Origin of the sequence: Mesorhizobium sp. LHD-90, from assembly GCF_030929505.1 — a bacterium.
Taxonomy (GTDB): domain Bacteria; phylum Pseudomonadota; class Alphaproteobacteria; order Rhizobiales; family Rhizobiaceae; genus Kumtagia.
The window spans coordinates 1-112710 of sequence record NZ_JAVFVV010000007.1; the positions used below are offsets into that span (position 1 = coordinate 1).

A 112710-nucleotide genomic window follows, 5' to 3' on the forward strand; every position below is an offset into this window, starting at 1 on the left:
GGGACCAACTGATCCAACGTCACAATTTCGAGCGCGGTCTGTTCGGGGACGGGTCGCTTCAACATGACCCAGTGAATCAAAAACCCCCGGCTAATGCCAGGGGTTTGTCAGCAGTCTGAGCCCGCCACTCAGGTGGCGGGCTTCTTTGCATAGGGATTTGCTTCCCTGCTTCACATCTTGCGACCAGGCGCCCCAAATCAACTGCGATTACCGACGACCAGTTCGACGCGGTCGGCCGGAAACCGCGTCACCGAATACTGGATCGGCGTGCCGGACAGATCGGCGTTGAGCGCCCGCGTGACGATGACGATGGCGCCGGGCGCAAGCTGCAGCTCCAGCGTGTCGGTCTCGTCGGCGTGGCGCGCCTCTATCCCGGTCGAGGCGCGGCGATAGTCGGCGACGCCGCAGGCCGCCAGCGTTTCCGTGATCGATCCGGTCCTTGCAAAGATGTCGGCGATTCCCGGGAAGCGGTCCGCGTCGAACCATGAGGTCGCGCGAGAGACCGGCACGCCGTCGGCCGTTCCGAGGCTCTCGATGCGTATCAACCCATCACCGGCCTTGAGGCCGAGCGCGGCAGCGACCGGTTCGCGCGCCGGCTCGTTCGCAGCGCTCATCATTTCGCTGCGCGTCTCACGCGCCTGGTCGTGCAGGCCCGCGGAAAACCGCGTACGCTCGCCGATAGGGTAGACGAGCCGCTTCTGGCGACGGACATAGGTGCCGCGTCCCTGTTGCGATTGCAGCACGCCTTCATGCGCCAGCGCCGAGATCGCGGCGCGCACCGTATGGCGGTTGACGCCAAAGCGTTCGGCAAGCTGGGATTCGGGCGGCAGCCGGCCGTTCGCATCGGCCAGCCCGGTGGCGATACCGTGGCGGATGCCGTCGGCGATCTGCCGCCACAGAGCCACACCAACCCCTCGCTGAAGCCCCGACCGCTTTTCCATTCCAGCCGCCTGCATGTTGTCATCCGTCCGTCACGGAGACACGGTAGGCATGAGGTAGCTTATCGAATTGTCTAGATCAATAGACAAATTGAGGACACCCATGGAAGCAGAAGCTCACATTGCTGCCCGGAAGAACCGCATGTCGGTTCTGGCGCGCTGCAAGGCCGGCAGGCTGCAGGAACTGTGGGACGGGCTGGGTCTCAGCCCCGTGCACAGGACCTTGCGCGGTCCGGAATCCGGCCTGGTCATGCTGCGCGGTCGGGTCGGCGGCACCGGCGAGGCTTTCAACCTCGGCGAGGCGACGGTGACGCGCGCCAGCGTCAAGTTGGAGGACGGATCGGTCGGCCACGCCATGGCGCTGGGTCGCGACGGCGCCAAGGCACGGCTTTCGGCAATCATCGACGCGCTCTGCCAGAACCTGGAAACCGCCGTGCTGATCGACGCCGAGATGATCGCGCCGATGCGGGCGGAGCTGGAGCGGGCCGACGAGACCCGCCGGCAGCAGACCGCCGCGACCAGGGTCGATTTCTTCACCATGGTGCGCGGAGAAGACTGATGCAGGCCGAAGCGCATATGCTCGAGGGCGGGTTCGCCGAACCGGTGCTGGAAGCCCAGGCGACGTTCCGCGCCGTCATGGACGCGATGGCGCGGCCGGCCCGCGCCGTGAAAACCGGGTCGCGTGCAGCACCGCCCGCGCCGCTGACGCCACTGGCGGGCGCGATCGCATGCACGCTGATGGACGCCGACACGCCCGTCTGGCTGGACCCACGGTTAAGCGGAAGCGAAGCGGTTCGGGTCTGGCTGGGTTTTCATACAGGCGTGCGCTTCGCCGCCGCCCCTACGGACGCAGCCTTCGCGCTGATCGGCGATGCATCTGACATGCCGCCGTTCGACCGGTTCGCCCAGGGGACGCAGGAGTATCCGGACCGCTCGGCGACCCTGATCCTCCAGCTCGACTCCCTAGAGGGTGGCGCGCCGCTGACGTTCCGCGGGTCGGGCATCAAGGGCGAGGCAACGATTGCACCACACGGCCTGCCGGCCGACTTCGCCGCGCAATGGGGGGAAAATACGAGACGCTTCCCGCGCGGCGTCGACCTGGTCCTGACGGCTGGCGACAGGCTCATAGGCCTGCCGCGGTCGGCGCGTCTCGTAGCGCGGGAGGGCTGAGCCATGTATGTCGCCGTCAAGGGCGGGGAAGCCGCCATCGACAATGCCCACCGTCTGCTGGCCGACCGCCGCCGCGGCGACCGCTCGGTGCCGGCGCTCACCCTTGACCAGATCGCCGAACAACTGGCGCTCGGCGTCGATCGCGTGATGAGCGAGGGCTCTCTCTACGATCGCCGGCTCGCGGCGCTGGCGATCAAGCAGGCGCGCGGGGACCTGATCGAGGCGATCTTCCTGGTCCGCGCCTATCGCACGACCTTGCCGCGCTTCGGTTGCAGCGAGCCGGTCGACACTAGCGCCATGATGGTCGAGCGGCGCATCTCGGCCTGTTACAAGGATCTTCCGGGCGGGCAACTGCTCGGCCCCACCTTCGACTACACACACCGCCTGCTCGACGAGGAACTGGACGGCGATGCCGAGGTCGAACCCGGCCATCAGCGCGCCGACGCCCACGAGCCGGTATCGCGCATCGCCGACATCCTTGGCGGCGAGGGACTGATCGAGGAGGACCTCGAACAGTCGCCGCTCGAAGAGCCGGGCGACATCAACCAGACGCCGATGGAGTTTCCGCTGTCGCGCGCAATGCGGCTGCAAAGCCTGTCGCGCGGCGACGAAGGTTTTCTGTTGGCGCTCGGTTACTCGACGCAGCGCGGCTACGCCCGCTCTCATCCGTTCGCAGGCGAGATCCGCATCGGCGAGGTCGAGGTGGAAGTCTTTTCGCCGGAGCTCGGCTTTGCCGTCCCGGTCGGCCGCGTCCAACTCACCGAATGCCAAATGGTCAACCAGTTCAAGGGTTCGGCCAAGGCGGCGCCGCAATTCACGCGCGGCTATGGCCTGGTCTTCGGCCAGTCCGAGCGCAAGGCGATGGCAATGGCGCTGTGCGACCGCGCGCTGCGCGCCGAGGAACTGGGCGAGGACATCGTCGCCCCGCCGCAGGACCAGGAGTTCGTCATCTCCCACTGCGACAACGTGCAGGCGACCGGCTTCGTCGAGCATCTGAAGCTGCCGCACTATGTCGACTTCCAGGCCGAGCTCGGCCTCGTGCGCGCCATGCGCGCCGAACATGCGGAACGTCAGGCCGAAAGCCTCCCGGACATGAAGGAGGCAGCGGAATGAACGCACCCACCTACAACTTCGCCTATCTCGACGAACAGACCAAGCGCATGATCCGGCGCGCCATCCTGAAGGCGGTCGCCATCCCCGGCTACCAGGTGCCGTTCGCCAGCCGCGAGATGCCGATGCCCTACGGCTGGGGCACCGGCGGCGTGCAGGTGACCGCCGCGATCCTCGGGCCGGACGACGTGCTGAAGGTCATCGACCAGGGTGCCGACGACACCACCAACGCCGTGTCGATCCGAAAATTCTTCCAGCGCGTCGCGGGTGTCGAGACGACGACCAGCACCCCTGAGGCGACTATCATCCAGACCCGCCACCGCATTCCCGAGTTGCCGCTGCATGAGGGCCAGATACTGGTCTACCAGGTGCCGATCCCCGAGCCGCTGCGCTTCCTGGAGTCGCGCGAGACCGAGACGCGCAAGATGCATGCGCTCGAGGAATACGGGCTGATGCACGTGAAGCTCTACGAAGACATCGCCCGCAACGGCCATATCGCGACCACCTACGCTTACCCGGTGAAAGTCGAGGGCCGCTATGTGATGGATCCTTCGCCGACGCCGAAATTCGACAATCCGAAGATGCACATGTCGGCGGCGCTGCAACTCTTTGGCGCCGGACGCGAGAAACGCATCTATGCGCTGCCGCCGCACACCGAGGTGATCAGCCTCGACTTCGAGGACCATCCTTTCGAGGTACAGCGCTTCGACAAGCCTTGCGCGCTGTGCGGCGCTGAAAACGTCTATCTCGACGAGGTGGTGCTGGACGATCGCGGCGGCCGGATGTTCGTCTGCTCCGACACGGATCATTGCGAGACGCGGCGCCAATCCCTCCCCCTTGAGGGGAGGGTCGGCGGCGAAGCCGCCGGGGTGGGGTCGTCTAAGACGTCCGCGACCTCAATCTTCGATGCCGTCGTGCATGCGGAGGGTACCCCACCCGGCCGGACTTCGTCCGGCCACCCTCCCCTCAAGGGGGAGGGATCCCGGTGAGCGATCTCCCGCTTCTCTCCGTCCGCTCGGTCACCAAGACCTATGGCGCGCGCGCCGGCTGCGCCGATGTCAGCTTCGACGTCTGGCCGGGCGAAGTGCTGGCCGTGGTCGGCGAGTCCGGCTCTGGCAAGACGACGCTGCTCAACTGCATCTCCACGCGGCTTGCACCGACATCCGGCACGGTCTCGTACCGCATGCGCGACGGCGAAATGCGCGACCTCTACCGGCTGGGTGAAGCCGAGCGGCGGTTCCTGCTGCGCACCGACTGGGGTTTCGTCCACCAGAATCCGGCGGACGGGCTGCGCATGACGGTTTCGGCCGGCGCCAATGTCGGCGAGCGGCTGATGGCGATCGGCGACCGCCACTACGGCAGGATCCGCGACACCTCGACCGACTGGCTGGGGCGCGTCGAGATCGACGCGGACCGCATCGACGACCAGCCGCGCGACTTTTCCGGCGGCATGCGCCAGCGCCTGCAGATCGCGCGCAACCTGGTGACCGCGCCGCGCCTCGTCTTCATGGACGAACCGACCGGCGGCCTCGACGTCTCCGTGCAGGCACGCCTGCTCGACCTGCTGCGCGGGCTGGTGAATGACCTCGGCCTTGCCGTTATCATCGTCACCCACGACCTCGCGGTGGCGCGTCTCCTGTCCCACCGGATGATGGTGATGAAGGACGGCCGGGTCGTCGAGCACGGCCTGACTGACCGCCTGCTCGACGATCCGCAGACGCCCTACACGCAGCTTCTTGTCTCTTCGATCCTGCAGGTCTGAGGCCGCGCCATGTCCCCTGTCCTCGTCGTGTCCCGCCTCGCCAAGACCTTCACCATGCATCTGCGCGGCGGCATCGAGCTGCCGGTGATCGCCAATGCCGCCTTCGCCTTGCATCCCGGCACCTGCGCCGTGCTCGGTGGTCCCTCGGGCGCCGGCAAGAGCTCCATCCTGAAGATGCTCTACGGCAACTATGCCGCCAATTCCGGCCGTATCCTCATCCGCCATCGCGGCGACGAGATCGACCTCGTATCGGCCGATCCGCGCACCATTCTGGACCTGCGCCGCGAGACCATCGGCTATGTCAGCCAATTCCTGCGCGTCGTGCCGCGCGTCAGCGCACTCGATATCGTCGCGGAGCCGCTGGTCGAGCGCGGCACGGACCGTCAGGAAGCGGCGCGGCGCGCTGGCGAACTGCTGGCCCGGCTGAACCTGCCTGAACGTCTCTGGTCTTTGCCACCGGCCACCTTCTCCGGCGGCGAGCAGCAGCGGGTAAACATCGCGCGCGGCTTCATCACCGACCATCCGATCCTCCTCCTCGACGAGCCGACGGCATCCCTCGACGCGGTGAACCGCGCCGTGGTGGTCGATATGATCGCCGAGAAGAAACGCACCGGCGCGGCGCTGCTCGGCATCTTCCACGACACCGATGTGCGCAACGCGGTGGCGGACGTCGTCATAGACGTGACTGGCTTCGCTCCTGACCGAAAGGCAGCTTGATCGTGGCGCGCCTGTCCGAAACGCCTGTCGTCCATCCGTCCGCCAGGACCGAGAGCTGCACGCTCGGGCGCTACACCGAGGTGGCCGAAGGCGGCCGGCTGACCGAGACCGAGCTCGGCGATTATTCCTATGTCATGGAGAACTGCCAGAGCTGGTGCGTCACCATCGGCAAGTTCGCCAACATCGCCGCCTCGGTGCGCATCAATGCCACGCATCACCCGATGTCGCGGCCGACGCTCCACCACATCACTTACCGCGCTTCAGACTATTTCGACGATGCCGAGCATGAGGCGGATTTCTTCGCCGCCCGCCGCGCCCGGCGCGTGTTCATCGGCCATGACACCTGGATCGGCCACGGCGTCACCGTTCTGCCCGGCGTGACCGTTGGTGATGGCGCGATTGTCGGCGCCGGTGCGGTCGTGACGAAGGACGTGGCGCCCTACACGATCGTCGGCGGAGTGCCGGCGAAATTCATGCGCGAGCGCTTTCCGAAGGATATTGCCCGGCGCTTGCAGCAGCTTGCCTGGTGGGACTGGCCGCACGAACGGCTGCGTTTCGCCCTGGACGATTTCCGTTATCTCGGCATCGAGGAATTCCTGGAACGGCACGAGGGTGCGTCCTGGCAGGCGGCTGTGGATCGTCATGAAACTGACATCCGCACGACAACTGGGCTTCACGCTGCGGGGCTAAGCCCATGATGGGACATTGCGTTGCCGTGGCCTCCGTCGCCGGGCAACGCCGATAGGACGGCGGAAAGCTACCTTCGCAAAACAGCCTTTCGACTTCGACCGCGTGGCAAGGACGACATCCGATGACCGCCATTTCCATTCGAAACCTTTCGAAAAGCTTCGGCAAGAAGCGCGCTCTCGACAATGTCAGCCTGGAAATCCAGCGCGGCGAAATGGTCGCGCTGATCGGCGCGTCCGGTTCCGGCAAGAGCACGCTGATCCGGCACATCTGCGGGCTGGAGGTCGGCCAGGCCGGGCAAAGCACGGTCGAAGTGCTGGGCAGCTCGATCCAGCACGGCGGACGGCTGGCGACCAAGGCACGCGACATGCGGCGCAACATCGGTGTCGTCTTCCAGCAATTCAATCTCGTCGGCCGCCTTTCGGTGCTGTCCAATGTTCTGCTCGGCAATCTCGGCCGCATCCCCGCCTGGCGCGGCACGCTCGGCTGGTTCACGGCCGAGGAGAAGAAGGCAGCCCGGGAAGCCTTGGCACGCGTCGGCATTCCCGAGGTCGCATGGCAGCGTGCCTCGACGTTGTCCGGCGGCCAGCAGCAGCGCGCCGCGATCGCGCGCACGCTCGTCCAGCGCTCCAACATCCTGCTTGCCGACGAGCCGATCGCCTCGCTCGACCCATCCTCCGCCCGCCGCGTCATGGAGATCCTCGCCACCGTCAATCGCGAGGAGCAGATCACCTGCGTGGTGTCGCTGCATCAGGTCGAATATGCCCGCCGCTACTGCCCCCGCACCGTGGCGCTGCGCGACGGACGCATCGTCTTCGACGGACCGTCATCCGAGCTGACCAATCCGATGCTGGTCGAACTTTACGGAGCCAACTCCGAGGAACTGATTTTGCCGGAGGCGCCACCGCAACCGGCGAAACCGAAGCGCGTCGTTGAACCAGAACGCGTTCCGGCCTTCGCGTAACTCTCAAACCCACCTCAACAGGGAACGTAGCCATGAACGTATTCTTGAAGGGCGCGGCAGCCGCTGCCTTCGCCATTGCGCTGTCCGGCGCCGCCTTTGCCGAGGAGATCAACTTCGGCATCATCTCGACGGAATCGCAGCAGAACCTGAAGCCGAAGTGGGACCCGCTGCTTGCCGACCTCTCCAAGGCGACCGGCCTCGAGATCAAGCCGTTCTTCGCCTCCGACTATTCGGGCGTCATCGAAGGCATGCGCTTCGGCAAGGTGCAGATGGCCTGGTACGGAAACAAGTCGGCCATGGAGGCCGTCGACCGCGCCGACGGCGAGGTGTTCGTGCAGACCGTCGCCGCCAGCGGCGAGCCCGGCTACTATTCGCTCATCCTCGCTCCCAAGGACAGCAAGCTGAATACGGTCGAGGACCTGCTGAAATGCGACCAGTCGCTGAACTTCGGCCTTGGCGACCCGAACTCGACCTCCGGCTACCTCGTACCGATGACCTTCGTCTTCGGCGCCAACAAGATCGACCCGAAGACCTGCTTCAAGAACGTCACCAACGCCAACCACGAGACCAACGCGATGGCGGTGGCCAACGGCCAGGTCGACGCGGCAACGAACAACACCGAGAACCTCGCGCTGATCGAGAAGAACCATCCCGCCGCCTTCGAGAAGGTCAAGGTCATCTGGAAGTCGCCGCTGATCCCGTCCGACCCGCTGGTCTGGCGCAAGGATCTCTCCGACGAGACGAAGGCCAGGATCAAGGACTTCTTCCTGACCTACGGCACCGACAAGTCGAAGGGTGAAGTCGCCAGGGAAAGGGAAGTTCTGGCCGGTCTCGAATGGGCGCCCTTCCGCGCCTCCAGCAATGATCAGCTGCTGCCGATCCGCGTCATGGAACTCACCAAGTCGATCGCCAAGATCGAAGCCGACGCGTCGCTTTCCGATGCCGACAAGAAGGCCAAGATCGAGCCGCTCGAGGCACAGCGCGCCGAATTCGAAGCCAGGCTGAAGAGCATCCAGGGCTGATCCCGACGGCTCCCACGAGCCATCGTCAATCGCCTGCCGCAACCAACCGCAAGCGGCCGGCAAATCCCAGGAATTCGTCATGGACCAGAGCGCCAGGATCACGACCGTGGAAACCATCCGTCCGGAAGTGGAGCGGGATTGGTCCCGCAGCCTGTGGACCTGGGTTTCCTGGGGTGCGCTTGTTGCCCTGCTTATCTGGAGCTGGGTGCCGGCGGAGATGTATCGCTGGACATTCCTGTTCAGCGACGCCGGCAATATGGCGGAGTATGCCAGCGGTTTCGCGCGCCCCGATTTCTCGCAATGGCGCTACTACATCGACGAGATGTTCGTCACGATCCAGATCGCGCTGTGGGGAACCTTCCTTGCGGCGGTCTTCGCCGTGCCCTTCGGGATCCTTTCGGCGCGCAACATCGCGCCCTGGTACATCGTCCAGCCTGTCCGGCGCTTGATGGACGCCTGCCGGTCCATCCACGAACTGGTTTTCGCGGTCCTGTTCGTCGTCGCCGTCGGCCTCGGACCCTTTGCCGGCGTCATGGCGCTGTTCCTCCACACCACCGGCATTTTGGCGAAACTGTTTTCGGAGGCGGTGGAAGCCATCGATGCCCGCCCGGTCGAGGCGATCCGCGCCACCGGGGCATCGCGGTTGCAGGAAGTCGTGTTCGGCGTCGTCCCGCAGGTCATGCCGCTCTGGATGTCCTTCGCGCTCTATCGGTTCGAGTCGAACGTGCGGGCCGCCACCGTGCTCGGCGTCATCGGCGCCGGCGGCATCGGTCAGGTGCTGTTCGAATCCATCCGCGGCTTCTACTACCCGCAGGCTTCCGCCATGCTCATCATCATGCTGGCGACAGTGTCGCTCATCGACCTCCTGTCGCAGCAATTGCGCAAGCTGTTCCTGTGATGCGCTACGCTCTCTATTTCACCCCCGAGCCGAATGACGCGCTGACGCGCGCGGCGCAAGCGTGGCTCGGCCGGAACGCCTTCACCGGCGCGGCCATTTCGATGACCGCTCCCGCCGGCATTTCCCCCGGTGAATTCGGTTCGATTTCCGAAGAGCCGCGCCGCTATGGCTTTCATGCCACGCTGGTTGCACCGTTCCGCCCGCAGGACGGCCTTTCGCCGGAAGCCATGACAGATGCCGCCGACACTTTCGCGCAACGCTGCACGCCCTTCGTCATTCCGGGCTTGGCGATCACGCGGATCGGCGATTTCTTCGCTCTCACGCCGCCAGAATCCGGCGACGTCGCGGCCCTGGCGTCCGAAGCTGTCGATCATTTCAACAGCCTGCGCTCGCCATTGAGCACATCCGAGATCGAACGCCGCCGTCCGGAACGCCTCTCGGAGCGCCAGCGCGCCTATCTCGACCGTTATGGCTATCCCTATGTCAAGGAAGAGTTCCGCTTCCACATGACGCTCACCGGCCCGCTGGAGCCGGAAGTCGCCGCGCGTATCGAGCCGGCTCTGCAAAACCATTTCGCTCCGCTGCTGGCGCGGCCGGTTCCGGTCACGGCCGTCGCGCTGTTCGTCGAGCCCGCGCCCGGCGCCGATTTCATCGTCCGATCCATCCACAGCTTCGGCAGAGCCGAAGCGAGAAAGTCCGCCTGACATGCCGCAAGAAATCGTTCTCACCAACACACGGATCGTCCTCGAGGACGAAGTGATCGCGGGCACAATTGTCCTGCGCGACGGGCAGATCGCCGCGCTCGACACCGGCGTCGCCGGCCGCGGTGAAGACATGGAGGGCGATTATCTCATTCCAGGCCTTGTCGAACTGCATACGGACCATCTGGAATCGCACTATGCCCCCCGGCCGGGCGTGGTCTGGGAGTCGATCGCCGCGCTGCAGGCGCATGATGCGCAGGTCGCCAGCTCGGGCATCACCACTGTCTTCGACTGCCTGCGCCTCGGCTCAGACGAGGACGGCGGCTTCGAGCGCGGCGAGATGCGCGCCATCGCCGAGGCCATCGAGACGGCAGGCGCGCAAGACCGGCTGCGCGCCAGCCATCTGATCCACCTGCGTTGCGAAGTGTCGGCAAGCAATGTGCTCGACCACTTCGAGGACTTTCGCGGCGACCCGCAGGTCCGGCTCGCATCATTGATGGACCACGCGCCCGGCCAGCGTCAGTTCCAGACGCTCGATGCCTATACGCTTTACTACAAGAAGAAGCGCGGCCTGACCGACGCCGAGTTCGAGCGCTTCGTTGCCCGTCGCATCGAGGAGTCGAACCGATACGCCGCTCCGCACCGCCGCGCGATCGCCGATGCCTGCACCGAGCGCGGCATTGCGATCGCCAGCCACGACGACGCCACGATCGAGCATGTCGAGGAGTCGAAGGCTTTTGGCGTGCGGCTGGCGGAGTTCCCGACCAGCATGGAGGCGGCAAGGGCCTCGCATGACGCCGGCATGGCCGTGCTGATGGGCGCGCCCAACGTGGTGCGCGGAAAGTCCCATTCGGGCAATATCTCCGCCAAGGCGCTGGCCGACGCCACCGTGCTCGATGTGCTGTCGTCGGATTATGTGCCGTTCAGCCTCATCCACGCGCCCTTCCTGCTGGCTGACGAGGATGGCTGCATGACTTTGCCGGAGAGCATCAGGCTGGTTACCGCGACGCCGGCGGATGCAGTCGGCCTGAACGACCGCGGCCGCATCCGACCCGGCTTGCGCGCCGACCTCGTTCGGGTGCGCCATCGTTCCGGCATCCCCGTAGTGCGTTCGGTGTGGCGCGAGGGCCGCCGTGTCGCCTGAAGCCAACACAGCCCGCGAAGGCACGTTGATCGCCGTTGTCGGACCCAGCGGTGCCGGCAAGGATACGCTGATCGATTATGCGCGACAGCGCCTGAGCACGGACCCGTCCATACTGTTCGTGCGCCGTGTCGTGACACGGATCGCGCAGGCAAATGCCGAGGATCATGATACGCTCACGGTCGAATCCTTCGCCGAAGAGCGAACAGCAGGCAAATTTGCCGTGACCTGGCAGGCGCATGGCCTTCATTACGCCATTCCCTCGGACGCTCGCCTCCATGTCGTTTCCGGCGGTATCGCGGTCGTCAATGGTTCCCGCGCCGCCTTGCCGGCGATCTGCTCGGCCTTCGGGCGGGTTCTCACCGTACTCGTCACCTGCCGGCCGGACGTGCTTGCCGCCCGGCTTGCCGCGCGTGGCCGCGAAAACGCGCTGGAGCAGGGACTGCGTCTCGCAAGGGGGGCCATGCCATCAGACAAGCTGTCGCCTGCGATCGAGATCGACAACAGCGACGGCGTCGCCGTCGCGGGCAACGCATTGGTTGCGATCATCCACGACGCCATCGGAGTGGACCAGTCTGGACACATGCTACGGCCTTGACGCTTCGTGTCGTGTCAGCCGACGTCTTCCAGTTTCGGTCCTATAGGCGTTGCGCTGCAACGACCACCGTGGCGCCTTCTCGCCCCAGCCGGTACGGTTGCCGCCCCTTCCTCCGGTTCACCAAGCAACTCGGCGGCAATGCCGATCAGCGAACGCAAGAGATTGGCATCGAAGCTCTTCTCCACGAGCGCGCGCTGGTTCATCATGCCGTCGGTCATCGATCGTTCCTTTGAATCAGGTTGGACACAGCAACCCGACCCCTGCCGGGGAACATCGATGACCGTCCGCTGCGCCGCTCGCTCGCTACAGCGCTGTTGAGGGCGCACTTCACGAGCGGTTTTGCTACCGCCGAGCTACACCACCAACAGGGACGCGACCAATGACCGCCAGCGATTCCCTGTCGCGTCGGGGTCGTGGCGACCTACATCGCTGGCGCTTCAGATGGCCAATGCACTATATCAAAATAATTGCGAGATAATGATTGCAAAAAAATGCAATCGATAATATGTAGCTTGGCGAAGGCGATAACCCGCCATGCGCGAAGAGGTGACGTATGAAGAAAGTATCCGACAAACTTAGCATAGCGCCGCAGGTGATTGCCGATGACATTAGCCACGCCGCGGCAAACGGATTCGCGGCTATCATCAACAATCGTCCTGATAATGAGGAGGCGGGCCAGCCAAGCGCAGGCGAGAACCGGATGGTCGCTGAGCGCGAAGGTCTCTGCTACAGCCATATCCCGGTCGTGCCCGGACAGGTCAAAGAGTGGCAGGTACGCGCGTTTCAGAAGGCGCTTGCGGAAGCGAGAGGGCCCGTTCTGGCCCACTGCAAGACCGGCGCGCGTTCGACCACCCTCTATGTTATCGGCGAAGTTCTCGACGGGCGCATGAGCAAGGAGGAGGTGGCGCTGCTCGGCCAACGGCTCGGTTTTGATCTCTCCGGGGTGGTCAAATGGCTCGACGCCCACGGTCACCAATCTGTGCAACAGCCATAACTCGGGAGTGGGCCCAATGAACGCATCCAAGCCGCTGGTGAAGGGCTTTTTCGAGGAGCGCACCTTCTCCATCCAGTATGTCGTCGCCGATCCCGAGACCAAGAAATGCGCGATCATCGACCCTGTCCTCGACTTCGACGAAAAGTCCGGCGTCACCGCCACCACGAGCGCGGATGAGATACTCGCTTGTGTGAAGGGGCAGGGTTTCGAGGTGGAGTGGATCCTCGACACGCACCCCCATGCCGACCATTTTTCGGCAGCGCGGTACCTCAAGAGCAAGACCGGCGCCCCGACGGCTATCGGTGAAAAGGTCGTTGAAGTGCAGAAGCTCTGGAAAGAAATCTACAACTGGCCCGATTTTCCGGCGGATGGCTCCCAGTGGGACCGGGTATTTGCCGAAGGCGACACCTTCAAGGTCGGCAACATCCCCGCCCGCGTGCTGTTCTCGCCGGGCCACACGCTCGCCTCCATCACCTATGTGATCGGCGACGCGGCCTTCGTTCATGACACGCTCTTCATGCCGGACTCCGGGACAGCGCGAGCCGACTTTCCGGGCGGCAGCGCATCGCGCCTCTACAAGTCGATCATCGAGATCCTGTCTCTGCCGGACGAAACCCGGATCTTCACCGGTCACGACTATCAACCGGGTGGACGCGAGCCGCTCTGGGAATCGACCGTTGCCGAGCAGAAAGCAAGAAACACGCATATGTCCAAATGCGCGACGGAACGCGAGTTCGTGTTGGTGCGCGAGGCCCGCGACCGGACACTGTCGATGCCGAAGCTGATCCTTCACGCGCTGCAGGTGAACATTAACGGTGGGCAACTGCCCCAGCCGGAAGCAAACGGACGGCGCTACCTGAAGTTTCCGCTCGACGCCCTGCAGGGAGCCGCATGGGAGAACCAATGAAACTCGATCTGGAACCCGGCACGGCCGAACTGGTTGCCAACGCGGCGGAGGCGGCGGACTTTCTCAAGAGGTTCGCCCACCCGTCGCGGCTGATGATCGTCTGCGCGCTCGTCGATGGCGAGCGCTCAGTGCGCGATCTGGAGGACACCCTCGGCATCCGCCAGCCGGGCTTGTCCCAACAGATAGCCGAGCTGCGTGAGGCGGGTTTCATCACCGGCCGTAAGGAATCGAAGAACATGTTCTATCGGCTCGCGGACGGCCGGATTACCGAATTCGTCTCCCTGATGCACCGGATGTTCTGTGAGGTTCCGCAGAAACCTAACCACGGTACCAACGATGACTGAGTTTACTCCCTTCGCCTCCCTTATCGGAGGTATGATGATCGGCCTGTCGGCCGTGCTCCTGATGCTGTGGGAGGGGCGCATCGCCGGTATCTCCGGCATCGCCGGCCGCCTTCTACCACCGTATCGGGACAGCGCCTTCATGTCGCGCTTCGGGTTCGTGGCCGGGCTCGTGGCGGCGCCATTCACGATACTGGCGCTGACGGGCGAGGTTGTCGCGCAGACCATCTCCAGTAACGCAACTCTGATGTTGGTTGCGGGCTTGCTCGTCGGCTTCGGCTCCGTCTGGGGCAATGGCTGCACGTCCGGCCACGGCGTCTGCGGTCTGTCGCGGCTGTCCACGCGCTCGCTGGTGGCAACCGGCGTGTTCATGGCCACGGCCTTCGCCACCGTCTTCGTCGTCCGTCACTTGATCGGAGGCTGATCGAATGTCCTTCCTCGTCAATCTCGCACTCGGTCTTCTCGTTGGAGCGGGGCTTGTCGTTTCGGGCATGGCTGACCCGGCCAAGGTCCTCAACTTCCTCGATCTCTCCGGCACCTGGGATCCGTCGCTGGCCTTCGTCATGGGCGGAGCGGTCGTCGTCGCCTTCGTCGGCTATCGCCTTGTGCTCCGGCGCGAAAGTCCGATCGTCGGCACCGACTTCCACCTGCCGGCCAAGAGCGACATTGATGCGCGCGTGATCGCGGGCCCGGCCATCTTCGGGATCGGTTGGGGGCTTGGCGGCTTCTGTCCCGGCCCGGCGCTGACGGCGCTCGGCCTCGGCGCGGTCGGTACTCTGGCTTTTGCTCCGGCCATGCTTGTCGGCATGGGAGCGGCCCGCTTCATTGGCGAAACCCTCCCTCACCCCACGGCCTCGCAAGGTTCGCACTGATATGCTCGACGTTGTCCAGTATTTGCTGGGTGGCTTTTCGGGGTCGCTCGTAGGGTTCTCCCTTGGATTGTTCGGCGGTGGCGGATCGATCCTAGCGGTCCCGCTGATGGTGTATCTGGTTGGCATGCCGGTGGCGCATGTGGCGATCGGCACCAGCGCGCTGGCGGTCGCCGCGAATGCGGGTGCAAGCCTGGTGAGCCACGCCCGGCGCGGCAACGTGATCTGGCGTTGCGCTCTGATGTTCAGCGTGGCCGGGATTGTGGGAGCCACCCTGGGCTCTACGGTGGGCAAGGCGCTGGATGGGCAGACGCTGCTGGTTCTATTCGCGCTCGTCATGGTTGTTGTCGGATTCCGAATGCTCAAGGGGCGTGGACAAGAAGGGACTCCAGGCGCCCTCTGCACCAGGGAAAAAGCGCCCAAGGTCCTGGCCGCCGGTGGCGTCACGGGCCTGTTCTCTGGCTTCTTTGGGATCGGCGGTGGGTTCCTCATCGTCCCCGGGCTGATTGCATCAACAGGAATGCCGATCCTCAATGCGATTGGGTCCTCGCTGGTGGCCGTGACCGCTTTTGGTCTCACCACCGCAGCCAGTTATGCCTTCTCTGGCCTCGTGGACTGGCCGCTCGCCGCCGTGTTCATTGCCGGCGGGATAGCGGGCAGCGCCATCGGCTCGATGACGGCCCACCGTCTCAGCGCCCGCAAAGGGGCATTGAACACTGGCTTTGCCATCCTCGTGTTCGCTGTGGCAGCGTACGTGCTCTGGCAGAGTGGGCGAGCCCTGATAGGGTAAATCTCGCGGGCTTGAGGCGCGTCGGGCGGTTAGGTTGGCGGATACCGCGCAAACCAGCGAGGCCCGAGGCAAAGTAGCGAAATTCTGCATACTGGCGGAGAGAGGGGGATTCGAACCCCCGATAGAGTTTCCCCTATACACGCGTTCCAGGCGTGCGCCTTAAACCACTCGGCCACCTCTCCGTGCCGTACCGGCTGAGCCGATCGGATGCCGGGCTCATCTAGTCGATCTCGTGCGCCCTGCCAAGCCGTGTTCTGCTCGATCGCCGCAAAGCGTGGGCGGCCTCTGTCTTGGCCGAGGGACAGCCGGCGGCGATAGCCGGTTAAATCCGGGGAAAGCATCCCTTGCCCGGGGCGATGTCCGGTTCCGAAGTCGCCGTGTCGATTTCCGGCACGACGGATTGAATCTTGCGGAGCCGTGCAATATCTCTCGCCGGCGAGCCAAGTCCGGAACGGAATGATACGCTTTCTTTTCCGCCTGCTTGCGATGGTGGCGCTGACAGTCTCCGTCATCATGGCGGTGCTCGATGCGGCGCGTTCCGTCGCCGTGTCGGCGCTGGTGACGACGCCGCTCGCGGTGAGTTGGGCGTCGGTCTCGCCAGAAACCCTGGCAAGCGCCCAGCAGGCGGTGGCGGAAAACCTGAATCCCCTCGCCTGGGATCTTGTTGCGGCGAATGTGCTTGCCTTGCCTGGCTTCGTCGTCTTCGCGGCGTTAGCCCTGTTGTTCTACGCGATCGGCCGGCGACCCGAGCGGCAAAGCGGCCGGCTGGCGGTTTAATCGTGCCCGGGAACGATCTCCACAAGGGATGAAAGATGTTTTTCCTGAGTGACATGCTGAACAAGAAGCTCAACCTGCCGAAACCCGGCGAGGCGCTTCCGGGACGGAACAAGCCGATTCCAACTGCTATAAGACATTTCGTCTCGAAACGACGGCTAAAGGGGCCGTATCCCGACGGGCTCGAGACCGCGCTGTTCGGCCTCGGCTGCTTCTGGGGCGCCGAGCGCATGTTCTGGCAGATGCCGGGCATCTGGGTGACGGCGGTGGGTTATGCCGGCGGCTTCACCTCCAATCCCACCTACCAGGAGACCTGCACGGGCTTGACGGGACATGCCGAGGTGGTGCTGGTGGTGTTCGATCCAGCCGTCGTGGCCTATGCCGATCTGCTCAAGGCGTTCTGGGAGAATCACGACCCGACCCAGGGCATGCGCCAGGGAAACGATGTCGGCACGGCCTACCGCTCGGCGGTCTACACGTTCGGCGAGGCGCAGCACGCCGCCGCGTGCGCATCGCGCGACGCCTACCAGGCTTCTCTGGGCGAGGCCGGCCGCGGCAAGATCACCACCGAGATCGAGCCGGCGCCGGCCTTCTACTTCGCCGAGGCGGACCACCAGCAGTATCTGGCGAAGAACCCGTACGGCTACTGCAACCTGCGCGGCACCGGCGTTTCCTGCCCGATCCCGCCGGCTGTCAGCGCCGCCTGACGGGGGCGATTTTTATGCTGCCGTCAAAGTCGGCGAATTGAGGAAACGCCTTTTCCAAACGGTCAAGATTCCGCGTGAATTTTGTCTTTCGGCGTGCCACAGTGACGCCGAGCGGGCGACAAAGGTTGCCTGCCGCGCTCCGCTAATCGCTGCCAGGCGACGAGCCGGGAGCGCCTATCAAAGAAAAACCGACAGGGTGTGGATCACATGAAGCGTTTTGTTCTCGGCCTCCTGGCCGCAACCGCATTCACCGTCCCGGCGCTTGCCGAGGACATCAAGCCGGCGATCATCTACGATCTCGGCGGCAAGTTCGACAAATCCTTCAACGAATCGGCCTTCAACGGCGCGGAAAAGTTCAAGGCCGAATCCGGCATCGAATACCGCGACTTTGAAATCCAGAACGACGCCCAGCGCGAGCAGGCGCTGCGCAAGTTCGCCGAGGACGGCAACAACCCGATTGTCATGGCGGGCTTCTCCTGGGCGGCGACGCTGGAGAAGGTTTCGGCCGATTTCCCCGAGACCAAGTTCGCCATCATCGACATGGTGGTCGACAAGCCGAACGTCCGCTCGGTCGTGTACAAGGAGCAGGAGGGCTCCTACGTGGTCGGCGTGCTGGCGGCTATGGCTTCGCAGTCCAAGAAGGTCGGCTTCGTCGGCGGCATGGACATTCCGCTCATCCGCCGCTTCGGCTGCGGTTATGTTGGCGGCGCCAAGGCTGCCGGCGCGACGGACGTTATCCAGAACATGACCGGCGACACGCCGGCGGCCTGGAACGATCCCACCAAGGGCGGCGAGATCGCCAAGTCGCAGATCGACCAGGGCGCGGACGTCGTCTACGCGGCGGCGGGCGGCACCGGCGTCGGCGTGCTGCAGGCGGCGGCGGACGCCGGTAAACTCGGCATCGGCGTCGATTCTAATCAGAACGGCCTGCAGCCCGGCAAGATCCTGACCTCGATGGTCAAGCGCGTCGACGTCGCCGTCTACAACGCCTTCACCGACGCCAAGAATGGCAAGTTCACGCCCGGCATCAACGACCTCGGCCTCAAGGAAGGCGGCGTCGACTATGCGATGGACGACAACAACAAGGCGCTCGTGACGCCGGAGATGGCCGCCGCCGCCGAGAAGGCCAAGGCCGACATCATTGCCGGCACCATCAAGGTGCACGACTACATGTCGGACAATTCCTGCCCGTATTGATTTGCAGGTAACGCGACAGGAGCCGCCGACACCAGTTCGGCGGCTCTTATCGTCCAATCAGCTCGGTTGTTCCTGCTTCTTCGCAGGCAATGGGATCGCCACCGCTGCCGCCGCCGCAGTGTCGAACACCTCTGTCGTCTTCAGCGCTTTGCCGGCGCTGTTGAAACGCCAGAGATTGGCGAGTTGGCACTCGACGTCTCTCCCAGTCGCAATGTTCGTATACTGGCATCTGCCGAACATTGCGATGTTGTCGCCTTCGCAAACATAGATTTCCGGCGTGAAGTGAACCATTGTCCACTCCTTGAGAATTGCGCTCAAATAATCGAGGCATTCCTGCTTGGAGTTGCGGTCCGCGGCAAAAGACAGCCCTGGGGCATCTTCATGTATGCTGGCAATGCGGCACTGATCGTCCATCAGATCCGCCCATTCTTTCAAGCTGTCGCCCTTCCGATCATTCCATGCCTGGTAAGCAGCTTTCAGGCGAGCAAGGTTTGGATTTTCTGTCATCTGCTTGCCTCCAAAACATATCGATGCAGGGCAATACTGACGCAACGTAAGATGAACTGCAATGCGCGATGTGCTGACGGACTTGCGATCGAGCTTTGCACGGCGGATCAGCCGCTTTTTTATCGATGGCAGCATTCGGTGGCGTCATCCGGAAACATTCATGCCGCAGAAGTGCGGTCGTAGGTCACTGCGCGTCCAAAGGGGGCGTGGCTACCGGGTTGGCAATGTGGCCGATGAGGTACGAAAAACATGCGCCTAACGACGATCGTCGTGCTGCTGCTTGCCGGTATCCTGGCCGGCACGCAACTCGGAAAAATCGCGCCGCTGATCGGCTGGTACCAGGGCGAGGTCGGCTTCTCGCTGGTGATGGCGGGGTGGCTGACTGCAGCCATCGGTCTGTTCGTGGCGCTTGTTGCGCTGCCGGCCGGCTGGGTAATCGCCAAAGTTGGTGCACGGCCGGCCTTCGTTTTGGCATCCATCCTCCAGGTCGGCGGCGGCGCGGCACTCGCGCTGTTCGAGGTGCCGGCAGCCATCCTGGCGGCGCGGCTGGTGGAGGCGCTGGGATATCTTTTGCTGGTCATCGCCATTCCCGCGCTCTTGAACAGCGTGCCGCCGCCGCGCTGGCGGGCAGCCGCGCTCGCCGTGTGGGGCGGCTTCGTGCCGCTCGGCTACGCCGTAGGCGATTTTCTGGCGCGCGCGCTTGCCGCGCCGGATAATCCGCGCCTCTATCTCGGCGTGGCGATCGGCCTCTTCGCCGTGCTTGCCCTTCCGGCTGCGCTGTTGCTGGCAAAAGTCGAGGACAGCGGGAACGATTCTGCCGGTGGCGAAGAGGGCAGCTTTGCCGCGACCTTGACCTTGCCGGTGATGTTGGTGGCCCTCGCCTTCGGCGTCTATGTCGTGGCGTCAATCGGCTTCTTTACTTTCCTGCCGGCCTTCATTGCGACGCCGGCGTCGGTTTTCCTGGTCTCGGCCGGTGCGATCTCGCTCAGCGTACCGATCGGCAACCTGCTTGCCGGCCTGCTGGTGCGACGGGGTGCGCGCGTGGCGCTGTTTCTTGCTGCGTCCGGCTTCGCGGTCACCGCCGCGGCAGCCTGGCCGGCCTTCACCGGTGCCGAAGGCATGCCGGCGACGGCGGCAGTGGTCGTCTTCGCGGTGGCGGGCGGCCTTACCGCCTCGGCGCTGTTCGCGGCCATTCCGGCGATCGTGCCGCCAAGAGGGTCGGCGGCGGTGGCGATCGGTCTGGTCTGCCAGGCCGGCGGCATCGGCACGGTGCTCGGCCCGCCGCTTGCCGCCGCCGTCATCGATGCGCACGGCTGGACGGGTTGGACCTGGTTCCTGGTGGCCGTGTCGGCAGCCGGGGTCGTGTGTCTGCTGCCGTTGCTGATCGGCCGTTCCGTGCGGCCGGAGGTTGGGTTGAGCGGGAATATCGTGCGCAACCGATGAAGCATCTGGGACGGACAAAATGGCGAAAGTTACCGGCATAGGTGGGTTCTTCTTCCGCGCCCGTGACCCGAAAGCGCTGGCCGCGTGGTATGAAACCCATCTCGGCATTGATGACATTGCAGAATCCGTGTGGACGCAGCAGGCAGGCCTCACGGTGTTTTCGCCGTTCGCCGAGGACACCGACTATTTCGGCCGCGAAAAACAGTGGCTTATCAATTTTCGTGTCGATGATCTCGATGCCATGATGATCGATCTGAACGCCGCCGGCATCGCGGTCGAAACGCGGGCGGAATGGGATTCGGAAGTCGGCCGCTTCTGCCGCATCCACGATCCGGAGGGCAATCCGATCGAATTGTGGGAACCGGCGAAGGCTTGAGCAGCCTGCGCCGCGTGACAGGCAGCCGCCACTACCGGCTGATGCCGGCGGTGTAGCCGAGCGCGAAGGCGGCGACCAGGCCGGCAAGGACGAGGCCGATCTGCAGCGCGTCGCGCTTGCCCATGCGGTCGAGCACGGTGGGCAAGGGTGGAACCGGTGGCTTCGCGGCCTTGGGGGGTGCGAACGGCGCCGGCTCGCCGTGGCGGGGCTGCATCTGCGGCAGCGCGGTCAACTGCGCGGACACGGCGTCCCATGCACCCGGATCGGCCTGGATTTTCGACAGCCGCACCTGTTCGGCGAGTTCCATCACGGCGTTGCGGAACGAGGCATCGCGTTCGAGGTCGCGCTCGGCGCGCTCGCGCTCCTCGTCGTCCATGCGCCCGAACACATAGTTACCTGCGCGGGCCTGCCGGTCGGCGTCGCTCATGAAACATGTCCCCGACCGGGATAATGCCGCGATCCGGCTCTGCTGTACAGGCCGGCGTCGGGCGATATGGTTGACCGGAAGCCTACCAGTGCGGCGGCTTGGTCACCGGAATGTCGGGACGAGACTGCTCCTCCAGTGTCAGGAACCGCTCGGTCAGCGCATCGAGCTTCTTCTGCATGCGGTCGATCACCTTCCACTGCTCGGCGATCTGCTCCGACAGTTCCTCGATGACCTTGTCCTGTTCCGTCGAGCGGATTTCCAGCGTCGTCAGGCGGTCGGCCGGCATGACCATGCAAAAACTCCTATGGGTTGCCCGGAGGAGGCGGGCCCTTCGCATCCGCGATCGAAATTGACAAGCAGCCGTGGATTTGTCGAGAGTGGGGCGATTGGCAGGGGACAATCCGCGTGCTAGCGGTTTTGACCAAACGATAAAAACAAGAGGCGGGACAGGCGGATGGCTGAAGCGGCAATCCAGCTCATCGGCATCAACAAAAGCTTCGGTGCCGTGCGCGCCAATCGCGACATCAACCTCGAGGTGGAGCGCGGCACCATCCACGGCATTATCGGCGAGAACGGTGCCGGCAAATCGACGCTGATGTCGATCCTCTACGGTTTTTATCAGGCGGATAGCGGCGAGGTGCATGTCGGCGGCAAAGCGACATCGATCCACACGCCCAACGACGCCATCGCCGCCGGCATCGGCATGGTGCACCAGCACTTCATGCTGGTCGAAAATTTCACCGTCATCGAAAATGTCATCCTCGGCGCCGAGGGCGAGCCGCTGCTCAATGCCTCGATCTCCAAGGCGCGTTCGGAACTGCAACGGTTGGAGCGCGAATACGGGCTGGAGGTTGATCCTGACGCCATCATCGAGGAGCTTCCGGTCGGGCTGCAGCAGCGCGTCGAGATTTTGAAGGCGCTGTTCCGCGGCTGCGACATCCTCATCCTCGACGAGCCGACCGGCGTGCTGACGCCGGCCGAGGCCGATCACCTCTTCCGCATCCTGAAAATGCTGAAGGACGAAGGCAAGACGGTGGTGCTGATCACGCACAAGCTGCGCGAGATCATGGCGATCACCGACACGGTCTCGGTCATGCGGCAGGGCACGATGGTTGCGACCCGCAAGACGTCGGAGACCACCGTCGAGGAACTGGCCGAGCTGATGGTCGGCCGCCGCGTGCTGCTGCGCGTCGAGAAGGGCGAGGCGAAACCGGCAGGCGTGAAGCTTTCGGTGAAGGACCTCACCGTCAAGGATTCGCGCGGCGTGGTCATGGTCGATGGTGTTTCGCTGGAAGTGCGCGCCGGCGAGATCGTCGGCATCGCAGGTGTGGCCGGCAACGGCCAGTCGGAGCTGATCGAGGCGATCTCCGGCATCCGCAAGGCGGAGGCGGGCACGGTGCTGCTCGACGGCAAGCCGATCGACGTCACCGGCCATGCCGACCCCGGCGAATTGCGCGACCGCGGCCTGGCGCATGTGCCGGAGGACCGTCACCATGTCGGCCTGGTGCTTGCCTTCGAGGAAGCGGAAAACTCCGTCCTCGGCTATCACGACAAGCCGCAATATCTGCGCGGGCCGTTCTTGAACATCGAGGCGATCCATGCCGACGCCCGCGAAAAAATCGAGAAATACGACATACGTCCCGCCAACGACCGGCTGAAGACGGCGAATTTTTCCGGAGGCAACCAGCAAAAGATCGTGCTGGCGCGCGAGATCGAGCAGGACCCCGGCGTGCTGATCGTCGGCCAGCCGACGCGCGGCGTCGACGTCGGCGCGATCGAGTTCATCCACAAGCGGCTGATCGCCATGCGCGATGCCGGCAAGGCGGTGCTGCTGGTCTCGGTCGAGCTGGACGAGATACGCTCTCTGTCGGACCGCATCCTGGTGATGTTCGCGGGCCGCGTCGTCGGCGAGCGCGGCCCGGAGGCGAGCGAAGGCGAACTCGGACTGCTGATGGCCGGCGTCGAGCGGCAGGAGGCGGCGGAGTAATGAGCACCCCCTTCGCAAAGCTGCCGCGCTGGGCCGACTACGGCCTGATCCCGCTGATCAACCTTCTGGTCGCCTTCATCGTCGCCGGCATCGTCGTGCTGCTGGTCGGCGAGAATCCGCTGAAGGCGGCGGCCGTGCTGGTCGAGGGTGCGTTCGGGTCGGGGCAGAACCTCGCCTACACGCTCTACTACGCCACCACCTTCATCTTCACCGGCCTCGCGGTAGCGGTCGCCTTCCATGCCGGCCTGTTCAACATCGGCGGCGAGGGCCAGGCCTATATCGCCGGCATCGGCGTCGCAGCCGTTTGCCTGACCTTCGACGGCATCCTTCCATGGTGGCTGACCTTCCCGCTGGCGATCGTCGCCTCGGCGGTCGTCGGCGCGGCCTGGGCCTTCATCCCCGCCTATCTGCAGGCCAGGCGTGGCTCACACATCGTCATCACCACGATCATGTTCAACTACATCGCTGCCAGCGTCATGGTCTATCTGCTGGTCAACGTCATCAAGCCGGCGGGTTCGATGGCGCCGCAGACGCGCGATTTCCTCGAAGGCGCGCAATTGCCGAAGCTCGGCTGGCTGTTCGAGGTTTTCGGACTTTCAGTCCGTTCGGCGCCCCTGAACGTCTCCTTCCTGCTGGCGCTGTTCATGGCCTGGGTGGTCTGGCTGCTGATCTGGCGCACCAAACTCGGCTTCGAGATGCGCACCTTCGGCTTCAGCCCCAAGGCGGCGCGGTATGCCGGCATCGGCGAGGCGCGCGTCACCATCGTCGCCATGCTGATATCCGGCGGCCTGGCGGGCATGATGGCGCTGAATCCGATCATGGGCGACCAGCACCGCATGCAGCTTGACTTTGTCTCAGGCGCCGGCTTCGTCGGCATCGCCGTGGCGCTGATGGGCCGCTCGCATCCGGCCGGCATCATCGCCGCCGCGGTGTTGTTCGGAGCCCTGTATCAGGGTGGTGCGGAACTCGCCTTCGAGATGCCCAACGTGTCGCGCGACATGATCGTCATCATGATGGGCCTCGTCATCCTCTTCGCTGGCGCGCTGGAGCACATGTTCCGTCCAACGGTGCAGACGATCTTCGCCTCCCTCAGCCCGCGCAGCATGGGTGTTCCCGCGCCGAAGGGGGAGGGCGCCTGATGTTCGACACGATCATCCAGCTCTGCGACGCCACGCTGCGTGTCTCCGCTCCGCTGCTGCTCGCCTGTCTCGCCGGGCTTTATTCGGAACGGGCCGGCATCTTCGACATCGGTCTCGAAGGCAAGATGCTGGCCGGCGCGTTCGCCGGCGCCTCGGCCGCCGCCGTTTCGGGTTCGGCCTGGGTCGGCCTGCTTGTCGCAATCCTTGCCGCTGTCGCGCTGGCCCTGGTGCACGGCTTCGCCTCGATCACCCATCGCGGCAACCAGATCGTATCCGGCGTCGCCATAAACTTCATCGTGGCCGGCACCACCATCATCCTCGGCCAGGCCTGGTTCCAGCAGGGCGGCCGCACGCCGTCGCTTGCCGGCGCCGCCCGGTTCGAGGGGATCACCTTGCCGGGTGCGGAGGCGGTGCGCGGCGTGCCGATCCTCGGCCCGATCTATTCGGAGCTGCTCTCCGGCCATTCGATCCTGGTCTATGTGGCGTTCCTGATGGTGCCGCTGACCTGGTGGGTGCTGTTCCGTACCCGCTTCGGCCTGCGCCTGCGCGCCGTCGGCGAAAACCCGGCCGCGGTCGACACGGCGGGCATCTCGGTGACCTGGCTGCGTTACCGCGCCGTCATCATCACCGGCGTGCTGACCGGCATGGCCGGCGCCTACCTTTCGGTCGCGCAGAACGCCGGCTTCGTGAAGGACATGACCGCCGGCAAGGGTTACATCGCGCTCGCCGCGCTGATCTTCGCCAAGTGGAAGCCGGTGCCGGCCATGTTCGCCTGCTTGCTGTTCGGGTTCCTCGATGCGGCGTCGATCCGTATCCAGGGCAGTCCGGTCGGCATCGTCACCTGGCTGCCGCCGCTTGTCCTTCTGGTCACCGCGCTGGTGCTGCTCGGCTACGCCAAGCTGAAAATGCTGCCGGTGATCCTGGGCTCGCTTGCCGCCGGCGTGGTCGCTTATCTGCTGGCGGTCGTCCTCCAGCCCTACGGCCCGCCGCCGGTGAGGGTGCCGGTACAACTGATCAACGCGCTGCCCTTCATCCTCACCGTCATCCTGCTCGCCGGGTTCATCGGCAAGGCGATCCCGCCGCGTGCCGGCGGCGTGCCCTACGTCAAGGAGCGGTGATTTTTGCGCATTCGAGGAGAAAGATGATGAGACGTTTCCTGCTGGCCGCCACGGCCGCGCTCGTTCCGGGGCTGGCGCTCGCCGAGGCCAATGTCGGCATCAGCGGCGACCTCGAGAAGGACTACATGAAGTTCTACTGCGTCTACGAGAGCAATCTCTACTCGATCGGCGCGGACATGTGCTCGGCCGACGGCCATGTGCAGGTGTGCGCGATCGACGAAAAGCAGTCGCCGCGGCCGGTGTGGAAGACCGACGGCCAGATGTGCAGCGCGTCCGAGTAGCGCCGCCTCGCGGCGCCTTTTGCCGCGAAACGACCTGGAAAACGGATTGGATTTTTGACCGTGCACGATCTTTTCCTGTCCGCCCGTGAGGCGATGTCCAAGGCCTATGCGCCCTATTCGAAGTTTCCCGTCGGCGCGGCCATCCGCACGACCGACGGGCGCGTCTTTTCCGGATGCAACATCGAGGTCGCCTCCTACCCGGAAGGCTGGTGCGCCGAGACCACGGCGCTCGGCCATTACATCATGGGCGGCGGCGGCGAGATCGCCGAGATCGCCGTGGTTGCGGAGCGCATGGCGCGCATCACGCCTTGCGGCGGCTGCCGCCAGCGGCTGGCGGAGTTCGCCGGAGCCGACGCGAAACTCTATCTCTGTGACGATGCGGGCGTCGTTGAGACGGTCACCATCGGCCAGATGCTGCCTTATGGCTTTGAAGGAAAGATCCTGAAATGAGCGATGCCGTCGCCACGCTGGTCGAGCGGCTGGGCGGCCGCATGCCGAAGGTCGCTGTAGTGCTCGGCTCCGGCCTGGGCGGTCTTGTCGACGAGGTCGAGGGGGCGATCCGCATCCCCTATGCCGACCTGCCCGGCTTTCCCAGAAGCGGCGTCACCGGCCATGCGGGAACTCTGGTCAGCGGCCGCTTCGGCGGGGCGGAGGTGCTGCTATTTGCCGGCCGCTCGCATTATTACGAGCACGGCAACGCGGCTGCCATGCGCCCGGCGCTGGAAGCGCTCGCCGCGATCGGCGTCACCACGTTGATCCTCACCAACGCTGCCGGCTCGCTCGATCCGGACATGCCGCCCGGCTCGGTGATGCTTATCGAGGACCACATCAATTTCGCCGGCGCCAATCCACTGATCGGCGAGCCGACCGACGCGCGCTTTGTCGGGCTGACCGAGGCCTACGACCGCGACCTGCGCGATGCGATCGTCAAGGCCGCCGCCGCGACCGCCACGCCGCTCTCCAAGGGCGTCTACATGTGGTTTTCGGGTCCGTCCTTCGAGACGCCGGCCGAGATCCGCATGGCGCGCATCATGGGCGCCACCGCCGTCGGCATGTCGACCGTGCCGGAAGTCATCCTCGCGCGCTTCCTCGGCCTGCGCGTCGCCGCCTGCTCGGTCATCACCAACCTCGCCGCCGGCATGACCGGCGCGGAACTGTCGCACCAGGAGACCAAGGACATGGCGCCGCTCGGCGGGCGGCGGCTGGCGGCGGTGTTGAAGACGATGTTCGAGGAGGGGATATGAGCGGCGCGGTTTTCCCCTCCCCCTTGAGGGGAGGGTCCGGCCGCAGGCCGGGGGTGGGGTGGCTGCGGCCAAACGCCAACGTCGCTTTGCGTCGCGCGCTGCCGCGCGGACCCCACCCGGCCGCTTCGCGGCCACCCTCCCCTCAAGGGGGAGGGAAAGGCTGATGCTCCCCCAGGAAATCATCCGGCAGAAACGCGACGGCAAAACACTCTCGCCCGAAGACATCGCGGCCTTCATCGCAGGCCTCACCTCCGGCGCCGTCTCCGAGGGCCAGGCGGCCGCTTTCGCCATGGCCACATTCTTCAACGGCATGCGCCGCGACGAGGCGGTGGCGCTGACGCTCGCCATGCGCGATTCCGGCGAGGTGCTCGACTGGTCGGACCTGCCTGGCCCCACCACCGACAAGCATTCCACCGGCGGCATAGGCGACAATGTCTCGCTGATGCTGGCACCGATCGTGGCGGCCTGCGGCGCCTATGTGCCGATGATCTCCGGCCGCGGCCTCGGCCACACCGGCGGCACGCTGGACAAGATGGACGCCATCCCCGGCTATGTCAGCCAGCCCGACACCAACCTGTTCCGCAAGGTGGTGCGCTCCGCCGGCTGCGCCATCATCGGCCAGACCGCCGCGCTGGCACCGGCCGACAAGCGCCTCTACGCCATCCGAGACGTCACCGCGACAGTTGAATCGATCCCGTTGATCACCGCCTCGATCCTCTCCAAGAAACTGGCTGCCGGGCTGCAGTCGCTGGTGCTCGACGTCAAGGTCGGCAACGGCGCCTTCATGGAAAAATCGCGCGATGCGGCCGCGCTCGCCAAGAGCCTGGTCGAGGTGGCCAATGGCGCGGGGCTAAAAACCTCGGCACTGATCACGGGCATGAACGAGCCGCTGGCGCTGGCCGCCGGCAATGCAGTCGAGGTGGCCAACGCCGTCGATTTCCTTACGGGGCGCCGCCGCGACCCGCGTCTGGAAAAAGTGACTCTGTCGCTCTGCGCCGAAATGCTGCTTTCGACCGGCCCGGCCTCGTCCCACACGGACGGCCTCGGCCAGGCGCGCGAAGCGCTGAACAGTGGCCGCGCGGCGGAACGCTTCGCCCGCATGGTGCACGACCTCGGCGGCCCGGCGGATTTTGTCGAGCGATCCACTGTGTATCTGCCTGCCGCTCCGGTCGAGCGGCCGGTGCCGGCGCCGCGCGGCGGCTATGTCACTCACATCGCCACGCGCGAGATCGGGCTGGCGGTGGTCGGGCTCGGCGGCGGGCGCACGCGCCCAGGCGATGACATCGACCACGCCGTCGGCTTCACCCGGCTGATGCCCGTGGGCGCCGAGGTTCATGCCGGCGACGCGCTGGCCCTCGTCCATGCCCGCACACAGTCGGATGCCGAAGCGGCCGTCGCCGCGCTCGCCGCCGCCTACGGCATCGGCGAGACGAGGCCGGCATCGAAGGACCCGGTGGTCCGGCGGATTGCCGCGTCGGACGCCTACTGAACCAGCAGCAGCGTGCCGCTGTCGACCTGAAAGCCCTTCAGCCGGGTGAGGAAGGTCATGCCGACCAGGGTGGAATTGAGCGCCTGGTCTTCCAGCACCAGCGCCTCGACGTCGTTGACCGTGATGCGGCCGATCTCGACGCGGTCGACGGTGACCACAGTGGCGCGCGCCTTGCCGTTGGCGGTGTTCACGACGTGTTTCATGTCGGAGGCTCGCACCTGAAGCCCGAGCCGGCGGGCCGTGGACAGGTTGAAGGCCACGGCGGTCGCGCCGGTATCGATCATCGCCTCGATCCTGCGGCCGTTGATCTTGAAGTCGCTGACATAGTGGCCGCGCTCGTCTGCGGCGATCTCGACCTTGCGGCCGGCCGGCGAAAGGCTTGCGGCCGCTCGTATCGGCTGCTGCGACAGGGTCCCCGCATCGAGGGCGCGGGCCTCGCCCGTCTCCTGCGCCCTGATCAGGGCATGCAGAAGGCCGGGGTTGCTCTGGTAGAGCATGGGCAGCGAGACGGAGGTTCCGATCCCGATGCCGAGGAGGATGGCTTTGCGCAGCATGCTGGAGCCCGTTTGGCGCCACCTTGGCGCAACATGGAATCCAGGGCCTTAACGTCGGCGCGTCGGCAACTCCGATCCGATTCTGGCGTAAATGCTCAGTTAAAGCCGTCGCGCGAATGCGATCATTTCGTGCCGTAGAGACGGTCGCCGGCATCGCCCAGGCCGGGCACGATGTAGCCTTTCTCGTTCAATTGCCGGTCGATGGAGGCAGTGAACACCGGAACGTCCGGATGCGCGGTGGTGAAGCGCTCGACGCCTTCCGGCGCTGCCAGCAGGCAGAGATAGCGCAGATTGGTTGCGCCGCGCCCCTTGAGCTTGTCGATGGCGGCAATGGCCGAATTGGCGGTGGCGAGCATCGGGTCGACCACGATGACCAGGCGGTCGGCGAGGTCGCTCGGTGCCTTGAAGAAATACTCGACCGCCTCCAGCGTCTCGTGGTCGCGGTAGAGGCCGATATGGGCGACGCGGGCGGCAGGCACCAGGTCCAGAAGCCCCTCCAGCAGGCCGTTGCCGGCGCGCAGCACCGATGCGAACACCAGCTTCTTGCCTTCCAGGATCGGCGCATCCATCGTCTCCATCGGCGTCTCGATGGTCATGGTCGTCAGTTCGAGGTCGCGTGTCACCTCGTAGCCGAGCAGCAGCGAGATCTCGCGCAGCAGCCGGCGGAAACTCGCGGTCGAGGTCTCCTTCTTGCGCATGATGGTCAGCTTGTGCTGCACGAGGGGGTGATCGACGACGGTGACGGCCATGGCTTGTTCTTCCGCGGTTTTTATCTTGGCCGGGATACTAGCGGGGCTTGGCCGGCGAAGAAATGCTGCGCCGCCTGCGAGAGGTACTTTTCCCCGATGTTGCGGCGCTCTTTCCCTCCCCCTTGAGGGGAGGGTGGCCGCGAAGCGGCCGGGTGGGGTCGGTGCGGCCAAACTCCAACGCACAGCGGCGCTGGCGTTTGGCCGCGCCGACCCCACCCCGGCTCACTCCACTCCACTTCGTTCCGTTGGCTCGCCGACCCTCCTCTCAAGGGGGAGGGTTAGTCCTCACCGCTTCTTCTCCAGCCTTGCCAGCAGCGCGGCCCTGGTCTTGCGGTCGACGAAGGCGGCCTCGATGGCCGTGCGCGTTACCGCCGCCAGCGCCTTTTCGCTCATGCCGAAATGTTCTGCTGCGATGTCGTATTCCTTGCGGAGCGTCGTCCAGAAATAGGGTGGATCGTCGGAATTCAGCGTCACCTTGCAGCCGGCGGCCAGCAGCGCCGGGAACGGATGGCTGGCAAAATTCTGGAAGACCTTGAGCGCGATGTTGGAACCCGGGCAGCATTCCATCACGATGCCCTCGGCGGCGATGCGTCGCACCAGGTCGGGATTCTCGATCGCGCGCACCCCGTGGCCGATGCGGCTCGGGCGGATGTGGTCGAGCGCGCCGGCCACACTTTCCCAGCCGCCGAACTCGCCGGCATGGACGGTGATGCCCAGCCCCGCCTCGCGGGCGATCTCGAAAGCGCGCACGAAATCCTCGATGTCGCCCATGCGCTCGTCGCCGCCCATGCCGAAGCCGGTCACGAGCGGGTGGCCGCATTTGGCGGCGAAGCGGGCGGCCGCCTCCACCGCCTCGACGCCGAAATGCCGCACCCCGGTGACGATCATTCGGCCTTCGATGCCCGTCTTGTCGCGGGCCCGCACGATGCCTTCGCCGAGCGCATCGGTGTAGGCTTCGGGCGACAGGCCGGCCCGGCGGGCGTGATCGGGCGAGGTGAAGACTTCCGAATAGATGGCGCCGTCGCGGGCCAGGCTTGTGAGATAGTGCTCCGTCAGCCGCGCATAGTCCTCCTCCGTGCGGAAAAGGTCGGCGGCGAAATCGTAGGCTTGCAGGAACGTGGTGAAATCGTGCCAGACGAAGGAGCCGTCGCGGATGAAGGGCGACGGGTCCGCCCCATATTTGCGCGCCTGCCGGATCACCAGTTCCGGGTCGGCGGCGCCCTCGACATGGCAGTGGATTTCGGCAGTCAGCGGCATGTAAGGGTCCTTCGCATGATTCGGCTGCATGTCCCCGCAAGGCTGGACAATAGCGCCCCCGCGGTGCATCGGGTATCTTGATCGCCGGAGAACGGGTCACGTTTATGACAGAACAGCGCACAACCGCCGCGGGCGGCATGCAGACCTCATACGGTTTCCGCCAGGTGGCGGATGACGAGAAGCAGCCGCTGGTCGATTCTGTCTTCCATCGGGTCGCGAACCGCTATGACCTGATGAACGACTTGATGTCGGCGGGCCTGCACCGGCTGTGGAAGGATGCCATGGTTGCCTGGCTCAATCCGCCGCGCCGCGCCGGCTGGAAGGTGCTGGATGTGGCCGGCGGCACCGGTGATATCGCCTTCCGCATCGTCGATGCCTCCGGCGGCAACGCCAGTGCAACCGTGCTCGACATCAACGGCTCGATGCTGGCGGTTGGCCGCGAGCGTGCGGCCAGGCGCCGCCTCGAGGCCAACGTCGATTTCGTCGAGGCGAATGCGGAAGAACTGCCTTTTCCCGACGAGACGTTCGACGCCTACACGATCGCCTTCGGCATCCGCAACGTGCCGCACATCGATGTGGCGCTGGCCGAGGCGTTCCGGGTGCTGAAGCCCGGCGGGCGGTTTCTGTGCCTCGAATTTTCCGAAGTCGACATGCCGCTGCTCGACAAGGTCTATGAGCAGTGGTCGTTCAAGGCGATTCCGCCGATCGGAAAGATGGTGACCGGCGATGCCGAACCCTATGCATATCTGGTCGAGTCGATCCGCAAGTTTCCCAACCAGGCGAATTTCGCCGAGATGATCCGCCGCGCCGGTTTCGAGCGCGTCACCTTCCGCAACTATTCCGGCGGCATAGCGGCCCTGCATTCGGGCTGGAAGCTTTGACGCCCTCATGACCTCGATCGGAGCAGGTTTCAGGCTGATCCGGGCCGGCTGGATCATGACGCGCGAAGGCGTCTTCGCCGCCTTGCCGGGCGAGGAGCTTTCCGGCGCGCCGCGGCTTGCCTGGCGGCTGACGAAATTCCTCGCCCGGCCGCGCGCCATGCGTCGCCAGCGCTCGGAACGGCTGGCCGAGGCCGTGTCACGGCTCGGACCTTCCTATGTGAAGCTCGGCCAGTTCCTGGCGACACGCCCCGACGTTGTGGGCAACGATATAGCGCTCGATCTTGCGAAACTGCAGGACCGAATGGCGACGTTTCCGACGGCGCAGGCCGTGGAAGCGATCGAGGGATCGCTCGGCCGACCGGTCACGGACCTTTTCGTGTCCTTCGGCGAGCCGGTCGCCGCCGCCTCCATCGCCCAGGTGCATCCGGCCGAGGTGTCGCGCGATGGAGAGCTTCGCAAGGTCGCGGTGAAGGTGATCCGGCCGGGGGTGCGCCGCGCATTCTTCCACGACCTCGAAAGCTATTTCCTCGCCGCCCGGTTGCAGGAACGCTTCATTCCCTCGTCGCGCCGGCTGCGGCCGGTCGAGGTGACGAAGACGCTCGCCCAGACCACCAAGATCGAGATGGATCTGAGGCTGGAGGCGGCGGCACTTTCCGAGATCGGCGAGAACACCCGCGACGACCCAGGCTTCCGTGTGCCGGCGGTGGACTGGGAACGCACCGGCCGCGATGTCGTCACCATGGAATGGATCGACGGTATCAAGATGAACGATATCGACGGCCTGCGCGCCGCCGGCCACGATCTCAAGGCGATTGCCGCCCACCTGGTGCAGTCCTTCCTGCGCCACACGCTGCGCGACGGCTTTTTCCATGCCGACATGCATCCGGGAAACCTGTTCGTCGAAAAGGACGGCACCATCGTCGCCGTCGATCTCGGCATCTCGGGGCGGCTGGGAAAGAAGGAACGGCGTTTCCTGGCCGAAATCCTCTATGGCTTCATCGTGCGCGACTACAAGCGCGTGGCCGAAGTGCATTTCGAGGCGGGTTACGTGCCGCGCGAGCACAATGTCGAGTCCTTTGCCCAGGCGATCCGCGCCATCGGCGAGCCGATCCACGGCCAGCCGGCCGAGACGATCTCGATGGCGAAACTGCTCACCCTGCTGTTCGAGGTGACCGAACTGTTCGACATGGCGACGAGGCCCGAACTCGTGCTGCTGCAGAAGACGATGGTCGTGGTCGAGGGCGTGGCGCGCACGCTCGATCCAGCCTTCAACATGTGGAAGACCTCCGAGCCGGTGGTCGGCCAATGGATCCGGCACAATCTCGGGCCGCGCGGCCTGCTGACCGACGCGCGCGACGGCGCCAATGCGTTGCTGTCGCTGGCCCGCCAGGCCCCGGATCTGGCGGCGCGCACCGAGCGCCTGTCGCGCGAGATTGACTGGATGGCCGAGCACGGCCTGCGTTTCGACGAGGCCACCGCGCGAGCCATCGGCAAGGCCGAGGCCCGCCACACCCGCTCCGGTCGCATCGCGCTGTGGGTGATTGCGGCGGCGGTGGTCTGGATTGCGTGGCGTTTGGCTTGATTGCATTGCAGTCATTGAATACATTGCAGGCATCACGATCCATCTCCAGACAGGAGGCCGGACATGGCAAACATGACCGTCAGGAATGTCGAGGACGAGACAAAACAGCAGCTGCGGCTTCGTGCGGCCCGCCATGGCAATTCTCTGGAGGCGGAGCTACGGTTGATACTCCGCGATGCCGCCTCGTCGCGCGATGAGGCTCCACGACGAACCAATCTCTACGATGCCATAAGAGAGTTGGTAGAACCGCATGGTGGATTCGAAATTCCGATCCCACTGCGTCAGCCTGCGCCTCGTCCCATCCCCTTTGAAGACTGGGACGACGAGGGCGATGATCATCCTTGATACCAACGTCATCTCGGAGGCATTCCGGCCCGCCCCTGATCGGACCGTCGCCGACTGGCTGCGGGAACAACCTCTGAGCCAGGTGTTCGTGACGTCCGTGAATAAGGCCGAACTCCTGACCGGCCTTGCGTTGATGAGCGATGGGAAGCGAAAACAGGCGCTCGCCGAAGCCATCGAACGCTTCTTCGAGGAAAGCTTGATGACGCCGGTTCTCGGTTTCGAGGAAACTGCGGCCATTCAGTATGCGCGGATATTCTCGCAGCGTCGCAAATCCGGGCGACCTATCTCGGAGATGGACTGCGAGATCGCCGCGATTGCGCTGACCCACGGTTACGCCGTTGCAACGCGGAACGTTTGGGATTTCGAACATTGCGGCGTCGAGATCATCAATCCATGGACGGTTCCATGACACTCTCGGGCAAGCGCATCCTGCTGATCGTCGGCGGCGGCATTGCCGCCTACAAGGCGCTCGACCTGATCCGCCGGCTGCGCGAGCGTGGCGCATCGGTGCGGGCGGTGATGACCGCGGCGGCGGGAGAATTCGTCACGGCGCTGTCGGTCGGCACGCTGACCGCAGACCGGGTGTTCAGCGACCTTTTCGATCGCGACGACGAACATGATGTCGGCCACATCCGCCTGTCGCGCGAGGCCGACCTGATCGTGGTGGCGCCGGCCACCGCCGACCTGATGGCGAAGCTGGCGAACGGGCTCGTTAACGACCTCGCCTCTGCCGTGCTGCTCGCCACCGACAAGCCCGTGCTGATGGCGCCGGCCATGAACCCGAAGATGTGGAACCATCCCGCCACCCGCCGCAACCGCGCGGCGCTGGTCAAGGACGGCGTATCGTTCGTCGGCCCGAACAGGGGCGAGATGGCCGAAAGCGGCGAGGCGGGCGAGGGCCGCATGGCCGAGCCGCTGGAGATCGTCGCGGCGATCGAGACGGCCTTGTCACCGCAGTCCGGTCCGCTTGCCGGCAAGAAGATCATCGTCACCTCCGGCCCGACGCACGAGCCGATCGACCCGGTGCGCTACATCGCCAACCGTTCCTCCGGCAAGCAGGGCCATGCGATCGCCGCCGCCCTTGCCGCGCTGGGCGCCGACGTGCGGCTGGTCTCCGGGCCGGTCAACCTCGCCGATCCGAAAGACGTGAAGGCGACCCATGTCGAGACCGCGCGCGAGATGATGCGGGCGGTCGAAGCCGAACTGCCGGCCGACGCCGCAGTGTTTGTCGCGGCCGTCGCCGACTGGCGCAGCGACAGCGAGGCCGGCGCCAAGATCAAGAAGGTGGCAGGGGAGGGGCCTCCGGTGCTCAAGATGGTCGAGAACCCCGACATCCTGGCCACCATCGGCCGCCATGCCAGAAGGCCTTACCTCGTCGTCGGCTTCGCCGCCGAGACCAACGACCTGATCGCCAACGCCCAGGCCAAGCTGAAACGCAAAGGTGCCGATTTCATCGTCGCCAACGACGTCAGCGCCGAGGGCGGCGCGATGGGCGGCGATCGCAATCGGGTGCGCATCGTGTCCAAGACAGGCGTCGAGGAATGGCCCGACATGCCGAAGGACGAGGTGGCGAAACGGCTAGCCGATCTGATCGCCGCACGGCTTGTGACCATCACCGTATAGCGTCAGCCAAAAACTAGCTTATGCCGATGCCGGCGGCTTGTTTTCGCCCCCGGAAGGCGAGTCTCCCGGCGGTTCTGGCTCCGGATTGAAGCCGGTTGCGCTGGAATCCGAGTCCTTCGGCGCCAGCTTGTTGTTTTCGCTCTCTTTTCCGGGCTTCACGCCGTCTTCGTCGGGCAGCGGCGGCTGCGGCGAGCTGATCTTGTCGTCGACGATCAGTTCGACGATACCGCGGGCGATCTCGCGCTCGCCCATGATCACTGTATCGGCGCCAAGTCCCTTCAAATGCTCGACTTCCGCATCCGAATGGGCGCGGGCGATGACTACAATGCCTGCGTTCGCAGCGCGCGCGCGCAAAATGATCTGGCCGGCCTCGAAGGCATTCGGAATGGCCAGCACCAGCCGTTTCGCTCCCGCCGGATTGGCGGCGGCAAAAACCTCGCCATTGGCGGCGTTACCCTCCACCACTTCGACCCGGTCGGCATGCAGTCTTGCGATGGTCTTGCCGCCGTCCTCGACAACCAGGAAGGGAAGGTTCGCCTTGCGCAGGGATTCGCCGACGAGGCTGCCGACGCGGCCATAGCCGATCAGGATGGTGTGGCCGTTCAGTTTTGTGGTCGGCGGCGCGTCTTCTTGACCGTGCGACGAGGCCGGCGCCGGCGTCGCCAGCACGCCGGCCTCGGTTGCAGGGCCGGCGGCCTTGGGGGGCGCCTCGGCGACATTCCGGGGGAAGCGCTGTTCGAACCACGGTTTCGTGCGCTCCACCACGGCGAAGACCAGCGGATTGAGTACGATCGACAGGATGGCGCCGGCGAGGATCAGGTCGCGGCCCTGTTCCGGCAGCAGCCCGAGCCCGACGCCCAACTCCGCGAGAATGAAGGAGAATTCGCCGATCTGCGCCAGGCTGGCGGAGATGACAAGCGCCGTGCCGACCGGATAGCGGAAGGCGATCACGATCAGGAAGGCGGCCGCCGACTTGCCGATGACGATGATGAACAGCGTCGCCAGGATCGGCCATGTCTCGTGCAGCAGGCTGGTCGGATCGAACAGCATGCCGACCGAGACGAAGAACAGCACCGAGAACGCGTCCCTGAGCGGCAGCGACTCTTCCGCTGCCCGGTGCGAAAGCGGCGATTCGCTCATGATCATGCCGGCGAAGAATGCGCCGAGGGCCAGCGACACACCGAACAGCTTTGCCGCGCCGAAGGCGACGCCGAGCGCGACAGCCAGTACCGCCAGGCGGAACAGTTCGCGCGATCCCGTATGCGCGACATAATGCAGGATCCACGGAATGATCCGCCGCCCGACGACCAGCATCACGAGGACGAAGGCGACGACCTTCGCCAGTGTCACGCCCAACACGCCCCAGACGCCGAAATCGAACTGGAACAGGGGGGAAGGCAACGCGCGCTCGACCTCGCCATTGACCCCGCCGAGCAGACCGGCGATGGCCGGCAGGATGACCAACGCCAGCACCATGGCCAGATCCTCGACGATCAGCCAGCCGACGGCGATGCGGCCGCGCTCGGTCTCGATCATGCGCCGGTCCTGCAGCGCCTTGAGCAGCACCACCGTACTGGCGACCGACAGCGCCAGACCGAAGACCAGCCCGGCACCGGGTGTCCAGCCGAGCGCCCAGGCCAGCCCTGCGCCGAGCGCCGTCGCGAAGCCGATCTGCACCACCGCGCCCGGCACGGCGATGGCGCGGACCGACAGCAGATCCTTCAAGGAAAAATGCAGGCCGACGCCGAACATCAGCAGGATGACACCGATTTCGGCGAGTTCCAGCGCCAGTTCCTGGTCGGCGACGAAGCCCGGCGTATGCGGCCCGACCAGCACGCCGGCGATCAGGTAGCCAACCAGCGGCGGAATGCGAAAGCGGTTGGCGAGCGCGCCGAGAACGAATGCCAGCCCCAGACCGGCGACGATGGTTGCAATCAGGGGCGTGTCATGCGGCATCGATCAGGTGTCGCCTTTCAGGGTCCGGAGCGGACATATGTGCGGAGAGCGCGAAAGCGCGGTCTTTCCAATATGGTGGATGGTGCGGGGCGCGCGCAACCCTTGGCGGCCAACTTTGTCGGGTTGACGAGCGCCTGCGCGGACACCGTATAGTGCCCGCATAGTGCCCCGCGAGGAAATGGCTGGAACCTAAACACGATGCGGTGGATGGAGCGCTGGGGCTGCGCCATGCGTCGATGGCTTGGGCTACGACAGCTAGGCCGGCGCCGGTATCCGGCATTTCGTGTCGCCGAGGTGCTCAGCCGCGCAACATTGCGCGGCTGAACGTATTTTCTACGCTTCGCTTGAGCCGGGTCGCCGCCTATCAAAGGTCAAAGCGCAGCGTCACGCCGGGACGTCGATAGTAGCGCGGGCCGAACCCGTAGTTCCGGCCGTAGTAACGACCGTAGTTTCTGCCTCGATAGCAATCGCCGTAGTAATAGCACCGATCGCGTGCGTATCGCCGGTAGGCCCGGCGCTCAGCACGGCGTTCCGCGCGACGCTGCTGTCGCTTCCAGTGACGATAGGTATGGGCGGCCTGCTGCAGATCCGTGCGCCCCTGCGCTACCTTCGGAACGAAAGCTGGCGCGGCATTGGTCGGCGCCGGCACTACTGCGGCGAACGAGACAGCCAAGGCTGCGGCCATCAACCCGGATAGGAGCGTTTTCATTGTTACCTCCTGGTGGTTGAGTTATCGAGGCCAACGAAACGGCAGCGGGTCCAGTTCCGGGCGCCTCTTCACTGTATGTTACGGCTGGTTTCGGTAAGGCGCGCCTCGCCTGATCTGCTTCACGCCGCCATCAGCATCTTCTCGATCTCCGGCACCGGATGATTGGTCAGCGTTTTGGGATATTCGGCCACCACCATCGCCTCGACCTCCTTGTGGAGGTTCTTGCGCATCTCGCCGAGCACGACGGGCGGCGCGATCAGGATGATCTGATCGAAATCGCCGCGATGCGCCGCCTTGTAGAGCTTCTCGGCGATCTCGACGGCAAAGCGTTCCTTGGCGACCTTGTGCCAGTCGGTGTCGGCCACCGCGCTGCGATGTGGCGAGGGCCCGTCGTTGAAGCGCCCCGGCCGGTCGCTGCCTTGCTCACGCGTCGGCGGGTTCTCTTCGGAGAGTTCGCGCACGACCTCGAAATCCGGATGGAGTCCGTCTCCCTTGTTCTCCAGAAACAGCGCCTTTTCGCCATCGGCGACCACGACCCAGATGCCGTGTTTCAGTTTCGCGGCCATGCGGAAATCTCCTCGGTTACGGATCGGACACGAGGCATCGGGCGATGCCTCGTTGGCTAACGCGACCGGGCCGATGCCGGTTCCTCGCGACAAAAACGTGCCAAAAAAACGCGCCGCGGAAAAATTTTCTTCTCTTCTTCGCGCTTGCGAAAAAGCGATTGCCTGCCGCAAACTGAGGCGCGAGTGCGTTCCTTCTGAAACGGCGCGCACCCGACTAAATATCTGACTTTCCAGCCAGGATGCTGAACCGCGCCATGCCGCAGCCGCACGCCAAGCTCAAAGCCTTCCCCGTCTTCTTGCGGGTCGAGGGGCGGACCGTGGCTATCGTCGGCAATGGCGACGAGGCGTTGGCCAAGGCGCGGCTCATCGCCCAGTCGAGCGCGCGGCTCGTGGTGATCGCCGACGGCGCCGAGCCCGCCCTGCGCGGCTGGCTGCGGGACCATGACGCGACGCTCGTCGAGGCGGCCTACGATCCTTCCCTGATCGAAGGTGCGGCGCTGGTGTTCGCGGCAAGCGGCAACGAGGCGCTGGATCGCCGCGTGTCGGACGATGCGCGTCGCCTCGGCATCGCCGTGAACGCTGTCGACCGGCCCGATCTCTGCGATTTCTACACACCGGCGATCGTCAACCGCGCGCCGCTAGCTGTCGCCGTCGGCACCGAGGGCGCCGGTCCGGTGCTGGCGCAGATGGTGCGGGCCCGCATCGACGCCATGCTGCCGCCGTCGCTCGGCGTGCTGGCGGCGCTGGCGAATTCGTTCCGGGATGCGGCCGAAAATCTCTTCCCGAAAGGCTTGGCACGTCGGTCTTTCTGGCATTCCTTCTTTTCAGGGGCGCCTGCCCGGGCGCTCGAGGCAGGCGGCGAGCGTGAGGCGCGCGCCGCCGCCGGCCGACTACTGGCGGAGCAGGGCAGGGGTTTTGGCCATGTCGCGCTGGTTGGCGCCGGTCCTGGCGCGGAGGACCTGCTGACGCTGCGGGCGCACCGCCTGCTGATGGAAGCCGACGTCATCGTCCACGACGCGTTGGTCCCGGAAGCTGTCATCGCCATGGGCCGGCGCGACGCCGAGCGGCTGCCGGTCGGCAAGCGCAAGGGCTGCCACTCCAAGACCCAATCGGAAATCAACGCGCTGCTGGTCCGGCTTGGGCGCGAGGGCAAGCGTGTGGTGCGGCTGAAGTCCGGCGATCCGCTGGTGTTCGGCCGCGCCGGCGAGGAGATGCAGGCACTGCGCGATACGGCCATCTCCTTCGAGGTGGTGCCGGGCGTGACCTCGGCCTTCGCTGCCGCCGCCGATTTCGAACTGCCGCTGACGCTGCGCGGCGTGACCTCCTCGATGGTGTTCACCACAGGCCACGATCTCAAGGGCAATTCGCTGCCCGACTGGGCGAAGCTGGCGATTTCGGGCGCCACCGTCGCCGTCTATATGGGCCGCTCCGTCGCCGCGGACGTCGCCCAGCGCCTGATGGATGCCGGCCTGTCGCCCGACACCGCCGTCGCCGTGGTCGAGAACGCCAGCCTGCCCAATCGCCGCCGGTTCCATGGAACGCTGGCTGACCTGCCGTCGCTGCAAGCGCGAGAGGATCTTGGCGGACCGGTCATGACCATCATCGGCGATGCGGTGGCGGGCGCCGATTTCTCGCGTTCCGAGCCGCTGGCGGCCTTCCGGCCCGTTCCGATGGATGCCGCGACCGAGGAGGCGCGCTGATGAAGGTTCTCACCGCAAACCGCTTGACCGACGGCGAGGCCGTCTGGTTCTCGCCGGGGAAATTTTGGGCCGAGACGATCGCCGAGGCGGACGTCGTCGACGACAAGGCAGGGGAAGCCGAGTTGGAGGCTGCCGGCAAGGCGGCCTTCGCCAACAACGAGGTTGTCGACGTCGAACTGATCGACGTCGAACTGGTCGATGGCGACATCCGGCCGATCCGGCTGCGCGAGCGCATCCGCGCCGCCGGCCCGACAAACCGCCTCGATCTCGGAAAACAGGCCAGAACGGCCGCATAAACAGGGCGAAGCAGCCCGCGGAAGCCAAGACCATGTACCGCTACGATGAGTTCGACACCGATTTCGTCAACGCCCGCGTCGCCGAGTTCACCGACCAGGTGGACAGGCGGTTGGCCGGCGAGATAACGGAGGACCAGTTCCGGCCGCTCAGGCTGATGAACGGCGTCTATCTGCAGCTTCATGCCTACATGCTGCGTATCGCCATTCCTTATGGCACGCTGAACACCGGCCAGTTGCGCATGCTGGCCCATATCGCGCGCAAATACGACAAGGGCTACGGCCACTTCACCACGCGCCAGAACATCCAGTTCAACTGGCCGGCACTGTCAGACATCCCGGCGATCCTGGCGGACCTTGCATCGGTCGAGATGCATGCCATCCAGACATCGGGCAACTGCATCCGCAACGTCACCGCCGACCATTTCGCCGGTGCCGCCGCCGACGAGGTCGCCGATCCGCGGCCCTATGCCGAGATCCTTCGGCAGTGGTCGTCGGTGCATCCGGAGTTTTCGTTTCTGCCCAGAAAGTTCAAGATCGCGGTGACCGGCGCCGAGCGCGACCGCGCCGCCATCCAGACGCACGACATCGGCCTGCACCTTAAGAAGAACGCCGAAGGCGAGCTGGGTTTTGCCGTCTATGTCGGCGGCGGCCAGGGCCGCACGCCGATGATCGCCAAGAAGATCCGGGATTTCCTTCCCGAAAAGCACCTGCTCTCCTATGCGACGGCGATCCTGCGCGTCTACAACCTCTACGGGCGGCGCGACAACAAGTACAAGGCGCGCATAAAAATCCTGGTGCACGAGACCGGCACGGAGGAATTCGCCCGCCAGGTCGAGGCCGAATGGGAGGCGCTGAAGGACAATGAGCTGACGCTGCCGGAAGCCGATATCCAGGCCATCAACGCCTATTTCGCGCCGCCGGAACTGACGGCCCGGCCGGAGGGCGACCAGGCAGTGAAGCTCGCCAGGCTCGATTCGAAAAGTTTCGCCGACTGGGTCGACCAGAACGTCATCACCCATCGCCACCCGGACTATGCCGCCGTCACCATCTCGCTGAAGGGCATCGGCGAGGCGCCCGGCGACGCCAGCGACAGCCAGATGGAGGCCGTCGCCGACATCGCCGACCAATACGCCTTCGGCGAAATCCGCGTCAGCCACGAGCAGAACCTGATCCTGCCGCATGTGGCGCGCGCCGATTTGAAGGCGGTCTATGATGCGCTGGTCGAGATCGAGCTGGCGACGCCGAACTCCGGCCTGATCACCGACATCATCGCCTGCCCCGGCCTCGACTATTGCGCGCTGGCCAACGCCCGCTCCATCTCCGTGGCGCAGGACATTTCGACGCGCTTCGCCGACCTGACGCGGCAGCGCGACATCGGCGAGCTCAAGCTGAAGATCTCCGGCTGCATCAATGCCTGCGGCCATCACCATGTCGGCCATATCGGCATTCTGGGCGTCGAGAAGAAGGGCGCGGAACTCTATCAGGTGACGCTGGGCGGCTCGGCCGATGAGCACACCTCGGTCGGCGAAATCATCGGCCGCGGTTTCGGCCCGGACGAGATCACCGATGCCATCGAGACCGTGGTCGAGACCTATCTCGCCCAACGGCTGGACAAGTCGGAGAATTTCCTCGCTGCTTACCGGCGTCTCGGCCCGGCTCCGTTCAAGGAGGCGCTTTATGGCGGCGAAGCCAAGGCAGCCTGACGAAGAGATCGCGGCAGCCGAGGCAGCCGATCTGGACGCCCGCTTCGGCGGGCTGTCGCCGCAGGAGATCATCGCCTGGTCGGCGCGCGACGGCTTTCCCGGCGCGATTGCTGCCGTTTCCTCCTTCGGCGCCGATTCCGCCGTGCTGCTGCACATGATCGCCGAGGTCGATGCGTCGCTGCCCGTTGTCTTCCTCGACACCGGAAAACATTTCGGCGAGACGCTCGACTATCGCGATGCGCTGGCCGCCGATCTCGGCCTGACCGACATCCGCATCGTCACGCCCGACCAGGCCGCGCTCGACCGGCTCGATCCCGCGGGAAAGCTGCACCAGTCCGACACCGACGGCTGCTGCGAGATCCGCAAGGTCGAGCCGATGGCGCGCGGCGTCGCGCCGTTCCGCGCCTGGTTCACCGGCCGCAAGCGCTTCCAGGCGGCGACCCGCGCGGCGCTGCCGGTGTTCGAGGCGGTCGGCCCGCGCGTCCGCATCAACCCGCTGGCGAAATGGGGCACGAGCGACCTCGCCGACTACATGCGCGCGCATTCGCTGCGGGAAAACCCGCTTGTCGCCTACGGCTATCTCTCCATCGGCTGCTTCCCCTGCACGCAGGCTGTGAAGCCGGGCGAGGATGCGCGCAGCGGCCGCTGGGCCGGCCAGGCCAAGACCGAATGCGGCATCCATCTGCAGGGGCTTGGCGAGGCGCTGACCGGCGCGGCACATTGAGATATTGACCGCCGTTCCCCCTCACCCGCCCTCCGCTTCGCTTGGGCGACCTCTCCCCGTTGGGGAGAGGAGACTTGCAACGCCGCCGCGCACTCATTGAGGATGAAGCGGCGACGCCGACGACCTCCTCTCCCCAACGGGGGGAGGTCGCCCGAGCGAAGCGGAGGGCGAGTGAGGGGGTATTTCCTTCCGGCGCGGGGAACGTCCCGGAAACACTGGAAACCAAGCCGAGAATAGGCCATATGCTCGCCCTCATGACAGAAGTGAAGAATGAAACCGTTGCGCCGCCGACGCCGCGGCTGTGGACGCCGGAAGGGTTCCGCGAGGACGAGTGGCAGCACGCTGAAAGCGCCGAGGCGCTGGCCGGCAACGGCCGCTTCATCCTGCCGCTGCGGGTTTTTCTCGATCTCGATCCGGTGGTGCGCAAGTCGGCAAGGGAAAGGCTCGGCGTGCTGCTGATGCCGGCCGATCCGGTCGAGAAGATAGCCGATCTGTTGGAAGACCTGTCGCTGGTGGCGCTCTCTTTCCCGGCCTTCAACGACGGGCGCAGCTTCTCAAAGGCGGAACTGCTGCGCAGCCGCTATCGCTTCGATCGCGCCGTACGCGCGACCGGGCAGGTCCTGGTCGACCAGTTGCCGCATATGCTGCGGCTCGGCTTCGACGAATTCGAGATCGTCAACCCGGTGCTGATCCGCAGGCTGGAAGAAGGCCGTGTCGGTGGTCTTGGTCTCTACTACCAGCCTGCCGCCAAACCGGCCGCCGCCCCAGCCAAGGGTGCGGGTTACTCCTGGCGCCGGTCCCGGTAGGCGGAACATCGACCGTCAAGGCAGCGGTCGCGAGCCGGCTGGCGCGGACGTCAATGTCGCCGTCTATACGCCCTGCCGGGTTCCGGCCGGTCGTCATCGGTCAGGCTGTCCAGTTGCCGCAACAGTCTAGCAAACCGATCCGGAATCTCATGCTGGACCGAATAGAGCGGCAAGGCGTCGACGAACCTCGCCATCTGGCCGCTCCGCATCTGCCGACGGAACTCGGAGTCTTGCTTGGCGGGCTTGTGGTGTTCGTCGTCGGTCATATCCCTTTACCTGTTGTTCGGTAAAAAAAACCCCACGCCGTGCGAATGGTTCCTGCAGATCGGACCACGTCCGGTTGTATGGTAAAGGTTAAGTAAAATTCGAACGAATGGCATCGACGGGCGTTCGGGTCCGAAAAGTATCGGCCGCATTGCCGCCCCACGACAGGCGTTTCGGTCATGGCCCTTGATTTTTGAGGCCGTAGCATCGATATCCGGCGCGACCTCCGAAGATTTTGAAGACACGGGACATGGCGATGAGCGACCAGGCGAAAGACGAACGCGTGCCTGAAGAGAATGTGGCGAGCGGCGAGGCCGACCAGGCTGCCGCCGGCCAGGGCGGCGACTATGAGGCGCTGGTGAAACTCCTCAAGGAGAATGAGGAACTGAAGGACCGGGCGCTGCGCGCGGCGGCCGAGATGGAGAATCTGCGCCGCCGCACGGCGCGCGAGATCCAGGATGCGCGCACCTATGCAGTGGCGAACTTTGCACGCGACATGCTGTCGGTCTCCGACAATTTGCGCCGCGCGCTCGAGGCGGTTCCCGCCGACGCGGGCACGAAGGTCGAGGCCGGACTGGCGGCGCTGGTCGAAGGCGTCGAGATGACCGAGCGCTCCATGCTGTCGACGCTGGAACGGCACGGCGTGAAAAAACTCGATCCGGCCGGCGAAAAGTTCGATCCGCATTTCCACCAGGCGATGTTCGAGGTGCCGAATCCGGATGTGCCCGCCAACACGGTGGTGCAGGTCGTGCAGCCCGGTTATTCGATCGGCGAACGCGTGCTGCGGCCGGCGATGGTCGGCGTCTCCAAGGGCGGCCCCAAACACCAGCCGGCGAACGACAGCGCGCCGGAGCCGGGACCGGTGAACGAGCAGGCGGAGAAGGATGCCTGAGGGTAGGGCAGTAGGCAGTAGGCAGTAGGCAGTAGGCAGTAGGCAGTAGGCAGTAGGGCTATCCGCTCACAGGCATCTGCTCCAACGCCCGCGAAGAAGACGAAGCCTTTGCAGCCACTTGACTGCCCGTGCGTAGTCGCGCTTCCTTTTTTACTGCCCTACTGCCCTACTGCCCTACTGCCCTACTGCCCTACTGCCCTACTGCCAAGCTCCCCAACGCGGACACCTCATGAATCCGCTGCTGCTTCTGGATTATGCCGGCGTCGCGGTGTTCGCGGCGACGGGCGCGCTCGCCGCCTCGCGCAAACAACTCGACATCGTCGGTTTCATCTTCCTCGCCGCGGTCACCGGCATCGGCGGCGGAACGCTGCGCGACGTCATCCTCAATATCCCGGTCTTCTGGATCGGCAACACGGTCTATGTACTGATCTGCACGGCGGTGGCGACCTTCGTGTTCTTCACCTCGCATCTTGTCGCCTCGCGCTGGAAATGGCTGCTGTGGCTCGATGCCGTGGGGCTCGCCGCCTTTGCGGCGATGGGCGCGGCCAAGGGACTGGCGATCACCGGCTCGCCGGTCGTCGCCATCATCACCGGCATGCTGACGGCGACCTTCGGCGGCATTTTGCGCGACATCGTCTCGCAGGAGCCGTCGGTGCTGCTGAGACCGGAAATCTACATCAGCGCGGCCGGCGCGGGGGCCGCCGCCTATGTGGCGGCGGATTGGCTGCTGGCGGCTCCCGGCGTCTCGGCGCTGATCGCCTTTGTCATTGCGCTCGTCGTGCGGGGCGGCGCGCTCTGGTTCGGCTGGACGTTGGAACCCTACAGGAGCAAGCCGGGCCGCCGGCCGGAAGATATCCCCTGAGCGCGGCTGCCGATCCGCGGCGCCGGCTTCAACTGGCGCGCCGCGCCGCTCGTTTCGCCGGCGCCTGAAAGCGCATGGCGCATTCCAGCCGATGGAGGAGTTCGCGATCCGATATGGCGTCGATGCGCACCAGGATGGCCGGCCAGCCCTTGTAGTGGTCGGTCTCGAAATAGATGTCCGGCGCCGCCTCCATCAGCGTCGCCTTCTCCTCCAGAGGACACATGATGACGACGGTGGCCGCGTCCTTGACTCGGCAGAGCGACTTTTTGCCCAGCTTCAGGGAGGGTGTGCCGTAAGAGGTGCTCTCGGTCACGCCCGGCAGCAAAAGCGCCGCCGCCCGCAGCCGCGCGAAGGCGGGCGCGAGCGGATCGAAATTGTCAGGCGACGATACGGCCGGCATCTCCGGAATAATAGCTGATGTAGCGCTGCTTGATCTCCTTGACGCGCAAGACGATGAACACGTCGACCGTCTCGAAATCGTGGTCGATGACGCAGCCCTCGCCGATGCGCGCGCCGAGGCGAAGATAACCCTTGATCAGTGGCGGCATGCGCAGGAAAGCCGATTTGGCGTTGATCGCCTCGCACGGCATCATGTCCATGAGGCAATGGCGGTTCGGCAGCGCGCGCACGTCGTAATCGGGTTCGGTCCTGCAATGATGCGCGAGGAAGGAAAGCGCCTCGGCATGCGCGGCCGGAACCGTGCCGTGGAAGGAGGCGCAGCCCGCCATCACGTCGATGTCGTGATGCAGCACATAGGCCCAGATGCCTTGCCAAAGCGCCTCGATGGTGCGCTTCGAGCGATATTGCGGCAGCACGCAGGAGCGGCCGAGTTCCAGGAAGTGTTTGTCCGGATGGCGGCGGATCAGCGAGCCGAGGTCGAACTCGTCCTGCGAATAGAAGCCGCCGGCCAGCGCGGCGCCCTCCTCCTTGAGCAGGCGGTAGGTGCCGACGATGCGCTTGTGTTCGGGACCGGGCAGCGCGTGGTCGAAGACGAGAATGTGGTCGCAGACCGCGTCGAACCGGTCGGCGTCGCGGCGGTCCAGCGCCTCGAGCCGGTTCGACCTGGCGCCGAGCTCTTCATAGAAGACCCGGTATCGGACTTCCTGAGCGGCGGCGATTTCCGCTTCGTTGCGCGCCAGCCGCGCCTCGAGCGCGCCGATGCGCCCCAAGGTCCGGTCGGAAATGCCGAGAGCGGATTCGGCGCCGGGGATCAGGCCGACCTTCGCCTCGATCGCGACATCGGCCGTTGGGATCGCTGTTTGCACGGGTGATTCTCCTTCGAGCAGCCGGGCATGGCGAGGGGATAGGCATAGTGTGCAACAGTCGTATGAACTTAACGCGACGGCCTGTCTCGCTCAAGCCGTTGCCGGCGCGTGCGGCGTCCACAATGCCGTGAACCCGGCCCGCTTCAGGCGCCGCGTTCTTCCACCGCGTGCACCAGCGCGTCAGGGTCGAGCGGCTTGGTGACGAAGCCGCTGGCGCCGTGCGCCAGCACCTCATGACGCGTCTTCTCCTGGCTGTCGGCCGACAGGACCATGATCGGCACCGGCGGCAGGTTGTTCTCCTCCTCGTGCCGGCGGATCAGTGCGATCGCCTCCAGCCCGTCCATCATCGGCATGTGGAGATCCATCAGCACCACGTCGTGGCGCTCCTTGCGCGGGCCGACCACCGCTTCGACGGCGGCGCGGCCGTTGCTCACCACCTCGACGCGGTGGCCAGCCTTCTGCAGCGTGGTGCGGGCGAGAAGCGCGTTGATCTCGTTGTCCTCGGCAAGCAGGACCGACAGGCCGGCGACCCTTGCGCTGCGCCCGCGCGAGGAGGCGCGCGGCGCCGGCGCGGCGGTGATTGCTGCGCTGGCGGCTCCCGATAGCAGCACGCGCAGAAGCGTCTCGCCGCGTACCGGTCGCGCGAGGAAGGTGACATAGCCGCTGGCGCGGAAGTCGCCGAGCGCGCCGCGGTCGGTCGGCGCGATCAGCGTGATCGCCTGGCTACCGGAGAAGCCCGACTGCTTCAGCCGCTTCAGCACCTTGCCGTCGGGAGATTCCAGCGCCGCGTCGATCAGCAGCGCGTGGCAGGGTCCGGTCAGCTCGGCCGCCTGGTCCGCCGAATAGGCGACGTCCACCGTGCCGCCATGGGCGCGGATGGTGCGGGCGATGGCGTCGCATTCGACCTCGTTGTGCGACACGATGATCGAGCGGTGGCCTTCCAGCACCGCGCCGCGCGTCAGGTTCGATCCGCTCGCCTCGGTGGCCGGTATCTCGAAGGCGAACTCCGAGCCAAGGCCGTAGTCGCTGGTGGCCGCGATGCTGCCGCCAAGCGCCTCGACGATGCGGCGCGAGATGGCGAGGCCGAGGCCGGCGCCGCCATGCGTGCGCGTCGGCCCCCCGTCCGCCTGCTCGAATTCCTCGAAGATGCGCTCCATGTCCTCCTTGCGCAGGCCGGGGCCGGTGTCGGCCACGGCGAAACGCACGAAGTCGACGTCGCCGGGCTTCAGCGCGACGCTGACCAGCACGCCGCCGGCGTCGGTGAACTTGATGGCGTTGCCGATCAGGTTGAGCAGCACCTGGCGGACGCGGCCGGGATCGGCGGTGATGGTGTGCGGCACGTTTGGCGCCACGAAGGAGGCGAGCCCGATGTCCTTGCCGTAGGCGCGGGAGGCGAGCAGTTCGACCACGCTTTCCACCATCTCGCGCGGCGACACCGGCTGCGGCTCAGGCACGAAGCGCCCCGCCTCGATCTTGGAGAAGTCGAGCAGGTCCTCGATCAGCGCCAGCAGCGCGCTGGCCGAGGTGGAGACGGCGCTGACATAGGTCTTCTGTTCGGCCGACAGGCTGGTGTCGGCGAGCAGCTTGGCCATGCCCATGATGCCGTTCATCGGCGTGCGGATCTCGTGGCTGACGGTGGCCAGGAAGCGCGATTTCGCGACGCTGGCGTATTCGGCTCGCTCGCGCGCGCCGATCAGCGCCGTCTCGGCCCGCTTGCGCGCTGTGATGTCGCGGGCGATGGCGCGGTGCGATACGCTCTTGCTGGCAAGGTGGCGCATCGACAGCTCGATCCAGGAGAACCAGCGCGTACCGGCGGCGGTGTGGATCGGCACGTCGGTGGAGCTCAGGCATTCGCCGTCGGCGAAGGCGGCGTCGGGGACCACGCCTACCTCTATGCCCAGATCGGCCAGCCTCAATCCGGCCAGCTCTTCCTGCGGCCTTCCGACCAGGTTGGCGAACACCTTGTTGGCGTAGACGATCCGGCCGTCCCGGTCGCGATGGATGACAAGGTCGCCAAGCGCGTCGATGAGGCCGAGGAAATGCTCCTCGCTCTCATGCAACTCCCACATGCGGTCGGCTATCGCCTCGGCGCGCGCGGCCGGCGCCTCGGCTTCCGCCGAGGCTTGCCGTCGCGTCAGGTGAATTCCGCGCCACAACATCAGGATGCCGACCAGGCTCGCGGCCAGCAGTCCAAGCCCAACGAACTGCGGCGCCCCAAAGATATTGGCGACGCCGGCAAACAGCAACAGGGCAGTGATGGTGCCAACCTGCCGGACAAGCGCCTTGGGATGCGCCGGCAGCAACTCGACCAGGGGATCGGGAGAAGCCGCGGGCGGCGGAGCGTCTGCGGCCTTTTCCTTCCGGTCGATCGAGTTGTGAGGTACTGGCGCCGTCATGCCTGGAGCGTAGGCATGACCTTCTTCCCGAAGCTTTCTGCTATTCGTTCGTATTTTAGACGTATTGCGGTTTCTCACATTTGGACGACGACGCGGCCGCGGATCTTGCCCTCGACGATATCGGTGGCGGCCGCAATGATGCCGTCGAAACCGGTCTGGGTCGCCAGCGTCGAAAGCTTGCGGTGGTCGAGTTCGTCGGCGATCCGCCGCCAGGCCTCGAGCCTGAGTTCCTTCGGCGCCATCACCGAATCGATGCCGAGCAGCGACACGCCGCGCAGGATGAAGGGCGCAACGCTGGCGGGCAGGTCCATGCCCTGTGCCAGTCCACAGGCGGCGACCGCGCCGCCATAGGAGGTCATGGACAGCACGTTGGCCAGCGTGTGGCTGCCGACCGCGTCGACGCCGCCGGCCCAGCGTTCCTTGGCGAGCGGCTTTGCCGGGCCGGAAAGTTCGGCGCGGTCGATGATCTCGGCTGCGCCGAGTTCGGTTAGATAGCCGCTTTCGGCAGTGCGGCCGGTCGATGCGATGACGTGGTATCCCAGCCGCGACAACAGCGCGATCGCCACCGAGCCGACGCCGCCGGCCGCGCCGGTGACGACGACCGAGCCGCGCTCCGGCGATATGCCGTGGCGCTCCAGCGCCATCACCGACAGCATCGCCGTATAGCCGGCGGTTCCGACCGCCATCGCCTCGCGCCCGGTCATGCCTTCGGGCAACGGCACCAGCCAGTCGCCCTTGACCCGCGCCTTTGCCGCATAGGCGCCGAAATGCGTCTCGCCGACGCCCCAGCCGTTGAGGATGACCTTGTCGCCCTCCTTCCAGTCCGGATGCCGGGACGCGGTCACCGTGCCGGCGAAATCGATGCCGGGAACCAGCGGGAAGCGGCGCACCACCGGAGCCTTGCCGGTGATCGCCAGCCCGTCCTTGTAGTTCACCGTGGTCCACTCGACGCCGACGGTGACGTCGCCGTCCATGAGGTCGGCCTCGGTGAGCTCGGTGACCGCCACCGACTGCTTCTTGTCCTCGCCGCGCGAGATGAGGATGGCTTTGAAGGTTTCGGGCATCTTTTCTCCTCTTCGCCGGAGGCCGATCCGCCGCGCGATAGCAGTCTACCCTAATCGGGTTTGGCCGGCTTCGCCAACAGATGGATGACGGTAGTTGCGGACAGCTTGGGCGGAGGAAATCGATTGGAGGGCCGAGCGGGAATTGAACCCGCTACGCCGGATTTGCAGTCCGGAGCGTCACCGTTCCGCCTTCGGCCCCTGTCGATGCGATTGCTACTAGCTCAACCGACCGAAACCGCCAACCTGCTGACAGCACCTATCGCCGCCACGCCGCGAAAAGAATCCGCGTTGACCGAAGATCCTCGGGTTTGTGGCGTCTCAGGCGGCCCGTCAGGACGTGTCGGGCTGCTCCAGCGCGTACACGGCCAGCGCATGGGCGTGCGCCAGAATCTCGTCGATCTCGCGGATGTTGCGGGGATGAATAGCAGTGGGATCGTAGCGCGACAGCCGCCCGCCGGGCGGACGCCCGCGCCGCAGCGGCGAGATGCGCCGGAACCGGACCGCGCCGCGATCTTGTCCGCCATGCGCGCCCGCGCCGCCACCTTGCTTTTCCCGAGCGACGGCCGCGTCGCGTCGCGCCTTCCAGCGGGCGAAACGTTTTGCCTGTCCGGGCAGGTCGTCCAGCGCGCGGCCCAGCGCCTCCAGCCGCAGGGCTAGCCGCGATGCATTAACCGGATCGTCGGGTGAAGGCGGAGCAGGCAGGGGACGGTATGGCGAGTCGTCAAAGAGCGACCTGATGCGCGGCCGGGCGTGCGCGGGTACATAGCGGCGGTGGACGCGGAACGGATTCTTGAGCGGATCGAGCAGCGGCAGGTTCATGGTGCGCAGGGCGGGTTCTGGACGTTTTTTCGGCCCTGTCGGCATGAAGGCGCGAGGTCCCCGCCGGATCTCGAGCTTCGGTTTGCGCGGGCGAAACGGCGGCAAGGTCACGACGAGACCCCGCGCCGCCGCGACGATCAAACGCCGCGCCGCGGACTCGGCCGGACGCAGCAGCCGCAAGATGGCGCGGTGGAGTTGGCGCGGCAGGGTCGGTCCACCGTCGGCAAACCCGGCCATGGACACGAGCATCACGAGGATGCGCTTCAGCGCCTCCCAGTTCTTGTCGATCGCCGCACTTTTCTCCATCGCCGCCGCCTCCTTTCCAGCACAGGCGACGGGGATTATCGCTCCGTCGTGAGGGAGGGGGATAAGCCTTGAGAAAATAATCCTGACAGATGCTGACGATGGTAGACGTCGGCGATCCAGTCAATTGTCCGAAGACGCGGTCTTTCGAGCGTTTAGCCAGCCCAAAAATTCCTGCAGCACGATGGCCGCCGCGCCTACCGTGATGAAGGCGTCGGCGAGGTTGAACACCGCGAAAGACCAGACCGGCGTGTGGAAAAGGATGTAGTCGATGACATGCCCGTAGATGGCGCGGTCGATGAGGTTGCCGAGCGCCCCGCTGATCACCAGCGCAAAACCGATCCTCGCCAGCATCTGGCGTGGATCGGATTTCGCGGCGAGATAAAGCACGAAGGCGATCACGGCGAGCGAGACGACGATCAGTCCCTTGTCGCCCACCCAGGAGAACATCGAGAAGGCGACGCCGGTGTTGTAGGTGCGGTAGAGCGCCAGGAAAGGCAGCAACTCGACCGGCTCGTGCATGGTGAGGCGGGTTTCCACCAGCCATTTGATCCACTGGTCGAGCGCGACGCCGGCGGCCGCCAGCGCGGCATAAATTGTCCAGGAACGAAGGCCCATCAGGAATCCAGTTTCAGCGCCGCGCGGCGGATTTCGAACAGCATGACGCCGGTGGCGACCGCGAGATTGAGCGAGTCGGCGCGGCCCGCCTGCGGTATGCGCACCAGCCGGTCGCAGGCGTCGGCCAGCGCGTCGGGCAGGCCCTGCTGCTCGTTGCCCATCAACAGCACGACGGGTTTTCCGGCATAGTCGACGCTACGGTAGTCGACCGCACCTTTCAGGTGGGTGCCGACCAGCAGGCCGGAAAATCCCTTGCGCCAGGCGGCAAAAGCCTCCGGCGTGGCGCGCGCCACCGGCACCGCGAAGATCGACCCCATCGTCGCCCGCACGGTCTCCAGCGCGAACGGGTCGGTGGTCTCCCCGACCAGGATGACGCCCTTCGCGCCGACAGCGTCGGCGGTGCGCAGCACCGTGCCGAGATTGCCGGGGTCGCGCACGCGGTCGAGCGCCACCCAGACGTCGCCGCCGGAGGGACGGACGTCGGAAAGTTTGGTCAGCCGCTGCTCGAACACGCCGATGACGGTCTGCGGATTGTCGCGGCGGGTGATCGCGGAAATGATCTTATCCGACACTTCCAGCACGTCGCCGCCCTTGGCGACGACACGGGCGGCAACTTTCTCGACCGCCGGATTGCCGAGCGACGATTTGGCGAAGACCAGCGTCTTCACCCGCCAGCCGAGGTCGAGTGCGTCGATGACGAGTTTCAGCCCCTCGGCGAGGAAGGCGTTGTGCTGGTCGCGGAATTTCTTCAGCGCCAGCGCCTTCAGATCCTTCACCAGCGGGTTGGCGAGGCTGGTGACTTCCTTGACGCGACCGACACGCAGTTCGCTGGTCATGATGTGCCCCCTCCACCACGCTTCGCGTGGTCCCCCTCCCCCGTAAACGGGGGAGGATCGAACGGCGCCGCTGGTTCCTCCCCTGCGAAGCGGGGGGTCCGAAGGACGACCACGCGAAGCGTGGTGGAGGGGGCGCCGCTCAAGGGTGAAGGATTCATCCCGACACCCATCTGGAAAACAATGACGTGGAAAGCGCCCGCCCGGCGCCCTTTTCGCGGATCACCAGTTCGCCCGATTCGACGCTGCCGCCCATGCCGGCAAAGGTATCGCGCATCAGCGCGTGGATGGCGAAGAACGAGGCGCGGATCGAATAGGCCGTCAGCACGACGGCGAGCGGTTTCGGCGTCAGGATCGAGCGGCAGAGGTCCGCAAGTTTCGGCAGGTCGTCGAACAATTGCCAGACCTCGCCCTTCGGCCCGCGCCCATAGGCGGGCGGATCGAACAGGATGATGTCGTAGCGGCTGCCGCGCCGCTCCTCGCGCTCGGCGAATTTCATGGCGTCCTCGCAGATCCAGCGGATCGGCTTGTCCGTCAGCCGCGCCATCTCCTGGTTCTCGCGCGCCCAGCCTATCGCCTTTTTCGAGGCGTCGACATGCGTGACTTCCGCGCCGGCTTTCGCCGCCACCAGCGAGGCGAGGCCGGTATAGCCGAACAGGTTGAGCACTTTCACCGGCCGCCGCGCCTTCTCGATCAGGCCGGCCATGTGGTCCCAATGCGTCGCCTGCTCCGGAAATACGCCGACATGGCGGAACGAGGTGAAGCGGCCGAGATAGTCGATGCCGTCATGGCGCATCGGCCAGGTCTCGCCGAGCGGTGTTTTTGGAAAGCGCCAGCGGCCAAGACCTTCTTCGTCGGTATCGCCGGTGAAGATTGCGTCGGCCTTGCGCCATTCGGCTTCGGGCAGCGCCTTTTGCCAGATCGCCTGTCCCTCGGGCCGGACGATGCGGTAGGGGCCGTATTGCTCCAGCTTCTCGCCGCCGCCCGAATCGAGCAGCGCATAGTCGTCGTTGGGCAGCACTTCGAGGATGACCGGCAGTTTTTCGGTGGGCAGCGCGCTGTCGCGGCGTGCAAGCAGGCGCGGGGCGGAAGCACTGTCGCCCATCGTCTTCTGCACGGGCGCCTCCGTCCGGCCAGCGTCTTGCAGGCGGGCGGGCTGGCTGCCCGTCGGTCGGGGCGGACGGCTGTCGCGGCGTCGGTCGCGCGTGGGTTTCAAAAAATTCTCCGGCGGTCGCGCCGCTTTTGGCACAGGGGTGGTAGCGGCGCAACTCGCCCTCGGGTCGCACGGGAAGCATTGCCGTCCGGACAGCCGGCAGACGGGTGTCTCCCGGTCCGGCAGATCAGCCCGACGTAGCCCTGTAGACGGCGATGCCCGCCGCGAGGTCCTCCAGCGCAGCACCCACGGACTTGAACAGCGTGATCTCGCCAGCGCCCTGCCGGCCGGGTTTCTCGCCGCGCGCCAGCTCGTGCAGGTCGGCGACGATGTCCTCCGGCTTGAGCACGCCGGATTGCAGCGGCTGGACGATGTCGCCGGCCTCCTTGGTGGCGCCGGCGCGGGTGTCGACATAGACTTTTGCGCGGGCAATCGCTGCGTCATCCGCCTCGCGCATGCCGGGCGTAAAACCGCCGACGAGGTCGACATGCGTGCCCGGCCGCAGTCGGTCGCCTTTCACCAGCGGCGCGGTCGAGATCGTCGCGCAGGAGACGATGTCGGCCCAGGCGAGCGACGCGTCGAGGTCGGTGGCAACGGTCGCGGCGAGGCCGTCCTGGCGCAGCGCCTCGGCGGCCTTTTCCGCATTGGCGGACGTGCGGTTCCAGATGCGGATATTTTCGATCGGCCGCACCGCCGAATGCGCCCTGGCGAGGAAGGCGCTGAGTGCCCCGGCGCCGACGACCAGCAGCTTCGAGGCGTCCTCGCGCGCCAGGTAGCTGGCGGCGAGCGCCGAGGCGGCCGCCGTGCGCCATTGCGTCAATCTTTGCCCGTCGATCAGCGCCAGCGGTTCGCCGGTCCTGCCGTCGAGCAGCAGGTAGAGGCCCATCACCGCCGGCTTGCCGATCTGGTTGTTGTCGGGCGAGACGGTGACGATCTTGACGCCGACATGGCCGCCCTCCGAGGTTCCGGCGGCGTGAAGGTCGGTCCAGGCCGGCATCAGCAGCAATGTCGAGGCGGCGCCGTCCGGCCGATCGATCGTGTGATGATGCCGCACCGGCTGCACCGCGCCCTGGCGGAACGCTTCGCGCAGCGTTTCGACCAGACCGGGGAAGGTGAGCGAACGGTCGACCTGCTCGGCCGAGATCATGCGCATGCGGTTGCTCCGGGCGCGGGAACGGCGGCTTGCGTCAGGCCGACGGTTTCGGCAGCGCAGGGCCGGCAGCCACCGTGCGGCTCTGCCGGGCGGAGGCGTCGCGCGCCGCCTGCGCCTCGATGCCGCGCTGGCGAGCGAGCTTGCGATAGTGCCCCTGCTTGAACCAGGTGGCGAGGCTGCCGACGATCATGCCGACCACCAAGGCGGCGAACAGCAGGAAGAACAGCGGCAACTGGATGGTGAGCGCCGGATTGCCGGGGTTGAACGGATCGAGCGTGAAGGCCGCCGGCGTGCGGTTCGCCACCGCCAGCGCGATCAGGACGACGGCCAGCGGAACCAGCACCACGATGAGCACGATGCGATTGAAGAGTGTCATGACGCTGCAGTCCGATGCCGACCGTTCGTTTTCAAGCCGTCCGCCCTATTTTTCGGCGTTCAGCCTCTCGCGCAGTTCCTTGCCGGTCTTGAAGAACGGCACCCACTTCTCCTCCACCTCGACCGCGTCGCCGGTTCGCGGGTTGCGGCCGGTGCGGGCCGGACGGTTCTTGACCGAAAAGGCGCCGAAACCGCGCAACTCGACCCGGTTGCCGTCGGCCAGCGCGTCGGTGATCTCGTCGAAAACAGCGCTGACGATGTTTTCGACGTCGCGAAGAAACAGATGCGGATTGCGTGTGGCGATGATCTGCACGAGTTCGGATTTGATCATGAGCGCTGTCCCCGTCAATTTATCTTTTTCTAAAGAGTAGGCGGATGATTTTATTCGTGTTTTTCAATCGGTCGAAGCCGGATCAAGGGTGCCAGACTGATACGAGACCGTCAAGGAACAAGCGGTCGGCTCCTGTCTCGCGCAGCACGTCGCCACCAGCTCCCGGCAGGCCGATCATCTCGCCGACGGCATTCGCCACCGAGCGGCTGAACAGCCAACTGGAATCATCGTCCTCGGGTTTCCATTCGATGACCTCCAGGCGTCCCGAGACCCCCTTGCCGGAAAGCCAGGCGACGGCCTCCTTTTCGCCGCCCAGCCCGTCGATCAGCTTCTTGTCCAGCGCCTGCCGGCCGGTGAACACCGAGCCGTCCGCCAGCGCCAGCACTTCCGGGCGGGTGAGGGGCCTGCGGTCGGTGACGATGCCGACGAACCAGTCATAGCTGTCGAGGATCATCGAGCGGATCATCGCCCGCTCGTCTTCCGTCGTCGGGTTGAAGGGCGAGGGTTCGGCTTTCAGCGGCGAGGATTTCACCTCGTCCAGCGTGATGCCGATCTTGTCCATCAGCCCGCTGAAATTCGGGAACTGCGCGAGCACGCCGATCGAGCCGACGATGGAGGACTTTCGCGCCACGATATGGTCGGTGGCGCTGGCGATCATGTAGCCCGCCGACGCCGCCAGCGTGCCGACCTGAGCCACCACCGGCTTTTCGGCGGCGAGCGCGCGCACGGCGTCGAAGATCGCCTCGCCGCCGGCCGTGGTGCCGCCGGGGGAGTCGATCGACAGGATGACGCCCTTGACGGTCGACGACTTCCGAATGTCGTCCAGCCGCTTCAAAAGCTCCTCGTCCTCGAGGATGGTGCCCTCGATCTTCACCTTGGCGATGTGGTCGACCGACTTTCCGGCGTCGCCGTAGAACACCAAAGCCGTGCCGACGATCGCCACAGCCGCGACAGCCAAGGCAGCGACGCGCCAGAAGGTGAGCTTTCGCCGCAGCCTGCGGCGATCGATGAGGTCGTCGGCGGTCGTGGCCATGGCCTTCCTCGTATCGGGAAAGCGAAGTATTTAGCGCATGTTACCGGCTTCGGCTACCGCCAATGAGGTAACGCGCGGGCAGGTCGCGGCGGCTGATCACATGCGGATGCCTCAATCGCCGTAGCCGACGATGCCCTTGACCTCCAGAAAATCGTGGATGGCCCAGTCGGCATATTCGCGGCCATTGCCTGACTGCTTGTAGCCGCCGAACGGCGCGAACGTGTCCCAGTCCGGATAGTTGATCGACACCTGTCCGGCGCGCAGCCGCGAGGCCACTTTTCGGGCATGGCCGATGTCTTTCGACTGGACGTAGGCGGCCAGTCCGTAGACCGTGTCGTTGGCGATCCTCACCGCGTCGTCGTCGTCGTCATAGGAGATGACCGACAGCACGGGCCCGAAAATCTCCTCCTTCTCGATGGTCATGCCCGGCCGCACATGGCCGAACACCGTCGGCCGCACATAATAGCCGCGGTTGAGGTGGCCCGGGCGGCCGTTGCCGCCGGTCACGACGGTTGCGCCCTCGGCAATGCCGCTTTCGATCAGCCGCTGGATCTTGTCGAACTGCACCTGGCTGACCACCGGTCCGAGCTGCGTGTCCTCCGAGCGCGGGTCGCCGACCTTGAAGCCTTCCGCCGCGTCCTTGGCGATGGCCAGCGCCTCGTCGTGGCGGGCGGCGGGCACCAGCATGCGCGTCGGCGCGTCGCAGGACTGGCCGGAATTGCCGAAGCAGCCCTCCACGCCCTTCTTCACCGCTTGGGCGAAGTCGGCGTCGGGCAGGATGATGTTGGCGGATTTGCCGCCGAGCTCCTGGGCGACGCGCTTGACCGTGTCGGCGGCGGTTTTCGCGACGATGATGCCGGCCCGTGTCGAGCCGGTGAAGGACACCATGTCGACGTCGGGATGGCCGGCCATGACCTGGCCGACATCCGGGCCGGTGCCGTTGACCATGTTGTAGACGCCCCTGGGCGTTCCGGCGGCCTCCATGACCTCGGAGAAGACGATGCCGCTGATCGGCGCGATCTCGGAGGGCTTCAGCACCACGGTGCAGCCGGCGGCGATGGCTGGCGCCACCTTGCAGACGATCTGGTTGAGCGGCCAGTTCCAGGGCGTGATCAGCGCGCACACGCCGATCGGCTCCCTGACCACCATGGTGCCGCCGCGCTGTTCGGAAAACTCGTAATCTTCCAGGGCCTTGATGGTCGATTCCATATGGGCGCGGCCGGCCCAGGCCTGCGCTTCGCGCGCCCAGGTGATCGGCGCGCCCATCTCCCGGCTGACCGCCTGGGCGATGTCCTCGTAGCGCTCGTTGTAGATTTCGAGGATGCGCTTCAAGAGCTTCAGCCGCGCGGCCTTGCCGGTCTGCGAGAAACTCGGGAAGGCGGCCTTGGCGGCGGCCACGGCGCGGTCGACATCGGCTTTCGAACCGACCGAAATTTTTGTGTAGGCCTCCTCGGTGGAGGGGTCGATGACGTCGAGCGCAGCGGGTGTGACGGGGTCAACCCATTTGCCGTCGATGAAGAATTTCAGGTGGTTGCTCATGGCGGACACGCTTCCTGCTTGGAATTTTTCACCAAGCAGGATCGGACAAGCAAACATTTCCCGCAAGCCGACGGGAACGACGCGCAAGGCCGGAAATGCGACCTTCTCCGCTTGCGACGGAGGGCTGGCCGATGCGTGTGAAGCGAGGAAAATCAAGCAACTGCAATCACATAGCAAAAGGTCGCCGCTCGAACGGCCGTTTGCGCTTCGCGTCAGCCTCGAAAAGCCCGGCAGACATGCTTCCGACCGGGGATTTCGCCCGGCGCTCCGCCCGTTTCACCGACGCGGCATTGCGCCCAAATCGGTCAGCGTGAAGACCTGGCGCTATCGGCCGGACGTTTCGGATAAACGCCTACCGGACGATCTTCACGCACATCGGCGTGCCGATCTCGATGGCGTGGCCGGTGTCGGTCAGCCGTCCGGTTTCGGCGTCGCGGGCAAAGATGGTGATGCGGTCGGCATTCTGGTTGGCCGACAGCAAATGGCGGCCGGAGGGGGTGAGGCAGAGGTTGCGCGGCGTCGCCCCGCCGCAGGGCGCGTAATCAACGAGCGTCAGCCTGCCGGTTTCCTGGTCGACGGCGAAGATCGGGATGGAATCGTGGCCGCGGTTCGAGCCGTAGAGGAAACGGCCGTCCGGCGAGATCTGGATGTCGGCGCAATGGTTGTGGTCGCGCGCTTCAGCGGGCACGGCCGGTTTTGCGTCGATGAAGGAGAAACCGCCGGTGTCGGCGTCGAGCGCCAGCGACACCACGGTGGAATCCAGCTCGTTCATGACAAAGACGAATTTGCCATCGGGATGCAGCGCGATGTGGCGCGGGCCGGCGCCCGGCTTCAGCGCCGTCTCCTGCAGCGGCGACAGCGTGCCGTCGGCTTCGATGCGGTAGGTGACGAGGCAGTCGATGCCGAGATCGGCGACGACCGCGATGTTCCCGGAAAGCGTTTCGGTGGCGCTGTGGGCGTGGCTGCGCTCCTGCCGGGCTTCGTTCGGGCCGGTGCCTTCATGGGCAACGCTGGCGAGCGGCGCGGTCAGGCCGCCGTCCTCGCGGATGCCGTAGACAACCACGGACTGGTCCGGCCCGCCTTCACCCATGCCGTAGTTGGCGACCAGCAATTTGGTGCCGTCGCGGGTGACGAAATTGTGCGCGGTGATCGAGCCCAGTGCCGGCTGCTTGTTGACGTAGGTCAGCGTATTGGTGGCGCGGTCGAAGCCATAGGCGGTAACCACGCCCTCGCGCCAGGAAAAGACTTCGCTGTTCGCGAAGATTTTTGCGCCGTCCGGGGTCACCGACAGGAAGGTCGGGTTATCGACCTCGTCCGTCTCCGCCAGTTTTGTCACCGCGAGCGTGTCCTCGTCGAGACTATAGACGGAAAGCCCGACGCCGCGCGCGCCCTGGAAATAGGGCGCCTCGCGGTTGAGCGAGCCGACGAACACAAGAAACTCCGACATTTTTTTCTCCCTCCCCGATCGCGGCGCTGCCGGCTGCCACCGGCCGCGTGGCCCGGCAAGCCCCGCCGCATTTTCGAGGGCCAGAATGGCGACAACGGCGCTTGCAAACAAGCCCCATATGTGAAAAACATATTCATGAGAGAAGATCGTAGGGGAGGAGCCGTGACCTGTCTCGCAGGCAATGCGCGCGGCTTGATTTATCCATGACAGCTTTCGCGCCGACCGTCGGCGTTTCGTCGACGCATCCGTCCGACATGCCCGAGAGCCACGCCGAGATACCGGTGTGGAACGCGGAGAACTGGTTCTACGAGGACTGGCCGGTCGGCCAGAAAATCCGCTCGCTGCGCCGCACCATGGCGGAAGGCGACAGCCATCTGTTCAACACGCTGGTGCTGGACATCCATCCTTATGTTCAGGACCGGATGTTTGCCGAGAAGGAAGGCATTTTCGGCCAGCGGCTGATCGCCGGCGCGTTTGTTTTTTCAGCCGGGCTGGGACTGGTGGCCACCAACTGCATCAACGCCTTTTCCTACGGCTACGACAAGCTCCGCTTCATCAAGCCGGTGTTTGTCGGCGACACGATCTATTCGATCCGCACCAACCTCGACAAACGGCCGAAATACAAGGATCTCGGCCTGATCCGTGCGTCCTACGAGGTGTTCAAGGGCGAGGGCGAACTGGTGCTCTACTGCGAGCACCTGCAGACGGTGAAATACAAGAACCCGGCGGATTTCGCCGGCAAGACCGAAAAGTGAATTTGATGAGCGAATCCGAACTCCCGCTCGCCGGCCTTGTCGTCGTCGACATGAGCCAGTTCCTCTCGGGGCCGTACTGCTCGCTGCGTCTGCTCGACCTTGGCGCCCGCGTCATCAAGATCGAGCGCCCGGACGGCGGCGACCTGTCGCGCCGGCTCTATCTGAGCGACACCGAGATCGGTGGCGATTCCACCATTTTTCATGCCATCAACCGCGCCAAGGAGAGTTTTGCCGTCGACTTGAAGGACGAGGCGGACCTGGAGGCGCTGCGCGGCCTGTTGGCCAAGGCCGACGTGCTCATCCAGAATTTCCGGCCTGGCGTGATCGAGCGGCTCGGGCTCGACTACGACGCGGTGAAGGCGATCAATCCGCGCATCGTCTATGCCTCGATCAGCGGCTATGGCGAGGAAGGGCCATGGGTCAAGCGGCCCGGCCAGGACCTGCTGGCGCAGTCGCGCTCGGGCGTCATGTGGCTGAACGGCGACGAGGACCAGGGACCGGTGCCGTTCGGGCTGGCCATCGCCGACATGCTGGCGGGCGCCGCCTGCTGCCAGGGCATTCTGGCCGCACTGGTGCGGCGCGGCATCTCCGGCAAGGGCGCGCATGTCGAGACCAGCCTGCTGGAGGCGCTTGTCGACTTCCAGTTCGAGGTGCTGACCACGCATTTGAACGACGGACGGCGGCTGCCGCGCCGCTCCTCCTTCCGCTCCGCCCATGCCTATTTGTCAGCGCCCTATGGCGTCTATCCGGCCAAGGATGGCTATCTGGCCATCGCCATGACGCCGATCCCGAAACTGGCGGGCCTGCTCGGGCTGGAAGCCGAACTTGCCGCCTATAGCGGCGAGCCGGCGACGTGGTTCAAGGCGCGCGACGAGATCAAGGCTATCATCGCCCAGAAGATAGCGACCAAGACCATCGACGAATGGCTGGCGGTGCTGGAGCCTGCCGACATCTGGTGCGCCAAGGTGCTGACCTGGCCGGAAATGTTCGAACACGACGGTTTCAAGGTGCTGGACATGCTGCAGACGGTGACGCGCGAGGACGACGTGTCGATCCTCACCACGCGCTCGCCGCTGCGCGTCGACGGGGTGCGCGCAAAAGTCGAGCGCGCCGCGCCGCTGGTGGGCGAGCACAGCGAAAAAATCCGCGCGGAGTTCGGGCTGTGACCGTGCTCAAAGGCATGACCTGGAGCCATCCGCGCGGTTATGATCCAATGGCCGCCTGCTCGGCCATCTGGAAGGACAAGACCGGCGTCACGGTCGAGTGGGACAAGCGCTCTCTGCAGGATTTCGAATCCTTTCCGGTCGAGGAACTGGCAAAAGCCTACGATCTGATCGTCATCGACCATCCGCATGTCGGGCAGATCACGGCGGAAAACTGCCTGACGCCGCTGGACGTGCCCGGCCGCGAGACGGAACGCGAGGCGCTGGCCAAAGGGAGCGTCGGAAAATCCTATCCGAGCTACAATTGGCAGGGCCGGCAATGGGCTTTTCCGATCGACGCGGCCAGCCCCGTGCAGGCCTATCGGCCGGATGCGCTGGCGCGCCCGCTTGAGCGCTGGGGCGAGGTTCTTGACCTGGCGCGGCAGGGCAAGGTGCTGCAATCGCTGCGGCCGCCGCACTCCCTGATGGTGTTCTTCACGCTCGCGGCCAACCTTGGACACCCCTGCGCGGTAACCGGGCCGGGCGACCTGATTGACCAGGCCACGGGAGAACGCGTCTTCGGCATGATGCGGGAGTTGTTCTCGCTGCTCGATCCCGCCTGCCTGTCGATGGATCCGATCGCCGTGTCGGAGAAGATGGCGGAAGAAAATTCGCCCTATGTCTGCGCGCCGCTGATCTACGGCTATGTCAGCTACGCGACTGACGGGTTCCGGCAGCACAGGCTGGCTTTTTCCGACATGCCTATGACGGGCAATGCCGGTCTGCTCGGCTCGGCGCTTGGCGGCACCGGCATCGCGGTCTCGGCCTTTTCCAAGGCGAAGGATGCTGCGGTCGATTTTGCCTACTGGGTGGCGAGCGGCGACGTGCAGCGCGACCCTTATGCGGCGGCCGGCGGCCAGCCCGGCCATGCCGAAGCCTGGGAGGACGGAACCGTCAACGCCGCGACCCACGGATTTTACCGCGACACGCGAAAGACGCTGGAGGGCGCCTGGGTTCGGCCGCGTCACGACGGCTACATGGGCTTCCAGCAGGCCGCGTCGGATCGCATCAATCTGGCCTTGCAGAGCGGGGACACTGACACTCGACTCGTCTCCGATCTTAACGAACTGTTTCGCGGGAGCTTCCGCTAGGCCGAAGCGTACCGCATTTCACGGGAGGAACTTGGAATGAAGCATCGGAAATCACTGATAGCCGGCGCAGTCGCGGCGGCACTCTGCGGCAGCGCGCTGCCGGCCATGTCCGCCGGCGAGGAGCTGATCAGCTCGCTGCCGGACAATTTGAAGGATCTCTATGTCGACGCGTCGCAGACGCTGATGCCGTCGGCCTACGACAATTTCACGCCTCCGGCCAAGCCGTGGAAGTGGTGCCATTCCGAATCCTACCAGGGCAATCCCTGGCGCGTCTCGGTGACCAACGAACTGAAGCGGCTCGTCGAGGGCCTGAAGGCCGACGGCACGGTCGAGAGCTTCGAGGTGTCGGATTCCAACGGCGACGTAAGCCAGCAGATCAACCAGATCCGCGCCTTCATCGACAAGGGCTGCACCATCATCACCGCGATCCCCGGCTCTTCGACCGGCGTCGACGAGGCCATCAAGGCCGCCTACGACAAGGGCATCCCCTTTATCACCGCGTCAGCCTTCGTCACCAGCCCTTACGCCATCAACGTCGACTCCAACTTCAACCGCTGGGGCTACGAGATGATGGACGCGGCCGCCAAGGGCCTCGGCGGCAAGGGCAGCGTGCTGCTGGTCGAGGGCATCGCCGGTGCGCCGATCGTGGTGCAGGAGCGCGAAGGCGCCGAGAAGGTGCTCGCCGCCAACCCGGAACTGAAGGTCGCGCGCTCGGTCAACGGCAACTGGACCGCCAACGTCACCAAGACAGTGGTGCTGCAGGCGCTCGCCACCAACCCCGCGCCGATCGATGCCGTCTGGACCACCGGCAGCGAAAGCCGCGTGGTCGCCGAGGCGTTTGCCGAGGCCGGCCGCCCCGCCCCGCTCATCACCGGTTCGATCACCGGCGATGCGCTCGGCTACTGGAAGGCCAATCCGGACAAGTATCGCTTCGAGGGCCACGCCGTGCTTCCGGGCTGGACGGCGCAGACGCTGTTCCGCGTCGGCGCGCGCATGCTCGAAGGCCAGAAGCCGAAGCTCAACGTGCTGATGATCCCGATCCCGACCGTTGCCGGATCCGAGCTCGGCAACTGGTACAAGGACTGCATGACGCCGGACGCGGTCTCCGTGTTCCCCGTCCCGCCGTCCGACCCGATGCCGGAAGAGTGGCTCGACGCGTATTTCAGCAATCCCGCGCCGTCCAAGGGCTGGGACTACGCCAAGGTGCCCGACGCCTGCGCGAAGTGAACGGGACTTGATTGCTTGCGAGGCCGGCTCCTAAGGGGGGCCGGCTCCATTGATTGAGATTGGTAAGCGGGTTTCAGGCTCAAACGTGACCACTCTACGTTGCCCCCCTCTGTCCTGCCGGACATCTCCCCCGCAAGGGGGGAGATCGGCCGGCCGCATTCCCATAGCCAATCTCCCCCCTTGTGGGGGAGATGTCCGGCAGGACAGAGGGGGGTGCGAAGGAACGCTAACGTCAGTCTTTAGCTGGCTGCCCAGATGCTGCAGCGCTCATGCTTGAGGTCCGCGCCATCTCCAAACGTTACGGCGAGACCGTGGCGCTGTCGGAAGCGTCCATCGGCTTCCGCGCTGGCACCATCCACACGATTCTCGGTGAGAACGGCTCCGGCAAAAGCACGCTGGTGAAGTTGCTGTCCGGCATCGTACAGCCGGATGCGGGAAAAATCCTGCTGGACGGAAAACCGTTTTCAGGGCGCGGCCCGGCGACGTTCCAGGCGGCCGGCTTCGCCACCGTTTTCCAGGAGGTGCTGATCGCGCCGGACCGTTCGGTCACCGACAACATCCTCCTCGGCCTCGACGGGCTGCTCAGAAGAAACGTGCCGCGCGGCGAACGCAAGGCGCGTGCGCAGGCTGTGCTGTCACGGTTCGCGCGCACCCATGTGCCGCTGGACGCGCCCGCCGGCCAGCTCCCGCTGGCCGCGCAGCAACTGGTGGTGCTGGCGCGCGCCGTGGTGCGGAACCCAAGAATCCTCATCCTCGACGAGGTGACCGCGGCGCTCGATTTCGCCGACCGCGAGGCGGTGTTTTCGCTGATGCGTGCATTGGCAGGGCAGGGGACGCTGATCCTGTTCATCACCCACCGCATGGACGAGGTGATGGCGCTCTCCGATCGCATCTCCATCCTGCGCGGCGGCAAGGTGGTGCGCACCGAGGAGCGCGGCGCCTCCACGCCGGCCGAACTGCTGAAGGCCATGGCGCCGCAAACGGCGGCGGAGCTTGCGCATGCCTGACCGCTCCGCATTCCACATCCGCAACCTGGCGCTGGCGGCGGGCAAGGCCGCCATCGACCACACGATCTCGCCCGGCGAGATCGTCGGCCTTGCCGGGCTCGATGGCCACGGCCAGGAAACGTTCCTCAAAACCCTCGCCGGGCTGGAGAAACCCGCTGCCGGCCAGGTTTCGATCGACACGGCCGCCGGCCGCCTCGCGGTCGCCGGCTTCCGCAAGGCGGTCGCCAGCGGCATCGCCTACCTGCCGCGGGACCGGCGGGCGACGGGCATCTTTCCGACCCAGTCGGTGCTCGACAATTTTGCCATCTCCACGGTCGGCAGGGACGCGCGCATGGGTTTCATCAGCACGGCCGAACGCCGCCGCCGCTACGAGGTCTTTCGCGAAAGACTGTCGATCGCCGCGCCGAGCCCCGCAGCGGCGATCACCACCCTTTCCGGCGGCAACCAGCAAAAGGTGCTGCTCGCCCGCGCACTGGCCTTGGAACCAAAAGTGCTGCTGCTCAACGATCCCACCCGCGGCGTCGACGTCGCCACGCGCCACGTGCTCTACGAGGTCTTCCGCGGACTTGCCGCCGAGGGCATGGCGCTGGTCATCCTCTCCAGCGAGATCGAGGAGATCCTCGTGCTCTGCCATCGCGTCCTGGTCTTCCGCGAGCACGAGGTGGCGGCCGAAATGTCCGGCGCCGCCATGACCACCGACGCGGTGATCGCCGCCATGTTCGGGCGGGCCGCGTGATGATCGGCTCGCTCATCCGCAATGCCGGCTTCGCGCTGATCCTCCTGGTCGTGCTGCTTGCCGGCAACCTCTTGCTCAACCCGGCGCGGTTTCATCCGGCCGCATGGGGCACGCTGATCGGGCTGGCGGCGCCGCTGATCGGCGCGGCCGCCGCCTCGGCGCCGGTTATCCTGGCGGGCCGCGGCGGCATCGACATTTCCGTCGGTCCGCTGATGGGTTTCGTCAACGCCATCGTCATCCAGGCGCTGTTCCTGAAGGCGGGCATCTCCTCGCCCTGGATCATCCTGCCGGCGGCGTTGCTGGTGGGCGCGGCGGTCGGCGCGGCCAATGGTTTCATGGCGACGGTGCTGCGCATCCAGCCGATCGTGGCGACGCTCGGCACCTATCTGATCCTCGTCGGCGTGACGCTGACCATCCTGCCCGCGCCGATCGGCCCGGCGCCTGTATGGCTGAAGGCGATGGCCGGGCCGATCTCCATCCTGCCCCTGGCGGCGATCTTCGTGTTCTGGTGGCTAGTGCACCAGACGCCTTATTATGACCAGTTGATGGCGGTCGGCAGCGACGACCGCGCCGCCTATACGGCGGGCGTCCCGGTCACCAAGGTACGCTTCATCGCCTATGTGATGACCGGTATGCTGGCGGCAGTCGCCGGGCTGATGCTGACGGCCCTGATCGGCTCGGCGGACCCGAATGTCGGCCCGACCTACACGCTGATCGCCATCGCGGCGGTGGCGCTCGGCGGCGTCAGCCTCGCCGGCGGCAAGGGCGGGCTGGCGGGGGCGGCCATCGGCGCGATCGACATCTTCCTGCTGCAGAGCCTGCTGACCGCGTTCAACGTCTCGACCTATGTGCTGCAGGTCGCCTACGGCACGATCCTGGTGGCCGCCGTCATGCTGACCGCCGTGCAGGAGCGCCTGTCGGCCAGGAGGGCCGCGTGATGAAGTTCGACCGGAGCTTTTTCGCCAGCACCAACGGCCGTATCGCCGGCGCCTTCGCCGTCGCCATCCTGCTGCATGTCGTCGGCACGCTGCTGATCCCCGGCTATTCCGCGCCCTTCGCCATCCGCGCCATCCTGGTGCTGGCAGCACTTCTGGCGGTGGCCTCGATCGGCCAGACGCTGGTGGTCATCCTGGGCGGCATCGACCTGTCGATCCCCTTCGTCATCGGCTTCGCCAATGTCGTTGCGGCGCAGCTTTACGGCCAGGGCTGGAATTTTGTGCTGGTCTGCGCGGTGGTTGGCGTGCTGGCGGTCCTGATCGGCGGGCTGAACGGCCTGATCTCGCGCGGGCTGAACATCCATCCCCTCATAGTCACACTCGGCATCGGCATGATCGTGCAGGGGCTGGTGTTGCTGTGGACGAAGGGATTTCCGTCCGGCTCGGCGCCGCCCGCCGTGTCGGCCTTCGTGTCGATCGGCGGCTCGGTCGGCCCTCTGCCGGTTCCGTGGCTGGTGCCTTGCGTCGCCGTGCTAACGGCGCTGATCGTGCTCGTACTGGCGCGCACGCCCTACGGAAGGCGGCTCTATGCGCTGGGCAGCAATCCGGGCGCCGCACCCCTGGCGCTGATCGACCCGGTGAAAATGTGGGTGGTCACCTATGCGGCAAGCGCCTTCTTCGCGGCGACGGCCGGCGTTCTGCTGCTGGGTTTCACCGGCTCCGCCTATGGCGATGTCGGCCAGCCATACCTGTTCCAGACCATCGCGGCGGTTGTGGTCGGTGGCGCGGCCCTAGTGGGCGGGCGTGGCAGCTATCTCGGCACCATCGCCGGCGTGCTGGTGCTGACCGAGATCAACACGCTGCTGATCGGGCTGGGTTTCCAGCCGGCGGCTGTGCAGGCAGCACTCGGGCTGATCATCGTGCTGCTTGTCTCGCTTTACGGCCGCGAGCGGCATGTGTCGACGACGATATAGGGTCTATTCCGCTGCCAGTGTGGACGGCTCGATGCCGAGTCGCTTCAGCACGTCCAGAAGCGTTTCGACATCGGGGGCGGTATCGTCGACTAGCGCGTCGTAGAGTTTCTTGCGCGGGATGCCGGCCTCCTGCGCCATGCTGGTCATGCCGCGAGCGCGTGCAACGACGCCGATCGCGTGAGCGATATAGACCGCATCGCCGGACTCCATCGCGTCAGCCAGCAGTTCGCGCTGCGACTCATCGTCGTCGAGATAGCGCGAGCCGTCGAAGGGATAGGTCTTAAGTGCCATTCACAGCTCCTTGGCGAGCGTCGGATATCGCGTTGTTGGGTGGACTTGTCGCCACCGCAAAGCAGGACGACGAGTCTACTCCCGTGGCGAACGAAGTAAAGGCGGTAGCCCGGCCCATGGTCGATGCGCATCTCGCCGATGCCTTCGAAATATTTCACATCACCCAGCAATCCTGCCCTTGCTCGGTCGATACGCTGCAAGATGCGGTTTCTGGCACGACTATCGGCGAGATCATCCACCCAAGCTACGAATTCCGCCGTCTGGACGATCTCGAACATCTAAAGGGTCGCCCTCTTAGGCCGAAGTTCATTGCGCTCGCAAAGCCCTACAACCCCCAAACCCTCCTCGCATTCCCTGAAAACAGCTTCGTCCTTTCCTCCGTGCTGGCGCCAGCGACCAGCGCCTGTGTCGCCGCGAGCCAGGTCGACAGCCCACCGCCCAGCGTGCAGACCGGCCAGTCGCTGCCCCAGACGACACGGTCCCAACCGAACACGCCGATCGTGTGCTCGAGATAGGGGCGCAGCGTCTCGACGGTCCAGTTTTCGGGATCGGCATAGGCGACCACGCCGGAGATTTTTCCGACGATGTTCGGCCGCTTGGCGATCTCGCCCATATGCTCCCGCCAGGGATGTTCGGCATTGCCCTTGATGTCCGGCACGCCGCAATGGTCGAGCACGAACTGCACGTCGGGAGCCAGGTCGACGAGCGCAATTGCCTTCGGGATCTGGTGTGGCAGCACGCAGAGATCGAAGGTGAGCCCAGTGCCCTTCAGCCGCTGGATGTTCTCGCGAAACAGCGCGCCCTCGGAAACGTCGTCGGGCACGACATGCAGCACGCGGCGAAACCCCTTGACGAATGTCGTCTCGCGCACCCGCTCGAGATATTCGGCGAAGCCCGGGTCTTCCGGCCGGCAGGCGGCGATCGCGCCGCGCAGCAGGCTGCCGGGCTCGCGCGCCTTGCGCGCCACGTAGGCCGTCTCGGCCTCGATGTCCTCCGGCGCGACGTCCACCTCCATGTGCAGCGTCTGCGCGATGCCGCCGCGCCTGGCCTCGCTTGCATACTCCTCGTAGGAGAAATCGCGGTTGAGCGCCGGCGCGCCGGAGAGCCAGGGATAACGCAGCGCCGCCTGGTCGACGATGTGCAGATGAGTGTCGATGATCATGCTTGCTCCTCCCTGCATGTCGATCGATTCTCCCATGGAAAAATCGATCCTTCACCTGAGAATTTAAATCGACTGCTTCACATCTGAGCCCGCGAGCCGCGAAAGCTGCTCGGCGGTGGCGAGGATCAGCTCGATGGTCTGGGTGATGTCCGGCGCCGACGGCAGGTTGACCAGCGTGATATAGGGCACTGTAAGCGCGGCGATCGCCTTGCCGTCGGGGCCGAGCACCGGGGCGGAAAGGTTGTAGACGCCGGCGGTCTGCAAGCTGGCCATCATCTCGTAGCCGCGGTCGCGGATCTGGTCGAGCCGGCTGAAGAATTCCGGCGGCTGCGCCGGCTTTTCCGTGCTGCGCAGATGCTCGGAGATCATCATCTGCCGCTCCTCCTGCGAGCGGAAGGCCAGCAGTACATGGCCCGACCCGGTGTCGAACAGGCTGATATGCGAGCCGACGCGGATGGAGATGCCCCAATATCCCGGGGCTTCCTGCTGGGCGATGACGACGGCCGAGCCGCGGTCGAACACCACGAGCTGGTTGGCCTGCCGCGAGGTTTCCGCCAGTTCGCGCATCAGCGGCGTGGCGTAGGAGACAAGCCGGCGCACCGGCACGTGCAACTGCGCCAGGCCGAACAGCTTCAGCGTCAGCGAATATCGGTCGCCATCCGGCTTTGTCACGTAGCCGCGCTTCACCAGCCGGTCGAGCATCCGGTAGAACTCGTTGGGGCTGCGGCCGAGCTTTTTGGCGATCTCCGCCTGGGTGAGCCCGCCGTCGACGCCGGCCAGCAACTCGAGGATGTCCAGGCCCTTGTCCAGCGCCGGCGCGCGGTAGCGGTCCGATTCCTCGTCTTCCATGGACCGAGTCCTCCCCTGTGAATTCTCAGGTGCATATACGCACGAAGCAATCGGGGAAATCAATTGGCACTTGACCGATCTGTGAAAATGATCTTTGTATATGAATGAAGCGCTCGTCCATGGGCCGCTTCCGTTTTGACGCGGCGCGGCCGCGCCCAAGGGAGGATCGGATGAAGAGACTGCTATCCGGCGTGTCGGCCGGAGTGATCGTTTTGGCACTCGGCGCCGGCGCGGCTTTCGCGCAGGAACTGCCGGGCAAGTTCGAGGGCGTCACCATCGACGCCAAGCTGATCGGCGGCCAGCAGTACGAGGCGCTCTACGCGCGCATCGCCGACTGGGAGAAGGCGACCGGCGCGAAAGTCAACGTCATCTCCAAGAAGAACCATTTCGAGCTGGACAAGGAGATCAAGTCCGATATCGCCACTGGCTCGATAAGCTGGTGCGTCGGCTCCAATCACTCGTCCTTCGCGCCGCAGTATCCGGACATCTACGCCGACCTGACGGCGCTGCTGCCGAAGGCCGAGATCGACGCCTTCGTGCCGGCCAACATCGCGGCCTCGACGCTCGACGGCAAGCTGGTGATGCTGCCGCGCGCCCAGTTCGACGTGTCGGCGCTCTATTACCAGAAGAGCCTCTACGCGGACGAAGCCAAGAAGGCCGCCTACAAGGAGAAGTATGGCGAGGAACTGACCCCGCCAGACACCTGGGAACAGGTGACGAAGCAGGCGGAATTCTTCGCCTCGCCGCCGGACTTCTACGGCACCCAGTTCGCCGGCAAGGAAGAGGCGATCAACGGCCGCTTCTACGAGATGGTCGTCGCCGAGGGCGGCGAATATCTCGACAAGGACGGCAAGCCCGCCTTCAATTCGGAAGCCGGTGTGCGTGCGCTCGACTGGTTCGTCAATCTCTACAAGGCCAAGGCGGTTCCGGCTGGCACCACCAACTATCTGTGGGACGACCTCGGCCAGGGTTTTGCCTCGGGCACGGTGGCGCTCAACCTCGACTGGCCGGGCTGGGCCGGCTTCTTCAACGACCCCAAGTCGTCGAAGGTTGCGGGCAATGTCGGCGTCAAGGTTCAGCCGGAGGGGTCGTCGGGCAAGCGCACCGGGTGGTCCGGCCATCACGGCTTTTCGGTCACCGAAAGCTGCGCCAGCAAGGAGGCCGCCGCCTCGCTCGTCTGGTGGCTGACCAACGAGGACAGCCAGAAGCTGGAGGCCGCCGCCGGCCCGCTGCCGACCCGCACCGCCGTCTGGGAATGGGACATCGCCCAGGCGTCCGGCGACGCCTACAAGACCGAGGTCCTGAAAGCCTTCCAGGAAGCCGCCGCGAACGCTTTCGCCGTGCCGCAGACGCCGTCCTGGATCGAGATCTCCAACGCCGTCTATCCGGAGCTGCAGGCCGCCATTCTCGGCGACAAGACCTCGAAGCAGGCGCTTGACGACGCGGCCGCCAAGGCGACGCAGATCCTCGAGGATGCCGGCGAGCTTTGAGGCGCCAACCTTAACCCTCCCCCTTGAGGGGAGGGTCGCGGAGCAACCCGCTCGGCACGAGCGGGTATGCGAAGCGGGGTGGGGTCAGCGCGGCAGTGCTCCATCCTGAGGTTACCCCTCCCCGGCTCGCAAGCCTCGCTTCGCTCGGCCCGCTTGCCGACCCTCCCCTCAAGGGGGAGGGTGCCGTTGCGCTCTACGATCATCGGAAACAGGACGCTCGATGAAATTCCCGCGGCCCTCCGCACCCACTCTTCTGCTGCTGCCGGCGATCGTCGTGCTGGCGGCGGTGGTCATCGTGCCGCTGCTGCTCTCCTTCTATTCCAGCTTCACGCCGTTCCGGCTTACCAAGCCCGACACGTTTTTCGTCTTCGTCGGCTTCCGCAATTACCTGACCATCCTCTCCGACTGGAATTTCTGGGTCGCCTTCGGCCGCACCGTGCTGCTGCTCACCGTGGCGCTCAATCTCGAAATGCTGCTGGGGCTCGGGCTGGCACTGCTGGTCGAGCGCGCCTCGCGTGGCCAGCGTGTGCTGCGCACGCTGATGATGTTCCCGATGATGTTCTCGCCGATCCTCGTCGGCTTCCAGTTCAAGTTCATGTTCAACGACAATATCGGCCTGGTAAACAACGCGCTTCAGGCGCTGGGTCTGACCGATACGGCGATCCCCTGGCTGATCGAGGGGCATCTCGCCTTCATTGCCATCCTCACCGCCGAGATCTGGTCGTCGACCTCGGTCTTCGCCATCCTGATCCTTGCCGGGCTGCTTGCCATGCCGAGGGAGCCGATCGAGGCGGCGCGCGTCGATGGCTGCACGCCCTGGCAGACTTTCCGTTATGTCGTCTGGCCGTTCGTCATGCCGTTTGCCTACATCGCCATGACCATCCGCTCGCTCGACGTGGCGCGCGCCTATGACATCGTCAAGATCATGACCGACGGCGGGCCGGCCGGCCGCACCGAGCTTCTGTGGACGCTGGTCGCCCGCACCGCCTACAGCGACGCGCGCATGGGGCTGGCCAACGCCATGGCCTATTTCTCGATCCTGCTGTCGATCCTGTTCACCGTCTATTTCTTCCGGAAGCTGGCCGCCGCCCGCTCGCAGATCGGCGCGGAGTGGTGACGATGGACGACAATTCCTCCGCCCGCTTCAAGAAGCGCCTGCTGAAAGCCGGCCACCTGATCGCCCTGTTCCTGGCGATGCTGTTCATCTGCATGCCCGGCATCTGGATCGTGCTGTCGTCGCTGCGGCCGACGGTCGAGATCATGGCCAAGCCGCCGGTGTGGATCCCGCAGGAACTGTCCTTCGACGCCTACGTCTCGATGTTTTCCGGCGTCGGCAAGGGCGGCATTCCGGTGCTGGAATATTTCCGCAATTCGCTGATCATCTCGGTCACCTCGACGGTGATCGCCATCGCCATCGGCATGGCAGGCGGCTACGCTTTCGCCCGCTACCGCTTCCGCGGCAAGTCCGGTATGTTTTTGGGCCTGATGCTGACGCGCACCGTGCCGGGCATCGCGCTGTCGCTGCCACTGTTCTTCGTCTATGCGCGCCTCGGCATCATCGACACGCATTTCGGCCTGATCCTCGCCTATGTGGCGCTCAACATCCCCTTCACCATCTGGCTGATCGACGGTTTTTTCCGGCAGGTGCCGAAGGATCTGGCGGAAGCCGCCCAGATCGACGGCTGCACGCGCTGGCAGGCCTTTTGGCAGGTCGAGTTCCCGTTGGCCGGGCCGGGCATCGCCTCGGCCGGCATTTTCGCCTTCCTGACCTCGTGGAACGAGTTCGCGCTCGCCTCGCAACTGACGCGCTCGGTCAACTCGAAAACCCTGCCTGTCGGCCTGCTCGACTACACCGCCGAGTTCACCATCGACTGGCGCGGCATGTGCGCGCTGGCCGTGGTGATGATCGTGCCGGCGCTGACCCTCACCTTCATCGTCCAGAAACATCTCGTCGGCGGCCTGACGTCGGGCGCGGTCAAAGGATAGTCCCATGGCCACGGTCACCCTCAACAAACTCGAAAAGCGCTACGGCGCCACGCCGGTCGTGCATGGCATCGACCTGGAGATCGCCGACCGCGAGTTCATCTGCCTGGTCGGTCCGTCCGGCTGCGGCAAGTCGACGACGCTGCGCATGATTGCTGGCCTGGAAGATATTTCGGGCGGCGAGATCAGGATCGGCGGCAAGGTGGTCAACGACCTGCCGCCGCGCTCGCGCAACATCTCGATGGTGTTCCAGTCCTACGCGCTCTATCCGCACATGACCGTGCGCGAGAACATGGGCTTTTCGCTGAAGATCGCCGGGCGGCCGCAGGCGGAGATCGACAAGGCGGTTGCGGAAGCGGCTTCCATCCTCGGACTGGAGCAACTGCTGGAGCGCCGCCCCTCGCAGCTTTCCGGCGGCCAGCGCCAGCGTGTCGCCATGGGCCGCGCCATCGTGCGACGGCCGGAGGTTTTTCTGTTCGACGAGCCGTTGTCGAACCTCGACGCGAAGCTGCGCAGCCAGGTGCGCACCGAGATCAAGAAGCTGCATGCCCGAATGCAGACCACCATGGTCTACGTCACCCACGACCAGGTCGAGGCGATGACCTTGTCCGACCGCATCGTCATCATGCGCGACGGCCATATCGAGCAGGTCGGCACGCCCGACGAGGTGTTCAAGCGCCCCGCCACCCATTTCGTCGCCGGTTTTATCGGCTCGCCACCGATGAACCTCTTCGAGGCGACCGTGGCCGACGGTGGGCTCGCCTTCCCTGGCGGCGCGACGCTGCCGCTGCCGGCGCGGTTCCGGCAGAACGTCACGGCCGGGCAGAAGGTGGTGTTCGGCCTGCGCCCGGACGACGTCTATCCGGCCGGCCACGGCCTGCATTCCGGCGACGCGGCCGACCTGCATTCGGCTGAGTTTCAGGTCGCGGTCACCGAGCCGCTCGGCAACGAGACGCTGGTGTTCGCGAGTTTCGACGGCAGGGAATGGGTGTCGCGCATGCTCAATCCGAAGCCGTTGAGGCCCGGTGACAAGATCGCCATGAGCCTGGACCTGAGCCAGGCGCACCTGTTTGATGCCGCGACCGGCAGGACACTGAGGAACTAGGAGGAGGGGGCGATGGCCAGGATCGAAAAAGTCGAGTTGCGGATGGTGGACCTTGTTCCCAAGGTCAAGCGCACCGACGCCATCCAGAGTTTTGTCTCCCAGGAAACGCCGATCGTCACCATCACCGATTCCGACGGCGCGACCGGCACCGGCTATTCTTACACGATCGGCACCGGCGGCTCGTCAGTGATGCGGCTTTTGGCCGACCACCTCGCGCCGCGCATCATCGGCGACGACGCCGACATGATCGAGGCGATCTGGCACAAGCTGGAATTCGCCACCCATGCCACCACCATCGGCGCCATCACGGCGATCGCGCTGGCGGCCATCGACACGGCTCTTTGGGATCTGCGCGCGAAAAAGCAGAAGCTCCCGCTGTGGAAGCTCGCCGGCGGCGCGCGCGACAAAGTTCCGCTCTACACCACCGAGGGCGGCTGGCTGCATATCGAGCCGGAAGCGCTGGTCGATGATGCGCTCCAGGCCAAGGCAAACGGTTTCCGCGGCTCCAAGGTCAAGATCGGCAAGTCGCACGGCGCCGAGGATTTTGCCCGGCTCTCCGCCGTGCGCAAGGCGGTCGGCGACGGTTACGAGATCATGACCGACTGCAACCAGGGTTTTGCCGTGGACGAGGCGATCCGCCGCGCCGAGCGGCTGCGCGAACTCGACCTTGCCTGGATCGAGGAGCCGCTGCCGGCCGACGACATCGACGGCCATATCAGGCTCAACCGGTCGACTTCCACGCCCATCGCCGTCGGCGAATCGCTCTATTCCATCCGGCATTTTCGCGAGTACATGCAGAAGGGCGGCTGCTCGATCGTCCAGGTCGATGTCGGCCGCATCGGCGGCATCACCCCATGGCTGAAGGTCGCCCACGCGGCGGAAGCCTTCGACATGCCGGTCTGCCCGCATTTCCTGATGGAACTGCATGTCAGCCTGGTCTGCGCCATCCAGAACGGCAAATATGTCGAATACATCCCCCAACTCGACGATCTGACCGGCAAGCGCATGGAGATCGTCGACGGCTGCGCCCTCGCCCCATCCGACCCCGGCATCGGCATCGACTGGGACTGGGACGCTGTTAAAAGGATGAGCGTTCCGGAATTCACCCGGGAGATCACCAAAGGGGAGGGATGAACATGCAGCGCATGGGTTTGGTTCTCGGCATCAAGCCGGAACACATTGCCGAATACAAACGGCTGCACGCGGACGTATGGCCCTCGGTGCTGGCCAAGATCGCCGATTGCAACATCCGCAACTACTCGATTTTCCTGCGCGAGCCAGAGAACCTGATGTTCGCCTATTTCGAGTACCATGGCAGTGACTTCGCCGCCGACTCAGCCAAGATGGCTGCCGATCCCGAGACGCAGCGCTGGTGGGCAGTCAACATGCCGCTTCAGGCTCCGCTCGACACCCGCAAGGAGGGCGAGTGGTGGGCAGGCATGGAAGAGGTGTTTCATGTGGACTAGCGCCGACGTCTCCCTCCCCCTTGAGGGGAGGGTCCGGCCGCAGGCCGGGGGAGGGGTCATAGCGGCAGTGCTCGGCGTTCCTTCTTCCGTCGCAGCATTAGGTTGGCGCGCGACCGCTTGGACCCCCTCTGACCGCTTCGCGGTTATCTCTCCCACGACGGGGGAGAGCAGGTTGGCGCGCGGCCGCACAGACTCCACCCGGCCCTTCGGGCCGTCCTTCGGCCCCCCTCAAGGGGGAGGGAAAGCGCCATGACCTTCTCCCCATCCTCCCTCGCCCAGTCCTGGCCCGCCCCGTCGAAGCCGCGTCCGGTCGTCACCTTCGGCGCGGGTTCGATCGTCGGCGACGCGCACTATCCGGCCTACCGGAAAAGCGGCGTACCGATTGCCGGCCTCTATGATCCCGACCGCGCCAAGGCGGAAAAACTCGCTGCCGCCTGGGGCGTCAAGGCATTTGCCTCGGTCGCCGAGGCGGCAGCCGTCGAGGGCGCGATCTTCGACCTCGCCACGCCGCCGGACCGCCATGCGCAGGTGCTCGCCGCGCTGCCGGACGGTGCTGCCGCGCTGATCCAGAAGCCGATGGGCGCGGATCTCGCAGGCGCCACGGAAATCCTGAAGATTTGCCGGCAAAAGAAACTTGTCGCCGCCGTCAATTTCCAGCTCCGTTTCGCGCCGATGATGCTGGCTCTGAAGGACGCGATCGCCAGGGGGTGGCTCGGCGAGGTGGTCGATTTCGATGCGTTTCTGGCGCTCGACACGCCGTGGCAGCTCTGGGAATTTCTGCTCAAGGCGCCGCGCGTCGAGATCGCCATGCATTCGATCCATTACCTCGACCTGATCCGTCAATTGCTCGGCGATCCGCGCGGCGTGCACGCAAAAACACTCGGCCACCCCAATCATTCGGTGGCGCAGACGCGCACCAGCGCCATCCTCGACTATGGCGAGCGGGTGCGCTGCAACCTGTCGATCAACCACGACCACAAGTTCGGGCGAAAGTACCAGGCCTGCGAGTTCCGCGTCTGCGGCACCGAGGGCGCGGCCTATCTGAAGCTCGGCGTCAATCTCGACTATCCCAGGGGCGAGCCCGACATTCTGGAAATCTTTCCGAAGGGCGGTGACGGCTGGGTGAACGTGCCGCTGTCGGGCACATGGTTCCCGGACGGATTTGTCGGCCGCATGGCCAATCTGCAGCGTTTCGTGGCGGGCGAGGATTCCGAGCTGGTGAGTTCGGTCGAGGATGCCTGGAACACCATGGCGCTGGTCGAGGCCGCCTATCAATCGAGCGCCGCGCCGGCCACGCCCCTAGCAAAAAGGCCCTGAGATGGAGCAGATCACCTATTTCGAGGACTATGAGATCGGCTTCTCGCGCACCACGCTTGGCCGCACCATCACCGAGACCGACTTCGTCGTCCATGCCGGCCATACCGGCGATTTCTTCCCGCACCACATGGACGCCGAATACATGAAGACGACGCCGTTCGGGCAGCGTATCGCCCACGGCACCATGGTCTTTTCCATCGGCGTCGGCCTGACGGCCAGCGTCATCAACCCGGTCGCCTTCTCCTACGGCTACGACCGGCTGCGCTTCGTCCGCCCGGTGTTCATCGGCGACACCATCAAGACGCGCGCCACCATCACCGCCAAGGAGGAAGACCCGAAGCGCCCCGACGCCGGCCGCGTCATCGAGCGCAACGAGGTGATCAACCAGCGCGGCGAGGTCGTGCTGGCGGCGGACCACATCTACGTCGTCGAGCGACGGCCGAAGGTCGCTTGACGCGACAGAAGAGTAACTCTGGAAGAAGGCTGAACCACCCCCACTCCGGCCCTTCGGGCCACCTCTCCCCCTTGCAGGGGTAGAGGAAACCGAGCTGGATGAGCGCCGGCATTGCGGCAGCGCATTTCCTGTACCCCTGTCAGGGGGAGAGGTGGCCCGAAGGGCCGGAGTGGGGGTGTTTAGGCACCGAGCAAAACGAACGAAGGCCAACACCATGACAGACCTAACCGGCAAGATCGTCCTCATCACCGCCGCCGCGCAAGGCATCGGCCGCGCCTCGGCGCTCGCCTTCGCGCGCGCCGGCGCCACCGTGCACGCCACCGACATCAACGAGAAGGCGCTGGCCGAGCTCGCCGGCGAGAAGAACATCTCGACCCAAAAGCTCAATGTGCTGGACGATGCCGCCGTCAGCACTGCGGTCGCCGGGATCGGCCGCGTCGACGTGCTGTTCAACTGCGCCGGTGTCGTCCACGCCGGCTCGCTCCTGGAGATGCCGGACTCTGATCTCGATTTCGCCTTCGACCTCAACGTCCGAGCCATGGTGCGCACCATCCGCGCCGTGCTGCCGGGCATGCTGGAGCGCGGCGACGGCGCCATCGTCAACATGGCGTCGGTCGCTTCCAGCATGAAGGGCGTGCCGAACCGCTTCGCCTATGGCGTCACCAAGGCGGCCGTCATCGGGCTCACCAAATCGGTTGCCGCCGACTATGTCGGAAAAGGCATCCGCTGCAACGCCATCTGCCCCGGCACAGTGGAGAGCCCCTCGCTGCAGGACCGGCTGCGCGCCCAGGGCGACTATGACGCGGCCCGCGCCGCCTTCATCTCGCGCCAGCCGATCGGCCGCATCGGCGCGCCGGAGGAGATCGCCGACCTTGCGGTCTATCTTGCCGGCGCGACCTACACGACGGGGCAGGCCTATGCCATCGACGGCGGCTGGACCATCTAGGATATGCCGAGGTTTCAGGTGAGGCTGGCCTGCAAATGACGGTTTTCTGCGCTTCCGGTGCTCACGTACCCAAATGTACGCTCCGCTCCGGTTCTCACCCGCCATTTTCGGCTCAGCCTGACCTGAAACTCGACATATCCGGCCTTCGGTATTTGCAACGGATTTCGACATGACCCGTATCACCGGTCTGCGCACCCACGACCTCCGCTTCCCGACCTCGCAGAGCCTGGACGGGTCGGACGCGATGAATCCCGATCCCGACTATTCGGCCGCCTATGTCGTGCTGGAGACCGACGGCGGGTTCGAGGGCCACGGGCTCACCTTCACCATCGGCCGTGGCAACGACATCTGCTGCCTTGCCATCGAGGCGATGACGCATCTGGTGGTCGGCCTCGAACTGGACTGGATCCGCGAAGACCCCGGCCGGTTCTGGCGGCATGTCACGGGCGACAGCCAGTTGCGCTGGATCGGCCCGGACAAGGGCGCGATGCACCTGGCCACCGGCGCGGTGGTCAACGCGGTATGGGACCTGCTGGCAAAACAGTCCGGCAAGCCGGTTTGGCGGCTGGTCGCCGACATGAGCCCGGAAGAGATCGTGAAGATCGTCGACTTCCGTTACCTGACCGATGCGCTTACGCCGGAGGAGGCGCTAAAAATCCTGCGCCGCGCCGAGACCGGCAAGGCGGAGCGCATCGCCATTCTGGAGCGCGAGGGCTACGCCTGCTATACCACGTCGGCCGGCTGGCTGGGTTACGACGACGACAAGCTGCGTCGGCTCTGTCAGGAGGCGGTCGACGCCGGTTTCAACCACGTCAAGATGAAGGTCGGTCGCGATTTGCAGGACGACATTCGCCGGCTAACGATCGCCCGCGAGGTGCTCGGCCCTGACCGCTTCATGATGATCGACGCCAACCAGGTCTGGGAGGTCGGGCAGGCCGTCGAATGGGTGAAGAAGCTGGCTTTCGCAAAACCCTATTTCATCGAGGAGCCCACCAGCCCGGACGATGTCGCCGGCCACAAGGCCATCCGCGAGGCGGTGGCGCCGATAAAGGTCGCCACCGGCGAAATGTGCCAGAACCGCATCATCTTCAAGCAGATGATCGCCGGCGGCGCCATCGACATCGTGCAGATCGACGCCTGCCGCATGGGCGGCTTGAACGAGGTGCTGGCGGTGCTGCTGATGGCCGCGAAATACGGGCTGCCGGTCTGGCCGCATGCCGGTGGCGTGGGTCTCTGCGAATATGTGCAGCACCTGTCGATGATCGACTATCTTGCCGTATCGGGCACGAAGGAGGGCAGGGTGATCGAGTATGTCGACCATCTGCACGAGCATTTTGTCGAGCCCTGCGTGATCGAGAACGCCGCCTACATGCCGCCGAAGCTGCCGGGGTTTTCGATCGAGATGAAGCCGGACTCGATTGAGGTGTATGAGTTTGGGAAGGTGGCCTGATCTTCGCAGACGATTAATTTGTTGGCCTCTTCGGACCGGATTCGGTCGGTGGCATCGCCAAGCTGGAACACCCCTCATCCGACCTCGCTGTGCTCGGCCACCTTCTCCCACAAGGGGAGAAGGTGGAGCACTGCCGCTTCGTCTCTGCAAATCTCCAACGTCGAAGGTTTGCGGAGACGCATGCGCGAAACTCCACCTTCTCCCCTTGTGGGAGAAGGGGGCCGAGCGAAGCGAGGTCGGATGAGGGGTGTTGGAAGGAGTGCGACAGTCCCGCATCTGGAAGCGATGCGGTCGGCTTCCCTTCTTATATCAGCCCCGCCCCCGCCAGATCCCGCATCAGCCGGCTCGCCCCATAAGTCCACGGCGCGCATTCCGTCGACAGCCGCACGCAGTTCACCAGCGCGCCGAGTTTTTCGGTGGCGATGGTGACCCGGTCGCCGGACTTGTGGGTAAATCCTTTGCCTTTCTCGCCGCGATCCTTCGACGGCACGAACATGGTGCCAAGATAGAGCGCCATGCCGTCCGGATATTGATGGTGCCGGCCCATCGCGGCCGCCACAAGCTCTTCCGGCGAGCGGCTGATCTCCGCCATCGAGCTTGCGCCCTCCAGCACAAAACCGTCATCGCCCTCGACCTTCAAGGAAACCTTCGCCGACTTCACGTCAGCGATCGAGAAGGTGGCGTCGAACAGCCGGATGAACGGCCCGAGCGCGGCCGATGCATTGTTGTCCTTGGCTTTTCCGAGCAGCAGCGCCGAGCGCCCCTCGACGTCGCGCAGGTTCACGTCATTGCCGAGTGCGGCGCCGACGATCTTTCCGCTGCTGGCGGCGATGACGGCGATTTCCGGCTCCGGATTGTTCCAGGTCGATACGGGGTGCAGCCCGACATCCGCCCCGAACCCGACCGAAGCCAGCGGCTGGCATTTGGTGAAGATCTCGGCATCCGGGCCGATGCCGACCTCCAGATATTGCGACCAGGCGCCACGCTCGATCAGCTTGCGCTTGATCTCCATGGCTTCCGGCGAGCCCGGCTTCAATTTCGACAAATCGTGGCCGATCAGCGTGGCGATGTCGGCGCGGATGGCGTCCGCTCTTTCGGGATTGCCGCGCGCCTGTTCCTCGATGACGCGCTCAAGCAGGCTGACGACGAAGGTGACGCCGGAGGCTTTTACCGCCTGCAGGTCGACCGGCGAGAGCAGGCACGGCTGCGCCGTGTCGCGGCCGGCCTCGATGCTGTATTTCGCGATTGCCGCCAGCGATCCGATGGCGCGGCCCTGCGCCGAACGCGCGTAGGACGCCGGATCGTCCATCTCGCAGATGTCGCGGACGGTCGGCGCAGCCTTGGAAGTGATGTCGACGACGTCGCCGCCGCGCACGGTGACCACCAGCGGATACGGCGTTCCGGCCATGCGAGCCCGGCCGACAAAGACACCCTCGCCGGGCAGTTGCAGCAGATCTGTCATGGTCTTCCTCTTGGTAATGTCCCCGGCCGCGGCCGGCGGCGCATACTAGCCAGTTTCGCCCGGACCGCGAGGGGCTGGACCAAAGAAAGATCGGCGGTTTCCACACCGGCCGTGCTTGACCCGCGACGCGCGGTCGGGATCATGAGCGCTGCGATCCACCACCAAAAATCGACATGGGCCGAGCTAGCGATGCCGCATTTGCCGACCGAATACCCGGATTTCGGCCTGACTCCCGAGCAGCGGCGTCAGGCTGTTTACGGCCACTACTACGAATATCCCGGCATGGACGGCGAGCGCGGCGAGATCTGGGGTTATACCGACCGTTTTTCCTACGCGCCGGGCGATGTCGTCACGCTGTTCGTAAGTTCGACGGCGGACCGTTTTGACATGGAACTGGCGCGCGACGGCGCGGGACTGCAAAAAGTGTTCGAAAAGTCAGGCCTCGCCTCGCGCTGGCAGGACACATCGGACCAATGTTCGGTCGAGGGCTGCGGCTGGCAGCCGAGCTTCGAATTCGCCATCGGTGCCGACTGGCCGTCCGGCGCATACCGAATGACACTGACCGCCGAAGGCCGCGACGGAAGCCCGATCGTCAGCCACCATCTTTTCATCGTCCGTCCTTTGCCCGGGCGCAAACCAGGCCGCATCCTGCAGGTCGCAGCGACGGGTTCGTGGACCGCCTACAACAGTTGGGGCGGGTCGAACCACTATCAGGGCATCACCGGGCTGGAGCGCAACCAGTACGCCACGCGGGTGAGTACGCAGCGACCGTGGTGCCGGGGTTTCGTCGTGCTGCCGCCGGAGGCCCCGCGCGTGCCGATCGAGGTCAATTTGCCGCCGATGACCGAGCCGCGCTATCCGCATATGGAGTGGGCTTTCGCCACCGGCCATTCCAAGAAATACGCCTCGGCCGGCTGGGCGAGCTATGACGGGCTGTTCTTCAAATGGGCCGAGCGGCAGGGTTATGCGGTCGATCTCGCCACCCAGCATGAGCTGCATTTCTCGCCCGAAATCCTGCAGGACTACGACTGCGCGGTTTTCGTCGGTCACGACGAATACTGGACCTGGGAAATGCGCGACGCGGTCGACGATTTTGTCGAGCGGGGCGGGCGGGCGGCGCGCTTCGCCGGCAATTTTTTGTGGCAGACAAGGCTGGAGGACGAGGGACGTGCGCAGGTCTGCTACAAATACCGCGCCCGCGCCGAGGACCCGGTCTATCGAAGCGCCGATACCAGCCGCACGACCAACGCCTGGGAGGCGCCCGAGGTCGGGCGCCCCGGCGCGTCCACCTTCGGCCTCAACGCCACCGCCGGCGTCTATGCCGGCTGGGGCGGCTGCATGCCGCGCGGCGTGCGCGGCTTCCCGATCTACCGGCCGGACCACTGGGCGTTCCGCAACACCGGCCTCTATTACGGCGACGTGCTCGGCCAGGAGAGCCATATCTACGGCTACGAGGTCGACGGGCTCGACTTCACCATGAAGCGCGGGCTCCCCTATCCGACCGGTGAGGGCAACCCGCCCGAAGGCATCCAGATCCTCGGCCTCGGCATGGCGTCGCTGGTGGAGGAAAGTCCAGACGTGCCCTCCGGTTTCCTGAACAACGAGGATGCCGTCTTCACCGCCGAGACGCTTTATGGCGAGGCGACGCCGGAAGCCATGGACAAGGTCAAGCGCGGCAACGGCATGATCGTCAATTTTCCGAAGGGCAAGGGCGAGGTCTTCCATGCCGGCACATGCGAGTGGGTCGCCGGATTGCTGCGCAAGGACGCCATGGTCGAGCAGGTGACGAGGAACGTGCTGGACCGGTATCTGGGGAGGTAGGCTCGGGGTGCTGCAAGCGGCCTGCCGCTTCGAATCTCGATGGGTTTTGGCTCGCCAAACGATTGACGGCTCCGTTTCAAAATCGATTCTGGATCGCGGAAGGGATATCACATGGCGGATTCCGATCGGATCGACAAACTAATCGAAGCGGTACCTCAAGCCTTGGCGCTTCGTGCCGGGCTGGAGCTTGGCATCTTCACCCGGATCGGTGGTGGCGCGGAGACTGCCGATAGGCTTGGGGCCGCCCTCGAAGTCGATCCCGATCGTCTGTCGCGGCTTCTCTATGCGCTGGCCAGCATCGGTCTCCTTGAAGTCGAGAATGGCCGATTTCGCAACGGAGCCGAAGCGTCGGCCTTCCTCGACGCGTCCAAGCCGACCTATCGCGGCGGCGACCATGCGCTGCTGCGCGAGCTCTGGGGAGCCGATCTGCTGACCGCGGAGTCGCTGCGGCAGAATCGGCCGGCCGCGCTCCACGACTTTTCCGAAGCGGGGCCAGAGTCAGCGGCGGCCTTCAGCCGCATGCTCGCGCCGGGCGGGGTGATTTTCGGCCGGCACCTGGCCCAAGAGATCGACCTCTCGGCGATCGGTTCGGTGATCGACATCGGCGGCGGCCCCGGGACCATTCTCGTCGGACTTCGCGAGCGGTGGCCGCGGATTGCGGCGACGCTGATGGAACTCCCGACGGTCGCGGCGGTCGCGCCAAAAATCCTGTCGGAATATGGCGCCGGCGACGTGGTTGTCGAAGTCGGGGACATAACTGTCGCGCCGTCGGTCGGCCGGCACGATCTGGCGATCCTGAAGGCCGTCGTCCAGGTCCTTCCGCCGGACCAGGCGCGCCGTTCGATCCTCAACGCTGCACGTTGCCTCACACCGGGGGGCGAGATCGCCATCGCCGGGTCGGGTGTCGTCGATGACGACCGCCTCGGCCCGCCCGAGGGTGTGTTTCTCAATCTCACTTTCCTGAACCTCTATCGCCACGGCGAAGCCTACACCGAAGGCCAGTATCGCGCCTGGATGACCGAGGCTGGATTCCGGGATATCTCCAGGTCGCGCCTGCCGGACGGCTCCAACCTGTTTCGCGCGCGCCTCGAGGGCTGATCGTGGCCGATGGGTGTTGCCGGGAGCTGGCTTAGTGACCGGCCTTGCGAACTCGGCTACGACACATTTTTCAGGCCGCCATTTGCGGCGCAGGAAACTCTCATGGACCAGCAGACCACTCCCCGCCCCTCAAACCTCTTCTACCTCGCCAGCCTGCGCCGGCCGGTGGTCGACCGCGCCGAGGGCATCCATCTGTGGACCGAGGACGGTCGGCGCTTCATCGACGGCTCCAGCGGGCCGGTCGCGGTCAATCTCGGCTACGGCAACAAGGCGGTGCTGGAAGCGATGCGCCGGCAGATGGAAAAGACCACCTTCGCCTATCGCCTGCATTTCGAGAACGAGCCGGCGGAACGGCTGGCGACCACCATCGCGGAAAGAATGCCGGGCGGGCTCGACCGCATCTTCTTCGTCTCCGGCGGGTCGGAGGCGGTGGAATCCTGCCTGAAACTTGCGCGCCAATGGGCGGTCGCCACCGGCCAGGCCAACCGCTGGAAAGTGATCGCCCGCATGCCGTCCTACCACGGCGGCACCTATGGTTCGCTGGCTGTCACCGGCGACGGGCTGCTGACCGACAGCTTCGCCGAGCAGATCCGCATGATGCCGACCGTGCCGGCGCCGACCGCCTATCGCGACCGCGACAATCTTTCGCTGGAGGAACGCGGCCTGCGCTACGCCGACATGTTGGAGGAACGGATTCTGGCCGAGGGGCCGGAAAGCGTGCTGGCCTTCATCATGGAACCGATCGGCGGCGCGGCCACCGGCGCGCTGGTGGCGCCGGACAGCTACTATCCGCGGATCCGCGAGATCTGCGACCGCTACGGCATCCTCTTGATCCACGACGAGGTGATGAGCGGCATCGGTCGCACCGGAAAGTTCCTCGGCGGCGATCACTGGAACTGCCGGCCGGACATCGTCTCGCTGTCCAAGGGCATCGGCTCCGGCTACGTGCCGCTCGGCGCGCTGGCGGCGCCCGCACGCGTCGTCGATCCGGTGCTGAAGATGGGCGGTTTTCAGCACGGCCACACCTATGCCGGCAATCCGCTGGCCTGCGCCGCCGGGCTGGCGATCATGGGCGAGATGGACCGCCTGGACCTCACCGCCAACGCCGCAGCCATGGGCGAGCTGGTTCTCGACGGCCTGCGCGGCCTAGCGAAACGGTTCCCCTTCATCGCCGACGTGCGCGGCAAGGGGCTGATGGCGGCGGTCGAATATGCCGACCGCGAGACCTTTGCGCCGCTGCCCGCGGACTGGAAGATCGGCCAGCGCGTGCTGGATGCCGCTTACGAGCGCGGGCTGATCGTCTATTCGCGCCGGGTCAAGGGCGGCGTGCAGGGCGACTACACCATGGTCGCGCCGCCGCTGATCGTCACGCCGGCGGAGGTCGGCGAGATCATTGCCATCCTCGGCGACGCGATCGAGGCTGTGGCGCGTGATCTCGATCTGCCGGTCGAGGGGTGAGGGCGGTGCCGTTTTGAAGGAAGCGATCTGCTAATCTATGGAACTGCTTTACGTTGCCCCCCTCTGTCCTGCCGGACATCTCCCCCACGAGGGTGGAGATTGGCCGGCCGCTAGGGTTTCGCCAATCGCTAACGTCTCAGGAAGGGCGGCAGCGGCAAAGCTGCCAATCTCCCCCCTCGTGGGGGAGATGTCCGGCAGGACAGAGGGGGGCAACGTAGAGCGCCGGCCATCGCAATTCATCATGATCGCGCTCCCATGACGGAAGCTGATGCATCATCCCGGCCAAAAGTTCACCTCCGCCCCGCCACCGTCGCCGATGCGCCCTATATCCACGCCGCTCTGCTGGGCATCGCCCGCACTGTCAACGAGCTCGACAAGGTGCGCTGCGAGGTCGCCGACCTGATCGACTACGGCTTCGGCCCCGACCCGCATTTCGAGACGGTGATCGCCGAGGTCGACGGCGCGCCCGCCGGCATCTGCCTGTTCTTCCGCAGTTTTTCCACCTGGCTCGGCCGTCCCGGCGTCTACATCCAGGATCTCTATGTCGACGACAGGTTTCGCGGCCTCGGCATCGGCGCGAAACTTCTGCGACGCGTGGCGGCGATCACACGCGACCGCGGCGGCGTCTACATGCGGCTCTCCGTCGACACCGAGAATTTTATCGCCCAGGGTTTTTACACGCGTCTCGAGATAAAATTCTCCGACACCGAGCAGGTGCACGCCGCCTATGAAGACGCATTTTTGAACCTCGCCGCTGCCGACTGCCCGCCGGGCGGAACCTTGCCAAGGAAACCAGAATGAAAGCCTTCTACGCCGCCGAGCAGAAGCGCCACGACCCGAAAGCCTTCCTGTCGAGCGGTGCGCCGCAGCCCAATCCCGAGCAACCGGAGCGGGTTGAGCGCCTGCTGGCCGGCGCGAGACAAGCCGGCTGCGCGGTCGAGCGCCCGAACGATTTCGGCCACGGTCCGATCGCCGCCGTCCATACGCCGGAATATCTCGATTTCCTGAAACACATTTATGTGCGCTGGCAGCGCATCGAGGGTGCGTCGGAAGAAGTGATCCCCAACATCCATCCGATCGCCCGCACCGGTTCCTATCCGGCCTCCGCCGTCGGCCAGGCCGGCTACCACATGGCCGACACCGCCTGCCCGATCTCCGCCGAAACCTTTGAAAGCGCCTGCTGGAGCGCCTGGTCGGCCGTGGCCGCCGCCGATGCCGTTCTGGCCGGCGAGCGCGCTGCCTATGCGCTCTGCCGTCCGCCGGGCCACCATGCCTTCGCCGATGTCGCCGGAGGGTTCTGTTTCCTAAACAATTCGGCAATCGCCGCCCAGCGCTTGAGAGGCACGGCCGCCCGCGTGGCCATCCTCGACGTCGACCTGCACCACGGCAACGGCACGCAAGGCATCTTCTACGCGCGCCCGGATGTGCTGACCGTGTCGCTCCACGCCGATCCGGTGCGTTTTTATCCGTTCTTCTGGGGCCATGCCGACGAGCGCGGCGAAGGGCCGGGGCTGGGCTACAATCTCAACCTGCCGCTACCGCGCAAATCCGGCGACGAGGCATTCCTGCAGGCGCTGGAAACCGCGTTGCGCCGCATAAAGGCCTTCGCGCCGGAGGCGCTGGTGGTGGCGCTCGGCCTCGATGCCTTCGAGGGCGATCCGTTCGGCGGCCTGTCGGTCTCCACGCCGGGTTTTGCCCGCATCGGCGCGGCGGTCTCCGCGCTGAAGCTTCCTACGGTCATCGTGCAGGAAGGCGGCTATTTGTGCGATGCCCTCGGCGACAACCTGGCGTCGTTCCTGACGGGGTTTGGCGATTGAAGGCTTCAGCCCCCTCACCCGGCCTCCGCTTCGCTCGGCCACCCTCTCCCCGCCGGGGAGAGGAGGTTCGCCGTCGATTGTGCCAATCTTGCAGCGTCGAAAGGCGAGGCGGCGACGTTGAAAATCTCCTCTCCCCGCGGGGAGAGGGTGGCCGAGCGAAGCGGAGGCCGGGTGAGGGGGAAACGCCGACCCTGAAATGCCCGACGATCCCCGCATTCCAGCTATTGAACCTCCGCCTCTGTCGGAATATCTCGGCACTGGACAGGTCGCTGCGCAGTGCCGATCTCAGCTCTTGGAGAACCCCATGAAAGTCGTCATCGGAGCCGACAGCGCCGGAAAGCCGCTTCTCGATGTCATCGCCGCGCATCTCAAGACCAAGCCGGAGGTCGAGCTGACCGACCTCAGCCAGTCGGGTTTCTACGCCGACCTTTCGGACAAGGTCGGCCACGAAATCGTCGACGGCAATTATGACCGCGGCATACTGTTCTGCGGCACCGGCATCGGCGTCTGCATCTCGGCCAACAAGGTGCCGGGCATCCGCGCGGCACTCACCCACGACACCTATTCGGCCGAGCGCGCGGCGAAATCCAACAACGCCCAGATCATCACCATGGGCGCACGCGTCATCGGGCCGGAACTGGCCAAGGCGATCGTCGACACCTGGCTTGCCTCGGAATTCGATCCCAAGGGACCGTCGGCCGGCAATGTCGAGGCGATCGACCGGCTGGACGCGAAGAAGGCCGTTTCGGCCTGATCCATCGACGTCTCGAGCCGTCCATCACCGGGTCGTCGTCCTTTCAAGTCTTCACGGAGCGAGGACGTTGGGGCACTCGGCGTTGCCGCCGCCGGCTGCTTCGGCCCTTCCGTAACCGCGCCGGTGTGATCGCGACACCGTTCTGAATCATCTTTGTGCGATCCTTGGATTGGGCGTATACTTCCAAGGGCTTGCCGAGGTGATCGGATGAAGTTCCTGTCTTTCGCGCGAGAACCGGCCACGGCGCTTCGCCGTGTCCTTCTGTTTGCCGTCGTGGCTGTCTTGTCGGTGTTTTCCCTCGTTGCCGCGTCGGCGGCCGAAAATGCCGTTTCGGGGCGCCGCGCTGCGCTCGTCATCGGCAATTCTGGCTATGAAAACCTGCCAAAACTGCCCAACGCGGTGAACGACGCCGAGCGCATTTCGCAAGTGTTGAGCGACGCCAATTTCGAGGTGACCGTCGGCGAGAACCTCGACAAGGCGGGGCTGGAAAAGACCGTCCGCGAATTTCTGCAGACGCTCAGCGACGGCGACGTCGCGCTGTTCTATTACACCGGCCACGCAGTTCAGGTCGCGGACCAGAATTTCATCATTCCGGTCGACGCCAGCCTGACTTCGTCTTACGACCTCGAGGTCGAGACCTACAACGTCAACAACCTGCTCGAATACATGCGCGCCTCGTCGGGCATGCAGATCCTGGTGCTCGACGCCTGCCGCGACAACCCGTTCCGCAACCAGTATTATTATCTCGGCGACAAGAAGATCGACGTTGCCGGCTCCAAGGGCCTGGCCTCGCTTACGCCCAAGCAGGGCTCGCTGATCGTCTATTCGACCGCGCCGGGCGAAGTGGCCTATGACGGCGGTGGCGACATCAGCCCCTTCGCCGGCGCTTTCGCCGACAAGGTGCTGAGCCCCAACAAGGAGGTGCGTGAGGTCCTCACCATGGTGCGCACGGCGGTCATCGACAAGACCGGCGGCCGCCAGGTTCCCTGGGACGTCTCCAGCCTCACCTCCCAGTTCTATTTCGTCTCCGAGCAGGAGATCCTGGTGCTGGGCGAGAGCGTCACCGAAGTGCGCGCCCCCATCTCCGCGACGCGGATAAACCTCGACATCCAGTCGCCGATCGCCAGCGGCGGCATGAAGCTGACAGCCAGTTTCGACAAGGCGCCGGCCTCCGGCATCCTGCTGCTCGACGACCAGGTGATCCGCCCCGGCACGCCGATCGATGCCGCCCGCATCGGCGATATCGTCTATGCCGCGGATGCCGGCGCGAAGCCGGTGGAATTGATCCCCTACACGATCGATTCCGACACAGGGCAGACCGCCCGGGGCGCCGTGGCGATCGTCTTCGATCCCGCCGTGCCGGAGCAGTCGGAAGAGCCGGTGGTCGTCGCCTCGAACGAAGAGACCGCCAGCGTCACCAAGACCGTCACGCCCGTCAAGCTTACCGTCAATTCCGATGTAGGCACCGGTTTCACGCCCGTGCCGACGCTGGAACTGGGCGCCGGCCGGCCGACCGGCTGGCTACGGCTCGACACGCGCGACCCGTCCGCCCAGGTGGCGGTCGGCGAGGACCTGCTGGTGCTGGGCGACCTAGTGAAGGCCGAGGACGTTCAGAACCTCAGGATCAGGCCCGCGATCCACAAGACGGACGGCGCGGCGCAGGTGGTGCTCAACCCGGTGGTCGCCGCGCCCGAGGCGAAACCGGTGGTGATTGCGATCGACGCCGAGGTCAATGCCTGCGACCGTCTGGCGGCCGAGCCGCTGGACATCCAGGCCGTCACCGAGGGCGTCTGGCCGAATTCCATCAAGATCGACGAGGCGCTGGCGGCCTGCAGCGAGGCGGTCGCCGATTTCCCGGACATTCCGCGCTTCAAGTTCGAATATGGCCGCGTGCTTTACGCCAAGGGCGATTTCGACGCCGCGCTGAAGATGGTGCGCGAAGCCCTCGACGGCGGCCATGTACGCGCCGGTCAGTTCCTCGGCCGCCTCTACCAGTTGGGCGCGGCGGTGGAACTCGACCCGAAGAAGGCAATTCCGCTGTTCGAGGCTGCCGCCCGCAAGGGCGATCCATACGCCCAGTATTCGCTCGGAAGGGCGATGATGGAAGGCAACGGCGTCAAGAAGAACGTCAAGCGCGGCATCGCGCTGATGAACCAGGCGGTCGAATCCGGCCACACCTATGCACTGAACCAGCTCGGCGCCGAATATCTCTACGGCAACCGCGTGCCGAAGGATGTCGAGCGCGCCTATGTCATGTTCCAGAAGTCGGCCGACCGCGGCGACGTGTGGGGCGAGGTCAATCTCGGCCTGCTGTACCGCGACGGCGTCTTCGTGAAGCGGGACGACGTCAAGGCCTACCAACTGTTCGAGGAAGCGAACAGGAAGCTGCACCCCTATGCCGCCACGCTGATGGCGCTGATGGACCGCGATGCCGGCAAGGCCGACCAGGCGACGCTGCTGAAGCTGTTCCGCGAAAGTGCGGCGCGTGGCGACGGCTGGGGCGCCTTCTATGCCGCCGAGATCGTCAGCGCCGAACCGTCGTTGGCCGCCGATCCGGAAGAAGCGGTGCGCCTCTATGCCATGGCGGTCGCCCGCAAGGCTGGAAATGCCTCGGAAGACGCGCGAGCGCGGCTAGCCAGGATGCCGAAAGAGCAGCTTGTGTTGGAGGCGCAGAAGGCGCTGATCCGCATGGGCGCCAGCGGCGTCGATGTCGACGGCAAGCTCGGGCCGCGCGTCCGTGCCGCCGCCGCGGAGATTCTTGGCCGCAAGGCGCCGTCCAATCCGGTCGACCTCTATGTGGAGCTTGTCCGGCACGAATGGATTGAATCGACGCCGCGGCTGGACATGCTTTGAGGGTTCGGCAGGGCGTAAAACGGGCGAGGCCGCGCGCCGCTTGAAGCCCACTCAAGCCGCCGGGATGCGCCCGGGCGGCGACTTTGACGGAGACCGGATTTCATGCGCAAGTTTTTGACACTGCTTTCCATCGGCGTCGCGGCCGGCGCGCTTGCCAGTTGCGCCACCGTCGAGGATGCCGTGCTGGCTCCCCTGAAGTATGCCAACGGCCAGCAGGCATCGGCGGTCGCCAACCGGAGAGTTCAGCAGCCGCGACAGGTGGCGGCGCCAAGGCAGCAGGTGGCTACGCCAAAGAAAAGGCGTGTTCTTCGCAAGCCGGTCGCCCAGCCCGTCCAGGACGTGCCCGTCCGGGAGCGTGGCGGTGATGGCGGCGGCGGTGGTCCCAGCGGTGGCGGTTGGGGAGGGGGTTGAGTCGAGGCGGTGGCGAAGGTCCCGGCGGCCGGGGCCGAGCCGGAAGGGAGGCCGACAAGATGCTGACGGCACCACCCCAAGCGAGTGCAGATCGCCGGATACTAGGCGCTTCTAAATGACCCTAGTGCGTGGACAAGGCCCATCACGGTAGTCGACGATACATCACCAAGGCGTCGACAAGCCCCAGATCAGGATGATTGAACGCCTTAGGAATCTCGCCGACTATGTCAAAGCCGAGCCGCTTCCAGAGCCGGACGGCTCGTTCGTTGGTGCGCACTACAAAATTAAACTGCATCGCACGGAAGCCGCGTTCTGCTGCGTGCCTCAGTGAATGTTCGCACATCGCGGTTGCGATGCCCCGGCCGCTCGACGTGGTCCCAGTCACATATCCGCAATTTGCAACGTGGGCACCACCGCCGCGCTGGTTCGGCTGGAGATAGTAACAGCCGACGACTTCGCCTTCATCTTCTGCGACGAAAACTTCGTGGCAGTCGGCAAACCAGTAGCGCAGCGCCTCATCCCGACTCCAGTCGCGCGGCAACGCGTAGGTTTCTCCGGCCCGCAAGATGGGTTCGAGAATCGACCAAATGGCATCTTCGTCCGGTGGCCGGGCGAGGCGAATTGTCAGCAAAATCAAATCTCATCGAGTTTGCTGCACCCTGGGATCCGGTCAAACCCAGAGCGCGGCTAGCAACACCGCAAAAAGCGTCAACACAGCAAAAGCCAATGCAACCAAGCCATCCGAACGAGTACCCGCAGGAATTGGCGCATCTTTACGGAATGGTTGCATAAAACCGTCAAGCACGCCGCATCATACCAGTCGATCACTGACTAAGCTACGATTGTGCAGACTCGGAATTCTTCCTGTCCGCTTTGACATAGGCTGAGTCGAAAGCGGCCTTTCCCGTCAGCTCACCGGAAACCTTGAGATTAATCTAGTACCACCCTCGAAGCAGTCGGCCAGCCCGGCATGATCGTGACAGGCGAGCCGGCGGTAATCGCCGGGCCAGCGGCACGCCCGCTTGGTCACTATTTCACCATCAGGTCAATCGGCTTGAAAGCGGCTATGCAGAGTGTCCGGTGCGTCTAAAGAGCCCTATTGTCAGGCTCCGATGGGGTACGGCCAAGTCCGTGCTTCACTTTTCGCCTACTGCGAGCGGCGAGCCTCGGACCTGACATTGCTGCGTTTCAATCAGAACACGCCGCCGATGCCGATGCCCGCGCCGATGTCCGGCGGCGGCGCGGCGGGCTTGCTGCGGGCGGCTCCGCCTGAGGACTTCTGCTTGCGGCCGCTGGCCTGGCTCGTGGCCCTGGCCTTTGATTTTCCAGTGGAATTCCGCTCCATCGTGGCGGTTTTCACCGGCTTGGCGGCAACCGGCTGCCGGCAGATGCGCCCCGAGCGCAGGAACAAGTCGCCGAGCAGATCGACGTTGGGCTCCAGCACGTCCTGGTTCTGCTTGGTGCGCCGCAGATATTCGCCGAGCGCCTTTCGCGATCCCGGGCCCCAGACGCCGTCGATCGTCTGCCGGTAGCAGCCGACGCGCGAAAGTTCCGTTTGGATTCTGTGGTTCAGGTCGAAGCCGGGAGCCTTGTCCTCGCCGCCTTCCTGCGATTTGCCGAGCACCAGCAGCGCCTCGATGTCCGATGTGACAGTCTTGCGCGTGCCGTCCAGACCGAGCTCCAGGCTGGCGACTTGCTGGCCCTGCGTGCCGACCTCGACCGAGCGCGTGCTCGGCAGTTCCTTGCCAAGCAGCAGCACCGTGCTTTGCAGGTCGCTGTCGGCCGAGGCCAGTTGCACCAGCAGCTTCTCCTTCATGCTGGGCACTTCGAGGATGCGGTTGAGCGTGGCGCTCAATTGCCGTGAGTCGATCACCTGCTGCTCGGTGAAATAGAACTGCTCGCGCAGGTTCGACTGGTCCCACGGCACCTGCTTGCCGAGCGTCAGGCGCTCGGTCTCGTTGCGCACCTGGATCATCATGTCGGAGACGCTTAGACCGGGGATTTCAACGCTTTGCAGCAGCGCGGCGGTGAACGGGCTGTTGGAGCCGGCGCCGTCGACGGTGACGTTGCCGGGCTGCGTGGCGAAGGCGACGAAGCTGTTTTCGCCAACCTCGACCTGCGCCAGGCCGTTGCCGGCGCCGGGCTCGCCCGACCCCAGCGGATTGTTGCGGCAGGCGTCGAGGAAGATGAAGGTCTGCCGGTCGCGGCTGGCGAAACGGGCGATCACGTCGTTCAGCTTCACCGCCCGCTCGGTAAGCTTGCCGACGCTTTCCGGATCGAGCGTGTCGATCGGCAGCAGGTAGTTCTCACCGTTGAACTGCACGCCATGGCCGGCATAGAAGATCAGCACGGCGCTGTAGGTGCCGAGCTTCGGCTCGTAGCGCCGGAACATGTCGTCGAGCTGCGACGCGGTCATGTCGATGCCGGTGGCCACCTCGAAATTCAGCCGCTTCAGTGCATCGGAGAGCCGCACCGCGTCGTTCGCCGCATTGGCGAGATCCTCGTAGCGCTGGCTGACATAGCTGGAATTGCCGATCACGATCGCCAGCCGACCGCGCTGATCCTGCGTATTGTCGGTCTCCGCGGCCGCCATCGCGGCAGTGGGGACTAGCAGCGCCGCCACGAGCAGAAGGAGCGTTTTGACGAGGCGCAACATGGGCGTCATCTCCCGGCCCTGCCTGGATGCGGCCCGTCGGGCCGAATGCGTTGAACTCGAACCGCGTTCAGTGTGCACGTTCATTAACGTCGCGCGAACCCGGCCATTTTAAGGTCAGGCAGGATAATAGCAATCGCGAGGCGCGAAATCACGCCGGGCGCCGGACGCGAAAGCTTTCATGCCGATTTCCGGCAATGAACCGTTAACCTGCGCGGCGGATCGTTGTTCTTATTGTTGCAATCGAATCACACGCGCCATGCGATGCGATGGGATGGTCCGGATTCCGTTGCGGAAATCGATCAGGTGGATTACCCATCGGTTTCAGACTTTCGCACTGGAGATGAGGGCTCCTGTCCGGCTGTTGACGAGCGCTCGCGGCGTGGTCCGAGTTCGCGGCGGGCCGAGGGGGTTGGATGAGGGATAGATTCAGGGCGGCGCGCCTCGCGGGTGTTTCGACGCTGGGGATCGTTGCCGCCGGCCTGCTTTCCGCGAGCGATGCGCTGGCATGCAATGCCGTTCCCACCATCATCGGCAATCCTGAAACTGGATACAGCGTCACCTCCGTTGCCGTGAACTGCGTCCCGGGCAACCAGGCCGACCTTTTCCTGACCAGCTTCGACGCCGTCTTTTTCGATGGCGAGACCGACAATGACCTGGCCTACAACGGCCAGGCCGGCGACACCGTCGTGATCGACGGTGGTACCATAAGCGACGCCAATCCGCTGCCTCCGGTGCTGACGATCACCGACTCGGACGGCCAGACCTTTACGCTCGATGCGAACGACACGGTGTTCGCCACGCTCGGCGGCAACGACCTGATCCAGATGTCGGGCGGTAGCGTTGTGGGCGGCATCGACGCGGGCATCGGCGCCGACCGCCTCGAGATGACCGGCGGCTCAATATCGGGCGCCATCAGCGCCGGCGCCGGCGCCGACCAGGTGAGCATTCTCGGCGGCGTCGTCGGCACCGTAGCGGTTCCGGTCAATGTCGACCTCGGCGCCGGCAACGATGTCCTTACGGTCAGCGGCGCGTTTGTGACAACGACCGCCGGCGAGGTTTTCCAGAACGGCATCATCCACGGCGCCGCGCTGGGAGGCGATGGCGCCGACGACATTTCGGTCGGCGTCGGCGGCACCGTCGAGGGTGGCATCGATGCGGGGTTCGGCAATGACGAGGTGACCGTGCTGGGCGGCACCGTCGGCACTGTTGCGGTTCCGGCGAATGTCGATCTCGGCGCCGGCAGCGATGTCTTTATCGTCGGCGCCGGAACGATAACCAACCCGGACGGCACCCAGACGCTTCAATCCGACGGCATCGTCCATGGCGCAGTGCTGGGCGGCGCGGGCCGCGACACGATCTCCGTCGTTGCGGGCGGGACCGTGACCGGCGGCATCGCTGCCGGCGACGGTATCGACACGGTGAGCGTGTCGGGCGGCACCGTCGGCACGGCGGCCGGCGCCCCGGTGAATGTCGATCTCGGCGCCGGCAACGATTTGTTTTCGGCGGGCGGCGCGTTCGTCGACGACGGCGATGGCGGGTTCGTCCTGGCGGACGGCATCGTCCACGGCGCGGTGCAGGGTGGCGCGGGCGCCGACACGATCGCGGTCGGTGTCGGCGGGGTCATCGAAGGCGGCATCGCCGCAGGGGAAGCCAACGACCAGGTGAGCATCCTTGGCGGCGTCGTCGGGACCGTTGCGGTGCCGGCGAATGTCGACCTCGGCGGCGGCAGCGATGTCTTGGTGATCGGCGCGGGCTCGCTGACCAGCCCTGACGGCAGCGAGACCGTCACCGCCGACGGAACCATCCACGGCGCGGTGCTGGGCGGCGAGGGCCGCGACGCGATCACCGTCAACGCCGGCGGGATCGTCGATTTCGGCGTGGATGCCGGCAACGGCATCGATACCGTTGTGGTGGCCGGCGGGTCGGTCGGCACCTCAGTCGATCTCGGCACCGGCGACGATTCCTTCACGTTGAGCGCGGGCACGGTCGGCGACGATGTCGACGGTGGCGCGGGCAACGACGGCATCACCATTTCCGGCGGGACGATCGGTGGATCGGTGTTTGGCGACGGCGCCGCGCCGTTCCAGGGCCGCGACACGATAACGGTTTCCGGCGGCTCAATCGCCGGTTCGGTCTTCGCCGGCGGCGGCAACGACAACGTGACGATTTCCGGCACTGCGCAGATCGGCGTGGCCGGCGGGGCGGGCGTCGTCGATTCCGTCGGCCTGGAGGATGGCGACGACCGCTTCACCATGACCGGCGGCACGCTGGACGGCGCGGTCAGCGCCGGCGCGGGCAACGACATACTCGCCCTTTCCGGCGGGCAGGTCGGTACCTTCGTAGGCGGTGGGGCCGGCAACGACACGATCGACGTTTCGGGCGCGGCGGACATCCTTGGCCATGTGACGGCCGAGGACGGCGACGATGATGTCACCATTGGCGGCGGCGCGGTCGGCACTTTCGTCGATCTCGGCGCCGGCAACGACACCGTCGGCATGATGGCCGGCTCCGTCCAGCAGTTCGTCTACGGCAATGACGGCAACGATAGCATGACCTTTTCCGGCGGCACGGTCGGCGGCGATGTCGGCGGCGGCGCGGGGGGCGATGCGGTCGTGGTCGATGGTGGCGCGATCGGCGGATCGATACTGACGGATGACGCGACGGGTGCGCAAGGGGATGACTCTGTCACAGTTTCAGCCGGATCGGTTGGCGGTTCTGTCGAAACCGGCGGCGGCGATGATGAGGTCAGCGTTTCCGGCACTGCCGACGTAGGAATGGCGCCTGGTGGCAGCGTTTCCATCGCACTGGGAGACGGTGACGACGGTTATGCCATGTCCGGGGGCACCGTTGTGGGTAACGTTGACGGCGCCACAGGCTCCGATGTCTTCGACATTTCAGGCGGTACCATTGGCGGTTCCGTTTTGGCGGGTGACGGCGACGACACGATCGACGTTGCCGGTGCCGCAATCGGCGGCAACGTGCTCGGCGGGGCGGGTGAAGACGCAGTGGCCATAGCCTCCGGTGCGATCGACGGTAGGGTCGATCTTGGCGCGGAGGACGACAAGCTAACGATGACCGGCGGCACGATTGGATTCGGGGTAGTCGGCGGCGCCGGCGATGATTCGATGACATTTAGCGGCGGTTCCGTGGCGTTCGATGTGAGTGCTGGCGACGGCGACGACACTGTCAATGTCTCGGGTACCGCAGTTCTTGGCAGCGTTATCGGCGGTGTCGGGTCCGACACGGTGACGGTCGGTGGTGGCACGATCAATGGTGAGGTCGACTTGGGATTCGGGGACGACACGCTGACCGTGACCGGTGGTGTGCTCAGATTCAAAGTAGCAGGGGGTGGCGGCAACGACACGATGACGTTTAGCGGCGGCTCTGTCTCATTGGAGGTGGATGCCGCAGGTGGAGACGACACAATCAGCATTTCCGGCAACGCTAATCTTGCAGACGGCGTTATCGCTGAAGCCGGCAACGATACGGTGATCGTCAGTGGCGGCACGATTGGTCGCTCTGTCTTTCTAGGCAGTGGCAATGATGTGCTGACGATGACTGGGGGATCGGCGCTCGGCATCAACGGTGACGCCGGTGACGATGCGCTTGAAATCTCGGGCGGCTCGGTGGGAGAAGTCACGGGCAACGACGGTAACGACAGCATCATTGTCTCGGGCACAGCCAACGTTGCCGAAGTTTCGGGCGCGGACGGCGACGACGAAATCACCGTGACCGGCGGCACCGTTAACGGCTCCGCGACGGGCGGGGCGGGCGACGATGAGATCACAATTTCCGGCGGTTCCGTCATCAATGATGTGTCCGGCGGCGACGGCAACGACACGGTGGCGGTTTCGGGAACGGCTGACATTGCTGGAAACGTCGACGCCGGAGCCGGCAATGACATCGTTCAGGTCGATGATGGCAGCATCGGTGGTACGGTCGACCTTGGCGATGGTGCGGATGTCGTCGCTGTCAATGCGGGCGCGATCGCCGGCGACGTCGACGGCGGCGCGGGCGACGACGAGATGTCCTTCGCGGGCGGGACCGTAAACGGCTCGGCGATTGGCGGGGCCGGCAATGACGGCATCTCCGTACTGGCCGGCGGGACCATCGATCAGTCGGTGGCTGGCAGCGAAGGCAATGACGAGATTGAGGTCGCCGGTTCCGTGGGCGGCTCGGTTCTCGGCGAAGATGGCGATGACACGATCGACGTGGCCGACACTGCGGACATCATTGGCGATGTTGCCGGCGGGGTAGGCATCGATAGGGTGACGATCGACGGAGGCACGATCGGCGGCACGGTCGATCTCGGTGCGGATGGCGACACCCTGACAGTCAACGCCGGCACGATAGCCGGGAACGTCGATGGTGGCGCGGGCGACGACGAGATGTCGTTTACGGGCGGGACCGTAAACGGCTCGGCGATTGGCGGAGCCGGCAATGACGGCATCTCCGTGCTGGCCGGCAGAACCATCGATCAGTCGGTGGCTGGTGGGGACGGCAATGACGAGATTGCGGTCGCCGGTTCGGTGGGCGGTTCGGTTCTCGGCGAAGGTGGCGATGACACGATCAACGTGGCCGGCACTGCGGACATCGTCGGCGGTGTTGCCGGTGGGGTAGGCATCGACACGGTGACCATTGGCGGCGGCACGATCGGCGGCGCGGTCGATCTCGGTGCGGATCGCGACACCCTGACAGTCAATGCCGGCACGATCGCCGGGAACGTCATAGGCGGTGACGGCGAGGACGACGTGACCGTGAATGGCGGCACGATCGCCGGCGGCATCGACGCGGAGACAGTCACCCTCAACGGCGGCACGATCCGCGGCGACATTACCGGCCTTTCCGGCGACACGCTTGTCATCCAGGCGACCTCCCTGACGTTGAGCGACGGCGTGCTGTTCTCCGGCACCGATGCGGTCGGCACCATCACCGGCACGAACCTGGCCGGGGCAGGCGGGACGCAAAGCCAGAATTTCTCCGGCTTCGAACGCCTGACCGTGAATGGCGCCTCGACGCTGGGCTTCAACGATGGCGCCCAGCAGATCGACGCGCTGTCGGTGCTGGCCGGCTCGACCGTGTTCGTCTCGGGTCAGGTCGACCTGAACTCGCAGGCGGGCGGTTCGGGTAACATCACCGTGGCGAACGCCACCATCGACATGGCCAATGGCGACCCGACCGACGTCTTCAACGTCGGCGACGTCGCGCTGGACGGCGCGACGATTGCCATCGACGTGAACGCGCAGCAGGGCGTATCGGACCTGATCAATGCCGCAGGCACCTTCGATGCCGTCGGCGCCAACAAGGTCTTCGTCAACCTGCTCGGCTCGCCGCAATTCCCCATCTCCAGCGTGATCGCAATCGCGCCGGTCGCCGGCGAAGTCGCGCCGACCGGCGGGGCGGCCTCGGCCTTCTTCACCGTTGACGGCATTCCGTCGGATGATCTGTTCACCTACAACGTGATCACCGGCGCCGACGGCGGGCTCTATCTGCTGGTCTCGCCGATCGACCCTTCCGCGCCGCTGCTGCCGCGCGTCGCGGTCGACTCCCAGCCGATCGAGACGGTCACCGCGGCCGTCTACGACATCCTGAACGACAGCGTGCTGACCAATTTCGGCCTGCTGATCAGCGGCAACCGGGCGGACGCGGCGCCCAGCTTCGGCATCTATGCCTCGGGTCAGGCGGCGCGCGTCGATCACGACGGTTTCGAGATCAGCGGCGCCGGCTTCTCAGGCACCGGTCCGTCCTTCACCGCCGACGATTTCTCGCTGGCGGCCAGCGTGGAACTCAACGCGGCGGAATATTTCGGGCTCGACCAGTCGATCGGCCTGGATCTCGGCGCCTTCGGCGGCTACACGACCTCGTCGGTCGATCTCGATTCCACCAGCCTGTTCTCCGATGTCGGCGACGGCGAGAACCGGAGTCTTATGGTCGGCGGCTACGGCCTCTACCGCAGCGGCACCAGCTACGGCCTAGTCTCGGCCACGGGTTTCTTCGGCAATACCGACCTGAACAACGGCGTGCTGAACTCGACCGGCAGCTATGACACGGCCGGTGTCGCGGTTACCGGAAGCGTCGGCCACGTCTACCAGATCAACGAGAACCTGCGCTTCGATCTGCGTGGCGGCCTGCTCGGCGTCGCCTTCCAGGGCGATTCCTTCGAGGACAGCCAGGGCATCGATTTCGGCAAGTCGAAGATCTCCTTCGGTGCGATCAAATTCGAGCCCGGCATCTTCGGCCTCTATCCGCTCGAGAACGGCAAGGTCTTCAGCCCCTATATGAGGCTCGACCTGCAGCAGCGCTTCGCCTATCGCAACGAGAGCAGTGTCGAGGACGCCGAGTTCGATTTCGACGACGCCGACTTCTCGGCCGCGCTTTCCGGCGGTTTCAACTACCAACTGTCGAAGATCACGACGCTGAGCGCCGAGGTTCGCGGCAAATTCTCGGAAGACAGCAGCACCTATGCCGGCAAGATCGGCCTGAAGGCGAGATTCTGACTATGATCATATCGGGTTTCGGACGGCTCGCCGCCGCGCGAGCGGTTTTCCTGGCGGCATGCGCGATGGGTTTCATCGCGGCGCAGCCGTCGCTTGCGCAGGAGGCTGCCGGTACGCCCCCCGCGCCGACCTGGACGATCAACTGTTCGGGCGCCGCCGGCCAGGCCAAGCTGGCATGCACGCTGACCCAGACCCTCATCATGAAGGACAAGGGCCAGCGAGTCTTGACGGCGGTTGTGACCAACAATGACGGCAAACCCCTGCTCAACCTCGGCCTGCCGCACGGGCTGAACCTGCCCAAGGGTGTGGACATCTGGATCGACGACAAGGCGCGCCAGAATTTTCCGATCGTTACGGCCGACCAGAAAGGCAGCTATGCCATCGTCGCGCTCAAGGACACGTTCATCGCGGCTATGAAACAGGGCAAGTTACTCAACGTTGCCATCACGGCATTCGCCGGAGACGAAATCATCCTCCAATTGTCGCTCAATGGGTTTTCGGCGGGCTTCACCAAGCTTTGAGCGGCGCGATTTCCGCCACGATACTGCTGTCGGCTATGGTCTGTCCCCGGGGGTGGGCTGCGGGATGACGGGATCGGCTATCGATGCTTACGGCGCACAGCACTGCTCCATTCGCCGCGCCGGGAACGGTTTGCATTGCGGGCGCAATGCTTTAGCATCGCTGTCTACAAGCAGATCAAAACCTTGCCGATGACAAGGCAATCGGAGACCAGCCGCAAAAATGTCATGGTATAGCAAGGTTGCGTGGTCGGAAGGGCTGTTCCTCCGCCAGCATCATTTCCAGCAGAACGACCGCTACTTCGAGCGGCTGCTCGAGAACCGCGTGCGCCAGCTCGGCGCCTATCCCTGGGGCTTCGCGCAGATCGAAATCGATCGCGACCTCGCCCAGCAGAACAAGTTCGCGCTGCGGCGCGCCAGCGGCATCTTTCAGGACGGCACGCCGTTCGACATGCCGGGCTCCAGCCCGCTGCCGGATCCGATCGACGTGCCGGCCGGTGTCGACAAGCAGGTCGTCTGGCTCGTTCTGCCGGCTGCCGTCGTCAACGGCCGCGAGGTCGACATGGCGGAGGGAACGTCCGGCAGCCGCTACGTGCGCGACCTCGAGACGGTGATCGATTCCTCGTCCGGCATGCATGTCGAGCAGGAGATCGAGGTCGCCCATCCGCGCGCCACCTTCGAGGTGCGCAAGACGCCGAAGCCGGGCGCCAACTGCCTGCGCGTCGCGCGCATCCTGGAGGTGCGCGACAAGACCATCATCTTCGACGAGACGTTCGCGCCGCCGGTCATCGCCACGCAGGCGCATCCGGTGGTCGCCGGCTGGATCGACCGGGTGATCGGCTGGATGGACACCAAGCTGGAAACCCTGTCGCGCTACGCGGCCGACCCCAGTTCCGGCGGCGGCCTGCAGACCTTCGACTATTTCATGCTTCAGATGCTGAACCGCGAGATCAACGTGGTGAAGCACATGCGTGCCTCGCAATTCATCCACCCGGTGGAGTTCTACAAAGAACTGCTCAGGATTTCCGGCGAGCTCTGGACGTTTTCTCCGAAGCGGCTCGCGCCAGAATATGCGGACTACGACCAGGATTCGCTCGACACCGTGTTCGAGCCGGTCCTGTCCGACATCCAGCGCCTGCTCAGCCTCGACATCGGCCGCGCCATCCGCCTCAACTTGATCGAGAAGGCGCCCAACGCCTTCGTCGCGACCGTTCCCGACCGGGCACTGTTCCGCAACGCCACCTTCGTCGTTGAGGTGGCGGCCAGCCGTCCGCTGTCGCAGGTACAGCAGCAGTTCCCGGCGCTGTGCAAGGTCGGGCCGAACACCAAGATGAACGAGATCGTGCAGACGCACCTGCCCGGCATCGAGTTGGTGCACATGCCGACGCCGCCACGCCAGATTCGCGCCATCTCCGACCACGTCTATTTCTATCTCGACAAGTCGTCGGCGCTGTGGCCTGAATTCAGCGTGGCGAGCGGCATGGGCCTGCATTTCGCCGGCGACTGGCCGGGACTGGTGCTCGACCTGTGGGCGATCGTGGAAGACCGGAGATGAGCGGCAAGGACGACCCCTTCGGCTCGGGCGGGAAGACGGTAATCCGTCCGAACCCGGCCGGAAGGGTGCGTCCCGTGCCTGGACAGGGCAGCGCGACCGATGCCGGCGGCCCGCTATCCGGCGCCACCGTCGCCGGCGCGCCGATGCCCGGATCGCCGCCGCAGCAGCCCTCCGGTTCGCCGCCACCGCAATCGCCTATCGGAACTCCGCAGCCGCCCGTTTCGCCGGCGTCTGCCTGGGGCATCCCCGCGCGTCCGTCCCATCCGCCGCCGCAGTCCTATTCGCCGATGCCGGCGCAGAACGAGGCGGCGCGCTACGGCATGCCGGGCAGCGACGACTGGATGCATTCGGGGCGAGGCAGCGTGTTCTTCCCCAACCCGGCGGAGCAGCAGGCGCCGTCCGCGCCGCGCGAGAAGATACCGCTGGACGTGGCGCTCAATGCCCGTGACGGCGGCGAATACGCAGCCTCGAACCCGCTGACGGCGGCGGCCGCGCCGCTGCTCATCCTGCTCGGTCGCCTGCGCCTCATGATCGTCGACATGCAGGCCGTGCCGCTGATGAACCACGTCGCGCAGGAGATCCGCGACTTCGAGAAGAGGGCCGGGGAAGCGGGCGCGTCCGCCGAGGACGTGATGGTCGCCAAATACGCGCTCTGCGGCACGGCCGACGACATCGTCCAGAACCTGCCCGGCACCGATCGCCACGTCTGGATGCAATATTCCATGCTGGCGCAGTTCTTCCAGGTGCGCACCTCGGGCGTCGGCTTCTTCGAGGAACTGAAGAAGATCCTGGCCAATCCGGCACCGCGCTACAACCTGCTCGAGTTGATGCATGCCTGCCTGGCGCTCGGCTTCGAGGGGCAGTACCGCGGCGCGGCCGGCGGTGACGTGCAGTTGCAGCGCTGGCGGCGCGACGTCTACCAGACGCTTCGCAGCCTGCGCACCCGCAGCGACGACGACATCTCGCCGCGCTGGCAGGGCATGGTGAAGCTGCTGCGCGACACCGGCGCGGCGATCCCGCTCTGGGTCATCGCCGGCGTGGTCGGGGCGGGGCTGGTCGGAGTCTTCTTCCTGCTGCGTTTCATTATCAGCGGTGACGGAGATAGCCTTGCCGCGCGCCTGATCGCCCTCAACCCTGCGGAGGCGGTCACCATCGAACGCGCCGCGTTCGCGCCGATGCCGGACCTGCCCGTCAGCAGTACGCAACTGGAACGCATCCGTGCCGCGTTGAAGGACGACATCGCAGCCGGCGGCATCGCGGTCGAGCCGGTCGGCGACAAGATTGTGGTGCAGGTCAACAACCTGCTCTTGTTCGCCTCCGGCCGCGCCGACGTGCGCAAGGAGTTCCAGCCGATCGCCGAGCGGATTGCCGGGGCGCTGGACAAGGAGCCGGGGCCTATTCACGTCATCGGCCACACCGACAACGTGAAGCCGAAAGCCTCCGGGGCCTTCAAGTCGAACTTCGATCTGTCGGTGGCGCGCGCCAAGGCCGTTGAGAAAATCATAGGTCCGAAACTGTCCGACCCGTCCCGCGTCAGCGTTGAGGGCCGTGGGGAGGACGAGCCGATCGACGACAACAAGACGGCCGAAGGCCGCTCCAAGAACCGGCGGGTGGAAGTCATGATTCCGCGGGCGGAGGAATAGTCGTGTCGGCGGCAGGGTTTGGACGAGGTGCGGCCACATGAAGAAGTGGCTCCTCAGGGCGGCGATCGTGATCGGCCTCGCGGCATTCGCCGCGATCGTCTGGTTCGTCGGCCCGCTGATCGGCTACGAGGACATCCGCCCGTTCGACCCGGTCTGGGTGCGGCTCGTCATCATCTTCGTCGTCTTCGCCATCGTTGGCGGCTTCTACGGCGTGCGCTGGTGGCTGCGCCGCCGCGCGGCAAAGGCGCTGGAGGCCGCGCTCGCCGAGAGCGAGGGCAAGCAGGGCGACGGAAAGGTGCTCGGCGAGCGCATGGCCGAGGCGCTCGAGACGCTGAAGCGCGCCAGCGGCAAGCGCAACTATCTCTATGACCTGCCCTGGTACATCATCATCGGCCCGCCCGGCGCCGGCAAGACGACGGCGCTGGTCAATTCCGGCCTGAAATTCCCGTTGGCGGGCGCCGATGGCGGCAAGGCCGTGGCCGGTACGGGCGGCACGCGTTACTGCGACTGGTGGTTCACCGAGGAAGCGGTGCTGATCGACACGGCCGGCCGCTACACGACGCAGGATTCCGACAGCGAGGTCGACAAGAAGAGCTGGCTCTCTTTCCTGTCGTTGCTGAAGCAGCAGCGTGCCAAGCAGCCGATCAACGGCGTCATCCTGGCAATCAGCATCGAGGACCTGTTGACGCTGGACGGCGAGCAGATCGCCGAGCATACCAACGCGATCCGCAAACGCCTGCTGGAGCTGCACAAGGAACTCAAGATCGATTTCCCGGTCTATGCGCTGTTCACCAAGGCTGACCTTATCGCCGGCTTCGCCGAATATTTCGGCAATTTCAACGAGACGCGCCGGCGCAAGGTGTGGGGCGCCACCTTCCAGACCGAGGACCGCAAGAAGAACATGGTCGGCGAGGTGCCGGGCGAATTCGACCTGCTCGTGCGCCGCCTGACCGAGGAAGAGGCAGACCGGCTGCACGAGGAGCCGGACCCGATCGCGCGCATCGCCATCTTCGGTTTTCCGGCACAGTTCGCGCTGCTCAAGGAGCGTGTCGCCGACTTCCTCAACCGGGTGTTCGAGCCGACACGTTATCAGGTCAACGCCAATCTGCGCGGCTTCTATTTCTCTTCCGGCACGCAGGAAGGCACGCCGATCGACCAGGTGCTGGGTTCGATCGGCCGCAGCTTCGGCGAGACGGCGCACGCCTCGCAACTGTCCGGCCAAGGCAAGAGCTTCTTCCTGCGCGATCTGCTCTCCAAGGTGATCTTCGCCGAGGCGGGCTGGGTCTCGCGCGACATGGGCGCGGTGCGCCGCGCCGCGATCATCCGTTACGGTTCGCTGGCCGCGATCGGTCTGGTCGCGGCTGGACTGCTCGGCGCCTGGGGTCTCAGCTTCGCCAGCAACAAGTCGCTGATCGCTTCCACCGACAGCGCCGCCGAGCAGTACCGCGTCAACGCCGCCGACTACATGAAGAGCAACACCGTCTCCGACATCGAGCTGTCGAACGTCGCGGGCGTGCTCGACATCCTGCGCACCATGCCGGTCGGCTACGACAACCGCGACCAGTCGACGCCGATGCGCGAGAGCTTTGGCCTGGCCCAGCGCGGCCGGCTGGTTTCCGCGACCGAGACGACCTACCGCCAGGCGCTGGAGCGCATGTTCCGCTCGCGCCTCATCCTGCGGCTGGAGCGCCAGATCGAGGCGGGCATGAATGACCCCCTCGTGCTCTACGAGACGCTGAAGGTCTACCTGATGCTCGGCGGCAAGGCACCGAAGGTCGACGAGAACCTGGTCGAGACCTGGATGCGCAAGGACTGGGAGGAAAACCTCTATCCCGGCCCCAACAACCGCAGCCTGCGCGAGGACCTCACGCTGCACTTGCGCGCCATGCTCGACCTCGGCTCCAGCCACAAGCCGACCTTCGAGCTGAACGGCCCGCTGGTGGAATCCGCGCAGCGCTCGCTGGCGCGCATGAACATGGCCGACCGCGCCTACGCGCTGATCAAGACGGCGTCCTATGCCGCACCCATCGAGAACTTCTCGGTCATCGACCGCGGCGGCCCAGATGCGGCGCTGGTGTTCGAGACGGTCGACGGCACCGAACTCGACAAGCTCGTCGTGCCCGGCTTCTACACCTATGCCGGCTTCCAGGACTTCTTCATCCCCCAGCTCGCGGCGGTCGCCGACAAGATCGAGGGCGAGAAATGGGTGATGGGCGAGCTCGCCGAGCAGAAGGGCATCGAGGAGCAGTTCGGCCAGCTCGGGCCCGTGCTGATCGAGCGCTATGGCAAGGATTTCGTGGACGCCTGGAACGCCGTGCTCGACAATCTCAAGCTCAAGTCGATGTCGGCAGACAAGCCGCAATATCTGGCGCTGTCGGCGGCATCCTCCCCGAACTCGCCGCTTCGCCAGCTTTTCGAAGCGGTCAGCCTCGAGACCCAGCTCACCCGCGAGCCGGCGGAGGGGGAGCTGCCGGGTGACTTGCCGGTCGCTCTGCCGACGGCCGGCGAGGACGCGGCCGATGCCGCGCAGACCATCGCCAAATACGCAGCCGACCGGGCCGCCGCGCGCGCCACGGGGCTGGCGCGCATCGGCATCGAGCTGGCGATGAAGAAGTCGCAGAGTCGGGCAGGCGATACGTTTGCAGGCAACTCCTCGGCGCGGCAGATACCCGGCGCCAACATCGAAGCGCAGTTCCGGCCTTTCCACGAACTGGTCAAGGGCGATCCGGGCAAACGGCCGATCGACGCGCTGGTCCAGAATTTCTACGAGGTCTACCAGAGCCTGGTGCTGGCCGCGACAAACCCGTCGCAGGCCGACCGCGCCAATGCCAACATGCAGATGCAGGTCGTCAATCTGCGCGCCAACGCGTCCCGCCTGCCACGCCCGGTGGCGCGCATGGTCAATGCCGCCGTCGACGATTTCGAGGGCGATGCGGCAGGAAACTCGCTGGCGCAGCTCAACCAGATGCTGACCAGCACCGTGACACGCGCCTGCGACTCGGTGATCTCCAACCGCTATCCCTTCGCCAAGGACAGCGAGCGAGACGTCCAGATGCAGGATTTCGCCCGTATCTTCGCGCCCAACGGCGTCATCGACCGCTTCTTCGCGCAGAACCTTGCGCCGCTGGCGGACATGTCCGGCAACGACTGGGTGTGGAAGGAAGACACCCGTCTCGGCCGTGAGTTTTCCAAGACGACGCTGAAGGATTTCCAGCGCGCGGCCGAGATCCGTGACGCATTCTTTTCGCAGGGCGGCGTCATGCCGGCCGTCAGCCTGACCATCACGCCCTTCTCGCTGAACGGAGAGGCCGACATGGCGCTGCTCAACGTCAACGGCCAGATCGTCCAGAGCCAGCAGGTCGGCGGCCTGCCGGTGACGATGCAATGGCCGGGCAGCATGGCGGGCGGCACGGTCAGCGTCACGCTGATGCCGGAAATTCCCGGCCGCGTCTCTGCGGTGCTGACCGAAGGCCCGTGGGCGTTCATGCGGCTGCTCGAATACGGATCGACGTCCCAGACCTCGGACGGCATGCGGGCGCGTTTCGTCATCGGCGGCCGCGACGTCGCCTATACGATCCAGGTCGGTTCGGCCGCCAATCCGTTCTTCCTGCCGGCGCTGACACAATTCACCTGTCCGGCGGGGCTCTGACGCGAGATGGGCTTTGGGCTGTTCGGAAAGCTCCCGCAGAAACGCGACTTCATCTCCTTCGGCATTTCCGGCGACGTGCTGTCGCCGATCGAGACCTGGCTGCAGACGGCGGTGGCGGCAAGCCGCAGCGAGCTTGGCCGCGGCTGGGAGGAACTTTACCTTGTGGCGCCGATCTGGCGATTCTGGATCGGTGCGGACGTGCTCGGAGCAAATTGTGCCGGCGCGCTGATGCCGTCCGTCGACGGGATCGGCCGGTTCTTCCCGCTGTTGGCGCTCTACTCCTGTGCAGAAGGCGAAAGCCTGCCGCCGCCGCCTTACGCACCGCAGGAGAAATGGTTCGCGGCGATCGAGGCCCGGCTTCTGGGCGTTCTGGAGGAAGATGCCGCGCCGGCCGTCGAGAGCATTCTCGCCGACCTGCCGGCGCCGTTGCTGGACAAGGCAAAACCGAAGGTGGACCGCGTCGACTTCAAGGAGGCGCCGATATGGCAGGCCGGGCGGGACACCGACACGCCGAGCTTCCTCGCCTCCATCTTCGAGGACGACTACCGCCAGGTGGCGCGCGGCCGCAGCTACTGGTGGGTGCCCGGCAATGACCAGCGCGGGCCGGTTCTGCACGCACGGAACGGCTTGCCGGATCCTTATTTTCATACGCGCATGCTGCAACTTGTGGCAGACTGACGGGGCATTGGAGCACGGGTGAACCGATGAACGATCCCGGTATCCGCTTCGAGAGTTTCGGCGTGAGCCATCCCGGCAGGGTGCGGCAGCTCAACGAGGATCGTTTTCTCATGGCGCCACGCAGCGGGCTCTGGCTGGTCGCCGACGGCATGGGCGGCCACGACGCCGGCGACGTCGCGTCGTCCTGCATCGTTGCGCATATGGCGACACTGGGCGTCGCGAGTTCGGCGCCCGACCTGCGCGCCCGCTTCGAGGACCGCATCGGCCGCGCCAATGCCGAAATCCGTGACATCGCCGAAAAGCGCGGCGCTACCATCGGCGCGACCATGGCGGCGCTGCTCACCTTCGAACGCCAATTTGCCTGCCTGTGGATAGGTGACAGTCGCGTCTATCTCATACGCGACGGGCGCATCACCCAGCTTTCGCACGACCATACCGAGGTGCAGGAACTGCTGGACCGCGGCGTCATCACCGCGGCGGAGGCGCGAGTGTGGCCGCGCCGCAACGTGATCACGCGGGCCGTGGGCGTGGACGAGGATGTCGCCGTCGACATGCAACTCGGTCACATCGAGCCTGGTGACGTCTTCGTGGTCGGCAGCGACGGCCTGACCGCGCATGCCAGCGACTTCGACATCCTGGCCGCCGCGACCGACGCGCAAGAACCGGAGGCGGCGTGCAAAATGCTCCTCGACACGGTCCTGGAGCGCGGCGGCACCGACAACGTCACCATCGTTGTCATCATGTGCCGGGACGCCGCGGCTCTCGCCGCCGACGTTCCGCGCGTCGGATTGCGTCATGGCGAATGACGAAAAGACAACCGTGATGGCGCTGCCCGACCCGGTCGCGGTCGGCACCCAGCTCAGCGGCACTTACGAACTCGACGAGCGCATCGCCGCCGGGGGCATGGGCGAAGTGTTTCGCGGCCACAACATCCAGACCGGCGACCCTGTGGCGATCAAGATCGTGCTGCCGGAATTCGCCCGCGACGCGATGATCCTCTCGCTGTTCCGCAAGGAAGCGTCGATCCTCAACCATCTCTTCCACGAAGCGATCGTCCGTTACCACGTCTTCGCCATCGACCAGGCGATCGGCCGGCCCTATCTCGCCATGGAATTCGTCGACGGCCTGTCGCTGGTCGACATGTTCCAGCACGGGCCGATGGCGCCGGCCGAGGCGCGGGCGCTGCTGGCGCGGCTGGCGTCTGGCCTGGCCGTCGCGCATGAGGCCGGCATCGTCCACCGCGATCTGTCGCCCGACAACATCATCCTGCCGGGCGGCAAGGTGGTGCGCGCCAAGATCATCGATTTCGGTATCGCCCGCTCGGCCACGGTAGGGGGCGAAACGCTGCTCGGCGGTGTCTTTGCCGGCAAATACAACTTCGTCTCGCCGGAACAACTCGGCATGTTCGGCGGCGAGGTCACCGAACAATCCGACATCTACAGCCTCGGCCTGGTGATGGCGGCGGCGCTGCGCGGCGCGCCGCTCGACATGAGCGGCAGCCAGGTCGATGTGATCGAGAAGCGGCGCAAGCTGCCAGACCTGTCCGGCATCGATGCGGAATTGCGGCCGGTGCTGGAAGCGATGCTGCAGCCGGACCCGAGCGACAGGCCGCGCAGCATGGCGGAGATTGCCGATATCGTGTCGCCGCAGCGCGACGTCCGCGCCCCGCGCGAGCTGCCGCTGGCAGCGCCCGCGCCGCCGACGCCGATGCCGCCGCCGGTGCGCATCGGCGACCCCACCGAGATCCCGGCGCTGGTGCGGGGGGGGCAGCCGGCAGTTGCGGTCGCGACCGCGATCGCGCCGGCTGAAGGCCAGCCGGCCAGCGAAAGCCCGTTCGGTCCCTATTTAGGGCCGGTGAACATCCCTATACCCGAGCTGAAGCCCGCCGCCGACGCGCCGCGCGCGGCCGAGCCGCTGCCAAGGCGGGGAAGGAGCGGCGTGATCGCGGCCGTGCTTTTCGCCATAGCCGCCAGCGGCGCAGGCGCGGCCTGGTATGGCGGGCTGCTGGACCGACCGACCTCCGGACCGGCGCTGCCGCCAGTCGACGACAAGACCACGCAGCCGGATCAGGATACGGGCAAGCAGCCCGACCAGACGCCGACGCCGGACACGTCCAAGCAGACGACCGACACCGACACCGTCAAGCCCGATGCGACCCAGAAGACCGATGCCGATCGGACGTCGCCGGACGGCCAGGATACCACCAAGCAGCAGCCGGACCAGGCTGATACCGGCAAGGATGCCACCCAGCCCGACAATACCGGGCGGTCGACCGGTGATGACACCGCGCAGCAGCCGGACACCAAACCCGACGTCAAACCCGACACGGAGCCGGACCCCCAACCCGATTCGAAAACGGCCGGGCCGGCTGGCGTCGATATCGCCGCCGAGCGGCTCGCATGGCTCAGGGACTATTCGGGAGGCGACTGCTTCTTTGCCACCGCCACGTCGGTCAATGGCGACAGGCCTGAGATCGAGGGATTTGGCGACAGCGTCGACGCTTTCAAGAAATTGCTCAACGATTTCGAGAACCGTTTCCAGACCGAGCCAGAGATCGGCGTGCGTCTGATCCGTTCGAAACAGTGCCCTGTGACCGTGTTCCTGAGCAGCATGGGCGCCGGCAATCCGCCGGACCTGTCACTGGTGAAATACGAACTGGCCGACCGCGATCCGATGAGCGGCCAGGTGCAGATCGAGCCGGCGCGCCAGACTTATCTGCTGCTGGTCGATCACGACGGCATCGCCCACAATCTCGACCGCATCCTGAAACCGTCCGGAGATGTGGCGAAGTTCAGCATCGCCCTGGGGCTGGGCACCGGCAAGGAACCGGACAAGAGCGCGGTGCCGCAGGTGCTGCTTGCCTTCGCCACCTCGCAGCCGCTGGATGCCATGAAGATCACCGCGCCGACGCCCGCCTCCGATCTCCTGCCGCGTATCGCCGAAGAGATCACCTCGAAACAGATGGAAGGCGCGGCCACTGCGCGCTACTTCCGCATCCGCGGGTAGTACTGAATTATCGCACGACGAACGAGGTGATGCCGTAGGCGATCGAGCGGTTGCCGGCGATGATTTCCGTCGCCAGCCGCGAGAAATACTCTTCTGCCGGGAGGCCGGGCTTTTGTGGTACCGTGCGCAGCGGACCGTCCGAGGCGATGGCGATCAGCAGTTGCACCGATGACACCGGCCCAGCCGTCAGCGTCATCGGCGTGCTGAACGTCACCAGCGGCGCGCGCTGGTCGGAATAGGAGGTTATCAGCTCGGCCTTGCCTTCGTCGTCGACGACCATCAGGTAGAGCGTGTCCTT

The 112710-nt window shown here is 65.4% G+C and carries 109 protein-coding genes, 2 tRNA genes and 2 pseudogenes (1 of these 113 only partly in view); 77 read left to right on the plus strand and 36 right to left on the minus strand.

Annotated elements, in window-relative coordinates:
• Positions 1-197: 197 nt before the first annotated feature.
• Positions 198-941 (minus strand): phosphonate metabolism transcriptional regulator PhnF, encoded by a 744-nt coding sequence (gene phnF, locus RB623_RS11100; protein ID WP_308056873.1) that lies wholly within the window; start codon positions 939-941, stop codon positions 198-200.
• Positions 942-1041: 100 nt separating this feature from the next.
• On the opposite strand from phnF, the gene phnG reads away from it, so the two are divergent.
• The 13 genes and pseudogenes from phnG to phnN all read left to right on the plus strand — a co-directional run bounded on the left by phnG (position 1042) and on the right by phnN (position 11708).
• Positions 1042-1497, plus strand: coding sequence for a phosphonate C-P lyase system protein PhnG (gene phnG, locus RB623_RS11105; RefSeq protein ID WP_308056874.1), 456 nt, complete (start codon positions 1042-1044; stop codon positions 1495-1497).
• A complete protein-coding gene (gene phnH, locus RB623_RS11110) occupies positions 1497-2108 on the plus strand; it encodes a phosphonate C-P lyase system protein PhnH (RefSeq protein WP_308056875.1) in 612 nt (203 codons plus the stop codon). The genes phnG and phnH overlap by 1 nt, the downstream gene beginning before the upstream one ends.
• 3 nt (positions 2109-2111) lie before the next feature.
• Positions 2112-3221 (plus strand): carbon-phosphorus lyase complex subunit PhnI, encoded by a 1110-nt coding sequence (locus RB623_RS11115; RefSeq protein WP_308056876.1) that lies wholly within the window; start codon positions 2112-2114, stop codon positions 3219-3221.
• Positions 3218-4042, plus strand: a pseudogene (locus RB623_RS11120) (alpha-D-ribose 1-methylphosphonate 5-phosphate C-P-lyase PhnJ); the annotation flags it as partial. The gene RB623_RS11115 and the pseudogene RB623_RS11120, both read left to right, overlap by 4 nt.
• 161 nt (positions 4043-4203) lie before the next feature.
• The gene (gene phnK, locus RB623_RS11125; RefSeq protein WP_308056877.1) at positions 4204-4980 is read left to right on the plus strand and encodes a phosphonate C-P lyase system protein PhnK; all 777 of its coding nucleotides are present in this window, start codon (positions 4204-4206) and stop codon (positions 4978-4980) included.
• A 9-nt stretch (positions 4981-4989) separates the two neighbouring features.
• Entirely contained in the window at positions 4990-5697 is a 708-nt protein-coding gene (phnL, locus tag RB623_RS11130) for a phosphonate C-P lyase system protein PhnL (RefSeq protein WP_308056878.1), read from the plus strand.
• A complete protein-coding gene (locus tag RB623_RS11135; RefSeq protein ID WP_308057154.1) occupies positions 5697-6395 on the plus strand; it encodes a DapH/DapD/GlmU-related protein in 699 nt (232 codons plus the stop codon). Before phnL ends, RB623_RS11135 begins: the two co-directional genes overlap by 1 nt.
• Positions 6396-6508: 113 nt before the next feature.
• Complete coding sequence (gene phnC / locus RB623_RS11140) at positions 6509-7348, plus strand: phosphonate ABC transporter ATP-binding protein (protein WP_308056879.1); 840 nt, start codon at positions 6509-6511, stop codon at positions 7346-7348.
• A gap of 32 nt (positions 7349-7380) precedes the next feature.
• The gene (phnD, locus tag RB623_RS11145; RefSeq protein ID WP_308056880.1) at positions 7381-8370 is read left to right on the plus strand and encodes a phosphonate ABC transporter substrate-binding protein; all 990 of its coding nucleotides are present in this window, start codon (positions 7381-7383) and stop codon (positions 8368-8370) included.
• 79 nt (positions 8371-8449) lie between these two features.
• On the plus strand, positions 8450-9268 hold the full coding sequence (gene phnE / locus RB623_RS11150) for a phosphonate ABC transporter, permease protein PhnE (protein WP_308056881.1): 819 nt from the start codon (positions 8450-8452) through the stop codon (positions 9266-9268).
• A complete protein-coding gene (locus RB623_RS11155; protein ID WP_308056882.1) occupies positions 9268-9972 on the plus strand; it encodes a DUF1045 domain-containing protein in 705 nt (234 codons plus the stop codon). Before phnE ends, RB623_RS11155 begins: the two co-directional genes overlap by 1 nt.
• A gap of 1 nt (position 9973) precedes the next feature.
• Positions 9974-11113: an alpha-D-ribose 1-methylphosphonate 5-triphosphate diphosphatase gene (locus RB623_RS11160; protein WP_308056883.1), complete on the plus strand. Its 1140-nt coding sequence runs from the start codon at positions 9974-9976 to the stop codon at positions 11111-11113.
• A 25-nt stretch (positions 11114-11138) separates the two neighbouring features.
• Positions 11139-11708, plus strand: coding sequence for a phosphonate metabolism protein/1,5-bisphosphokinase (PRPP-forming) PhnN (gene phnN / locus RB623_RS11165; RefSeq protein ID WP_308056884.1), 570 nt, complete (start codon positions 11139-11141; stop codon positions 11706-11708).
• A gap of 14 nt (positions 11709-11722) precedes the next feature.
• Here phnN and RB623_RS11170 read toward each other — a convergent pair whose 3' ends face one another.
• Positions 11723-11926, minus strand: a complete 204-nt coding sequence (locus RB623_RS11170; RefSeq protein ID WP_374121665.1) for a hypothetical protein — start codon at positions 11924-11926, stop codon at positions 11723-11725.
• 335 nt (positions 11927-12261) lie between these two features.
• On the opposite strand from RB623_RS11170, the gene RB623_RS11175 reads away from it, so the two are divergent.
• The 6 genes from RB623_RS11175 to RB623_RS11200 are packed head-to-tail and all read left to right on the plus strand — an operon-like array spanning position 12262 to position 15609.
• Positions 12262-12702, plus strand: coding sequence for a TIGR01244 family sulfur transferase (locus RB623_RS11175; protein ID WP_308056885.1), 441 nt, complete (start codon positions 12262-12264; stop codon positions 12700-12702).
• A gap of 16 nt (positions 12703-12718) precedes the next feature.
• On the plus strand, positions 12719-13609 hold the full coding sequence (locus RB623_RS11180; RefSeq protein ID WP_308056886.1) for an MBL fold metallo-hydrolase: 891 nt from the start codon (positions 12719-12721) through the stop codon (positions 13607-13609).
• Positions 13606-13953, plus strand: coding sequence for a metalloregulator ArsR/SmtB family transcription factor (locus RB623_RS11185; protein WP_308056887.1), 348 nt, complete (start codon positions 13606-13608; stop codon positions 13951-13953). Before RB623_RS11180 ends, RB623_RS11185 begins: the two co-directional genes overlap by 4 nt.
• Entirely contained in the window at positions 13946-14374 is a 429-nt protein-coding gene (locus RB623_RS11190; protein WP_308056888.1) for a YeeE/YedE family protein, read from the plus strand. The genes RB623_RS11185 and RB623_RS11190 overlap by 8 nt, the downstream gene beginning before the upstream one ends.
• Before the next feature lie 4 nt (positions 14375-14378).
• Positions 14379-14822, plus strand: coding sequence for a YeeE/YedE family protein (locus RB623_RS11195; protein ID WP_308056889.1), 444 nt, complete (start codon positions 14379-14381; stop codon positions 14820-14822).
• 1 nt (position 14823) lies between these two features.
• A complete protein-coding gene (locus tag RB623_RS11200; RefSeq protein WP_308056890.1) occupies positions 14824-15609 on the plus strand; it encodes a sulfite exporter TauE/SafE family protein in 786 nt (261 codons plus the stop codon).
• A gap of 92 nt (positions 15610-15701) precedes the next feature.
• Here the strand turns inward: RB623_RS11200 and RB623_RS11205 are convergent.
• Positions 15702-15791, minus strand: a tRNA-Ser gene (locus RB623_RS11205).
• Positions 15792-16065: 274 nt separating this feature from the next.
• On the opposite strand from RB623_RS11205, the gene RB623_RS11210 reads away from it, so the two are divergent.
• From RB623_RS11210 to RB623_RS11220, 3 genes are all read left to right on the plus strand, one after another.
• Complete coding sequence (locus RB623_RS11210) at positions 16066-16386, plus strand: hypothetical protein (protein ID WP_308056892.1); 321 nt, start codon at positions 16066-16068, stop codon at positions 16384-16386.
• Between the two features lie 35 nt (positions 16387-16421).
• Positions 16422-17090: a peptide-methionine (S)-S-oxide reductase MsrA gene (gene msrA / locus RB623_RS11215; protein ID WP_308056893.1), complete on the plus strand. Its 669-nt coding sequence runs from the start codon at positions 16422-16424 to the stop codon at positions 17088-17090.
• A 207-nt stretch (positions 17091-17297) separates the two neighbouring features.
• Positions 17298-18287: a BMP family ABC transporter substrate-binding protein gene (locus RB623_RS11220; protein WP_308056894.1), complete on the plus strand. Its 990-nt coding sequence runs from the start codon at positions 17298-17300 to the stop codon at positions 18285-18287.
• Positions 18288-18344: 57 nt separating this feature from the next.
• Here the strand turns inward: RB623_RS11220 and RB623_RS11225 are convergent, their stop codons facing one another.
• Entirely contained in the window at positions 18345-18929 is a 585-nt protein-coding gene (locus RB623_RS11225) for a nuclear transport factor 2 family protein (RefSeq protein ID WP_308056895.1), read from the minus strand.
• A 114-nt stretch (positions 18930-19043) separates the two neighbouring features.
• Between RB623_RS11225 and RB623_RS11230 the strand changes: the two genes are divergently transcribed.
• Positions 19044-20237 carry an MFS transporter gene (locus RB623_RS11230; protein WP_308056896.1) on the plus strand — a complete coding sequence of 398 codons (1194 nt, stop codon included), beginning with the start codon at positions 19044-19046 and terminating at the stop codon, positions 20235-20237.
• 19 nt (positions 20238-20256) lie between these two features.
• Positions 20257-20613 (plus strand): VOC family protein, encoded by a 357-nt coding sequence (locus RB623_RS11235; protein WP_308056897.1) that lies wholly within the window; start codon positions 20257-20259, stop codon positions 20611-20613.
• 31 nt (positions 20614-20644) lie between these two features.
• On the opposite strand, the gene RB623_RS11240 is transcribed toward RB623_RS11235, so the two are convergent.
• The gene (locus RB623_RS11240) at positions 20645-21040 is read right to left on the minus strand and encodes a hypothetical protein (protein ID WP_308056898.1); all 396 of its coding nucleotides are present in this window, start codon (positions 21038-21040) and stop codon (positions 20645-20647) included.
• An 82-nt stretch (positions 21041-21122) separates the two neighbouring features.
• The gene (locus RB623_RS11245) at positions 21123-21332 is read right to left on the minus strand and encodes a SlyX family protein (protein WP_308056899.1); all 210 of its coding nucleotides are present in this window, start codon (positions 21330-21332) and stop codon (positions 21123-21125) included.
• A gap of 162 nt (positions 21333-21494) precedes the next feature.
• Between RB623_RS11245 and RB623_RS11250 the strand changes: the two genes are divergently transcribed.
• From RB623_RS11250 to deoA, 7 genes are all read left to right on the plus strand, one after another.
• Positions 21495-23027 carry an ABC transporter ATP-binding protein gene (locus RB623_RS11250; protein ID WP_308056900.1) on the plus strand — a complete coding sequence of 511 codons (1533 nt, stop codon included), beginning with the start codon at positions 21495-21497 and terminating at the stop codon, positions 23025-23027.
• Positions 23027-24166, plus strand: coding sequence for an ABC transporter permease (locus tag RB623_RS11255; RefSeq protein ID WP_308056901.1), 1140 nt, complete (start codon positions 23027-23029; stop codon positions 24164-24166). The genes RB623_RS11250 and RB623_RS11255 overlap by 1 nt, the downstream gene beginning before the upstream one ends.
• On the plus strand, positions 24166-25284 hold the full coding sequence (locus RB623_RS11260) for an ABC transporter permease (protein ID WP_308056902.1): 1119 nt from the start codon (positions 24166-24168) through the stop codon (positions 25282-25284). The genes RB623_RS11255 and RB623_RS11260 overlap by 1 nt, the downstream gene beginning before the upstream one ends.
• Before the next feature lie 23 nt (positions 25285-25307).
• Positions 25308-25565, plus strand: coding sequence for a hypothetical protein (locus tag RB623_RS11265; protein ID WP_308056903.1), 258 nt, complete (start codon positions 25308-25310; stop codon positions 25563-25565).
• A gap of 54 nt (positions 25566-25619) precedes the next feature.
• Positions 25620-26015 (plus strand): cytidine deaminase, encoded by a 396-nt coding sequence (gene cdd / locus RB623_RS11270; protein ID WP_308056904.1) that lies wholly within the window; start codon positions 25620-25622, stop codon positions 26013-26015.
• Positions 26012-26809, plus strand: a complete 798-nt coding sequence (locus RB623_RS11275; RefSeq protein ID WP_308056905.1) for a purine-nucleoside phosphorylase — start codon at positions 26012-26014, stop codon at positions 26807-26809. Before cdd ends, RB623_RS11275 begins: the two co-directional genes overlap by 4 nt.
• Positions 26810-26972: 163 nt before the next feature.
• Positions 26973-28298 carry a thymidine phosphorylase gene (deoA, locus tag RB623_RS11280; protein ID WP_308056906.1) on the plus strand — a complete coding sequence of 442 codons (1326 nt, stop codon included), beginning with the start codon at positions 26973-26975 and terminating at the stop codon, positions 28296-28298.
• On the opposite strand, the gene RB623_RS11285 is transcribed toward deoA, so the two are convergent.
• From RB623_RS11285 to RB623_RS11295, 3 genes are all read right to left on the minus strand, one after another.
• The gene (locus RB623_RS11285) at positions 28292-28852 is read right to left on the minus strand and encodes a TIGR02281 family clan AA aspartic protease (protein ID WP_308056907.1); all 561 of its coding nucleotides are present in this window, start codon (positions 28850-28852) and stop codon (positions 28292-28294) included. The two genes, deoA and RB623_RS11285, sit on opposite strands and share 7 nt — an antisense overlap.
• Before the next feature lie 122 nt (positions 28853-28974).
• Positions 28975-29601, minus strand: a complete 627-nt coding sequence (upp, locus tag RB623_RS11290) for a uracil phosphoribosyltransferase (RefSeq protein ID WP_308056908.1) — start codon at positions 29599-29601, stop codon at positions 28975-28977.
• A gap of 285 nt (positions 29602-29886) precedes the next feature.
• Positions 29887-30858 (minus strand): adenosine deaminase, encoded by a 972-nt coding sequence (locus tag RB623_RS11295; RefSeq protein ID WP_308056909.1) that lies wholly within the window; start codon positions 30856-30858, stop codon positions 29887-29889.
• A 104-nt stretch (positions 30859-30962) separates the two neighbouring features.
• On the opposite strand from RB623_RS11295, the gene ubiE reads away from it, so the two are divergent.
• The 5 genes from ubiE (at position 30963) to coaBC (ending at position 35289) form a co-directional block, all read left to right on the plus strand.
• Positions 30963-31739, plus strand: coding sequence for a bifunctional demethylmenaquinone methyltransferase/2-methoxy-6-polyprenyl-1,4-benzoquinol methylase UbiE (gene ubiE, locus RB623_RS11300; RefSeq protein ID WP_308056910.1), 777 nt, complete (start codon positions 30963-30965; stop codon positions 31737-31739).
• Positions 31740-31746: 7 nt separating this feature from the next.
• Positions 31747-33321, plus strand: a complete 1575-nt coding sequence (gene ubiB / locus RB623_RS11305; protein WP_308056911.1) for a 2-polyprenylphenol 6-hydroxylase — start codon at positions 31747-31749, stop codon at positions 33319-33321.
• A 63-nt stretch (positions 33322-33384) separates the two neighbouring features.
• Positions 33385-33666, plus strand: coding sequence for a plasmid stabilization protein (locus tag RB623_RS11310; protein WP_308056912.1), 282 nt, complete (start codon positions 33385-33387; stop codon positions 33664-33666).
• Positions 33653-34075, plus strand: coding sequence for a type II toxin-antitoxin system VapC family toxin (locus tag RB623_RS11315; RefSeq protein ID WP_308056913.1), 423 nt, complete (start codon positions 33653-33655; stop codon positions 34073-34075). The genes RB623_RS11310 and RB623_RS11315 overlap by 14 nt, the downstream gene beginning before the upstream one ends.
• Positions 34072-35289 (plus strand): bifunctional phosphopantothenoylcysteine decarboxylase/phosphopantothenate--cysteine ligase CoaBC, encoded by a 1218-nt coding sequence (coaBC, locus tag RB623_RS11320; RefSeq protein WP_308056914.1) that lies wholly within the window; start codon positions 34072-34074, stop codon positions 35287-35289. The genes RB623_RS11315 and coaBC overlap by 4 nt, the downstream gene beginning before the upstream one ends.
• A gap of 18 nt (positions 35290-35307) precedes the next feature.
• On the opposite strand, the gene RB623_RS11325 is transcribed toward coaBC, so the two are convergent.
• The 3 genes from RB623_RS11325 to RB623_RS11335 form a co-directional block, all read right to left on the minus strand.
• The gene (locus RB623_RS11325; protein WP_308056916.1) at positions 35308-37245 is read right to left on the minus strand and encodes a cation:proton antiporter; all 1938 of its coding nucleotides are present in this window, start codon (positions 37243-37245) and stop codon (positions 35308-35310) included.
• A 364-nt stretch (positions 37246-37609) separates the two neighbouring features.
• Complete coding sequence (locus RB623_RS11330) at positions 37610-37954, minus strand: hypothetical protein (protein ID WP_308056917.1); 345 nt, start codon at positions 37952-37954, stop codon at positions 37610-37612.
• A gap of 119 nt (positions 37955-38073) precedes the next feature.
• Entirely contained in the window at positions 38074-38520 is a 447-nt protein-coding gene (locus RB623_RS11335; RefSeq protein ID WP_308056918.1) for a host attachment family protein, read from the minus strand.
• A gap of 254 nt (positions 38521-38774) precedes the next feature.
• Between RB623_RS11335 and cysG the strand changes: the two genes are divergently transcribed.
• The 5 genes from cysG (at position 38775) to RB623_RS11360 (ending at position 43749) form a co-directional block, all read left to right on the plus strand.
• Positions 38775-40220, plus strand: coding sequence for a siroheme synthase CysG (cysG, locus tag RB623_RS11340; protein WP_308056919.1), 1446 nt, complete (start codon positions 38775-38777; stop codon positions 40218-40220).
• Positions 40220-40516 (plus strand): DUF2849 domain-containing protein, encoded by a 297-nt coding sequence (locus RB623_RS11345; RefSeq protein WP_308056920.1) that lies wholly within the window; start codon positions 40220-40222, stop codon positions 40514-40516. The genes cysG and RB623_RS11345 overlap by 1 nt, the downstream gene beginning before the upstream one ends.
• 32 nt (positions 40517-40548) lie before the next feature.
• The gene (locus RB623_RS11350; protein WP_308056921.1) at positions 40549-42219 is read left to right on the plus strand and encodes a nitrite/sulfite reductase; all 1671 of its coding nucleotides are present in this window, start codon (positions 40549-40551) and stop codon (positions 42217-42219) included.
• The gene (locus RB623_RS11355; protein WP_308056922.1) at positions 42194-42943 is read left to right on the plus strand and encodes a phosphoadenylyl-sulfate reductase; all 750 of its coding nucleotides are present in this window, start codon (positions 42194-42196) and stop codon (positions 42941-42943) included. Before RB623_RS11350 ends, RB623_RS11355 begins: the two co-directional genes overlap by 26 nt.
• Positions 42944-43185: 242 nt before the next feature.
• Positions 43186-43749: a DUF934 domain-containing protein gene (locus RB623_RS11360; protein ID WP_308056923.1), complete on the plus strand. Its 564-nt coding sequence runs from the start codon at positions 43186-43188 to the stop codon at positions 43747-43749.
• A 50-nt stretch (positions 43750-43799) separates the two neighbouring features.
• Here RB623_RS11360 and RB623_RS11365 read toward each other — a convergent pair whose 3' ends face one another.
• Positions 43800-44015 (minus strand): hypothetical protein, encoded by a 216-nt coding sequence (locus tag RB623_RS11365; RefSeq protein ID WP_308056924.1) that lies wholly within the window; start codon positions 44013-44015, stop codon positions 43800-43802.
• Between the two features lie 254 nt (positions 44016-44269).
• Here RB623_RS11365 and grpE point away from each other — a divergent pair, with 254 nt between their 5' ends.
• Both grpE and RB623_RS11375 read left to right on the plus strand, forming a co-directional pair.
• Positions 44270-44905: a nucleotide exchange factor GrpE gene (gene grpE / locus RB623_RS11370; RefSeq protein ID WP_308056925.1), complete on the plus strand. Its 636-nt coding sequence runs from the start codon at positions 44270-44272 to the stop codon at positions 44903-44905.
• Between the two features lie 229 nt (positions 44906-45134).
• Positions 45135-45767: a trimeric intracellular cation channel family protein gene (locus tag RB623_RS11375; RefSeq protein WP_308056926.1), complete on the plus strand. Its 633-nt coding sequence runs from the start codon at positions 45135-45137 to the stop codon at positions 45765-45767.
• 28 nt (positions 45768-45795) lie between these two features.
• Here RB623_RS11375 and RB623_RS11380 read toward each other — a convergent pair whose 3' ends face one another.
• The 15 genes from RB623_RS11380 to RB623_RS11450 all read right to left on the minus strand — a co-directional run bounded on the left by RB623_RS11380 (position 45796) and on the right by RB623_RS11450 (position 60096).
• Positions 45796-46167 (minus strand): MmcQ/YjbR family DNA-binding protein, encoded by a 372-nt coding sequence (locus RB623_RS11380; protein ID WP_308056927.1) that lies wholly within the window; start codon positions 46165-46167, stop codon positions 45796-45798.
• Positions 46145-46981, minus strand: coding sequence for a GNAT family N-acetyltransferase (locus tag RB623_RS11385; RefSeq protein ID WP_308057155.1), 837 nt, complete (start codon positions 46979-46981; stop codon positions 46145-46147). Before RB623_RS11385 ends, RB623_RS11380 begins: the two co-directional genes overlap by 23 nt.
• Before the next feature lie 194 nt (positions 46982-47175).
• Positions 47176-49428, minus strand: coding sequence for a response regulator (locus tag RB623_RS11390; protein WP_308056928.1), 2253 nt, complete (start codon positions 49426-49428; stop codon positions 47176-47178).
• 74 nt (positions 49429-49502) lie between these two features.
• On the minus strand, positions 49503-50492 hold the full coding sequence (locus RB623_RS11395; protein ID WP_308056929.1) for an MDR family oxidoreductase: 990 nt from the start codon (positions 50490-50492) through the stop codon (positions 49503-49505).
• Between the two features lie 124 nt (positions 50493-50616).
• Positions 50617-50690 (minus strand) — tRNA-Cys (locus RB623_RS11400).
• Positions 50691-50822: 132 nt separating this feature from the next.
• A complete protein-coding gene (locus RB623_RS11405; protein ID WP_308056931.1) occupies positions 50823-51617 on the minus strand; it encodes a hypothetical protein in 795 nt (264 codons plus the stop codon).
• 120 nt (positions 51618-51737) lie between these two features.
• Positions 51738-52232 carry a signal peptidase II gene (gene lspA, locus RB623_RS11410; protein WP_308056932.1) on the minus strand — a complete coding sequence of 165 codons (495 nt, stop codon included), beginning with the start codon at positions 52230-52232 and terminating at the stop codon, positions 51738-51740.
• Positions 52232-53068 carry an RNA methyltransferase gene (locus RB623_RS11415; RefSeq protein ID WP_308056933.1) on the minus strand — a complete coding sequence of 279 codons (837 nt, stop codon included), beginning with the start codon at positions 53066-53068 and terminating at the stop codon, positions 52232-52234. The genes lspA and RB623_RS11415 overlap by 1 nt, the downstream gene beginning before the upstream one ends.
• A gap of 154 nt (positions 53069-53222) precedes the next feature.
• Positions 53223-54170, minus strand: coding sequence for a class I SAM-dependent methyltransferase (locus RB623_RS11420; protein ID WP_374121667.1), 948 nt, complete (start codon positions 54168-54170; stop codon positions 53223-53225).
• Positions 54171-54405: 235 nt separating this feature from the next.
• The gene (locus RB623_RS11425) at positions 54406-55371 is read right to left on the minus strand and encodes an ornithine cyclodeaminase family protein (protein WP_308056935.1); all 966 of its coding nucleotides are present in this window, start codon (positions 55369-55371) and stop codon (positions 54406-54408) included.
• Between the two features lie 34 nt (positions 55372-55405).
• The gene (locus RB623_RS11430) at positions 55406-55747 is read right to left on the minus strand and encodes a DUF1049 domain-containing protein (RefSeq protein WP_308056936.1); all 342 of its coding nucleotides are present in this window, start codon (positions 55745-55747) and stop codon (positions 55406-55408) included.
• 45 nt (positions 55748-55792) lie between these two features.
• Positions 55793-56077, minus strand: a complete 285-nt coding sequence (locus tag RB623_RS11435; protein ID WP_308056937.1) for an integration host factor subunit beta — start codon at positions 56075-56077, stop codon at positions 55793-55795.
• A gap of 82 nt (positions 56078-56159) precedes the next feature.
• Positions 56160-57110: a signal peptide peptidase SppA gene (sppA, locus tag RB623_RS11440; RefSeq protein ID WP_308056938.1), complete on the minus strand. Its 951-nt coding sequence runs from the start codon at positions 57108-57110 to the stop codon at positions 56160-56162.
• Between the two features lie 111 nt (positions 57111-57221).
• Complete coding sequence (locus tag RB623_RS11445; protein ID WP_308056939.1) at positions 57222-58649, minus strand: aldehyde dehydrogenase family protein; 1428 nt, start codon at positions 58647-58649, stop codon at positions 57222-57224.
• Between the two features lie 352 nt (positions 58650-59001).
• Complete coding sequence (locus tag RB623_RS11450; protein ID WP_308056940.1) at positions 59002-60096, minus strand: lactonase family protein; 1095 nt, start codon at positions 60094-60096, stop codon at positions 59002-59004.
• Between the two features lie 203 nt (positions 60097-60299).
• Here RB623_RS11450 and RB623_RS11455 point away from each other — a divergent pair, with 203 nt between their 5' ends.
• The 8 genes from RB623_RS11455 (at position 60300) to RB623_RS11490 (ending at position 68023) form a co-directional block, all read left to right on the plus strand.
• Positions 60300-60851 (plus strand): MaoC family dehydratase, encoded by a 552-nt coding sequence (locus RB623_RS11455; protein WP_308056941.1) that lies wholly within the window; start codon positions 60300-60302, stop codon positions 60849-60851.
• 2 nt (positions 60852-60853) lie between these two features.
• The gene (locus RB623_RS11460; protein WP_308056942.1) at positions 60854-62017 is read left to right on the plus strand and encodes a CaiB/BaiF CoA-transferase family protein; all 1164 of its coding nucleotides are present in this window, start codon (positions 60854-60856) and stop codon (positions 62015-62017) included.
• A 14-nt stretch (positions 62018-62031) separates the two neighbouring features.
• Complete coding sequence (locus RB623_RS11465; protein WP_308057156.1) at positions 62032-63144, plus strand: extracellular solute-binding protein; 1113 nt, start codon at positions 62032-62034, stop codon at positions 63142-63144.
• 36 nt (positions 63145-63180) lie between these two features.
• On the plus strand, positions 63181-64371 hold the full coding sequence (locus RB623_RS11470) for an ABC transporter substrate-binding protein (protein ID WP_308056943.1): 1191 nt from the start codon (positions 63181-63183) through the stop codon (positions 64369-64371).
• Between the two features lie 269 nt (positions 64372-64640).
• Positions 64641-65378 (plus strand): ATP-binding cassette domain-containing protein, encoded by a 738-nt coding sequence (locus tag RB623_RS11475; protein ID WP_308056944.1) that lies wholly within the window; start codon positions 64641-64643, stop codon positions 65376-65378.
• Positions 65371-66114: an ATP-binding cassette domain-containing protein gene (locus tag RB623_RS11480; protein ID WP_308056945.1), complete on the plus strand. Its 744-nt coding sequence runs from the start codon at positions 65371-65373 to the stop codon at positions 66112-66114. Before RB623_RS11475 ends, RB623_RS11480 begins: the two co-directional genes overlap by 8 nt.
• Complete coding sequence (locus tag RB623_RS11485; protein WP_308056946.1) at positions 66114-67052, plus strand: ABC transporter permease; 939 nt, start codon at positions 66114-66116, stop codon at positions 67050-67052. Before RB623_RS11480 ends, RB623_RS11485 begins: the two co-directional genes overlap by 1 nt.
• Positions 67052-68023 (plus strand): ABC transporter permease, encoded by a 972-nt coding sequence (locus tag RB623_RS11490; RefSeq protein ID WP_308056947.1) that lies wholly within the window; start codon positions 67052-67054, stop codon positions 68021-68023. Before RB623_RS11485 ends, RB623_RS11490 begins: the two co-directional genes overlap by 1 nt.
• Before the next feature lie 3 nt (positions 68024-68026).
• On the opposite strand, the gene RB623_RS11495 is transcribed toward RB623_RS11490, so the two are convergent.
• From RB623_RS11495 to RB623_RS11510, 4 genes and pseudogenes are all read right to left on the minus strand, one after another.
• Positions 68027-68314 (minus strand): addiction module antidote protein, encoded by a 288-nt coding sequence (locus RB623_RS11495; RefSeq protein WP_308056948.1) that lies wholly within the window; start codon positions 68312-68314, stop codon positions 68027-68029.
• 26 nt (positions 68315-68340) lie between these two features.
• Positions 68341-68592, minus strand: a pseudogene (locus tag RB623_RS11500) (type II toxin-antitoxin system RelE/ParE family toxin); the annotation flags it as partial.
• Between the two features lie 47 nt (positions 68593-68639).
• Positions 68640-69476: an amidohydrolase gene (locus RB623_RS11505; protein ID WP_308056949.1), complete on the minus strand. Its 837-nt coding sequence runs from the start codon at positions 69474-69476 to the stop codon at positions 68640-68642.
• Between the two features lie 63 nt (positions 69477-69539).
• Positions 69540-70325, minus strand: coding sequence for an IclR family transcriptional regulator (locus RB623_RS11510; RefSeq protein WP_308056950.1), 786 nt, complete (start codon positions 70323-70325; stop codon positions 69540-69542).
• A 170-nt stretch (positions 70326-70495) separates the two neighbouring features.
• Here RB623_RS11510 and RB623_RS11515 point away from each other — a divergent pair, with 170 nt between their 5' ends.
• The 10 genes from RB623_RS11515 to RB623_RS11560 all read left to right on the plus strand — a co-directional run bounded on the left by RB623_RS11515 (position 70496) and on the right by RB623_RS11560 (position 80536).
• Entirely contained in the window at positions 70496-71815 is a 1320-nt protein-coding gene (locus RB623_RS11515) for a sugar ABC transporter substrate-binding protein (RefSeq protein ID WP_308056951.1), read from the plus strand.
• 220 nt (positions 71816-72035) lie between these two features.
• The gene (locus RB623_RS11520; protein WP_308056952.1) at positions 72036-72932 is read left to right on the plus strand and encodes a sugar ABC transporter permease; all 897 of its coding nucleotides are present in this window, start codon (positions 72036-72038) and stop codon (positions 72930-72932) included.
• A 2-nt stretch (positions 72933-72934) separates the two neighbouring features.
• Complete coding sequence (locus tag RB623_RS11525) at positions 72935-73801, plus strand: carbohydrate ABC transporter permease (protein WP_308056953.1); 867 nt, start codon at positions 72935-72937, stop codon at positions 73799-73801.
• 4 nt (positions 73802-73805) lie between these two features.
• A complete protein-coding gene (locus tag RB623_RS11530; protein WP_308056954.1) occupies positions 73806-74903 on the plus strand; it encodes a sn-glycerol-3-phosphate ABC transporter ATP-binding protein UgpC in 1098 nt (365 codons plus the stop codon).
• A 12-nt stretch (positions 74904-74915) separates the two neighbouring features.
• Positions 74916-76037 carry a mandelate racemase/muconate lactonizing enzyme family protein gene (locus RB623_RS11535; RefSeq protein ID WP_308056955.1) on the plus strand — a complete coding sequence of 374 codons (1122 nt, stop codon included), beginning with the start codon at positions 74916-74918 and terminating at the stop codon, positions 76035-76037.
• Between the two features lie 2 nt (positions 76038-76039).
• The gene (locus RB623_RS11540; RefSeq protein WP_308056956.1) at positions 76040-76369 is read left to right on the plus strand and encodes an L-rhamnose mutarotase; all 330 of its coding nucleotides are present in this window, start codon (positions 76040-76042) and stop codon (positions 76367-76369) included.
• A gap of 249 nt (positions 76370-76618) precedes the next feature.
• Positions 76619-77686: a Gfo/Idh/MocA family oxidoreductase gene (locus RB623_RS11545; protein WP_308056957.1), complete on the plus strand. Its 1068-nt coding sequence runs from the start codon at positions 76619-76621 to the stop codon at positions 77684-77686.
• A gap of 1 nt (position 77687) precedes the next feature.
• Positions 77688-78140 carry a MaoC/PaaZ C-terminal domain-containing protein gene (locus RB623_RS11550; protein ID WP_308056958.1) on the plus strand — a complete coding sequence of 151 codons (453 nt, stop codon included), beginning with the start codon at positions 77688-77690 and terminating at the stop codon, positions 78138-78140.
• Between the two features lie 214 nt (positions 78141-78354).
• Positions 78355-79086: an SDR family oxidoreductase gene (locus tag RB623_RS11555; RefSeq protein WP_308056959.1), complete on the plus strand. Its 732-nt coding sequence runs from the start codon at positions 78355-78357 to the stop codon at positions 79084-79086.
• Positions 79087-79255: 169 nt separating this feature from the next.
• Entirely contained in the window at positions 79256-80536 is a 1281-nt protein-coding gene (locus tag RB623_RS11560; RefSeq protein WP_308056960.1) for an L-fuconate dehydratase, read from the plus strand.
• 304 nt (positions 80537-80840) lie between these two features.
• Here the strand turns inward: RB623_RS11560 and RB623_RS11565 are convergent, their stop codons facing one another.
• Positions 80841-81998 (minus strand): fumarylacetoacetate hydrolase family protein, encoded by a 1158-nt coding sequence (locus RB623_RS11565; RefSeq protein WP_308056961.1) that lies wholly within the window; start codon positions 81996-81998, stop codon positions 80841-80843.
• Between the two features lie 189 nt (positions 81999-82187).
• On the opposite strand from RB623_RS11565, the gene RB623_RS11570 reads away from it, so the two are divergent.
• From RB623_RS11570 to RB623_RS11605, 8 genes are all read left to right on the plus strand, one after another.
• Positions 82188-83819, plus strand: a complete 1632-nt coding sequence (locus RB623_RS11570; RefSeq protein ID WP_308057157.1) for a N,N-dimethylformamidase beta subunit family domain-containing protein — start codon at positions 82188-82190, stop codon at positions 83817-83819.
• 111 nt (positions 83820-83930) lie between these two features.
• Entirely contained in the window at positions 83931-84917 is a 987-nt protein-coding gene (locus RB623_RS11575; RefSeq protein ID WP_308056962.1) for a methyltransferase, read from the plus strand.
• Between the two features lie 102 nt (positions 84918-85019).
• Positions 85020-86375, plus strand: coding sequence for an aspartate aminotransferase family protein (locus RB623_RS11580; protein ID WP_308056963.1), 1356 nt, complete (start codon positions 85020-85022; stop codon positions 86373-86375).
• Between the two features lie 255 nt (positions 86376-86630).
• Entirely contained in the window at positions 86631-87176 is a 546-nt protein-coding gene (locus tag RB623_RS11585) for a GNAT family N-acetyltransferase (protein WP_308056964.1), read from the plus strand.
• Positions 87173-88192: a histone deacetylase family protein gene (locus RB623_RS11590; RefSeq protein WP_308056965.1), complete on the plus strand. Its 1020-nt coding sequence runs from the start codon at positions 87173-87175 to the stop codon at positions 88190-88192. The genes RB623_RS11585 and RB623_RS11590 overlap by 4 nt, the downstream gene beginning before the upstream one ends.
• 304 nt (positions 88193-88496) lie before the next feature.
• A complete protein-coding gene (locus RB623_RS11595) occupies positions 88497-88946 on the plus strand; it encodes an RpiB/LacA/LacB family sugar-phosphate isomerase (protein WP_308056966.1) in 450 nt (149 codons plus the stop codon).
• Between the two features lie 207 nt (positions 88947-89153).
• Positions 89154-91799, plus strand: coding sequence for a caspase family protein (locus RB623_RS11600; protein ID WP_308056967.1), 2646 nt, complete (start codon positions 89154-89156; stop codon positions 91797-91799).
• A 102-nt stretch (positions 91800-91901) separates the two neighbouring features.
• Positions 91902-92210: a hypothetical protein gene (locus tag RB623_RS11605; RefSeq protein ID WP_308056968.1), complete on the plus strand. Its 309-nt coding sequence runs from the start codon at positions 91902-91904 to the stop codon at positions 92208-92210.
• A gap of 142 nt (positions 92211-92352) precedes the next feature.
• Here the strand turns inward: RB623_RS11605 and RB623_RS11610 are convergent, their stop codons facing one another.
• Positions 92353-92844, minus strand: coding sequence for a GNAT family N-acetyltransferase (locus RB623_RS11610; protein WP_308057158.1), 492 nt, complete (start codon positions 92842-92844; stop codon positions 92353-92355).
• Between the two features lie 558 nt (positions 92845-93402).
• Positions 93403-94866 (minus strand): caspase family protein, encoded by a 1464-nt coding sequence (locus tag RB623_RS11615; RefSeq protein ID WP_308056969.1) that lies wholly within the window; start codon positions 94864-94866, stop codon positions 93403-93405.
• A gap of 413 nt (positions 94867-95279) precedes the next feature.
• Here RB623_RS11615 and RB623_RS11620 point away from each other — a divergent pair, with 413 nt between their 5' ends.
• The 8 genes from RB623_RS11620 (at position 95280) to RB623_RS11655 (ending at position 112412) form a co-directional block, all read left to right on the plus strand.
• The gene (locus RB623_RS11620; protein WP_308056971.1) at positions 95280-101363 is read left to right on the plus strand and encodes a hypothetical protein; all 6084 of its coding nucleotides are present in this window, start codon (positions 95280-95282) and stop codon (positions 101361-101363) included.
• A 2-nt stretch (positions 101364-101365) separates the two neighbouring features.
• On the plus strand, positions 101366-101884 hold the full coding sequence (locus RB623_RS11625) for an invasion associated locus B family protein (RefSeq protein ID WP_308056972.1): 519 nt from the start codon (positions 101366-101368) through the stop codon (positions 101882-101884).
• A gap of 220 nt (positions 101885-102104) precedes the next feature.
• Positions 102105-103436: a type VI secretion system baseplate subunit TssK gene (gene tssK, locus RB623_RS11630; RefSeq protein WP_308056974.1), complete on the plus strand. Its 1332-nt coding sequence runs from the start codon at positions 102105-102107 to the stop codon at positions 103434-103436.
• Entirely contained in the window at positions 103433-105079 is a 1647-nt protein-coding gene (gene tssL, locus RB623_RS11635) for a type VI secretion system protein TssL, long form (protein ID WP_308056975.1), read from the plus strand. The genes tssK and tssL overlap by 4 nt, the downstream gene beginning before the upstream one ends.
• A 37-nt stretch (positions 105080-105116) precedes the next feature.
• A complete protein-coding gene (tssM, locus tag RB623_RS11640; RefSeq protein ID WP_308056976.1) occupies positions 105117-108728 on the plus strand; it encodes a type VI secretion system membrane subunit TssM in 3612 nt (1203 codons plus the stop codon).
• Positions 108729-108734: 6 nt separating this feature from the next.
• Positions 108735-109406 carry a type VI secretion system-associated protein TagF gene (gene tagF, locus RB623_RS11645; protein WP_308056977.1) on the plus strand — a complete coding sequence of 224 codons (672 nt, stop codon included), beginning with the start codon at positions 108735-108737 and terminating at the stop codon, positions 109404-109406.
• Between the two features lie 26 nt (positions 109407-109432).
• Positions 109433-110212 carry a protein phosphatase 2C domain-containing protein gene (locus tag RB623_RS11650; protein WP_308056978.1) on the plus strand — a complete coding sequence of 260 codons (780 nt, stop codon included), beginning with the start codon at positions 109433-109435 and terminating at the stop codon, positions 110210-110212.
• Entirely contained in the window at positions 110202-112412 is a 2211-nt protein-coding gene (locus RB623_RS11655; RefSeq protein ID WP_308056979.1) for a protein kinase, read from the plus strand. Before RB623_RS11650 ends, RB623_RS11655 begins: the two co-directional genes overlap by 11 nt.
• 7 nt (positions 112413-112419) lie before the next feature.
• On the opposite strand, the gene RB623_RS11660 is transcribed toward RB623_RS11655, so the two are convergent.
• Positions 112420-112710 carry the 3' end of a hypothetical protein gene (locus RB623_RS11660; RefSeq protein ID WP_308056980.1) on the minus strand. 1497 nt of this gene lie beyond the right edge of the window, so 291 of the gene's 1788 nt are visible here — the last part of the coding sequence; its start codon lies off the right edge, out of view; it ends in the stop codon at positions 112420-112422.

Bases quoted from the DNA above. Each gene is read 5' to 3' on its own strand.
- phnF (WP_308056873.1), bottom strand. From the start codon at position 941: ATGGAAAAGCGGTCGGGGCTTCAGCGAGGGGTTGGTGTGGCTCTGTGG.
- phnG (WP_308056874.1), top strand. From the start codon at position 1,042: ATGGAAGCAGAAGCTCACATTGCTGCCCGGAAGAACCGCATGTCGGTT.
- phnH (WP_308056875.1), top strand. From the start codon at position 1,497: ATGCAGGCCGAAGCGCATATGCTCGAGGGCGGGTTCGCCGAACCGGTG.
- RB623_RS11115 (WP_308056876.1), top strand. From the start codon at position 2,112: ATGTATGTCGCCGTCAAGGGCGGGGAAGCCGCCATCGACAATGCCCAC.
- phnL (WP_308056878.1), top strand. From the start codon at position 4,990: ATGTCCCCTGTCCTCGTCGTGTCCCGCCTCGCCAAGACCTTCACCATG.
- phnC (WP_308056879.1), top strand. From the start codon at position 6,509: ATGACCGCCATTTCCATTCGAAACCTTTCGAAAAGCTTCGGCAAGAAG.
- phnD (WP_308056880.1), top strand. From the start codon at position 7,381: ATGAACGTATTCTTGAAGGGCGCGGCAGCCGCTGCCTTCGCCATTGCG.
- phnE (WP_308056881.1), top strand. From the start codon at position 8,450: ATGGACCAGAGCGCCAGGATCACGACCGTGGAAACCATCCGTCCGGAA.
- RB623_RS11155 (WP_308056882.1), top strand. From the start codon at position 9,268: ATGCGCTACGCTCTCTATTTCACCCCCGAGCCGAATGACGCGCTGACG.
- RB623_RS11160 (WP_308056883.1), top strand. From the start codon at position 9,974: ATGCCGCAAGAAATCGTTCTCACCAACACACGGATCGTCCTCGAGGAC.
- RB623_RS11170 (WP_374121665.1), bottom strand. From the start codon at position 11,926: ATGACCGACGGCATGATGAACCAGCGCGCGCTCGTGGAGAAGAGCTTC.
- RB623_RS11175 (WP_308056885.1), top strand. From the start codon at position 12,262: ATGAAGAAAGTATCCGACAAACTTAGCATAGCGCCGCAGGTGATTGCC.
- RB623_RS11180 (WP_308056886.1), top strand. From the start codon at position 12,719: ATGAACGCATCCAAGCCGCTGGTGAAGGGCTTTTTCGAGGAGCGCACC.
- RB623_RS11185 (WP_308056887.1), top strand. From the start codon at position 13,606: ATGAAACTCGATCTGGAACCCGGCACGGCCGAACTGGTTGCCAACGCG.
- RB623_RS11190 (WP_308056888.1), top strand. From the start codon at position 13,946: ATGACTGAGTTTACTCCCTTCGCCTCCCTTATCGGAGGTATGATGATC.
- RB623_RS11195 (WP_308056889.1), top strand. From the start codon at position 14,379: ATGTCCTTCCTCGTCAATCTCGCACTCGGTCTTCTCGTTGGAGCGGGG.
- RB623_RS11200 (WP_308056890.1), top strand. From the start codon at position 14,824: ATGCTCGACGTTGTCCAGTATTTGCTGGGTGGCTTTTCGGGGTCGCTC.
- RB623_RS11210 (WP_308056892.1), top strand. From the start codon at position 16,066: ATGATACGCTTTCTTTTCCGCCTGCTTGCGATGGTGGCGCTGACAGTC.
- msrA (WP_308056893.1), top strand. From the start codon at position 16,422: ATGTTTTTCCTGAGTGACATGCTGAACAAGAAGCTCAACCTGCCGAAA.
- RB623_RS11220 (WP_308056894.1), top strand. From the start codon at position 17,298: ATGAAGCGTTTTGTTCTCGGCCTCCTGGCCGCAACCGCATTCACCGTC.
- RB623_RS11225 (WP_308056895.1), bottom strand. From the start codon at position 18,929: ATGCTGCCATCGATAAAAAAGCGGCTGATCCGCCGTGCAAAGCTCGAT.
- RB623_RS11230 (WP_308056896.1), top strand. From the start codon at position 19,044: ATGCGCCTAACGACGATCGTCGTGCTGCTGCTTGCCGGTATCCTGGCC.
- RB623_RS11235 (WP_308056897.1), top strand. From the start codon at position 20,257: ATGGCGAAAGTTACCGGCATAGGTGGGTTCTTCTTCCGCGCCCGTGAC.
- RB623_RS11240 (WP_308056898.1), bottom strand. From the start codon at position 21,040: ATGAGCGACGCCGACCGGCAGGCCCGCGCAGGTAACTATGTGTTCGGG.
- RB623_RS11245 (WP_308056899.1), bottom strand. From the start codon at position 21,332: ATGGTCATGCCGGCCGACCGCCTGACGACGCTGGAAATCCGCTCGACG.
- RB623_RS11250 (WP_308056900.1), top strand. From the start codon at position 21,495: ATGGCTGAAGCGGCAATCCAGCTCATCGGCATCAACAAAAGCTTCGGT.
- RB623_RS11255 (WP_308056901.1), top strand. From the start codon at position 23,027: ATGAGCACCCCCTTCGCAAAGCTGCCGCGCTGGGCCGACTACGGCCTG.
- RB623_RS11260 (WP_308056902.1), top strand. From the start codon at position 24,166: ATGTTCGACACGATCATCCAGCTCTGCGACGCCACGCTGCGTGTCTCC.
- RB623_RS11265 (WP_308056903.1), top strand. From the start codon at position 25,308: ATGATGAGACGTTTCCTGCTGGCCGCCACGGCCGCGCTCGTTCCGGGG.
- RB623_RS11275 (WP_308056905.1), top strand. From the start codon at position 26,012: ATGAGCGATGCCGTCGCCACGCTGGTCGAGCGGCTGGGCGGCCGCATG.
- deoA (WP_308056906.1), top strand. From the start codon at position 26,973: ATGCTCCCCCAGGAAATCATCCGGCAGAAACGCGACGGCAAAACACTC.
- RB623_RS11285 (WP_308056907.1), bottom strand. From the start codon at position 28,852: ATGCTGCGCAAAGCCATCCTCCTCGGCATCGGGATCGGAACCTCCGTC.
- upp (WP_308056908.1), bottom strand. From the start codon at position 29,601: ATGGCCGTCACCGTCGTCGATCACCCCCTCGTGCAGCACAAGCTGACC.
- RB623_RS11295 (WP_308056909.1), bottom strand. From the start codon at position 30,858: ATGCCGCTGACTGCCGAAATCCACTGCCATGTCGAGGGCGCCGCCGAC.
- ubiE (WP_308056910.1), top strand. From the start codon at position 30,963: ATGACAGAACAGCGCACAACCGCCGCGGGCGGCATGCAGACCTCATAC.
- ubiB (WP_308056911.1), top strand. From the start codon at position 31,747: ATGACCTCGATCGGAGCAGGTTTCAGGCTGATCCGGGCCGGCTGGATC.
- RB623_RS11310 (WP_308056912.1), top strand. From the start codon at position 33,385: ATGGCAAACATGACCGTCAGGAATGTCGAGGACGAGACAAAACAGCAG.
- RB623_RS11315 (WP_308056913.1), top strand. From the start codon at position 33,653: ATGATCATCCTTGATACCAACGTCATCTCGGAGGCATTCCGGCCCGCC.
- coaBC (WP_308056914.1), top strand. From the start codon at position 34,072: ATGACACTCTCGGGCAAGCGCATCCTGCTGATCGTCGGCGGCGGCATT.
- RB623_RS11325 (WP_308056916.1), bottom strand. From the start codon at position 37,245: ATGCCGCATGACACGCCCCTGATTGCAACCATCGTCGCCGGTCTGGGG.
- RB623_RS11330 (WP_308056917.1), bottom strand. From the start codon at position 37,954: ATGAAAACGCTCCTATCCGGGTTGATGGCCGCAGCCTTGGCTGTCTCG.
- RB623_RS11335 (WP_308056918.1), bottom strand. From the start codon at position 38,520: ATGGCCGCGAAACTGAAACACGGCATCTGGGTCGTGGTCGCCGATGGC.
- cysG (WP_308056919.1), top strand. From the start codon at position 38,775: ATGCCGCAGCCGCACGCCAAGCTCAAAGCCTTCCCCGTCTTCTTGCGG.
- RB623_RS11345 (WP_308056920.1), top strand. From the start codon at position 40,220: ATGAAGGTTCTCACCGCAAACCGCTTGACCGACGGCGAGGCCGTCTGG.
- RB623_RS11350 (WP_308056921.1), top strand. From the start codon at position 40,549: ATGTACCGCTACGATGAGTTCGACACCGATTTCGTCAACGCCCGCGTC.
- RB623_RS11355 (WP_308056922.1), top strand. From the start codon at position 42,194: ATGGCGGCGAAGCCAAGGCAGCCTGACGAAGAGATCGCGGCAGCCGAG.
- RB623_RS11360 (WP_308056923.1), top strand. From the start codon at position 43,186: ATGCTCGCCCTCATGACAGAAGTGAAGAATGAAACCGTTGCGCCGCCG.
- RB623_RS11365 (WP_308056924.1), bottom strand. From the start codon at position 44,015: ATGACCGACGACGAACACCACAAGCCCGCCAAGCAAGACTCCGAGTTC.
- grpE (WP_308056925.1), top strand. From the start codon at position 44,270: ATGAGCGACCAGGCGAAAGACGAACGCGTGCCTGAAGAGAATGTGGCG.
- RB623_RS11375 (WP_308056926.1), top strand. From the start codon at position 45,135: ATGAATCCGCTGCTGCTTCTGGATTATGCCGGCGTCGCGGTGTTCGCG.
- RB623_RS11380 (WP_308056927.1), bottom strand. From the start codon at position 46,167: ATGCCGGCCGTATCGTCGCCTGACAATTTCGATCCGCTCGCGCCCGCC.
- RB623_RS11390 (WP_308056928.1), bottom strand. From the start codon at position 49,428: ATGACGGCGCCAGTACCTCACAACTCGATCGACCGGAAGGAAAAGGCC.
- RB623_RS11395 (WP_308056929.1), bottom strand. From the start codon at position 50,492: ATGCCCGAAACCTTCAAAGCCATCCTCATCTCGCGCGGCGAGGACAAG.
- RB623_RS11405 (WP_308056931.1), bottom strand. From the start codon at position 51,617: ATGGAGAAAAGTGCGGCGATCGACAAGAACTGGGAGGCGCTGAAGCGC.
- lspA (WP_308056932.1), bottom strand. From the start codon at position 52,232: ATGGGCCTTCGTTCCTGGACAATTTATGCCGCGCTGGCGGCCGCCGGC.
- RB623_RS11415 (WP_308056933.1), bottom strand. From the start codon at position 53,068: ATGACCAGCGAACTGCGTGTCGGTCGCGTCAAGGAAGTCACCAGCCTC.
- RB623_RS11420 (WP_374121667.1), bottom strand. From the start codon at position 54,170: ATGGGCGACAGTGCTTCCGCCCCGCGCCTGCTTGCACGCCGCGACAGC.
- RB623_RS11425 (WP_308056935.1), bottom strand. From the start codon at position 55,371: ATGCGCATGATCTCGGCCGAGCAGGTCGACCGTTCGCTCACCTTCCCC.
- RB623_RS11430 (WP_308056936.1), bottom strand. From the start codon at position 55,747: ATGACACTCTTCAATCGCATCGTGCTCATCGTGGTGCTGGTTCCGCTG.
- RB623_RS11435 (WP_308056937.1), bottom strand. From the start codon at position 56,077: ATGATCAAATCCGAACTCGTGCAGATCATCGCCACACGCAATCCGCAT.
- sppA (WP_308056938.1), bottom strand. From the start codon at position 57,110: ATGGCCACGACCGCCGACGACCTCATCGATCGCCGCAGGCTGCGGCGA.
- RB623_RS11445 (WP_308056939.1), bottom strand. From the start codon at position 58,649: ATGAGCAACCACCTGAAATTCTTCATCGACGGCAAATGGGTTGACCCC.
- RB623_RS11450 (WP_308056940.1), bottom strand. From the start codon at position 60,096: ATGTCGGAGTTTCTTGTGTTCGTCGGCTCGCTCAACCGCGAGGCGCCC.
- RB623_RS11455 (WP_308056941.1), top strand. From the start codon at position 60,300: ATGACAGCTTTCGCGCCGACCGTCGGCGTTTCGTCGACGCATCCGTCC.
- RB623_RS11465 (WP_308057156.1), top strand. From the start codon at position 62,032: ATGACCTGGAGCCATCCGCGCGGTTATGATCCAATGGCCGCCTGCTCG.
- RB623_RS11470 (WP_308056943.1), top strand. From the start codon at position 63,181: ATGAAGCATCGGAAATCACTGATAGCCGGCGCAGTCGCGGCGGCACTC.
- RB623_RS11475 (WP_308056944.1), top strand. From the start codon at position 64,641: ATGCTTGAGGTCCGCGCCATCTCCAAACGTTACGGCGAGACCGTGGCG.
- RB623_RS11480 (WP_308056945.1), top strand. From the start codon at position 65,371: ATGCCTGACCGCTCCGCATTCCACATCCGCAACCTGGCGCTGGCGGCG.
- RB623_RS11485 (WP_308056946.1), top strand. From the start codon at position 66,114: ATGATCGGCTCGCTCATCCGCAATGCCGGCTTCGCGCTGATCCTCCTG.
- RB623_RS11490 (WP_308056947.1), top strand. From the start codon at position 67,052: ATGAAGTTCGACCGGAGCTTTTTCGCCAGCACCAACGGCCGTATCGCC.
- RB623_RS11495 (WP_308056948.1), bottom strand. From the start codon at position 68,314: ATGGCACTTAAGACCTATCCCTTCGACGGCTCGCGCTATCTCGACGAC.
- RB623_RS11505 (WP_308056949.1), bottom strand. From the start codon at position 69,476: ATGATCATCGACACTCATCTGCACATCGTCGACCAGGCGGCGCTGCGT.
- RB623_RS11510 (WP_308056950.1), bottom strand. From the start codon at position 70,325: ATGGAAGACGAGGAATCGGACCGCTACCGCGCGCCGGCGCTGGACAAG.
- RB623_RS11515 (WP_308056951.1), top strand. From the start codon at position 70,496: ATGAAGAGACTGCTATCCGGCGTGTCGGCCGGAGTGATCGTTTTGGCA.
- RB623_RS11520 (WP_308056952.1), top strand. From the start codon at position 72,036: ATGAAATTCCCGCGGCCCTCCGCACCCACTCTTCTGCTGCTGCCGGCG.
- RB623_RS11525 (WP_308056953.1), top strand. From the start codon at position 72,935: ATGGACGACAATTCCTCCGCCCGCTTCAAGAAGCGCCTGCTGAAAGCC.
- RB623_RS11530 (WP_308056954.1), top strand. From the start codon at position 73,806: ATGGCCACGGTCACCCTCAACAAACTCGAAAAGCGCTACGGCGCCACG.
- RB623_RS11535 (WP_308056955.1), top strand. From the start codon at position 74,916: ATGGCCAGGATCGAAAAAGTCGAGTTGCGGATGGTGGACCTTGTTCCC.
- RB623_RS11540 (WP_308056956.1), top strand. From the start codon at position 76,040: ATGCAGCGCATGGGTTTGGTTCTCGGCATCAAGCCGGAACACATTGCC.
- RB623_RS11545 (WP_308056957.1), top strand. From the start codon at position 76,619: ATGACCTTCTCCCCATCCTCCCTCGCCCAGTCCTGGCCCGCCCCGTCG.
- RB623_RS11550 (WP_308056958.1), top strand. From the start codon at position 77,688: ATGGAGCAGATCACCTATTTCGAGGACTATGAGATCGGCTTCTCGCGC.
- RB623_RS11555 (WP_308056959.1), top strand. From the start codon at position 78,355: ATGACAGACCTAACCGGCAAGATCGTCCTCATCACCGCCGCCGCGCAA.
- RB623_RS11560 (WP_308056960.1), top strand. From the start codon at position 79,256: ATGACCCGTATCACCGGTCTGCGCACCCACGACCTCCGCTTCCCGACC.
- RB623_RS11565 (WP_308056961.1), bottom strand. From the start codon at position 81,998: ATGACAGATCTGCTGCAACTGCCCGGCGAGGGTGTCTTTGTCGGCCGG.
- RB623_RS11570 (WP_308057157.1), top strand. From the start codon at position 82,188: ATGCCGCATTTGCCGACCGAATACCCGGATTTCGGCCTGACTCCCGAG.
- RB623_RS11575 (WP_308056962.1), top strand. From the start codon at position 83,931: ATGGCGGATTCCGATCGGATCGACAAACTAATCGAAGCGGTACCTCAA.
- RB623_RS11580 (WP_308056963.1), top strand. From the start codon at position 85,020: ATGGACCAGCAGACCACTCCCCGCCCCTCAAACCTCTTCTACCTCGCC.
- RB623_RS11585 (WP_308056964.1), top strand. From the start codon at position 86,631: ATGACGGAAGCTGATGCATCATCCCGGCCAAAAGTTCACCTCCGCCCC.
- RB623_RS11590 (WP_308056965.1), top strand. From the start codon at position 87,173: ATGAAAGCCTTCTACGCCGCCGAGCAGAAGCGCCACGACCCGAAAGCC.
- RB623_RS11595 (WP_308056966.1), top strand. From the start codon at position 88,497: ATGAAAGTCGTCATCGGAGCCGACAGCGCCGGAAAGCCGCTTCTCGAT.
- RB623_RS11600 (WP_308056967.1), top strand. From the start codon at position 89,154: ATGAAGTTCCTGTCTTTCGCGCGAGAACCGGCCACGGCGCTTCGCCGT.
- RB623_RS11605 (WP_308056968.1), top strand. From the start codon at position 91,902: ATGCGCAAGTTTTTGACACTGCTTTCCATCGGCGTCGCGGCCGGCGCG.
- RB623_RS11615 (WP_308056969.1), bottom strand. From the start codon at position 94,866: ATGTTGCGCCTCGTCAAAACGCTCCTTCTGCTCGTGGCGGCGCTGCTA.
- RB623_RS11620 (WP_308056971.1), top strand. From the start codon at position 95,280: ATGAGGGATAGATTCAGGGCGGCGCGCCTCGCGGGTGTTTCGACGCTG.
- RB623_RS11625 (WP_308056972.1), top strand. From the start codon at position 101,366: ATGATCATATCGGGTTTCGGACGGCTCGCCGCCGCGCGAGCGGTTTTC.
- tssK (WP_308056974.1), top strand. From the start codon at position 102,105: ATGTCATGGTATAGCAAGGTTGCGTGGTCGGAAGGGCTGTTCCTCCGC.
- tssL (WP_308056975.1), top strand. From the start codon at position 103,433: ATGAGCGGCAAGGACGACCCCTTCGGCTCGGGCGGGAAGACGGTAATC.
- tssM (WP_308056976.1), top strand. From the start codon at position 105,117: ATGAAGAAGTGGCTCCTCAGGGCGGCGATCGTGATCGGCCTCGCGGCA.
- tagF (WP_308056977.1), top strand. From the start codon at position 108,735: ATGGGCTTTGGGCTGTTCGGAAAGCTCCCGCAGAAACGCGACTTCATC.
- RB623_RS11650 (WP_308056978.1), top strand. From the start codon at position 109,433: ATGAACGATCCCGGTATCCGCTTCGAGAGTTTCGGCGTGAGCCATCCC.
- RB623_RS11655 (WP_308056979.1), top strand. From the start codon at position 110,202: ATGGCGAATGACGAAAAGACAACCGTGATGGCGCTGCCCGACCCGGTC.